The organism is Streptomyces sp. NPDC017520 (assembly GCF_044329855.1).
Classification (GTDB): domain Bacteria; phylum Actinomycetota; class Actinomycetes; order Streptomycetales; family Streptomycetaceae; genus Streptomyces.
Genome location: NZ_JBIRKB010000001.1, coordinates 383,193 through 487,734 on the forward strand (window position 1 = coordinate 383,193; position 104,542 = coordinate 487,734).

General features: G+C 72.2%; 84 protein-coding genes, 1 tRNA gene and 2 pseudogenes. 52 read left to right on the forward strand and 35 right to left on the reverse strand.

The window, feature by feature from the left end; translation table 11 throughout:
* The first annotated feature begins 367 nt into the window (after positions 1–367).
* The 5 genes from ACH4KB_RS01770 (at position 368) to ACH4KB_RS01790 (ending at position 4,202) form a co-directional block, all read left to right on the forward strand.
* Positions 368–1,339, forward strand: a complete 972-nt coding sequence (locus tag ACH4KB_RS01770; protein ID WP_398062586.1) for a zinc-binding dehydrogenase — start codon at positions 368–370, stop codon at positions 1,337–1,339.
* Between the two features lie 87 nt (positions 1,340–1,426).
* Positions 1,427–2,845, forward strand: a complete 1,419-nt coding sequence (locus tag ACH4KB_RS01775; protein WP_398062588.1) for a cellulase family glycosylhydrolase — start codon at positions 1,427–1,429, stop codon at positions 2,843–2,845.
* Positions 2,838–3,377, forward strand: coding sequence for a GNAT family N-acetyltransferase (locus tag ACH4KB_RS01780; protein ID WP_398062590.1), 540 nt, complete (start codon positions 2,838–2,840; stop codon positions 3,375–3,377). Before ACH4KB_RS01775 ends, ACH4KB_RS01780 begins: the two co-directional genes overlap by 8 nt.
* Before the next feature lie 31 nt (positions 3,378–3,408).
* The gene (locus ACH4KB_RS01785) at positions 3,409–3,618 is read left to right on the forward strand and encodes a sigma factor-like helix-turn-helix DNA-binding protein (protein WP_007447814.1); all 210 of its coding nucleotides are present in this window, start codon (positions 3,409–3,411) and stop codon (positions 3,616–3,618) included.
* Positions 3,618–4,202 (forward strand): Clp protease N-terminal domain-containing protein, encoded by a 585-nt coding sequence (locus tag ACH4KB_RS01790; RefSeq protein WP_398062592.1) that lies wholly within the window; start codon positions 3,618–3,620, stop codon positions 4,200–4,202. Before ACH4KB_RS01785 ends, ACH4KB_RS01790 begins: the two co-directional genes overlap by 1 nt.
* Before the next feature lie 111 nt (positions 4,203–4,313).
* Here ACH4KB_RS01790 and ACH4KB_RS01795 read toward each other — a convergent pair whose 3' ends face one another.
* Both ACH4KB_RS01795 and ACH4KB_RS01800 read right to left on the reverse strand, forming a co-directional pair.
* Positions 4,314–5,378 carry a helix-turn-helix transcriptional regulator gene (locus ACH4KB_RS01795; RefSeq protein WP_398062594.1) on the reverse strand — a complete coding sequence of 355 codons (1,065 nt, stop codon included), beginning with the start codon at positions 5,376–5,378 and terminating at the stop codon, positions 4,314–4,316.
* 1 nt (position 5,379) lies between these two features.
* Complete coding sequence (locus ACH4KB_RS01800; protein WP_398062596.1) at positions 5,380–6,237, reverse strand: DUF4097 family beta strand repeat-containing protein; 858 nt, start codon at positions 6,235–6,237, stop codon at positions 5,380–5,382.
* A gap of 163 nt (positions 6,238–6,400) precedes the next feature.
* On the opposite strand from ACH4KB_RS01800, the gene ACH4KB_RS01805 reads away from it, so the two are divergent.
* Positions 6,401–7,228, forward strand: a complete 828-nt coding sequence (locus tag ACH4KB_RS01805) for a hypothetical protein (protein ID WP_398062598.1) — start codon at positions 6,401–6,403, stop codon at positions 7,226–7,228.
* Between the two features lie 185 nt (positions 7,229–7,413).
* Here the strand turns inward: ACH4KB_RS01805 and ACH4KB_RS01810 are convergent, their stop codons facing one another.
* The 5 genes from ACH4KB_RS01810 to ACH4KB_RS01830 all read right to left on the reverse strand — a co-directional run bounded on the left by ACH4KB_RS01810 (position 7,414) and on the right by ACH4KB_RS01830 (position 14,627).
* Positions 7,414–7,599 carry a DUF6104 family protein gene (locus ACH4KB_RS01810; protein WP_003966321.1) on the reverse strand — a complete coding sequence of 62 codons (186 nt, stop codon included), beginning with the start codon at positions 7,597–7,599 and terminating at the stop codon, positions 7,414–7,416.
* 161 nt (positions 7,600–7,760) lie between these two features.
* On the reverse strand, positions 7,761–11,576 hold the full coding sequence (locus ACH4KB_RS01815; RefSeq protein ID WP_398062600.1) for a multifunctional oxoglutarate decarboxylase/oxoglutarate dehydrogenase thiamine pyrophosphate-binding subunit/dihydrolipoyllysine-residue succinyltransferase subunit: 3,816 nt from the start codon (positions 11,574–11,576) through the stop codon (positions 7,761–7,763).
* Between the two features lie 281 nt (positions 11,577–11,857).
* Positions 11,858–12,934: an ATP-binding protein gene (locus ACH4KB_RS01820; RefSeq protein WP_398062602.1), complete on the reverse strand. Its 1,077-nt coding sequence runs from the start codon at positions 12,932–12,934 to the stop codon at positions 11,858–11,860.
* Positions 12,931–13,668, reverse strand: coding sequence for a response regulator transcription factor (locus ACH4KB_RS01825; RefSeq protein WP_003966317.1), 738 nt, complete (start codon positions 13,666–13,668; stop codon positions 12,931–12,933). Before ACH4KB_RS01825 ends, ACH4KB_RS01820 begins: the two co-directional genes overlap by 4 nt.
* A 248-nt stretch (positions 13,669–13,916) precedes the next feature.
* Positions 13,917–14,627: a spermidine synthase gene (locus ACH4KB_RS01830; RefSeq protein ID WP_398063320.1), complete on the reverse strand. Its 711-nt coding sequence runs from the start codon at positions 14,625–14,627 to the stop codon at positions 13,917–13,919.
* 309 nt (positions 14,628–14,936) lie between these two features.
* Between ACH4KB_RS01830 and lon the strand changes: the two genes are divergently transcribed.
* Positions 14,937–17,357, forward strand: coding sequence for an endopeptidase La (gene lon / locus ACH4KB_RS01835; protein WP_398062604.1), 2,421 nt, complete (start codon positions 14,937–14,939; stop codon positions 17,355–17,357).
* 124 nt (positions 17,358–17,481) lie between these two features.
* Here lon and ACH4KB_RS01840 read toward each other — a convergent pair whose 3' ends face one another.
* A complete protein-coding gene (locus ACH4KB_RS01840; protein ID WP_398063321.1) occupies positions 17,482–18,234 on the reverse strand; it encodes a polysaccharide deacetylase family protein in 753 nt (250 codons plus the stop codon).
* 299 nt (positions 18,235–18,533) lie between these two features.
* Between ACH4KB_RS01840 and ACH4KB_RS01845 the strand changes: the two genes are divergently transcribed.
* Positions 18,534–19,016, forward strand: a complete 483-nt coding sequence (locus ACH4KB_RS01845) for a MarR family winged helix-turn-helix transcriptional regulator (RefSeq protein ID WP_398062606.1) — start codon at positions 18,534–18,536, stop codon at positions 19,014–19,016.
* Positions 19,017–19,051: 35 nt separating this feature from the next.
* On the opposite strand, the gene ACH4KB_RS01850 is transcribed toward ACH4KB_RS01845, so the two are convergent.
* Entirely contained in the window at positions 19,052–19,846 is a 795-nt protein-coding gene (locus ACH4KB_RS01850) for a hypothetical protein (protein ID WP_398063323.1), read from the reverse strand.
* A 362-nt stretch (positions 19,847–20,208) separates the two neighbouring features.
* Here ACH4KB_RS01850 and ACH4KB_RS01855 point away from each other — a divergent pair, with 362 nt between their 5' ends.
* Genes ACH4KB_RS01855 through ACH4KB_RS01875 form a run of 5 tightly spaced genes read left to right on the forward strand, consistent with a single transcriptional unit; the run spans position 20,209 to position 26,355 of the window.
* Positions 20,209–23,529, forward strand: a complete 3,321-nt coding sequence (locus ACH4KB_RS01855) for a nitrate- and nitrite sensing domain-containing protein (protein WP_398063325.1) — start codon at positions 20,209–20,211, stop codon at positions 23,527–23,529.
* Positions 23,526–24,017 (forward strand): roadblock/LC7 domain-containing protein, encoded by a 492-nt coding sequence (locus ACH4KB_RS01860; RefSeq protein WP_398062608.1) that lies wholly within the window; start codon positions 23,526–23,528, stop codon positions 24,015–24,017. Before ACH4KB_RS01855 ends, ACH4KB_RS01860 begins: the two co-directional genes overlap by 4 nt.
* Positions 24,014–24,430 carry a DUF742 domain-containing protein gene (locus ACH4KB_RS01865; protein WP_003966308.1) on the forward strand — a complete coding sequence of 139 codons (417 nt, stop codon included), beginning with the start codon at positions 24,014–24,016 and terminating at the stop codon, positions 24,428–24,430. Before ACH4KB_RS01860 ends, ACH4KB_RS01865 begins: the two co-directional genes overlap by 4 nt.
* Positions 24,411–25,061 carry an ATP/GTP-binding protein gene (locus tag ACH4KB_RS01870; protein WP_265599362.1) on the forward strand — a complete coding sequence of 217 codons (651 nt, stop codon included), beginning with the start codon at positions 24,411–24,413 and terminating at the stop codon, positions 25,059–25,061. Before ACH4KB_RS01865 ends, ACH4KB_RS01870 begins: the two co-directional genes overlap by 20 nt.
* 58 nt (positions 25,062–25,119) lie before the next feature.
* Positions 25,120–26,355: a styrene monooxygenase/indole monooxygenase family protein gene (locus ACH4KB_RS01875; RefSeq protein WP_398062610.1), complete on the forward strand. Its 1,236-nt coding sequence runs from the start codon at positions 25,120–25,122 to the stop codon at positions 26,353–26,355.
* A 70-nt stretch (positions 26,356–26,425) separates the two neighbouring features.
* Here the strand turns inward: ACH4KB_RS01875 and ACH4KB_RS01880 are convergent, their stop codons facing one another.
* From ACH4KB_RS01880 to ACH4KB_RS01900, 5 genes are all read right to left on the reverse strand, one after another.
* Entirely contained in the window at positions 26,426–27,739 is a 1,314-nt protein-coding gene (locus tag ACH4KB_RS01880) for an NlpC/P60 family protein (RefSeq protein ID WP_398062612.1), read from the reverse strand.
* A 176-nt stretch (positions 27,740–27,915) separates the two neighbouring features.
* Positions 27,916–30,891 carry a PQQ-binding-like beta-propeller repeat protein gene (locus tag ACH4KB_RS01885; RefSeq protein WP_398062614.1) on the reverse strand — a complete coding sequence of 992 codons (2,976 nt, stop codon included), beginning with the start codon at positions 30,889–30,891 and terminating at the stop codon, positions 27,916–27,918.
* A 103-nt stretch (positions 30,892–30,994) separates the two neighbouring features.
* Positions 30,995–31,282 (reverse strand): hypothetical protein, encoded by a 288-nt coding sequence (locus ACH4KB_RS01890; RefSeq protein ID WP_398062615.1) that lies wholly within the window; start codon positions 31,280–31,282, stop codon positions 30,995–30,997.
* Positions 31,283–31,286: 4 nt separating this feature from the next.
* A complete protein-coding gene (locus ACH4KB_RS01895) occupies positions 31,287–32,063 on the reverse strand; it encodes a TetR/AcrR family transcriptional regulator (protein WP_398062617.1) in 777 nt (258 codons plus the stop codon).
* A gap of 94 nt (positions 32,064–32,157) precedes the next feature.
* Positions 32,158–33,114, reverse strand: a complete 957-nt coding sequence (locus ACH4KB_RS01900) for a diiron oxygenase (protein WP_398062619.1) — start codon at positions 33,112–33,114, stop codon at positions 32,158–32,160.
* A 247-nt stretch (positions 33,115–33,361) separates the two neighbouring features.
* On the opposite strand from ACH4KB_RS01900, the gene ACH4KB_RS01905 reads away from it, so the two are divergent.
* The 3 genes from ACH4KB_RS01905 (at position 33,362) to ACH4KB_RS01915 (ending at position 36,561) form a co-directional block, all read left to right on the forward strand.
* Positions 33,362–34,474, forward strand: coding sequence for a ferritin-like domain-containing protein (locus tag ACH4KB_RS01905; RefSeq protein WP_398062621.1), 1,113 nt, complete (start codon positions 33,362–33,364; stop codon positions 34,472–34,474).
* A 93-nt stretch (positions 34,475–34,567) separates the two neighbouring features.
* Positions 34,568–35,467 carry an ADP-ribosylglycohydrolase family protein gene (locus tag ACH4KB_RS01910; protein ID WP_398062623.1) on the forward strand — a complete coding sequence of 300 codons (900 nt, stop codon included), beginning with the start codon at positions 34,568–34,570 and terminating at the stop codon, positions 35,465–35,467.
* 215 nt (positions 35,468–35,682) lie between these two features.
* Positions 35,683–36,561, forward strand: coding sequence for a hypothetical protein (locus tag ACH4KB_RS01915; RefSeq protein ID WP_398062625.1), 879 nt, complete (start codon positions 35,683–35,685; stop codon positions 36,559–36,561).
* 146 nt (positions 36,562–36,707) lie between these two features.
* Here ACH4KB_RS01915 and ACH4KB_RS01920 read toward each other — a convergent pair whose 3' ends face one another.
* The 9 genes from ACH4KB_RS01920 to ligD all read right to left on the reverse strand — a co-directional run bounded on the left by ACH4KB_RS01920 (position 36,708) and on the right by ligD (position 47,410).
* Positions 36,708–37,811, reverse strand: a complete 1,104-nt coding sequence (locus ACH4KB_RS01920) for an amidase (protein WP_398062627.1) — start codon at positions 37,809–37,811, stop codon at positions 36,708–36,710.
* A 34-nt stretch (positions 37,812–37,845) separates the two neighbouring features.
* A complete protein-coding gene (locus ACH4KB_RS01925; RefSeq protein ID WP_398062629.1) occupies positions 37,846–39,303 on the reverse strand; it encodes a peptidoglycan D,D-transpeptidase FtsI family protein in 1,458 nt (485 codons plus the stop codon).
* A complete protein-coding gene (locus ACH4KB_RS01930) occupies positions 39,300–40,679 on the reverse strand; it encodes an FtsW/RodA/SpoVE family cell cycle protein (protein WP_398062631.1) in 1,380 nt (459 codons plus the stop codon). The genes ACH4KB_RS01925 and ACH4KB_RS01930 overlap by 4 nt, the downstream gene beginning before the upstream one ends.
* 209 nt (positions 40,680–40,888) lie before the next feature.
* Entirely contained in the window at positions 40,889–41,389 is a 501-nt protein-coding gene (locus tag ACH4KB_RS01935; protein WP_398062633.1) for an SH3 domain-containing protein, read from the reverse strand.
* A gap of 92 nt (positions 41,390–41,481) precedes the next feature.
* Positions 41,482–42,864 (reverse strand): ATP-binding protein, encoded by a 1,383-nt coding sequence (locus ACH4KB_RS01940; RefSeq protein ID WP_398062635.1) that lies wholly within the window; start codon positions 42,862–42,864, stop codon positions 41,482–41,484.
* Positions 42,861–43,586: a hypothetical protein gene (locus tag ACH4KB_RS01945; protein WP_398062637.1), complete on the reverse strand. Its 726-nt coding sequence runs from the start codon at positions 43,584–43,586 to the stop codon at positions 42,861–42,863. Before ACH4KB_RS01945 ends, ACH4KB_RS01940 begins: the two co-directional genes overlap by 4 nt.
* Positions 43,587–43,795: 209 nt before the next feature.
* Positions 43,796–44,113: a zinc-ribbon domain-containing protein gene (locus ACH4KB_RS01950; protein ID WP_018959034.1), complete on the reverse strand. Its 318-nt coding sequence runs from the start codon at positions 44,111–44,113 to the stop codon at positions 43,796–43,798.
* Positions 44,110–46,296 (reverse strand): HEAT repeat domain-containing protein, encoded by a 2,187-nt coding sequence (locus tag ACH4KB_RS01955; RefSeq protein ID WP_398062639.1) that lies wholly within the window; start codon positions 46,294–46,296, stop codon positions 44,110–44,112. Before ACH4KB_RS01955 ends, ACH4KB_RS01950 begins: the two co-directional genes overlap by 4 nt.
* Before the next feature lie 223 nt (positions 46,297–46,519).
* The gene (ligD, locus tag ACH4KB_RS01960; protein WP_398062641.1) at positions 46,520–47,410 is read right to left on the reverse strand and encodes a non-homologous end-joining DNA ligase; all 891 of its coding nucleotides are present in this window, start codon (positions 47,408–47,410) and stop codon (positions 46,520–46,522) included.
* Positions 47,411–47,488: 78 nt separating this feature from the next.
* Here ligD and ACH4KB_RS01965 point away from each other — a divergent pair, with 78 nt between their 5' ends.
* A complete protein-coding gene (locus tag ACH4KB_RS01965) occupies positions 47,489–48,703 on the forward strand; it encodes a Ku protein (RefSeq protein ID WP_398062643.1) in 1,215 nt (404 codons plus the stop codon).
* A 159-nt stretch (positions 48,704–48,862) separates the two neighbouring features.
* Positions 48,863–50,617: a protein kinase gene (locus tag ACH4KB_RS01970; protein WP_398062645.1), complete on the forward strand. Its 1,755-nt coding sequence runs from the start codon at positions 48,863–48,865 to the stop codon at positions 50,615–50,617.
* On the opposite strand, the gene ACH4KB_RS01975 is transcribed toward ACH4KB_RS01970, so the two are convergent.
* From ACH4KB_RS01975 to ACH4KB_RS01985, 3 genes and pseudogenes are all read right to left on the reverse strand, one after another.
* Positions 50,586–52,241, reverse strand: coding sequence for a hypothetical protein (locus ACH4KB_RS01975; protein WP_398062647.1), 1,656 nt, complete (start codon positions 52,239–52,241; stop codon positions 50,586–50,588). The genes ACH4KB_RS01970 and ACH4KB_RS01975 overlap by 32 nt on opposite strands.
* Before the next feature lie 418 nt (positions 52,242–52,659).
* Positions 52,660–54,972 (reverse strand): tetratricopeptide repeat protein, encoded by a 2,313-nt coding sequence (locus ACH4KB_RS01980; RefSeq protein WP_398062649.1) that lies wholly within the window; start codon positions 54,970–54,972, stop codon positions 52,660–52,662.
* Positions 54,973–55,255: 283 nt separating this feature from the next.
* Positions 55,256–55,930: pseudogene (locus ACH4KB_RS01985) on the reverse strand (BTAD domain-containing putative transcriptional regulator); the annotation flags it as partial.
* 274 nt (positions 55,931–56,204) lie between these two features.
* Between ACH4KB_RS01985 and ACH4KB_RS01990 the strand changes: the two are divergent.
* Positions 56,205–57,455: a hypothetical protein gene (locus tag ACH4KB_RS01990; RefSeq protein WP_398062651.1), complete on the forward strand. Its 1,251-nt coding sequence runs from the start codon at positions 56,205–56,207 to the stop codon at positions 57,453–57,455.
* A gap of 445 nt (positions 57,456–57,900) precedes the next feature.
* Here the strand turns inward: ACH4KB_RS01990 and ACH4KB_RS01995 are convergent, their stop codons facing one another.
* Positions 57,901–60,135, reverse strand: coding sequence for an ATP-binding protein (locus tag ACH4KB_RS01995; RefSeq protein WP_398062653.1), 2,235 nt, complete (start codon positions 60,133–60,135; stop codon positions 57,901–57,903).
* 289 nt (positions 60,136–60,424) lie between these two features.
* On the opposite strand from ACH4KB_RS01995, the gene ACH4KB_RS02000 reads away from it, so the two are divergent.
* On the forward strand, positions 60,425–60,754 hold the full coding sequence (locus ACH4KB_RS02000) for a hypothetical protein (protein WP_398062655.1): 330 nt from the start codon (positions 60,425–60,427) through the stop codon (positions 60,752–60,754).
* A 216-nt stretch (positions 60,755–60,970) separates the two neighbouring features.
* On the forward strand, positions 60,971–61,573 hold the full coding sequence (locus ACH4KB_RS02005) for a hypothetical protein (RefSeq protein ID WP_398062657.1): 603 nt from the start codon (positions 60,971–60,973) through the stop codon (positions 61,571–61,573).
* Positions 61,574–61,698: 125 nt separating this feature from the next.
* On the opposite strand, the pseudogene ACH4KB_RS02010 reads toward ACH4KB_RS02005, so the two are convergent.
* Positions 61,699–63,497, reverse strand: a pseudogene (locus tag ACH4KB_RS02010) (hypothetical protein).
* Between the two features lie 292 nt (positions 63,498–63,789).
* Positions 63,790–63,864, reverse strand: a tRNA-Arg gene (locus tag ACH4KB_RS02015).
* 211 nt (positions 63,865–64,075) lie between these two features.
* On the opposite strand from ACH4KB_RS02015, the gene ACH4KB_RS02020 reads away from it, so the two are divergent.
* The 26 genes from ACH4KB_RS02020 to ACH4KB_RS02145 all read left to right on the forward strand — a co-directional run bounded on the left by ACH4KB_RS02020 (position 64,076) and on the right by ACH4KB_RS02145 (position 92,291).
* Positions 64,076–64,489: a response regulator gene (locus ACH4KB_RS02020; protein WP_398062659.1), complete on the forward strand. Its 414-nt coding sequence runs from the start codon at positions 64,076–64,078 to the stop codon at positions 64,487–64,489.
* Between the two features lie 137 nt (positions 64,490–64,626).
* Positions 64,627–65,784: an ArgS-related anticodon-binding protein NrtL gene (gene nrtL, locus ACH4KB_RS02025; protein WP_398062660.1), complete on the forward strand. Its 1,158-nt coding sequence runs from the start codon at positions 64,627–64,629 to the stop codon at positions 65,782–65,784.
* Between the two features lie 33 nt (positions 65,785–65,817).
* Positions 65,818–67,209, forward strand: a complete 1,392-nt coding sequence (gene lysA / locus ACH4KB_RS02030; protein ID WP_398062661.1) for a diaminopimelate decarboxylase — start codon at positions 65,818–65,820, stop codon at positions 67,207–67,209.
* 147 nt (positions 67,210–67,356) lie between these two features.
* Positions 67,357–68,712, forward strand: a complete 1,356-nt coding sequence (locus tag ACH4KB_RS02035) for a homoserine dehydrogenase (protein WP_398062662.1) — start codon at positions 67,357–67,359, stop codon at positions 68,710–68,712.
* A gap of 7 nt (positions 68,713–68,719) precedes the next feature.
* On the forward strand, positions 68,720–69,790 hold the full coding sequence (gene thrC / locus ACH4KB_RS02040) for a threonine synthase (protein WP_398062664.1): 1,071 nt from the start codon (positions 68,720–68,722) through the stop codon (positions 69,788–69,790).
* Between the two features lie 410 nt (positions 69,791–70,200).
* On the forward strand, positions 70,201–71,118 hold the full coding sequence (gene thrB / locus ACH4KB_RS02045) for a homoserine kinase (protein WP_003966267.1): 918 nt from the start codon (positions 70,201–70,203) through the stop codon (positions 71,116–71,118).
* 391 nt (positions 71,119–71,509) lie between these two features.
* On the forward strand, positions 71,510–73,564 hold the full coding sequence (rho, locus tag ACH4KB_RS02050; protein WP_398062666.1) for a transcription termination factor Rho: 2,055 nt from the start codon (positions 71,510–71,512) through the stop codon (positions 73,562–73,564).
* Positions 73,565–73,809: 245 nt separating this feature from the next.
* Complete coding sequence (locus tag ACH4KB_RS02055) at positions 73,810–75,537, forward strand: trypsin-like serine protease (protein ID WP_398062668.1); 1,728 nt, start codon at positions 73,810–73,812, stop codon at positions 75,535–75,537.
* Between the two features lie 272 nt (positions 75,538–75,809).
* Positions 75,810–76,913 carry an LCP family protein gene (locus ACH4KB_RS02060; RefSeq protein WP_398062670.1) on the forward strand — a complete coding sequence of 368 codons (1,104 nt, stop codon included), beginning with the start codon at positions 75,810–75,812 and terminating at the stop codon, positions 76,911–76,913.
* Positions 76,914–77,067: 154 nt separating this feature from the next.
* On the forward strand, positions 77,068–77,292 hold the full coding sequence (gene rpmE, locus ACH4KB_RS02065; RefSeq protein WP_015611364.1) for a 50S ribosomal protein L31: 225 nt from the start codon (positions 77,068–77,070) through the stop codon (positions 77,290–77,292).
* A 156-nt stretch (positions 77,293–77,448) separates the two neighbouring features.
* Positions 77,449–78,525 (forward strand): peptide chain release factor 1, encoded by a 1,077-nt coding sequence (prfA, locus tag ACH4KB_RS02070; RefSeq protein ID WP_274033348.1) that lies wholly within the window; start codon positions 77,449–77,451, stop codon positions 78,523–78,525.
* A 46-nt stretch (positions 78,526–78,571) separates the two neighbouring features.
* Positions 78,572–79,417 (forward strand): peptide chain release factor N(5)-glutamine methyltransferase, encoded by an 846-nt coding sequence (gene prmC, locus ACH4KB_RS02075; protein WP_073878327.1) that lies wholly within the window; start codon positions 78,572–78,574, stop codon positions 79,415–79,417.
* A 52-nt stretch (positions 79,418–79,469) separates the two neighbouring features.
* Positions 79,470–80,117 (forward strand): L-threonylcarbamoyladenylate synthase, encoded by a 648-nt coding sequence (locus tag ACH4KB_RS02080; protein ID WP_007447713.1) that lies wholly within the window; start codon positions 79,470–79,472, stop codon positions 80,115–80,117.
* Complete coding sequence (locus tag ACH4KB_RS02085; protein ID WP_398062673.1) at positions 80,114–80,755, forward strand: protein-tyrosine-phosphatase; 642 nt, start codon at positions 80,114–80,116, stop codon at positions 80,753–80,755. Before ACH4KB_RS02080 ends, ACH4KB_RS02085 begins: the two co-directional genes overlap by 4 nt.
* A 150-nt stretch (positions 80,756–80,905) precedes the next feature.
* Positions 80,906–82,186, forward strand: a complete 1,281-nt coding sequence (glyA, locus tag ACH4KB_RS02090) for a serine hydroxymethyltransferase (protein ID WP_398062675.1) — start codon at positions 80,906–80,908, stop codon at positions 82,184–82,186.
* 132 nt (positions 82,187–82,318) lie between these two features.
* Positions 82,319–83,707, forward strand: a complete 1,389-nt coding sequence (locus tag ACH4KB_RS02095; RefSeq protein WP_398062677.1) for an MraY family glycosyltransferase — start codon at positions 82,319–82,321, stop codon at positions 83,705–83,707.
* A 267-nt stretch (positions 83,708–83,974) separates the two neighbouring features.
* Positions 83,975–84,415: a hypothetical protein gene (locus tag ACH4KB_RS02100; RefSeq protein WP_398062679.1), complete on the forward strand. Its 441-nt coding sequence runs from the start codon at positions 83,975–83,977 to the stop codon at positions 84,413–84,415.
* Positions 84,416–84,615: 200 nt separating this feature from the next.
* The gene (gene atpB / locus ACH4KB_RS02105; protein ID WP_359761963.1) at positions 84,616–85,449 is read left to right on the forward strand and encodes a F0F1 ATP synthase subunit A; all 834 of its coding nucleotides are present in this window, start codon (positions 84,616–84,618) and stop codon (positions 85,447–85,449) included.
* An 87-nt stretch (positions 85,450–85,536) separates the two neighbouring features.
* The gene (atpE, locus tag ACH4KB_RS02110) at positions 85,537–85,767 is read left to right on the forward strand and encodes an ATP synthase F0 subunit C (RefSeq protein WP_007447723.1); all 231 of its coding nucleotides are present in this window, start codon (positions 85,537–85,539) and stop codon (positions 85,765–85,767) included.
* A gap of 41 nt (positions 85,768–85,808) precedes the next feature.
* The gene (locus ACH4KB_RS02115; RefSeq protein ID WP_007447726.1) at positions 85,809–86,345 is read left to right on the forward strand and encodes a F0F1 ATP synthase subunit B; all 537 of its coding nucleotides are present in this window, start codon (positions 85,809–85,811) and stop codon (positions 86,343–86,345) included.
* Positions 86,342–87,157, forward strand: a complete 816-nt coding sequence (locus tag ACH4KB_RS02120; protein ID WP_398062682.1) for a F0F1 ATP synthase subunit delta — start codon at positions 86,342–86,344, stop codon at positions 87,155–87,157. The genes ACH4KB_RS02115 and ACH4KB_RS02120 overlap by 4 nt, the downstream gene beginning before the upstream one ends.
* A gap of 135 nt (positions 87,158–87,292) precedes the next feature.
* Positions 87,293–88,864, forward strand: a complete 1,572-nt coding sequence (gene atpA, locus ACH4KB_RS02125) for a F0F1 ATP synthase subunit alpha (RefSeq protein WP_398062684.1) — start codon at positions 87,293–87,295, stop codon at positions 88,862–88,864.
* 3 nt (positions 88,865–88,867) lie between these two features.
* Positions 88,868–89,785 carry a F0F1 ATP synthase subunit gamma gene (locus tag ACH4KB_RS02130; protein ID WP_398062686.1) on the forward strand — a complete coding sequence of 306 codons (918 nt, stop codon included), beginning with the start codon at positions 88,868–88,870 and terminating at the stop codon, positions 89,783–89,785.
* The gene (gene atpD, locus ACH4KB_RS02135; protein ID WP_397921302.1) at positions 89,785–91,227 is read left to right on the forward strand and encodes a F0F1 ATP synthase subunit beta; all 1,443 of its coding nucleotides are present in this window, start codon (positions 89,785–89,787) and stop codon (positions 91,225–91,227) included. Before ACH4KB_RS02130 ends, atpD begins: the two co-directional genes overlap by 1 nt.
* Positions 91,228–91,336: 109 nt before the next feature.
* The gene (locus tag ACH4KB_RS02140; protein WP_398062688.1) at positions 91,337–91,711 is read left to right on the forward strand and encodes a F0F1 ATP synthase subunit epsilon; all 375 of its coding nucleotides are present in this window, start codon (positions 91,337–91,339) and stop codon (positions 91,709–91,711) included.
* A gap of 133 nt (positions 91,712–91,844) precedes the next feature.
* Complete coding sequence (locus tag ACH4KB_RS02145; RefSeq protein ID WP_056702475.1) at positions 91,845–92,291, forward strand: DUF2550 domain-containing protein; 447 nt, start codon at positions 91,845–91,847, stop codon at positions 92,289–92,291.
* A gap of 109 nt (positions 92,292–92,400) precedes the next feature.
* Here the strand turns inward: ACH4KB_RS02145 and ACH4KB_RS02150 are convergent, their stop codons facing one another.
* The 3 genes from ACH4KB_RS02150 to ACH4KB_RS02160 all read right to left on the reverse strand — a co-directional run bounded on the left by ACH4KB_RS02150 (position 92,401) and on the right by ACH4KB_RS02160 (position 96,353).
* Positions 92,401–94,275, reverse strand: a complete 1,875-nt coding sequence (locus tag ACH4KB_RS02150; protein WP_398062690.1) for a glycosyl hydrolase family 18 protein — start codon at positions 94,273–94,275, stop codon at positions 92,401–92,403.
* Positions 94,276–94,428: 153 nt separating this feature from the next.
* Positions 94,429–95,091, reverse strand: a complete 663-nt coding sequence (locus ACH4KB_RS02155; RefSeq protein WP_398062692.1) for a response regulator — start codon at positions 95,089–95,091, stop codon at positions 94,429–94,431.
* Positions 95,088–96,353: a sensor histidine kinase gene (locus ACH4KB_RS02160; protein ID WP_398063327.1), complete on the reverse strand. Its 1,266-nt coding sequence runs from the start codon at positions 96,351–96,353 to the stop codon at positions 95,088–95,090. Before ACH4KB_RS02160 ends, ACH4KB_RS02155 begins: the two co-directional genes overlap by 4 nt.
* A gap of 150 nt (positions 96,354–96,503) precedes the next feature.
* Here ACH4KB_RS02160 and ACH4KB_RS02165 point away from each other — a divergent pair, with 150 nt between their 5' ends.
* On the forward strand, positions 96,504–97,082 hold the full coding sequence (locus ACH4KB_RS02165; RefSeq protein WP_398062694.1) for a hypothetical protein: 579 nt from the start codon (positions 96,504–96,506) through the stop codon (positions 97,080–97,082).
* 2 nt (positions 97,083–97,084) lie between these two features.
* On the opposite strand, the gene ACH4KB_RS02170 is transcribed toward ACH4KB_RS02165, so the two are convergent.
* The 3 genes from ACH4KB_RS02170 to ACH4KB_RS02180 are packed head-to-tail and all read right to left on the reverse strand — an operon-like array spanning position 97,085 to position 99,228.
* On the reverse strand, positions 97,085–97,672 hold the full coding sequence (locus ACH4KB_RS02170; protein ID WP_398062696.1) for a cob(I)yrinic acid a,c-diamide adenosyltransferase: 588 nt from the start codon (positions 97,670–97,672) through the stop codon (positions 97,085–97,087).
* A 13-nt stretch (positions 97,673–97,685) separates the two neighbouring features.
* Positions 97,686–98,435, reverse strand: a complete 750-nt coding sequence (locus ACH4KB_RS02175; RefSeq protein ID WP_398062698.1) for an ABC transporter permease — start codon at positions 98,433–98,435, stop codon at positions 97,686–97,688.
* A 10-nt stretch (positions 98,436–98,445) separates the two neighbouring features.
* On the reverse strand, positions 98,446–99,228 hold the full coding sequence (locus tag ACH4KB_RS02180) for an ABC transporter ATP-binding protein (protein ID WP_398062700.1): 783 nt from the start codon (positions 99,226–99,228) through the stop codon (positions 98,446–98,448).
* Between the two features lie 91 nt (positions 99,229–99,319).
* Between ACH4KB_RS02180 and ACH4KB_RS02185 the strand changes: the two genes are divergently transcribed.
* The 4 genes from ACH4KB_RS02185 to ACH4KB_RS02200 all read left to right on the forward strand — a co-directional run bounded on the left by ACH4KB_RS02185 (position 99,320) and on the right by ACH4KB_RS02200 (position 104,424).
* Complete coding sequence (locus ACH4KB_RS02185) at positions 99,320–99,961, forward strand: TetR/AcrR family transcriptional regulator (protein ID WP_398062702.1); 642 nt, start codon at positions 99,320–99,322, stop codon at positions 99,959–99,961.
* Positions 99,962–100,110: 149 nt separating this feature from the next.
* On the forward strand, positions 100,111–100,959 hold the full coding sequence (locus tag ACH4KB_RS02190; RefSeq protein WP_398062704.1) for a 3-hydroxyacyl-CoA dehydrogenase family protein: 849 nt from the start codon (positions 100,111–100,113) through the stop codon (positions 100,957–100,959).
* A gap of 292 nt (positions 100,960–101,251) precedes the next feature.
* Positions 101,252–101,575 carry an STAS domain-containing protein gene (locus ACH4KB_RS02195; protein ID WP_215111376.1) on the forward strand — a complete coding sequence of 108 codons (324 nt, stop codon included), beginning with the start codon at positions 101,252–101,254 and terminating at the stop codon, positions 101,573–101,575.
* A gap of 350 nt (positions 101,576–101,925) precedes the next feature.
* On the forward strand, positions 101,926–104,424 hold the full coding sequence (locus ACH4KB_RS02200; protein ID WP_398062706.1) for an ATP-binding protein: 2,499 nt from the start codon (positions 101,926–101,928) through the stop codon (positions 104,422–104,424).
* Positions 104,425–104,542: the final 118 nt, after the last annotated feature.

The following is a 104,542-nucleotide window of genomic DNA, read 5'->3' on the forward strand; positions in this document are numbered from 1 at the left end:
GCCTGTCCGCGCCCCGCCGCGCCCCCCCGCCGCGCCGCCGGCGCCGGGGCGCCCGCCCGCCCCCCCCCCCCCCCCCCCCCCCCCCCCCCCCCCCCCGGGCTCCGCCCCCAGACCCCCGCTGCTCAATCGCCGCAGGGGCTTGAAGGTGCGGGCTCCCGCTGCTCAATTGCCGCAGGGGCTGGATTGGTGCGGGCTCCCGCTGCTCAGTGGCCGCAGGGGCTGGCTTGCCGCCTGAGGGGCTTGATTGGTGCGGGCCCCGCCGGGCAAGCGCGAGAGGGGCTCGATGGCGCGCGGGCCCACCCCGCTTGGCGTGCGTCACACGTGCAGGCGGTTCCGTGGGCCGTCCCAGCCCGCCTATCGTCGAGCCATGTTCGCCGCCTACGCAGCCCGCATCGATCCCGACCAGCCCCTCGACGGCCTGGAGCTGGGTGATCGCCCGGCCCCCGAGACGCGTCCCGGGTGGACCACCGTCACCGTCCGGGCCGCATCCCTCAACCATCACGACCTCTGGTCCCTGCGGGGCGTGGGCCTCTCGCAGGACCGGCTGCCGATGATCCTCGGCTGCGACGCGGCCGGCGTCGACCAGGACGGCAACGAGGTCGTCCTGCACTCCGTCATCGGGCAGTCGGGGCACGGCGTCGGGCCGAAGGAGCCGCGCTCGATCCTCACCGAGCGCTACCAGGGCACCTTCGCCGAGCAGGTCACCGTCCCCACCTGGAACGTCCTGCCCAAGCCGAAGGAGCTCAGCTTCGCGGAGGCCGCCTGTCTGCCGACCGCCTGGCTCACCGCGTACCGCATGCTGTTCACCAACGCCGGGGTACGGCCCGGCGATTCCGTGCTCGTCCAGGGCGCCGGCGGCGGGGTCGCCACCGCCGCGATCGTGCTCGGCAGGGCCGCCGGGCTGCGGGTCTTCGCCACCAGCCGGGACAAGGCCAAACGTGAGCGGGCGGTCGAACTCGGTGCGCTGGAGGCGTACGAGCCCGGCGCCCGGCTGCCGCAGCGGGTGGACGCCGTCATCGAGACCGTGGGGGCCGCCACCTGGTCCCACTCCGTCAAGTCGCTGCGCCCGGGCGGCACCCTCGTCATCTCCGGGGCCACCAGCGGAGACCGGCCCGCCCACGCCGAGCTGACCCGGATCTTCTTCCTGGAGCTGAAGGTCGTCGGCTCCACCATGGGGTCCAAGGACGAGCTGGAGGACCTGCTCGCGTTCTGCGCGACCACCGGGGTGCGCCCGGTCATCGACGAGGTGCTGCCGCTGGACCGGGCCAGGGAGGGGTTCCGGCGGCTGGAGTCGGGCGACCTGTTCGGCAAGATCGTGCTCACGCCGGGCAAGCCCTAGCTCCGCCGAGTACGCGCCAGTGCCGCATACTTGAACATGTGTCAGCTTTGCTGTGGGATGCCGCCCATGCGAATGGGCAGAGCACTCATGGCAGTTGTCGTCGCGTCCGTGCTCGCGGCGGGGGCCCTCGCCCCCGCCGCCTCGGCGCACCCCGCCCCCGTAGCCGTACCGGAATCCGAGCCCCGGGCACGTGCCGTCCCGCCACTGACCGACGACCGGGGGCGCACCCTCACCCTGCGCGGCTGGAACGTCGAGGACAAGGCGAACCGCGGCGAGGACGCCCTCGCCGCCATCACTGAACGGCACTTCCGCGACCTGCGCGGACACGGCTTCAACTTCGCCCGGCTGCTGGTCTTCTGGGACGACCTGGAGCCCACGCGCGGCCAGTACAGCGCGCGCTACCTCCGGCGCGTCGAACGCGTCCTGGACTGGGCGCACAAGCACCGCGTCCATGTCCTCATCGACGCCCACCAGGACGTCTTCGGGCCCGCGTTCGGGCATCGAGGCATCCCCGCCTGGGCCACCAGGACCGACGGGCTGCCGTTCACCCCGAACCCCGACGACTGGTTCTCCGAGTACTTCGAACCGGCCGTCCAGCGGGCCTTCACCCACCTCTACGAGGACCCCGACCTCCAGCGCGCCCAGGCCGCCATGTGGCAGGTCCTCGCGGAACGCTTCCGCGACCACCCGGCCGTGATCGGCTACGACCTGATCAACGAGCCGATGGGCGAGCTGCGCGCGGGCGAGGACCTGCCGACCGCCGCCCGCCGGATCGAGGCCCAGCACCTCACCCCGATGTACAACAGGCTGGCCCGCGCCGTCCGGGCGAAGGACCGTGACACCTGGCTCTTCGTCGAGCCGACGCCCATCGTCGGCGAGGGCGTCCCCACCGGGCTCGGCCGGATCGAGGACCGCCGGACCGTGTACGCCCCGCACTTCTACAACACCGCCATGGAGGCGGGCGCGGACTACGACCCCTCGGCCGGCTGGATCGAGGCGTACGAGGCCGCCGTGACCGCCTATCCGGCCCGGCACCGTATGCCCGTGGTCGTGGGGGAGTGGGGGCCATTGAACAACGCCCTCCCCAACATGGGCCGCTTCTACCGCGAGGCCGTCGACTCCCTGAGCCGCTACAGCTCCGGCTGGGCCGGGTACGTCTGGTGCTACGGCGGCGGCTACTGCGCGGTCGACGAGCGGGGCCGCTTCCGTACGAACAAGGAGCGGACGGCCACCCCGTACGCCCCGGCCGTCGCGGGGACCGTCCGCTCCGAGGCGTACGACGCGGACACCCGCTCCTACCGCCTCGCCTACCGTGCCGCCGCCCGCCCCGGGGCGACGGAGCTGTCCCTCCCGCCCTCGCCCCGGGGCTGGCGTGTCTCCGTCACCGGCCCGGGGCTGGTCCTCGGCGGCCCCGGCGCGTCGTCGCGCGGAAGTCGGCCGGTCGTACGGGCGTGGCCCGGGAGCGAAGTGGTGGTGACCGTGCGGGAAGGTGGCCCGTATGGATGAACTGACCACCCCTGAAGGGTTTCTGCTGCGCCCCTGGATGCCCGCCGACGCCTCGGCTGTGCTCCGGGCCTTCGCCCCGGCCGAGATGGACCGCCAGACGGACCGGCCGGTGTTCGACCGGCCCGGGGCCCTGGCCTGGATCGCGGGCCGCACGCGCGAACGGGGAGCGCGTACCGGCTACTCCTGGGCCGTCGTGGGGGAGGCGGGCGAGGCCCTCGGCTGTGTCGCCGTCGACGCCGTCAACCTGACCCACGACACCGGCTGGGTCTCCTACTGGACCACGGAGGAGGCGCGCGGCCGGGGTGTCGCCCCGGCCGGTGTGCGGGCGTTGGCGCGCTGGGCCTTCGACGAGCTCGGGCTGTACCGGCTGGAGCTGGGCCATCGCACCGACAACCCGGCCTCCTGCCGGGTCGCGACCCGGTCCGGATTCGCGCCCGAGGGCATCGAGCGGGCCAGGCTGCGCTACGGCGACGTCCGGTACGACGTCGAGCGGCATGCCCGCCTGGCCGACGATGATGTCAACTTTGATTGACAGAGAGTGTCTGTCAATGTAGGTTGACATCATGACCGAAGCAACGGATCTGGCCGCACGTGCCGGTGACCGAGACCCGCGCGTCGGGTTGCGGTCGGTGGCGGCGCTGCGGCGGCTGCTGGAACAGCTCGAAGCCGTACAGGTGAGAAGTGCCCGCGTCCAGGGCTGGTCGTGGCAGGAGATCGCCGCCGAGCTGGGCGTCAGCCGGCAGGCCGTGCACAAGAAGTACGGGAGGCGTTGATGTTCGAGCGATTCACCCGAGGGGCCCGCGCGACCGTGAAGGGCGCCGTGGCCCAGGCCGAGCGCGTCGGGGCCGACTCGGTCACCGAGGAACATCTGCTGCTCGCGCTGCTGGAGCAGGAGGGCGGCCGGGCCTCGTTCGCGGTCACCGCACTCGGTCTCCACGACCGCCGCGGCTCCCTGGACGCCGCCTTCGCCGAGGCCCGCCGCCGTGGCGGCCTGACCAAGGCCGACACCGACGCCCTCGCCGACATCGGGATCGACATCGGCGCGATCGTGTCCCGGGTCGAGTCGGCGCACGGGGAGGGAGCCCTGGCCGCCGACCGGGGCAGCCGCCGGTGGTGGTCGGGGCACCGCGCCTTCACCCCGGGCGCGAAGACCGTCCTGGAGAACTCGCTGCGGGTGGCCCTGGGGCGCGGCGACCGCTTCATCGGCGAGGAGCACCTGCTCCTGGCCCTCACGGCGAAGCCCGGAGTCGTCGCCGACGTCCTCGCCGAGCACGGCGCGACCTACGCGACCGTGCAGCGCGCGCTGGACGGCCCCGACGCCGACGGGGGCCAGGAGGGGCACGCCAAGGCCGGGTGAGACGAGCGGGGCGGGACCCCGGACGGCGAACAGGGGCGGGCGTCCAGCACCGGACGCCCGCCCCTGTTCCGTTCCACCTGAGCCGCGTCGGCTCAGGCCTTCCGCGTCGGCTCAGGCCTTCCGCTCGTCCTCCGTCGTCAGCAGCGCCTCGATCCGCGCCGTCGCCGCCCCCAGGTGGCGGCGGGCCTCCGCGAGCTGGGCCTCCGTCACTCCGTGATCGCGGGCCGTGTCCCGGATGCCGTCGCGGAAACGGTCCAGCAGGCGGTCCAGGTCACGCACCGGGTCGCCCGTGGCCGGTGCGTCCTCGGCCCAGTCGAAGCCGTCGTCGGGGGCCGGAGCCGCCGGGGCGGAGTCCGCCCCGGGCTTGCCGAACGGGGGCCAGGCTCCGGAGCGTGCGAACCCGCCGAGCTGGCCGGTGATCTCCGCCAGGCCCTCCCGCACCCCGGAGGGCCAGTCGCCCCGCGCGAAGTGCTCCTGGACCTGCCGGGCGGCGGTCTGCATCTGCTCGCGCGCCTTCTCCTGGGCCTCCTTGGCCTGGCGGCGGGCCTGCTGGGCATCCTCGCGGGCGCGCCGGGACTCGTCCTTCGCCCGGCGGGCCTGCTCCTTCCACACCTGCTTGGCCCGGTTCAGCTCCTCCTTCGCCGTGCGCCACGTCTCGCTCTCGCCGAGGTCGCCCAGCCGGCCGAAGTCGCCGAAGTCGCCGAAGTCGTCGAAGGGGGAGGCCGCTTCGCCCTTCGCCCGGCCCTTGCCGTTCCCGGCCCCGGTTCCTGCCCCGGCCTTCGTGCCCTGCCGGGACTCCGAAGCCGCCGCCCGCATGTCACTGCGGAGCCGGCCCGCCGCGCCCCGTACGTCGTCGCGTATCTCGGCGGCCAGCTCGGAGACCGAGTCGCGGATCTCCAGCTCCAGGTCGGCCAGTTCGCCACCCCGGCCCGCCAGCTCCTCGCGCCCCGCGTCGGTGATCGAGTAGACCTTGCGGCCACCCTCGGTGGCATGGGTGACCAGGCCCTCGGCCTCCAGCTTGGCCAGCCGCGGATAGACCGTGCCGGCGGACGGGGCGTACAGGCCCTGGAAGCGCTCCTCCAGCAGGCGGATGACCTCGTAGCCGTGACGAGGCGCCTCGTCCAGAAGCTTGAGGAGGTACAGCCGCAGACGGCCGTGGGCGAATACGGGAGGCATGTCAGAGAACCTTTCCGGTCGGCTCGGCGGCGTACGCGTCGTCCTCGGCGGGTGGCCTGCGCAACAGGGCGATCGAACCGGACACGGTCGTCGCCCGCAGGGTCCCCGTCCCGGCGCCCAGCGTGCCGGTGATCTTCTTCGCGCCCCACTGCCCGCCGACCCGCAGGTCCTCGAAGGCGTTGGAGACGGCCCCGCTCGCGGTGTTCGCCTCGACCCTGGCGTCCGCCGGGTGCGGCAGCCGGATCGCGATCTCGCCCGTCACCGTGGCCAGCCGGATGTCCGTGGGCTGCCCGGACGGGTCGACGTCCAGCACCATGGCACCGCTGACCGACTCGGCCCGGACCGAGGTCCCCGCCCCGTCGACCACCGTCAGATCGCCGGACACGGAGTGGAAGCGCAGGTCGCCCGTGACACCCTGGGCCTCCAGGCTGCCGGACACGGACTCCCCGCGCACCGCGCCGGTCAGCCCGACGAGCGTGGAGTCACCGGTGATGCCGCGGACCTCCGTGCGTCCGCTGATGCCGGAGACGACGGCCCCGGCACCGATCACGCCGACCTCGACCGAGGAAGCGGCCGGCACGACGAGCGTGACCACGGCGCTGCGGCGGCGGTTCTTGGGGTCGAACCAGCGCAGGAGGTCCTGCCAGGGCAGGTCCTCGTAGGCCACGGTCAGCCGGCCGTCCTCCTGGGTCACGATCAGCGGCGGGCCCTCGATCGCGGAGATCTCCAGCCGGGCTTCCGGCTCGTCGGCCCCGACCACGTTGACCGTGCCGTCCACGATGCGCACGTGGAGTGCCGTCACCGGATCCTCGAAGGCGAGCTTCCGCGGCTCGGCGATGGTCCATGTCGACACAGGCATGGATGTGACCTCCCGGGAAGCGTGGCAACGCAACATATCGCGTCTCGTTCGGAACACGATATATCGCGGATGAGCGAAGTCAAAGGGGGGCGGGAGGGGGCGGCAGGGAGAGAAATGCTCATAAATAGATCAAGTACGGGCAAATTGCCCTAGCGTGTGAGCCATGAACGCGACATCCACCGGGGCCCTCCTGCTGTGCCGGGCCGACCCCGAGACCGTACGGCCGCTCGCCCACCTGCTGCGCGAGCAGATGCTGCTGGCCCGCGCGGGTGAGGAGTGGAGCGTGCTCGTCCCGGAGGGCAAACCCTGGAACGGGGGCACCGAGCAGGACCCCGAGCCGGTGGACCGGGTCCTCGGCGGCTGGGCCACCGCGCTCGCGGTCGGCTCCACCTGGCCGGTGCTCGCCCTGTGGTGGGACGCCGACCGGGCCGGATTCACGCTCGCCGCCGGGTTCCGCCGCCCCGTGGGCTACGTCTGGCTGACCGACGGCACCCCGGTGGGCGAGGACGAGGCCATGCGCACCTTCGCGGTCCGGCTCGGCCTCGACCCGGTGCTGGACGTACAGGCGCTGGAGGAGCTGACCCGCCCCGATCCGGACGCCGACGCGGACGCCCGGCTGCGGGGACTGCTCGCCGTTCTCACCCGCACCGGTCTGACTCTGCCCGCCGGGCTCTCACCGGGCGAGAGCGCGGACCGGCTGCGCAGCGTCGCGGCGGTGCAGCGCGAGGTGGAACGCGTCGAGTGGGCCGGCTGGCGCGATGCCGTACGCGTCGAACTGGACGCGGTCGAGAGCAGCAGGATCGGCCCGTGGGTACGCGGCCCCCGCGCCCGTGCCGTCGCCGCCGTCCAGCTCGCGGCCGGGCTCCCGCTCCTGCTGTGGGGCGCCCGTCGCCGCAGTGGCGGCTGGGCGGCGGCCGGGGCGGTGCTGCTGGCGCAGGGAGCGCTGGGACTCGCGTACGAGCGGGCCAGGGCGGGCGCGGAAGCCCCCTAGGCCCTGTCGTCGAACTCCCGCCTGCCCCGCGGCGCCATGCACGCACTCTCGCCGCACCGGGCACACGCCCGAGTACGTCCAGTACGCGGACCTGCGCCCGGCACACCGAGAGCACGCACCTGACCCCGCAGGGCCGCCCTTCGGGCGACGGCGGGAGTTCGACGACAGGACCTAGAGCAGGCAGGTCACGCGTCCTCGTCGTCCTCGTCGTCCAGCCGGGCCAGCCAGGTCGCGAGGCGCTCGACCGGCACCTCGAAGTCGGGGTTGAGATCGACGAACGTCCGCAGCTGCTCGGCGAGCCACTCGAAGGTGACCTCCTCCTCGCCGCGCCGCTTCTCCAGTTCCTCGATGCCACGGTCCGTGAAGTACATGCGCACAGGATATCGAGGCGCGGACGCCCTCCTGAACGCCGGAGACGCCGGAGACGCCGAACACGTCGATCACGCCGGATACGCCAGGGACCCGGCCCCGCGACGAGCGCGGAACCGGGTCCCTGTGGCGTACGAACAGCTCGTACGGCTGCCGCGTGGTCCTAGGCCTCGAAGACCTCGTTGACCAGCTGCGTCTGCTCCGCCTGGTGGCGCTTGGCCGAGCCGACCGCCGGGGACGAGCCGTGCGGCCGCGAGATGCGGCGCAGGCGCTCGCCGTGCGGCACGTCCGAGCCGACCGCGAGGTCCAGGTGGTCGATCAGGTTGAGCGCGATGAACGGCCACGCACCCTGGTTCGCCGGCTCCTCCTGGGCCCACAGGTACTTCTCGGCGTTCGGGTACTTCGCGATCTCGGCCTGGATCTCCGCACCCGGCAGCGGGTACAGGCGCTCCAGCCGGATGATCGCCGTCTCCGTGTCGCCGCGCTTCTCCCGCTCGGCGTCCAGGTCGTAGTACAGCTTGCCCGCGCAGAAGACGACCTTGCGGACGTTCTCGGGCTTGACCGAAGCGTCGCCGATCACCGGACGGAAGCCGCCGGTGGTGAACTCCTCGATGGACGAGGCCGCGGCCTTCAGACGCAGCATCGACTTCGGGGTGAAGACGATCAGCGGCTTGTGGTGCGGGTTGTGCACCTGCCAGCGCAGCAGGTGGAAGTAGTTCGACGGCAGGGTCGGCATCGCGACCGTCATGTTGTCCTGCGCGCACATCTGGAGGAAGCGCTCGGGGCGGGCGGAGCTGTGGTCCGGGCCCTGGCCCTCGTAGCCGTGCGGCAGCAGCAGCGTGACGCCGGAGGTCTGGCCCCACTTCTGCTCGGCCGAGGAGATGAACTCGTCCACGACGGTCTGCGCGCCGTTGACGAAGTCACCGAACTGGGCCTCCCAGATGACCAGCGACTCCGGACGGGCCAGCGAGTAGCCGTACTCGAAGCCCATCGCCGCGTACTCCGAGAGCAGCGAGTCGTAGACGTTGTACCGGGCCTGGTCGTCGGACAGGTACAGCAGCGGGGTGTAGTCCTCGCCGGTGACCTGGTCGACCAGGACCGCGTGGCGCTGGCCGAACGTGCCGCGGCGGGTGTCCTGGCCGGCGAGCCGGACCGGGGTGCCCTCCATCAGCAGCGAACCGATGGCCAGCGTCTCGCCCATGCCCCAGTCGATCGTCGCGTTGTCCACGGAGGCCGCGCGACGTTGCATCTGCGGCATCAGACGGGGGTGGACGGTGATCGACTCGGGGATGTTGACCTGCGACTCGGCGATCCGCTTGACGACCTCGGCGGAGACGGCCGTCTCCACGGTCACGGGGAACGCGGCCTGCGGCTCCGGGACGTGCGGGGCGGCCGGCTGCGAGGTGGCCTCGCGGACCTCGGCGAACACCTTCTCCAGCTGACCCTGGAAGTCCTGGAGCGCCTGCTCCGCCTCTTCCAGCGTGATGTCGCCGCGGCCGATGAGGGACTCGGTGTACAGCTTGCGCACCGAGCGCTTCTTGTCGACCAGCGTGTACATCTGCGGGTTGGTGAACTCCGGGTTGTCGGTCTCGTTGTGACCGCGGCGCCGGTAGCAGATGAGGTCGATCACGACGTCCTTGTTGAACGCCTGCCGGAACTCGAAGGCGAGCCGCGCGACGCGGACCACGGCCTCCGGGTCGTCGCCGTTGACGTGGATGATCGGCGCCTCGATCATGCGCGCCACGTCGGTGGCGTACATCGAGGAGCGCGAGGACTCCGGGGCGGCGGTGAAGCCGACCTGGTTGTTGATCACCACGTGCACGGTGCCGCCGGTGCGGTAGCCGCGCAGCTGCGACATGTTGAGCGTCTCGGCGACGACGCCCTGGCCCGCGAAGGCCGCGTCGCCGTGGAGCGCGACCGGCAGGACCGTGAAGTCCGTGCCGCCCTTGTTGATGATGTCCTGCTTGGCGCGGGCGATGCCCTCCAGGACCGGGTCGACCGCCTCCAGGTGCGAGGGGTTGGCGGCCAGCGAGACCTTGATCTGCTCGCCGTCCAGACCGGTGAAGGTGCCCTCGGCGCCCAGGTGGTACTTGACGTCGCCGGAGCCGTGCATCGAGCGCGGGTCGAGGTTGCCCTCGAACTCGCGGAAGATCTGCGCGTACGACTTGCCGACGATGTTCGCCAGCACGTTCAGCCGGCCGCGGTGGGCCATGCCGATGACGACCTCGTCGAGGCGGGCCTCGGCGGCGGAGTCGATGACCGCGTCGAGCAGCGGGATGACGGACTCGCCGCCCTCCAGCGAGAACCGCTTCTGGCCGACGTACTTCGTCTGCAGGAACGTCTCGAACGCCTCGGCCGCGTTCAGCCGGCGCAGGATGCGCAGCTGCTCCTCGCGCTCGGGCTTCGGACGCGCGCGCTCGACGCGGTCCTGGAGCCACTTGCGCTGGCTCGGGTCCTGGATGTGCATGAACTCGATGCCGGTGGTGCGGCAGTACGACTCACGCAGCACGCCGAGGATGTCGCGGAGCTTCATCATCGTCTTGCCGGCGAACCCGCCGACCGCGAAGTCCCGCTCCAGGTCCCACAGGGTGAGGCCGTGCTCGGTGATGTCCAGGTCGGGGTGCTTGCGCTGGTGGTACTCCAGCGGGTCGGTGTCGGCCATGACGTGGCCGCGGACCCGGTAGGAGTGGATCAGCTCGAAGACCCGCGCGGCCTTGGTGACGTCGTCGTCGTGCGAGGCGTCGATGTCCTTGAGCCAGCGGACCGGCTCGTAGGGGATCCGCAGCGCCTTGAAGATCTCGTCGTAGAACTCGTTCTCGCCGAGCAGCAGCTGGGACAGGACCCGCAGGAACTCGCCGGAGGCGGCGCCCTGGATGACCCGGTGGTCGTAGGTCGACGTGAGCGTCATGACCTTCGAGATGCCGAGCTTGTTCAGGGTGTCCTGCGACGTGCCCTGGAACTCCGCCGGGTAGTCCATCGCGCCGACGCCCATGATGAGGCCCTGACCGGGCATCAGGCGGGGCACCGAGTGGACGGTGCCGATGCCGCCGGGGTTGGTCAGCGAGGCCGTGACGCCGGAGAAGTCGTCCATGCCGAGCTTGCCGATGCGGGCACGCCGGACGATGTCCTCGTACGCCTGCCAGAACTCGAAGAAGTTGAGCGTCTCGGCCTTCTTGATGGCCGCGACGACCAGCTGGCGGTCGCCGTTCGGCTTCACCAGGTCGATGGCCAGACCCAGGTTGATGTGCTCCGGCTTGACCAGGGTCGGCTTGCCGTCCTTCGTGGCGAAGGAGTAGTTCATCGACGGCATGGCCTTGAGGGCCTGCACCATCGCGTACCCGATGAGGTGCGTGAAGGAGATCTTCCCGCCGCGGGCGCGCTTGAGGTGGTTGTTGATGACGATGCGGTTGTCGAAGAGCAGCTTCACCGGGACCGCGCGGACGGATGTGGCCGTCGGCAGCTCCAGCGAGGCGTTCATGTTCTTCGCGACGGCGGCCGAGGGGCCGCGCAGCGTCACGTACTCCGGGCCGGCCGGGGCCTCGGTGGAATCGTCCGCCTTGGCCTTGGCGGGCGCGGCGGCGGGCTTCGCCGCCGCGGGCTTCGCCGGGGCCGGAGCGGCCGCCGGGGCGGCCGCCTTGGCGGGGGCCGGCTGCGCGGGAGCCGCCGGAGCGGCTGCGGGCGCGGCCTTCGCCGGAGCCGGGGCGGCCGCCGGGGCGGGCGCGGCCGCGGCCGGGGCGGCGGGCGCCCCGGTCACCGGTGCGACGCCGGGAACGGGCTTGTCCGCCGTGCCGGAGGCACCCGGCTTGTAGTCGGCGAAGAAGTCCCACCAGGCGCGATCGACCGAACTGGGATCCTGGAGGTACTGCTGGTAGATCTCGTCGACGAGCCATTCATTGGCGCCGAACGCGGCGGCCGGGTTCGTACCCGGGCCGGCTTGATCGGTCGAGATGCTCGAGTTACTGGGGGACTGAGACGACACGGCGGCAACCGCCCTCTTCCGCTTCACAAGGTGATGGACAGCGGAAATCAAGGCTACGCCCCCCGAACCGTTCCTTGCAGGCCGGGCCGGTGCTTCGTCGTGCACATCACATCGGAAGGCGGGTTTCGGCGCAGGAAATGGCGGGAAACAAGCGAGGTTCCACTGCACTTCGGGTACGCAGGACCGAGGATACGGCCATCCGGCCGCACCCCTTCGAGGCCCCTGCTGGCAGGCCACGGGTGAACGTGCCCTTCCGGTTCGACCCTATGTCAACCGCGCCGTCAACCGCGCGGCTCGGGGATTCCCGGGAGGGTGACCTGGATGCGGCAGCCCCTCGCGGATTCGGCCACCCCGATCCGACCGCCGTGCAGATCGACCGCCCAACGGGCGATGGCCAGCCCCAGCCCCGTACCGCCGTCGCTTCCCGGACCGTGCGGGGAGGGCACCTGGCCCCGGTTGAAGCGCTCGAACACCCGGTGGCGCTCCGCCTCCGGGATACCGGGCCCCTCGTCGACGACCTCCAGCTCCAGCGACTCGGGACGGTCCCCGCGCCGCGCGAGCACCGTCACCCGGCCGTGCGGCGGGCTGTGCTTGACCGCGTTGTCGATGAGGTTGGCGACCACCTGGTGCAGCCGCTCGGCGTCCGCGTGCGCCGTGAGCTCCGGCGGCGAGACGTCCAGATGCAGGTGGACGTCCGTACGGGAGTGATTGCCCGAACCCGACGACAGGCGTCGGTGGGAGGCGGCGAGATTGGCCTCTTTCAGTACGCCCGACAGATAGGGCCAGACCTCGAAACGGCGGGCCTTGAGCGCCACCACCCCGTTGTCCAGCCGCGACAGGTCCAGCAGCGTCTCGACCAGCCGGCCCAGCCGCTCCGTCTGTTGCAGCGCCGTGCGCATCGTCTCCGGATCGGCGGCGGACACCCCGTCCACCACGTTCTCCAGCACGGCTCTCAGCGCCGCGATGGGGGTGCGCAGCTCATGGCTGACATTGGCGACCAGCTCTTTGCGATGCCGGTCCTCCGCCTCCAGATCGTCCGCCATGCGGTTGATCGTCTGCGCCAGGTCCCCCAGCTCGTCCCGCCGCCCGGCGCCGCTCACCCGGCGGGTGTAGTCGCCGTGCGAGATGGACCGGGCCACCGCTCTCATCTCGTCCAGCGGCGCGGTCAGACCGTGCGCCACGAACTGGGTGATCAGCAGCGTGGCGATCACCGAGAACACCGTGATGAAGCGGAACTCCGTACGGGTCCGCAACGCGACGATCAGCAGCCCCGTGGTGATGAACACCGAGACCACGACGAGTGTGCCGAGCTTGGCCTTGATCGAGAAGGGCCGCAGTCCGGACCCTGGCCGCGTCATGGCGCGGGGGTCTCCAGGGCGTAGCCCACACCGTGCACGGTACGGATCCGCTCCGCGCCGATCTTCCGGCGCAGCGCCTTGATGTGACTGTCGACCGTGCGCGTGCCCGAGGCGTCCGCCCAGTCCCACACCTCGGCCAGCAACTGCTCCCGGGAGAGCACCGCGCGCGGGGTGTTCGCGAGACAGACCAACAGGTCGAACTCGGTCGGCGTGAGGTGGACGTCCTCGGCGCGCACCCGGACCCGGCGCTGCGCGTGGTCGATCTCCAGCTCACCCAGACGCAGTATTCCGCTCCGCGGGGTGACGGCGGCCAGCGCGGCCCGCTCCACCCGGCGCAGCAGCACGTGCACCCGGGCGGCCAGCTCCCGCATGGAGAACGGCTTGGTCATGTAGTCGTCGGCGCCGACCCCGAGCCCGACCAGCATGTCGGTCTCGTCGTCGCGCGCGGTGAGCATCATCACCGGTACCGGACGCTGCGCCTGCACGCGGCGGCAGACCTCCAGGCCGTCGAAGCCGGGAAGCATGATGTCGAGCACCATCAGGTCGGGTTGCCAGGCCTCGGCCGCGTCCACGGCCGCAGGGCCGTCCAGCGCGGTCTGGACCAGGAAGCCCTCCGCCCGCAGCCGGGCGGAGATGGCGTCGACGATCGTCGGGTCGTCCTCGACGACCAGCACCCGGCGCTGAGCCCCCGGGGTGGCCGCGACGCCGTTGTGGGTGGTGTGTGTCTGTTCCATCGCCCCGCCCCTGCCCGTTCTCGCGGGAGCCATTCCCCCGGAGGCACGGTTTTCGCTCGTGGATTTCGGTGAGTGATTCCGTGTACCGGTCAGCAGCGTAAAGGCAGCGGAGGGCTCCCGGCTACGCAGGGTGTTGCCCCGGACGTGCACGTCCACGCCGACCGGGCGGCCGGATCGTTGACCTTGTGCCGGTTGACCCGTGCCACGGCCGGTCCGCGCATACCGGGAGGGGGGTTCAGGCCGTCCGCTCAGACCGCCCGAAGTGCGAGATGGACCACGTCGGGCACACCTCGGGCAACGGCCACCTCTTCCGTCCGAACCCTGCTGAACCCGGCATTCCGCAAGGCCTGTTCGAAGGCCGGCGACGGCTGCGCGGACCAGACGGCGAGCACTCCGCCCGGCGCCAGCCGGTCGTGGCAGTGCGCCAGGCCGGCGGGGGAGTAGAGGCTTCCGTTGTCCTCCGTGACGGTCCAGTCCGGCCCGTTGTCGATGTCCAGGCACAGGGCGTCGTAACGCTCCGTGGTGGTACGGAGGTGGGCGACGAGATCCGTGTGGAGGATCCCGGTCCGGGGGTCGGCCAGCGCCGGCCCGGAGATCCGGTCCAGCGGCCCGGTCAGGTGCCAGTCCACGATCGCCTGCTCCCGCTCCACGACCACGATCCGGCCCCAGCGCTCCTCCTCGGCGGCCCGCACCAGCGAGAACCCGACGCCCAGGCCGCCGATCAGCACCGAGGGGCCGGTGCGCTCGGCGGGCAGGGCGGCCAGCGCGGCGTCGATCAGCAGCCGCTCGGAGCGCCCGTCGGAGGTGTCCATCAGGAAGCAGCCGTTGGCGATGATCTCGAAGTGCTCCCCGCGCTCCCGCAGCACGACTTCGCCGAAGGGCCCCTCGCGGCGGTCGAGGACGACGGGGGTGCCGACGGAACGCGTCGGCAACGGGTCGCGTGCGGGCATGGCGCGCATCGGGTGCATCGCGGGCATCGTCTGGCTCTCCGGTCTCCGGTTGTAGCGGTCGGTATCCGTCATCCTGGCCCGCCGCCCGGACCGAGGGCCAGCGAGTTCCCTCTTCCGGGGTGGGGAACAACGGCCCGCCCGGTGGCGCTCCACAGACGGAGGACCGCCCCGGGGCCCGCCCGTCGGGAAAGCGTGAAGGGTGGTGCGGAGCCGCCTCGGGAGCGTCTGATCGCTCAGAGCGAACAAGCGGTGGGGAACATTCGGCGGCTCAGGAGCATTGAGTCCACATAGCTCAACTTGCCTGCCGAAGGGGAGATCATGACTCACGAGTCCGAGGCGTTCACACCGATCGACCTGCCCGTGCTGCCGCTCGACGACGAGGTCGTCCTGCCCGGCATGGTGGTGCCGCTCGACCTGTCCGACACCGAGGTGCGCGCCGCCGTCGAGGCCGCGCAGGCCGCCGCCCGTCCCGGCGGGGGCAAGCCCCAGGTGCTGCTGGTCCCGCGGGTCGACGGGACGTACACGGGGACCGGTGTCCTCGGCACCGTCGAGCAGGTCGGACGTCTGTCGGACGGCGACCCGGGCGCACTGATCCGGGCCCGCGACCGGGTCCGCATCGGCGCCGGGACCAGTGGGCCCGGCCGGGCGCTCTGGGTCGAGGGGACCGTGCTCGAAACCGCCGCCCCCGACCCCCTGCCCGGATCCGCCGCCGAGCTGGTCAAGGAGTACAAGGCGCTCGCCACCAGCTGGCTGAAGAAGCGCGGCGCCTGGCAGGTCGTGGACCGGGTCCAGCAGATCGACGACCTCTCCGCGCTCGCCGACAACTCCGGATACTCGCCGTTCCTCACCACCGCCCAGAAGGTCCAGCTCCTGGAGACCGTGGACCCGATCGCCCGGCTGAAGCTCGCCATCCAGTGGCTGAGCGAGCACCTCGCCGAGCAGGACGTGGCCGAATCCATCGCCAAGGACGTGCAGGACGGCGTCGACAAGCAGCAGCGCGAATTCCTGCTGCGCCGCCAGCTGGACGCCGTGCGCAAGGAACTCTCCGAGCTCAACGGCGACCCGGAGGACGAGTCCGACGACTACCGGGCCCGGGTCGAGGCCGCCGACCTCCCCGAGCACGTCCGCGAGGCCGCGCTCAAGGAGGTCGAGAAGCTGGAGCGGTCCAGCGACCAGTCGCCCGAGGGCTCCTGGATCCGCACCTGGCTGGATACCGTCCTCGAACTGCCCTGGACCGAGCGGACCGAGGACGCCTATGACATCCGCGGCGCCCAGCAGATCCTGGACGCCGAGCACGCCGGCCTCGCCGACGTGAAGGAGCGCATCACCGAGTACCTCGCGGTGCGCAAGCGCCGTGCCGACCGGGGGCTGGGCGTGGTGGGCGGTCGCCGCGGCGGCGCGGTGCTGGCCCTCGTCGGCCCGCCCGGCGTCGGCAAGACCTCCCTCGGCGAGTCCGTCGCACACGCCATGGGCCGCAAGTTCGTCCGGGTCGCGCTCGGCGGTGTCCGGGACGAGGCGGAGATCCGCGGCCACCGGCGTACGTACGTGGGCGCGCTCCCCGGCCGTATCGTGCGGGCCATCAAGGAGGCCGGTTCGATGAACCCGGTCGTCCTGCTCGACGAGATCGACAAGGTCGGCTCCGACTTCCGGGGCGACCCGGCCGCCGCTCTCCTGGAAGTCCTCGACCCGGCCCAGAACCACACCTTCCGCGACCACTACCTGGAGGTCGAGCTCGACCTCAGCGACGTGGTCTTCCTCGCCACCGCCAACGTGCTCGACGCTATCCCGGAGGCCCTGCTCGACCGCATGGAGCTGGTCCGCCTCGACGGCTACACCGAGGACGAGAAGGTCGTCATCGCCCGGGACCACCTGCTCCCGCGCCAGCTGGAGCGGGCGGGCCTGGAGAAGGACGAGGTCGCCTTGGAGGAGTCGGCGCTGCGCAAGCTGGCCGGCGAGTACACCCGCGAGGCGGGCGTACGGAATCTGGAGCGGGCGGTGGCCCGGCTGCTCCGCAAGGTCGCGGCCCAGCACGAACTGGGCGACCGCGAGCTGCCGTTCGCGGTGACCGACGCGGATCTGCGCGGCCTCATCGGCCGCCCGCACCACGTGCCCGAGTCCGCCCAGGACCCGGCCGAGCGCCGCACCGCGGTGCCGGGCGTGGCCACCGGGCTCGCGGTGACCGGGGCGGGCGGTGACGTCCTCTTCGTCGAGGCGTCGCTCGCCGACCCGGAGACCGGGGCGTCCGGACTGACCCTGACCGGTCAGCTCGGGGACGTCATGAAGGAGTCGGCGCAGATCGCGCTGAGCTTCCTGCGGTCGCACGGCGCGGAGCTGGAGCTGCCGGTCGCGGACCTCAAGGACCGGGGCGTGCACATCCACTTCCCGGCGGGCGGCATCCCCAAGGACGGCCCGAGCGCCGGCATCACGCTGACGACCGCGCTGGCCTCGCTGCTCTCCGGACGCCTCGTCCGTACGGATGTGGCGATGACCGGTGAGGTGTCGCTGACCGGACGGGTGCTGCCGATCGGTGGCCTCAAGCAGAAGCTGCTGGCCGCCCACCGGGCGGGCATCACCACCGTGGTGATCCCCCAGCGCAACGAGGCCGACCTGGACGACGTCCCGGCCGAGGTGCTGGAGAAGCTGGACGTCCACCCGGTCACCGACGTCCGCCAGGTGCTGGAGATCGCCCTCGCCCCGGCGTCGGCCCGGGTGGAGGACAGGATCCCGGCCGCGGCCTGACCGCCACGCTGTGACGGACCGCGCGAGCCCGGCCTGATCCGAACGAGAGGCCCCGGGTGCCCGACCGGTACGGACGGCCCGCTTCCCAACGGGGGCGGGCCGTTCCGCGTGCCGCGCGTGCCGGTCAGGGGCGGTAGATCGTGCCCGGCTCCGGCACGGCCGGGGCCATCAGCTCGGGGACGGTCACCAAGGTGTAGCCGTCCTTCTGGAGCGCGTCGATGATCCCGGGCACGGCGGGGACGGTGCCCTTGTAGATGTCGTGCAGCAGGATGACGCCGTCCTTGCTCGCCTGGTCCAGGATCCGCTTCTTGATCAGCGCGGAGTCGTTCGTCGAGTAGTCCTTGGCGGTGGCGCTCCACAGGACCTGGGAGAGCCCCAGGTCCTTGCTGATGTCCGAGACCGTGTCGTCGGTGCGGCCCTGCGGCGGGCGCATCAGCCGGGGCTTCTTGCCGGTGATCTTCTCGATGGCCAGCTGTGTCTTCTCCAGCTCGGCGCGTATCTCGTCCGGCTTCTGGTCGGTCAGCACCTTGTGCGTCCAGGTGTGGTTGGCGACCTCATGGCCCTCGTCCTCGATGCGCTGCACCACGTCGGGGTGCTTGATGACGTGGTGCTTGCCCAGCAGGAAGAAGGTGGCGTGCACCTTCTTCTCCTTCAGGATGTCCAGCAGCCTCGGGGTGTCCTTGCCCGGGCCCGCGTCGAAGGTCAGGGCGATGCACTTGGCCTTGCGGCAGTTCACCGGCCCGAAGGAGCCCTTGGCGTCGGGGGCCGCCTCGCCGCGTGCCGAGCCCGGCGCCGTGGTGTCCATGGAGCAGCCGCTCACCGCCAGTGTGAGCGCCGTCACCAGCGCCGCGGTCAACCCCATCTTGGACAACGGCATCTTTCTGGGCACGACACATCACTCCTCTGCGCGGGAAATTCCGCACAGGTGTGCGGTACGCCGAGGACTATACATAGAGCGTATACACGGCGTGTATAGAGGGGGCCGGGTTGGCTGCCCGATATGGTGTGCCCATGTCATTAGCTGTCGTCGGTGACGCTACGCACGTAGACCCGGGGTGCGGAGGGGGACCAGGCCGCCGCCGTTGGTCTACTCCTGCGAAATACTGGCCGAACTGCGGCATTGACCGGCCGCGGAAGAAGCTTTCATCGGCAGGAAACCGTACGAGGGGTACTGACGTGCGCGGGAACGACAGCGAGCCGGAGCCGGGCGCGACGGACGGAAGTGGTGTGGACCACGAATTTCTGGCACTGGAGCGAGAATTGGCGGTGTTTCTGCGCCGGGCGCGCGCCACCTCGGGCGACATGGCCCGGGAGGTCCACCCCGAACTGGAGCCCGCCGCCTACGGCCTGCTCGTCCGCCTGGAGGCGGCCGGCCGGCAGCGGGCCACCGAGCTGGCCGCCTACTTCGGCGTCGGCAAGGCCACCATGAGCCGCCAGCTGCACTCCCTGGAGAAGCTCGGGCTCGTGGCCCGCGAACCCGACCCGGCCGACGGGCGGGCCTGGCTCGTCCACCTCACCGACGACGGCCTGGCCCGCTTCCGCAGTGTCCGGGACGCCCGCCGGGGGCGCTACGTGCGCAAACTGGCCGACTGGGACCGGGCCGAGGTCGCCGAGCTGGCCCGGCTCCTGCACCAGCTGAACGCCCGCGCCGAGAGCTGAGCCGCCCGCCGCCTTCCGCCCGCCGTCCGTCGTGCTCAGTCCAGCTCCACCAGGAGCGCGGTGGCGTCGTCGTGCGTCTTGCCGTGCCTCAGCCGTACGCGCCCGGCCGCCGCGTCGGCGGTCTCCAGCTCCCGCACCCGGTCGATCAGGCTCTGCGGCCCGGCCTTCCGCAGCAGCCCCATCGTGTCCGTCCAGTCGCCCTCGCCGAACACCTCGGTCCACCGGGTCGCGCCGTCCGTGAGCGCGGCGAGGGCCCGGACGCCGGCCGCCGGGGTGCTGCCCGTCACCGCGCGCGCCGCCACCGCGGGATCGGCCGCCGCGGTGAAGAAGCCGCCCTCCTTGTTGCGCACCGTGGCATCGGCGATCTCGTTCGAGGCGAGCGAGCCCGGCGGCAGCCGGTCCAGCCGGTCGTCGAGGACGGCCCGGACCGTGCCGTCGGGGGACTCCAGCAGCAGGGCCGAGTCGGAGAGCACCAGGTGTTCGATCACGCGTTCGTCCCAGCGGGCCAGCACCACGGTCGCCTGAGGCGTCCGTACGTGAGAAAGGTCACAGGTGGTTCGGTGCGTGTCGGCTGTACGGGAGATGGCCTCGGCCAGGACCTCGGTCAGGGGCAGGTCGGGGCGGGAACCGGACAGTTCCACCAGCGCGCCGCCGAGCCGTGCGGTGAACCACGGGACCGAGTGCACACAACCGTCGTCCCCCGGTGGCGGGGTGACGCCGTCGAGCAGGACCAGTACGCCGCCCTGGCCGGACGCGGGAAGGGCCCCGGAGGTCCAGTCCTCGTTGGGGCGTTCGGGGCTTCCGGGCGCGGTGGCGAGTTCGATGCGCATACCGTCAGTCTGCACGAGCCCTTCACCTTCTCCCCACGCGACCGGAAATGGCCTGTACCAGCAGGTCAAACGCGGGCGCAGGGCGGAAGGGACGGCTCCGGAGCGATGCGGGCGGGCATCCTGCCAAAGGCGGAGCGGAAGTTCCACCCCAAGGTCCACGCATGGTCAGGGGCGCACCAGGGGAGACTTGTTCGCCAACTCAAGAGTGATGTTCACTCCTTCGAGTGGCGGAGCGGTTGATGCGCGCCCCCCTCTCAAAAGCGCTGGAATGGTCAGAAGCCGTACCAGGAGCGGGGCGCCCTTCCATGTGACCGTGCGTCACCTCTGCTTCAAGGGTGGACGAGTCAAGATTGCGAGCACCGGTGCAGAAGAAGCGGCCGCGGAGCAAGGGCACGACGCGCGACGGTTCCGGGGCGACGCCTCCGGCACCCGGCGCGGACAAGCGGACCGTGCGGGTACGCAGCCGACTGGTCGCCGGAGTCGCGGTCGTCGGCGTCATCGTCATAGCGGCGGGCGCCCCCGCCGTGCTCGGGGCCTCCGCTGATCTGACCGAGTCCCAGCGGCTGGTCACCCTCGCCGAGCTGAACCAGCAGGCGGTCACCCTCGGGCACTCCCTCGCCGACGAGCGCGACGCCATCACCGCGTACATCGCCGATGGCCGCGACGAGAAGGATGACGACGGCGCGAAGAACCGCACCGCCCGGACCACCCGCGTCGACCAGCAGATCGACGAGATCCACGAGGCGGCCTCCGCGGCCCTGCGCCGCGACCTCTCGACGGTTCCCTCGCTGCGCCGGGCAGCGCTGACCGGCAAGGGGTCGGCCCTGGAGGCGCACCAGGCGTACTCCGACGTCATCGCCAAGCTGCACGGCATCGCCGCCGAACTGGCGGAGAAGACCCCGCCGCGCGCCGCCGACGCCAGCCGGGCCCCGCTCACCCTCGGCGGCGCGTCCGAACAGGCCTCCGCCACCCGCGGGCTCCTCCTCGCAGCGCTCGCCGTGCCGAGCCCCGAGCCGCAGGCTCAGACGGACCCCTTCACCGGGCTCCCCGTGGCGCCCCAGGACGAGGGCGACACCCGGGCCGGCCGCGAACGCGACGAGCTGAGCGCCGCCGCCCAGCAGGCCCGCGTCCGGGAGCTGGCCGCGCTGGCCGACTTCGACCAGGCGGCCGACCCAGAGGCCCGCGACAAGCTCTCCGCCACCGTCACGGGAGCCGAGGTCAACAACGCGGAGAAGTACCTCACCCGCCTCACCGACCGACCCGAGCTGTCGGAGGCGGAGCGCAGGATCAGCCCCAGGAAGCTGGAGGCCGCGCTCTCCGCCCGCGTCGACCGGATGCGCAGCGTCGAGTCGGCCCTGACCACCGGCCAGGTCCAGCACCTGGAGGGCCTCCGCGACGACGACGTCACCGCCCTCGAACTGAGCATCGCCCTGCTCGGCGGCTGCTTCCTGCTCGCCGTCGGCGTCTCCACCGCCGTCGCCCGCACCCTCACCCAGCCGCTCGCCGTCCTGCGCATCGGCGCCGCGCGCCTCGCCGAGGACCCCGAGGGCGCCGAACCGGTCCGCTACACCGGCCGCAACGACGAGTTCGCCCAGGTCGTCCGGTCGATGAACTCCCTGCACGGCAGGCTCACCACCCTCCACCAGGACCTCGGCGGACGCGTCGAGAGCCTCACCGGCGAACGGTCCAAGCTGATCGCGGGCCGCGAGACCCTCGTCACCCAGCGGGCCGAACTCCAGACGCGGGCCACCGAGCTGGCCACCCAGCTGGAGCAGCTGAGGAACACGGTCAACCACACCTTCGTCAACCTCTCGCTGCGCACCCTCGGACTGGTCGAGCGGCAGCTCGGCGTCATCGAGGCCCTGGAGGAGCGCGAGCAGGACCCGGAGCGCCTGGCCACCCTGTTCAAGCTGGACCACATGGCCACGGTCATGCGCCGCCACAGCGAGAACATGCTCGTCCTCGCCGGCGCCGAGCACGGCCACGGCCACGCCGGGCCGATCCCGCTGGTCGACGTGGCGCGCGCGGCCGTCAGCGAGATCGAGCGGTACGAGCGGGTCACCATCCAGTCCCTGCCGCCGCACGCCCAGATCGCCGGGTTCGCCGCCGACGACCTCAGTCACCTCCTCGCCGAACTCCTGGAGAACGCGACCTCCTTCTCGCCGCCCGACTCCCAGGTCGAGCTGTCCGGCTGGCTGCTGGAGAGCGGCGAGGTGATGCTCTCCGTGTCGGACGCGGGCATCGGCATGTCGACGGTCCGGATGGGCGAACTCAATGCCAGGCTGGCCGACCCGGCCTCGTTCGAGCCGGGGGAGCGGCACATCGACATGACCGGGGCCGGACTCGGCCTCCAGGTCACGTCGTTGCTGGCCGCCCGGCACGGAGTGCGGGTCCAGTTGCGCGAGCAGAAGGGGAGTGGTGTGACGGCCGTCGTCGTGCTGCCGAGCGCCCTGCTGCCGAACTCCCTGCCCGCCTCCTCGCCGCCCGCCGTGCAGCTTCCCGGTGACGCGCCCACGCTCAACCTCCCGGGCTCGGTGGCGGAGGCCAACTCCAACGCCCTGCCCAGCCGTTCACCGCTGCCCTCCACGGCACCCACGCCCGGCACGCCCGCCGTAGCGGAGCCGGCGCCGGTCACGGCACCGACTCCGGAGCCCGGGGCGGCGTCGGGCCCGGAAGCGGAGAGCGCCCCCGAGGCGGTCGCCGAGCCCCTGCCCGCCGTCGACCCGCTGATCGTCGCCGCCGAGCGGACGATCCGCGAGAACGCGGCAGCTGAGGGCACGGGGCCCGACGAGGACCCCGAAGCCACCGCCGTAACGCCGCAGGAGCAGGAGCAGGAGCAGGCACAACAGGCACAGGCACAGGAGCAGGAGGAGCAGGAGCAGGACGCGCGGCAGCCGGTCGCGGAGTCCGGCACCGGCACCGGGACCGAAGCCGGAGTCGTGACCGAAGCCGGTACCGGCACGGAAGCCGGGGCGGGGACCGAAGACGGGTTCGGGGCCGAAGCAGGGGGCGGGACCGAAAACGGGTCCGGAGCCGACCCGGACTCCGAGGTCACCTTGCAGGTTCGCCTCCCGAAGCCTCCCCAGGACCCTGCCGACCAGGTGGCCCCCACGGCTCCGGGCATCCCGGCGGGAGTGGACACCCCGGCCGTGCCGGGTGCCGCCGACCCGTACGCGATCGGCCCAGACCGCCACGAGCGCCCGGCCGAGACCGGCCCCGGGGACCAGGGCCCGGACGGTCCCGCGGTCCGCCCCGCCCCCCACGCCGAAGCGGCCCCGGCCCCCGCCGACACCGTCCCCGGCCCCCGCCGCCCCGAGACGGCCCGGATCACCGACAAGGGGCTGCCGAAGCGCACCCCCAAGGTGGTCCGGCCCGACTCGACCCCCGCCCCCGGTCGCACCGGCAGCCTCGACCGGGACGCCCTGCGCCGTCGGCTGGGCAGCTTCCACCAGGCGGCGGAGGAGGGCCGGCGCGATGTCGAGGCGGAGATCGCCGAGACCGGCGGCGTCACCGTCACCGGCCCCGGGGGCGTACCCACCGGGCGTACGGGGCACGAGACGACCACCGCGCACGCCACAGGCGCCGCACAGGACGCAAGGACCGCACGGACCGCCGAGACCGGCGGCCGGGCGGACGGCCGGAACGAAGAGACGGGGGACACAGTCGAGGAGGCACGCAGTTGACTGCGCCCAGCACATTCGGGCTGAGTACCGAAGCCCGGAACCTTCACTGGTTGCTGAGCAATCTCGTGGAGGAGGTGCCAGGGGTCCACTCGGTCACCGTCGTCTCGTCCGACGGCCTGATGCTGCTCTCCTCCGACCCCGGCCATCTGACCGCGAAGGCGGCCGGACCGGCCGCCGGGAAGTCGGACGGGCCCAGGGGCTCCAGCGCCGACCTGGCCACGATCGTCTCCGGCATCGGTTCGCTGACCGTCGGAGCCGCGAAGCTGATGGACGGCGGCGGCGTCAAACAGACCATGGTCGCCATGGACGATGGCAGCGTCTTCGTCATGTCGATCAGCGACGGCTCCCTCCTCGGCGTCCACGCCGCCCCGGACTGCGACATGAGCGTCGTCGCCTACCACATGGCCCTCTTCGTCGGCCGGGCCGGACACGTACTCACCCCCGAACTCCGCAGTGAGCTGCGCACATCGATGGAGAGCGCCCTGTGACCACCGCCGCCGCAGAACCCGCCCCCCGGCTCCCCGTCCGCGGGGCGGACAAACGCCCCGCCCGGGTCCGCCCGTACTCCCTCACCGGCGGTCGCACCCGGTTCGGGCACGTCCTGCTGGTCGAGACGTTCGTCGCGGCCCTCGAAGCACCCGACGAGCGCCGCGAACTCACCAACGGCAACCTCGCCTCGCGCGTGATGCCGGAGCTCCGGGCCATCGTCGAACTCTGCCGCCGGATGCGTACGGTCGCGGAGATCTCGGCCCTGTTGAAGATGCCGCTCGGAGTCGTCCGGGTGCTGCTCAGTGACTTGGCCGACCAGGGAAAGATCCGCGTGTACGGAACCGGCCACGGCGCCGGCCAGCCCGACCGCGCACTGCTCGAAAGGGTGCTCAATGGACTCCGCCGTCTCTGAGGCGCCGCTCTTCGCCCCGCGCCAGCCGGGGCCCCGGGAACAGGCCGAGGAGTCCCTCCAGGCCTGGCAGCTCGACCACACCCGCGCGCCCACCGCCACCAAGATCGTGGTGGCGGGCGGGTTCGGCGTCGGCAAGACGACGTTCGTCGGCTCGGTCTCCGAGATCACGCCGCTCCAGACCGAAGCGCTGATGACCCAGGCCAGCGAGGAGACCGACGACCTCTCCGCGACGCCCGAGAAGACCACCACCACCGTGGCCATGGACTTCGGCCGGCTCACGCTGGAGGACGACCTCGTCCTGTACGTCTTCGGCACCCCCGGTCAACAGCGCTTCTGGTTCATGTGGGACGACCTGGTGCGCGGGGCGATCGGCGCGGTCGTCCTCGCCGACACCCGGCGGCTGGAGGACTGCTTCCCCGCGCTCGACTACTTCGAGAGCTGCGGGTTGCCCTACATCGTGGCCGTCAACCACTTCGAGGGGACGCCCGGTTACGAGGCGGAGGACGTCAGGGAGGCCCTGACCGTACCCCCGCAGGTCCCGATAGTGATCATGGACGCTCGTAACAGGATCACGGTCGTCGAGTCGCTGCTCGCCCTGGTGGGCCACGCTCTCGACGCCACCCCCGTCTGAGGGCCGTCCCTCGGACCTCCTCCAGACCTCCTCGAACCAGAGACAACGGAGAGCCGCGATGCGGAAGATACTCATAGTCGGAGCCGGTCAGTCCGGGCTCCAGCTGGCCCTGGGGCTCCAGTCCAAGGGCTACGAAGTCACCCTGATGTCCAACCGCACCGCCGACGAGATCCGCACCGGCCGGGTCATGTCGACGCAGTGCATGTTCCACACCGCGCTCCAGCACGAGCGGGACTACCAGCTGAACTTCTGGGAGTCCCAGGCCCCGAAGATCGAGGGCCTCGGCGTCTCCGTCGCCGCCCCCGACTCCTCCCGCGCCATCGACTGGGTCGGCAAGCTGGACGGCTTCGCCCAGTCCGTCGACCAGCGCGTGAAGATGGCCGGCTGGATGGAGACCTTCGCCCAGCGCGGCGGCCAGCTCGTCATCCACGGGGCCGCCGTCTCCGACCTGGACTACTTCTCCCGCACCTACGACCTGGTGATGGTCTCGGCGGGCAAGGGCGAGCTGGTCTCCATGTTCGGCCGGGACGCGGCCCGTTCGCCGTTCGACGCCCCGCAGCGCGCGCTGGCCGTCGCCTACGTCCACGGCATGGGCCCGCGCCCCGAGCACCCCGAGTTCGACGCGGTCCGCTGCAACCTGGTCCCAGGCGTCGGCGAGCTGTTCGTCATGCCGACGCTCACCACCTCAGGCCGCGCCGACATCCTCTTCTGGGAGGGCGTCCCGGGCGGACCGCTCGACGCCTTCCAGGGCGTCAAGGACCCCTCCGAGCACCTGGCGAAGACGCTGGAGCTCATGGAGAAGTTCACGCCCTGGGAGTACGCCCGCGCCACCAAGGTCGAGCTGACCGACGCCAACGGCACCCTCGCCGGCCGCTACGCCCCCACGGTCCGCAAGCCGATCGGGCGGCTGCCCGGCGGCGGCCTGGTCCTCGGCGTCGCGGACGTCGTCGTGGCCAACGACCCGATCACCGGCCAGGGCTCCAACTCGGCCTCCAAGTGCGCGAACGCGTACCTGGACGCGATCGTCGAGCACGGGGAGAAGGAGTTCGACGCGGCGTGGATGCAGTCCACGTTCGACCGTTACTGGGAGACCGCGCAGCACGTCACGAAGTGGACCAACGCGATGCTCGGCGTCCCGCCGGAGCACGTGCTGAACCTGATCGGCGCCGCCGGCGAGCTCCAGCCCGCCGCGGACCGCTTCGCCAACGGGTTCAACAACCCGGCGGACTTCGAGAACTTCTTCTACGAGCCGGAGAAGACGAACGCGTACCTGGCCTCGCTCACCGGCGCCTGAGCCGACCGCCCACCGCTTCGGCGGCCGGACCCGCACCGCCGGTCCGGCCGCCGAGGCGGGTCGTAGGGCCCTATGAGTCCGGCGCCGCGTCCGTGCCGTACCCGGTGTCCGCGCCGTCGCGAGCGCCCTCGGGCAGCTCGGGGGGCCTGTACGTGGACAGCGGGGCGCCGCCGGGGTCGGGACGGACGGCGCCCAGCAGCGGGTTCGACGCGAGCGGGGAGACCTTGACCTTGGTGCCGGGGCGGGGCGCCTGCACCACCAGACCGTTGCCGATGTACAGCGCCACGTGGGTCGCCTTCGGGAAGTAGATCACCAGGTCGCCCGGGCGGAGCGCGGAGACCGGCACCTTCGGCAGCCGCTTCCACTGTTCCTGCGAGGTGCGCGGGATCGTCCGGCCCGCCGCCGACCAGGCCTGGGACGTGAGTCCGGAGCAGTCGAAGGAATCGGGGCCCTCGGCGCCCCACACGTACGGCTTGCCGATCTGCCGGACCGCGTACGCGACGGCGTCGCCGCCCTGCCGGGTGGGCGGCCGGGTGGAGCTGAGCGCCCCGGAGGCCACCAGGTCGCGCTGCGCCTCGTCCACTCCCCGCTGTTCGAGAGCGGCGAGCTGGGTCATCTGCTCGTCGGAGAGCGTGGCCAGCAGCCCCTCGACCTCCTTCAGCTTGCCGCGCACGGTGTCGCGCTGCTTCTTCTGCCGGTCGGCCAGCTCCTGCTGCCGGCCCAGCGCCTTGCGGGAGGCGGCGGCCAGTCTGTCGGCCCGCCGGGCGTCGTCGGTCAACCGGTCCACCGTCGCCGCGCGGTTCGCGGCCAGCCGCCCCACGACATGGGTCTGGTCCAGGGCCCGCAGGGGATCACGGGACAGCAGCAGCCGGAGGTAGGCGGAGAACTCGGTACGCCCCTGGTACTGCTCCCGGGCCAGCCGCCCGGCGTCCCCACGGCTGCGCTCCAGTGCGGCCCGCGCCTTCGCCAGGTCCGCGGTCACCTTCTTCACCTGCGCGGTCCGCTGCTTCAGCTTCTCGGCGGTGGCGTTGTAGGTTTCGCTCGCCTCCTCCGCCGCCTGGTAGCGGGTCTGAAGCTCGCGCAGCAGGGCGGCGACGCTCCTGGGCGCCTCGGGCGCGCCGAGAGCGGTCTCGGCGTCGACCTCCGCCGCGTCGGCTTCCTCCGGAGGGTCGGACGCTTCCGATTCCTCCGGCAGGTCGGACGCGTCGGCTTCCTCCGGCGGGTCGGACGCTTCGGATTCCTCCGGCGCGTCGGGCCCGGCCGTTCCGGAGGCATCCTCGGACGGTACGGGGCCCGGCTCGGCCGGCGTGGCGGTGGCGGGGGAGACCGTGAGGGCCGCGGCCAGCGCGGTCGTGCAGACCACGCGCAGGAGCCTGCCTGACACGACAACACCTCCGTGACGGAGACGTAGCCCGACTACGGGCTCGTCCATAAATGGGCGAATCCGATAATCCGGTCACGTGGTGTCAGGTGATGCAAGCACCGGGCGGCGTGCCGTCCGGGGGACCCCCCGGACGGCGGTGGTGCGAGTGAAAAGGGTCGGACGGCCCGGCGCGGGCCTCAGGCCACCGGGAAGGCGTAGAAGGCCCTGTCCCGCTGGACGACGACGGTCTCCCCGGCGGCGAGCGCCCGGTACGACGCCCTCACCGTCGCCCCCTTCGGATCGGCCGACCCGATGTCCTGGAACTTCCACAACCGCTCGCCGTCGGCCGCCGAGAACGCCGTGACCTGGACGGCGTCGGCGGCGATCAGGGTCTTCTCGCTGCCGCTGAGCGTGAGCGACGGGGCGTTCCCGATGCCCGGCACCTCCGTGGAGCGCCGCCACACGAGCCGGCCGCTCTCCCGTTCCACCGCGCCGACCAGCCGGCTGCGCTCGGTGGTGTGGATCAGGGACCCGGCGACCAGCGGGGTGCCGAACACCGAGCCGTCGCTGCCCTCGACGCGCCACAGCGGCTTCGCCGTGTCCGTCTCGAAGGCCTGGAGATCCCTGCCGACCGCCGTGTACAGCGACCCGTCCTCGTCGCCCGCCGTGGCCGCCTCGGGAGAGGCCGCGCCGTACTGCTTGGTCCACAGCAGCTTGCCGGTCTTCTGGTCGAACGAGCGGATGGAGCCCTTCTCCTTGGCCGCCCTGACCTCGGCCGCCGTCAGGCTGACCGCGTCCTGCCGTACGAGGACGTCGGCGGAGCGTTCCACGACCACCCGGTAGGCGGGGGTGCCCGGGGCGCGGCCCGCGGGCACGGGAGTGCGCCACAGCTCCTTGCGCTGCACGATGTCGTACGCGAAGAAGTGGGCCTGGACGACCTTCTTGTCCTTGCCCTTCTTCTTGCCCTTCTTCGGCTTCGGGGCCTTCACGGTGACCGTGTGCGAACCGGTGAACCAGATGACCGGCCCGGAACTCCCGGCCAGCCGCCCGACCGCGAGGCCCGGCAGGTCGCCGAAGGCGTCCGTATAGCGCTCACGGTGCGCGACCTTGCCGTTCTTCGGGGACAGCCACAGGAACTCCGTCGGGCTCGCCACGAAGACCAGATCGGCGCCCGCCGCCAGCGCGGCCTGCCCCTTCGCCGCGTCCGCGCGCTGCCACAGCCGTTTGCCGGTGCGCAGGTCCACGGCGCTCGCCTGGCTCTCGCTGGTCATCACGAGGAGCTTGTCCCGCCATACGGCGGTGGTGAGCGGGGGCGCCTCGGAGGCCGGGTGCGCGTAGATCCAGCGCGGCTCGGGAGGCTGCCCGGGGAGCGTGCGGCGGGGCTTCGGCGCGGGTTTGTCGTCCGTCGCCACCGCGGTGTCCCCGGACCCGAGAGCGGCGACCGAACCGCCGCCCACGATCAGCCCGCCGACGGCCGCCGCCGCGATGGTCAGCAGGGTCCGGCGGCTCGCGGCGGGGTCGGGCGCCGGGGCCGGCGCCGGAGGCAGCGGCAACGACACCATCGGGCCCCCGCCCGCGCCACCGGGACCGGCGGGCCCGGCCGGGAGCGCCGCCGCGGGATACGGGGCGGGTCCGCCGTGCGTGTGGCCCGGCTGCTGCGGGGCGGCGGGCGGCGCGGATCCGGCGGGCAGGGCGGGCGGCAGCGGGTGGGGCGTCGGGACGGGGGCGGCCACCGGGGGCGCGGTGAGTTCGCCGGGGAGCGCGAGCTGGGTCGTCGGGCGGTCGTTCCGCGCGGGCCGCGGCCCGGTGTTGAGGAAGCGGGTGGTGCCCCGGTCCTCCCCGATGTCCCCGCCGCCCGCGGAGACGGGCGCGGCGGGCCCGGCGGGCGCCTGTGACGCGGGCGCGTCGACCGCCGGGGCGGGCAGCGGCCGGGCGTCCTCCGGGGCGGGCAGCGGCCGGGCGTCCTCCGGTTCGGGCAGCGGCCGGGCGTCGTCCGGTTCCGGGCGCGCGTCGGCGCTCCCGGCCCGGGTGGCGTCCGTACGGGGGTCCTGCGGCCGGGCGTCCCCGGGTCCCGGGGCCACGGGGGCGGCCCCGGGCTCCTGGGGCGCGGGTGCGTCCACCGCGGCGGGCGTCTCCACCTCGGGCGCGGGCCGTGGCCGGGCGTCCTCCGGTTCCAGGGCACTCTCCGGCTGAGCGCCCTTCTCCGGTCCGGCCGCCCCGGCAGCCCCCTCCGGCCCGTGCTCCGGGCCCTCCTCCGGCACCTCAAGGGCCAGGACCCGCGCCTCCTGGTCCGCGACCGCCGCCGCGAGCCGTTCGGGGAGCCAGCCGCCCCGGGCGAGGCCCGCCGCCCCCTCCAGGGCCAGCTCGGCGGCGACCGTGCCGGCGGTGGGCCGCTCGGCCGGGTCCTTCGCCAGGCAGTTGGTGATCAGTGCGCGCAACGCCTCCGGGACGGCGTCGAGTTCGGGCTCGTCCCCGGCGATCCGGCGGGCGGCCTCCTCGGCCGGGCCCTCCGTGAACGGGGTCGTTCCGGTCGCCGCGTACGCCAGCAGCAGCCCCAGCACGAACAGGTCGGAGGCGGCGCAGACCTCCTTGCCCTCGATCTGCTCGGGCGTCAGATAGCCGAGCCGCACCGAAAGCTGGCCGCCCGGCCCGGCCTGGGCCGAGGCCGCCGCGCCCAGCGGGCCGAAGGCGGTGAGGCGGGGTCCGTCGGCGGCCAGCAGCACCGTGCCGGGGGCCAGCCCCTGGAGCACGGCCCCGGCGGCGTGCACCCGGGAGAGGATCTCGGCGATGCCCGCGCCCAGTATCCGCAGCGCCCGCTCGTCCAGCGGACCGGCGATCCCGATCGCCTCGGCCAGCGGCAGCGCGGGGACGTAACCCGCCGCCGTCCACAGGGGTTCCGGCCCCTCCGCCGGGGCCTCCGCTTCCTCGCCGGTGTCCAGGGGTGCGGCCACCCAGCCGCCCGCGAGGCGTTCGGCGGTGCGCGCCTCGGCCTGGAAGCGGCGGCGGTACGCCGGCAGGCCGGCCAGCTCCGGGCGCGCGGCGGTGATGAGGGCCACCTCGTCGGAGGCGGTGTCCCGCGCCACGTACCGCACCGCGCTCGCGCCTTCGTGGAAGCGGGCCAGTGCGGTGAAACGGCCGAAGCGGCGTGGATCGTCCTGACGCAGCGCCTCCATGGCGCACCCCCCTTGTGACCGTCCTACGGCGACCGGGTGACCCGTCCTCCGGCGCCTGACCGTCGATCTTAGGGCCTGGACCCCACGGGCGGTCGCCCGCCGCTCAGTCGCGGTCCGGGGTGCTCGGGGGAGTCCTGGACCAGGGCCACTTGAGGGTACGGTGCTCGCGGCCCCCGGGGGCGTACTCGTACACCCAGCCGCGCTGGAGCCCGAGCCGCCTGGTGTAGCCGGCCGGGACCCGCTGGTAGGCGTACACAGTGGCGGGGCCGCCGTCGGGCGAGGGCACAGGGACCTCGTACCACTTCGGCGGATGGCCGGTCGGGCCGAGCAGGATCGGCAGGACCCGGCCGTCCAGGGGGCCGCCTCGGAAAGGGGTGTTCTCGCTCTTCACCCGGTCAGTCTGACGCAGCGGCGGCGGGCAGCAGGTGCACCGCCTCCGCGACGATCGGAATCACTCGTTCCGCCAGCTGTCCGGCCGGGCCGTCCGAGGTCTCCAGGGCCAGCAGCTCGTTCACCACCGCCGCGGTCTCCGGGTCGGTGGCGGCGGTCGCGGCGAGCAGGGCGATCAAGTGGTCGACCAGCCAGCCGCGCAGCTCGGCCGCGGCCGGCCGCTTCCCGTCGTCCAGCCAGATCAGCGAGGCCGCCTCGACGGCGGCGATCCAACTGCGCACCATCATCCGCAGTCGCGGCCCGGCGGGCTGCTCCCCGGCCCCGCCCATCCGGCCCAGGTGGCGCAGGATCTCGTCGGCCGCCGCCCGCCGCACCCCGTCCACGATCGTCGTCGTGCGGGAGGTCTCCACGACGCTGCCGCCGCGCAGCAGGGCGCTGAACCCGGTGTCGTGCTCGTCGACGAAACGCAGATAGCGGTCGAGCACCCGGGCGACCCGCTCGGTGGGCGGGCCCACCGGCGGTTCGGTGAAGCACAGCGTCAGCTCGTCGGCCGCCGAGCCGAGCGCGGCCTCGTACAACTGCTGCCGCCCGCCCGGGAAGTAGCGGTAGACGAGCGGCCGGGACACCCCGGCCGCCACCGCCACCTCGTCGAGCGAGACCTCGTCGGGCGCCCGGTGGGCGAAGAGGCCGAGCGCGGCGAGCAGCAGCTGGGCGCGGCGCTCCTCGACGCTGAGCCTGCGGTACGTCGCCCGGGGCGGCGGGACTGCGGCGGTGGAGGTCATGCCACCGACCCTAAGGCCTCTCGTTCGGATGAGGCCGGGCCCGCGGGCCCGGCGCTCCCGCTGTGCACGGCTTTCGTTTCCGTCGGCACGGCTTTCAGACCAGCAGCCCGGAGCGTCGCCACAGCCGGCGGCCGACGCCGTTCAGCAGCCCGATGTCGTCGAAGAAGTCGGTGAGCCGCTTCGCGCCGGACTGCATCACCTCCGCGCGGTGGCCGCTGGCCTTCACCTGGGCGACGGCCTCGCGGCGGTCCAGGCCGACGTTCTCGTAAACCTGCGGGTTCACGAAGCAGATGGAGAAGACCCGGGCCGCCTCGCCGCAGCTGACCTTGGTGAGTTCCCGCTCCCAGCGCGGGGCGGTCACCATCTGGCGGCGCAGCTCCTCACGGGCGTACCGGACGTGCCGGGCCTCCTCGATCACATGGATCCGGGTCACACCCCGCACCAGGGTCTGCACACGGTCGTCCGGGAAGGTCAGGCGCTGCATCCAGTCGAGGATCTCCTCGCCGAGCAGGGTCGCGGCGAACGAACCGGGGGTGGTGGAGACGGTCTTCAGGACCCGCGCGAGGTTGTGGTAGACGCGCGGCACCGGATACGTCGGGGCGCCGCCCCAGTCGATCATGCGGCCGAACATCATCGAGTGCCGGCACTCGTCGGCTATCTCCGTGAGCGCGTAGCGGACGTGGTTGCTGGTCACCGGCTTGTCGTAGACGTGCCGGACCAGCAGCTGCATCAGGATGATCTCGAACCAGATGCCGAGCGAGGCGAGCGCGGCGCCCTCGTGCCGGGAGAGGTCCAGACGCTGCTCCTCGGACATCCGGTTCCACAGCGGGGTCCCGTACAGCGAGACCAGTTCCGGCGGCCAGAACCACTTGCCCTCCTCGACGGCCGCGTCCCAGTCGAGTTCGGTGTCGGGGTCGAAGGAGTGCTTGGCCGAGGATTCGAGCAGCCGCAGCGCGACCTGCTCGCGGTCGCGGAGCGGGCCGAGCGCGTCGCGGAGCACGGTGGCATCGCGAGCGGTGACGGGTGTATCGCGAGCGGTGACGGGTGTCATGGCGGGAGCACCTCACACGGGGGTTGCCGGGAACGGGCGTTACCGGCGGTCACCTCTTATGAGACTGTCTGTCAGCAAGGCCGTCAATCCCTTGGACGTGACTCCGTACGACTTGTTGACCCGCTGTCTACCAACGTGTGAACCTGCCGGGGAGGCGGCCGGTGCATCAGCTCGCGCGCACTCAACTGCCGTCGGTGTCACGGAACTTGTCCATCAGGTCGAGCCAGTCGAGGCGAAGGAGCCGTCCGTGTCCACCCATGACCTCTACATCACTCCGCCCGCCGAACCGGTCTGGCAGGTCCCGGCCACCGGAGCCGCCCGGTTCAGCTGGGACTACGACGACAGCCGCGAACGCCTCCTCGCCCTCTACCAGAAGGGCAAGGACAAGCAGTGGGACGGCAACAAGCGCATCGACTGGTCGCTGGAGGTCGACCCCGCCGACCCGCTCGGCACCCCCGACGAGGCGCTCACGCTGTACGGCACCCCGCACTGGGCGAAGATGACGGAGAAGGACCGGGGCGAGCTGCGCACGCACTACACCTCCTGGCAGTTCAGCCAGTTCCTGCACGGCGAGCAGGGGGCGATGGTGTGCGCGGCGCGCATCGTCGAGTCCGTCCCCGACCTGGACGCCAAGTTCTACTCCGCCACCCAGACCATGGACGAGGCCCGGCACGCCGAGATCTACGGCCGCTTCCTGCACGAGAAGATCGGCATGCTCTACCCGGTCAACGACAACCTCCAGGGGCTGCTGGGCGACACCCTGCGCGACTCCCGCTGGGACATGCCCTACCTCGGGATGCAGGTCCTGATAGAAGGCCTGGCGCTGGCCGCCTTCGGGATGATCCGCGACACCACGACCAAGCCGCTGCCCAAGCAGATCCTGGCGTACGTCATGCAGGACGAGGCCCGGCACGTCGCCTTCGGGCGGATGGCGCTGCGCGACTACTACAAGCAGCTGAGCGCCGCCGAGCTCCGCGAGCGCGAGGAGTTCGTCATCGAGGGCTGCTACCTGATGCGCGACCGGCTCAGCGGCGTCGAGGTCCTGGAGAACTTCGGTATCGGCAAGCAGGAGGCGAAGGACCTCTCGGAGCACTCCGAGTTCCTCCAGCTCTTCCGCAAGCTCCTGTTCAGCCGGATCGTCCCGTGCGTCAAGGACATCGGCCTGTGGGGCCCGCGGCTCCAGAAGGCGTACGTCGACATGGGCGTCCTCGAACTCGGCGACTCCAACCTCGACCTGCTGATGGCCCAGGACGAGGAGATAGCCGAGGAACTGGACCGCGAACGCTTCGCGGCCGAGGAGGGGGCCCGGGTGGCGGAGGTCGCGGAGGCGATCGAGGAGGGCGCGGCCGACGCCGCCTGAGACGGCGGGCGCGGTGGTGCGGTGCGAGGCCACGGGGGCCGGAGGCCGATTAATGGATGTACGTCACTGCGTCCCGGTGGTCACGATGCGGGCATGACGACGAATCCGCCCGCAGCCACCGCCGCCGGTCGCGCCGCCGCCCGCCGCAGCCTCGAATCTCTCGCGCTCGGCGACGCGTTCGGGGAGCGCTGGTTCCCGCTCTTCCGCGAGCCCCGGCAGGCCGCGAACGAGATCCGGGCCCGCCGCACCCCGCCGGAGCCCCGCTGGCACTGGACCGACGACACGGCCCTGGCGCTCGCGCTGAACCGCTCCCTCGACGAGCACGGGCACGTCGACCAGGACCACCTGGCTCTCTGCTACGCCCTGGCCTTCGACGCCGACCAGGCCCGCGGCTACGGCCACGGCATGCACCTCCTGCTGCCCCAACTGCTTCAGGCCCCGGCCGACTGGCGCACCCTGGCCCCCGGACTCTTCGACGGCGGCAGCCTCGGCAACGGCGCGGCCATGCGGGTCGCGCCGCTCGGGGCCCGGTTCCACGAGGACCTGGACCAGGTCGCGGCACAGGCGGTGCTCTCGGCGGAGGTCACCCACGCCCACCCGGACGGCATCGCGGGCGCGGTGGCCGTCGCGGTGGCGGCGGCGCTCTCGGCGCGCGGCGAACTGACGCTGGACGCGGTGGCGGAACGGACGCCCGAAGGGCCGGTACGCGACGGAGTGCGGCGAGCCGCGCGGACGCCGTTCACCACGGAACCGTGGAAGGCCGCGGACCTCCTCGGCAACGGACAGCGCATCCGGGCCGACGACACCGTGCCCTTCGCGCTGTGGACCGCCACCCGCCACGGGGACGACCTGGAGGCGGCGCTCTGGGCGACCGCGGAAGGCCTCGGCGACGTCGACACCACGTGCGCGATCACCGGGGGCGTCGTCGGGGCGGCGACGGGGACGGCCGGGGCGCCGGAGGAGTGGCTGCGCAGGCGCGAGCCGTTGGGCTGAGGGGGATCGGGCGAGGACGTGGGCTGAGGGGACGTGGGCTGAGGGATGGGCTGAGGGGATGTGAGGTGACCGGGTGAGGCGACGGGGCGAGGTGACCGGGTGAGGCGACGGGGCGAGGCGATGGGCGGCCGGCTGCTCGCGGCCGATGCTCTCGACCTGATACCGATACCGGGCGCATCGAAATTCCGTTCGCAAACGTGTCGTACGGTGAGCGCATGACCACGCCGCCGCACCCGCCGCAGGGCCCGTACGGGCCGCCGTCCCCGCAGAACCCCTACGGCCAGAACCCGTACGGCGCGCCGCCGGCCGCGCCCGGGTCCGTGCCGCCGCAGCAACCGTCCTACGGCTACCCGCAGCAGCCCCCGGCCCCGCCCCAGCAGGGCGGCTGGGGTCAGCCCGGCATGCCCGTCGGGGGCGGCGGCCCGGGCGCGGTCGGCGGCTGGCCGCCCCAGGGCCCGCCGCCGCGCGGGAAGCGGACCGGGCTCATCGTCGGGATCGCGGTCGGCGCGGTGGTGGTGGCGGGGGCGATCGTCTACGGCGTCACCCAGCTCGCCGACAAGGGGACCGACCTGGCGTACCCGAAGGCGGAGCACCGGCTCGTCGTGCAGCAGGAGCTCCTGGACGGCGAGTTCAGCCTGGGCCGGGACCTGTCGGAGACCGAGGGCAAGGAGATCGAGGACACTCCCGACCCCAGCATCCGGGACGGCGAGGCGGTCGTCGCGCACTACGCGTCGGACAAGGGCGGCGCCCTGGTGCTCTCGGGGATGTACGGGCGGCTGGCCAGCCCCGGCTTCATGCGCGGAAAGATCATGGAGGGGGCGGCGACGGCCGACGGCGCGAAGCTCGTCGTGCCCGCCAGGAAGTTCACGCCCGAGGGGTACGACATCACGATCGAGTGCCAGGTCGTGCAGTCGAACGAGGCCGGCGGTGTCGCGAACATCCCCATGTGCGCCTGGGGCGACGACAACACCGCCGCGATGATCGCGGTGATCCGCCCGGAGAGCGTGCTCGAGGGCGCCAAGTCCATCGACCTCGCCGCCGTCGCGGCGGAGACGGCCAAGGTCCGTGAGGAGGCCCGCAAGCCGATCGGCTGACCGGTGATCGGTGACCGGTGACGGGTGACTGGGTGACCGGTGACGGGTGATCGGGTCAGCCGATAGCCGGGGGGACCCGCGACCAGAACCGGGCCCGGCCGCCCCCTCCCCATCAGCGCCGCCCCCCATCAGCGCCACCCCCCCCGTCAGCGCCGCCCCCCGGCGGGAGGCATCGGGGCGACGGGCAGGGCGTCCTCCACCGCGCGGGCCGCGGCGAGCAGCCGGACGTCCGCGCCCCGCGCCGCCGCCAGTTGGAGCCCCACCGGGCAACCGTCCCCGGTGAACCCGGCGGGCAGGCTCGCCGCAGGATGCCCGCTCAGGTTGAACGCCCAGGTCAGCGCCGTGGAGTAGAGGTTCCCCGGGCCTTCGTGGCCGTGCGGCCGGTTCGGGGTGACCGGGGTCAGCAGCAGGGCCCCGCCGGCGAGAACGCCCGCCAGCCGCTCGTCGTTCGTCCGCCGCACCCGCACCGCGACGGGGTCGTCGGGCGAGCCGCCCCGTATCGCCGTCCAGGCCCCCACCGGGTCGAGCAGCACGGCCTCGCGCCTCAGCAGGCGTACGGTCCCCGCCGCGACGAGCCGGTCCACCGCCGCCCGGACGACGGCCGCCACCTCCGGGTCCACCTCCGCGTATCCGAGGTCCTCGCTGTACACGGCGGGCAGCGGCAGGGCGGGAGCCGCGACCGGTTCGTACCCGTCCAGCACCTGGCGCAGATACGGCTCCGCCGCGGCGGCCGAACGGGCCAGCACCCCGGCCGAGGCCAGCCCCGACCGGTCGGGGGAGGGGAGCAGCCCGTTCGTCGTCTTCAGCCCGAACACCCCGCACCAGGCGGCCGGGATGCGGACCGACCCGGCCCCGTCGCTGCCCGTCGCCAGCTCCGCCATCCCCGTCGCCACCGCGACCGCCGACCCGGCCGACGAGCCGCCCGGAGTACGGTCCGCCCGCCACGGGTTGACCGTCCGGCCGTGCGCGCCCCGGCCCCAGGTCTGCCAGTGGGTGCCGGGCCCGGGCACCGAGGTCGAGCCGACAGGGGAGCCGCCCGCCGCGATCAGCCGACGGGCGGCGAAGGACCGGATCCCGGAAGGGCCCTTCACCGCGAACGGCAGCCCGCCCAGGGGGAGCCGGTGCGCCACGGCCTCCCGCTCCCGGGCGAGCGCCTCCTCCGGCCAGATCTCGATGAACGCGTGCAGCGCCGGGTCCAGTCGGCCGATCCGCTCCAGGGCCCGCGCCACCGCGGAGTTCGTCCGTGTCATGGGCCCAGTCTGCCGGTGCGCCCCCGTGCCCCGGCTACTCCTCCAACGCCGCCTCCATCACGGCCCGGGCGATCGGGGCCGCGCTGCCGCCGCCGCTGATGTCGTCCCGGTCGGCGGCGGCGTCCTCCACGACCACCGCCACCGCGACGGCGGGGCGGCCGGAGTCGGGGGCCTGGGCCCAGGAGATGAACCAGGCGTACGGCAGCCCGGAGTTGTCGACGCCGTGCTGGGCGGTACCGGTCTTGCCGCCGACCTTCACCCCGTCGATCGCCGCGTTCGCCCCGGTGCCGTTCTCCACCACGTCGACCATCATCCGCTGGAGCTGCACGGCCGTCGACGGGCTCATCGGCCGCTCGTACGGGTCGGACCCCTCCTGCCGAACGGTGTCCCCGTCGTTCGTGGTCACCCGGTCCACCAGACGGGGGCGGCGCAGATCCCCGCCGTTGGCCACCGCCGAGGCGACCATCGCCATCTGGAGCGGGGTCGCCGTCGTGTTGAACTGCCCGATCGAGGAGAGCGCGAGCTGGTCGTCGCTCATGTCCGTGTCGAAGTTGCTCCTCGCCACCCCGGACGGGATGCGCAGCCCGGTGTCGTTGAAGCCGAACCTCTCCGCCGCCTCCGCCATCCCCTCCAGCCCGACCTCCACCCCGAGATGGGCCATCACGGTGTTGCAGGAGACCCGGATCGCGTCCGCCAGGGACGCCTGGTAGCAGCCCCTCGCCTCGTTCGGCAGGGTCGTGCTCGTGCCGGGCAGGACGTACGGCGACGGGGTGTCCGTGGGCGCGTCGGCGTCCTTCACCACCCGGGCGTCCAGGGCCGCCGCCGCCGTCACGATCTTGAAGGTGGAGCCCGGCGGATAGGTCTGCCGGATGGCCCGGTTGAGCATCGGCAGACTCTTGGCCGCGTTCAGCCGGGCCCACGCGTCGGTCACCGCGGAACCGGTCCCCGACAGCCGCTCGGGGTCGTACGACGGGGTCGAGACCAGCGCCAGGATCGCGCCCGTGGACGGATCCAGCGCCGCGACCGCCCCCCGCCGCCCGCCCAGCCCGTCGTACGCGGCCTGCTGCATCGACGCCCTGATCGTGGTGACGACGTCGCCGCCCGGCTGCCGGCCCCGGGTGAACTCGTTCCAGAAGGGCAGCGGCGCCAGCAGGGAGTCCGTACCGGACAGGACGGAGTCCTCGGCGTTCTCGATGAGCGTCGTGCCGTACGTCTGCGAGGCGTATCCGGTCACCGGGGCGTACAGCGGGCCGTGCAGATAGGTGCGCTCGAAGCTGAGCTGTTCGCCGGTCTCCTTGCTGCCGGTCACGGGCCGGTCGCCGACCAGGATGTTGCCGCGCGGCTGGTCGTAACGGGCGATGGTGTTACGGCGGTTGGCCGGGTTGCCGTCCAGCTCGTCGGCCTCGAAGACCTGGATCCGGGCCGCGTTGACGAGCAGCGCCACCAGCAGCAGCAGACAGAAGGCGGCGGCCCGCCGGATGTAGCGGATCACCGGTCCTCCTCCGCGGCCGGGGCGATGGGCCCGGTCTCGGCCTGTTCGGGGTGGGGTCTGCGCGCGACGTCGCTGACCCGGATCAGCAGCGCCACGATGATCCAGTTGGTGACGACCGACGAGCCGCCCTGCGCGAGGAACGGCATCGCCATCCCGGTCAGCGGGATCAGCCCCATCACCCCGCCCGCGATCACGAACACCTGGAGCGCCAGGATCGACGCCAGGCCGATGGCGAGCAGCCGCCCGAACGGGTCGCGCAGGGCGAGCCCGGCCCGGTAACCGCGCGCCACGAGCAGCGCGTAGAGCAGGAAGATCGCGGTCAGCCCGCTCAGGCCCAGCTCCTCGCCCGCGGTCGCCAGGATGAAGTCGGACTTGGCGGCGAAGCCGATCAGGATGGAGTGGCCCGCGCCGAGCCCGGTCCCGAGCATCCCGCCCGCCGCGAAGGCGAAGAGCGACTGGGCGAGCTGGCCGGGCCCCCGCCCCGCGTCGATCGAGGCGAACGGGTCCAGCCAGTCCTGGACCCGGCTGTGGACGTGCGGTTCGAAGGAGCCGACGACGAAGGCGCCGACGCCGGCCAGGAGCAGCCCGACCGCGATCCAGCCGGTCCGGCCGGTCGCCACGTACAGCATGATGACGAAGAGCCCGAAGAACAGCAGCGAGGTGCCCAGATCGCGCTCCAGCACCAGCACCCCGACGCTCAGCAGCCAGATCGCCACGATCGGCCCGAGCACCCGTCCGGAGGGCAGTTGCAGCTTCCTATACGTGCGGCCGGTGTACGCGAGGGCGTTGCGGTTGGCGGCCAGATAGGCGGCGAAGAACACCGCGAGCAGGATCTTGGCGAACTCGCCGGGCTGGAAGGAGAGTCCGCCGATCCGGATCCAGATCTTCGCCCCGTTCACCGCCGGGAAGAAGATCGGCACGGTCAGGAGGACGAGCGCCGTGGCCACCGAGAGATACGCGTACCGCTGGAGCACGCGGTGGTCGCGCAGCAGCACCACCACGGCCGCGAACAGGGCGACGCCGAGCGTGGACCAGACGAGCTGGGTGGGCGCGGCCTGGTCCCTCGGGGTCTCCAGGTCGAGCCGGTAGATCAGCACCAGACCGAGCCCGTTGAGCAGGACGGCGATCGGCAGCAGCAGCGGATCGGCGTACGGGGCCCGGAAGCGGACCGCGACATGGGCGAGCAGCGCGAGCGTGCCGAGCCCGGCGCCGTACCCGGCGACGTCGGGAGGCACGGTGCCGTCGTGGGCGAGGCCGACCGCCGCATAGCCGAGGACGGAGATCAGGACGCCCCCGACGAGGAGGGTGAGCTCCATCCCGCGCCGCTTGGGCAGGCGTAGCTCGGGCGGGGGAGCGTCCGCCGTCGTTGCGGTCATGCCCCGCAACGTAGCAAGAGGTACGCGGTATTTCCCTTATGTCACACCTTTCGCCACCCTGCCGCGCCGGTGTCCTCGGCACCTCTGCCCGGCCCGGTGTCCGCCGTGCCTCCGCCCGGGCCGGCGCCCGACGGACATGCGCCCGCCCGTGGAGCCGACGGCTCCACGGCCGGGCTCCACGGGCGGGCGGATGTGCGGGTGACGCGAGGTCAGCACCACTTCGGCGCGGCGCCGATGTTCTCGATGTAGCGGGCCGAACCCCAGGCCCAGGTGCCGTCGGTCAGCAGGTACCAGCGGTTGTTGCTGTCGACGTTGTCGCCCTTGGTCTTGCAGAAGATGTTGACGATCTCGCCGTACTCGACCGAGCCGACGACGCGGCTGCTGCGGGTCGGCTTGTCACGGAGCAGCAGGTACGGCTTGGCGATGACGCGTCCCTTGTAGGTCCGCTTCGGCGCCGGGGGCTTCGCCTGCCCCTGCTGCCGCGCCTCCTCGCGGGCCTGCTGCTGCCGCGCCTCGTGCTCGCGCTGGAGCGCCGAGGCGGAGAGCTCGTCGGACGTCGGGTCCGGAGCGGCGGCCTCCGCGCGCTGTCCGACGGGCTGGGGGTCGGCCGCCAGTGCGGCGGGAGCGGCGGCGGTGAGCGCCGCGAGCGTGCCGGTGGCGACGCAGAGGCCGAGCCGGCGGAGCCGCGAGGGGCGGGACAGGGGGGACATGCTGCCTCCATGCGATGAGGAAGGGGCCGTGGGGGACACGAGCTGGGCTCGTGCTCGCCACGCTAGATTCGCCACACACGGTCCGCAACGCGTCACGTTGCGTGAGGCCTCTTGCGCGTTGAGCCGTCCGGGTCGTCCGTGGCGCCCCGGCCCCCGCCGTCACCGGGATTTCCATCGGCGTCACCGTCGCCGAGGCGCACGTACTCCGGCAGGGTCAACCGGACGAGCGCCCCGCCGTCCGGCGGATTTCCGAAGTCCAGCCGGGCGCCGATGACCCGGGCCTGGCCGAGGGCGATGGTCAGCCCGAGACCGTGCCCCTTGCCCGCGCCGCCGTCCGTGCGGAACCGCTGCGGCCCGTCCTCCAGCAGATACGCCGGGAACCCCGGGCCGTGGTCGCGGACGGAGACCACCGCGCCGTCCACGCTCAGCACCACCGGAGGCCGCCCGTGCCGGTGGGCGTTGGCCACCAGATTGCCGATCACCCGCTCCAGGCGCCGCCGGTCCGTCTCCACCCGGGCCGCGCCCGTCACCCGCACCTCGGTGTCGGTGCCCGACGCCCGGACGACCCGCTCCGCCAGCGGTGCGAGTTCGTGCACGGCGAGGTCGACCTCCTCGGTACGGGCGTCGAGCCGGGAGATCTCCAGCAGGTCCTCCGTCAGCGCCCGCATCGCCCGCACCCGGTCGCGCACCAGTTCCGCCGGGCGGCCCGGCGGCAGCAGTTCGGCGGCGGCCGACAGACCGGTCAGGGGGGTGCGCAGCTCGTGCGCCACGTCGGCGGTGAACCGCTGCTCGGTCTGGAGCTTGCGCTGGAGGGTCGAGGCCATGGTGTCGAGCGCGCCCGCCACGATCGCCACCTCGTCCTGGGCGCGGACCGGGCGCGCGGTCCGGGGATCGTGCACCCGGGCGTCGAGATCGCCCGCGCTGATCCGGCGGGCCACCCGGGCGCTCTGGTGGAGTCTGCGGGTCACCCGGCCGACGGCGAACAGGCCGACGAGCAGGGTCGCGGCGATGGCCAGCAGCGAGGAGCCGATGATCGCCCGGTCGAGGCCGCCGATGGTGCGGGCGCTGTGGCTGTAGTCCGTCCAGGTGGCGAGCGCCCGCCCGTCCGCCGGACCCGCCGCCCACATGGCGGGGCGGCGCCGCCCGTCCGGTTCGCCCGGCCGGCGCGGTCCGTCCGCGACGACGGTGCCCCGCTCGCCGTCCGCGGCCAGGGCCCGCAGCGAGGCGGGCAGGCCCGGCGGGTCGATGCCGGACCTCGGGGGCAGCGGCTCCCCGGCCTCGTACGCGTCGGTGACCACCTCCAGCCGGCTCAGCGTCTTCTCCCGGGCCTGCTCGACCGTCTGCCGGGTGACCGCCGTGTGCACCAGGAAGCCGAGGAGGGCCGCCAGGGTGCAGCACATGACGGTCAGGAAGACCGCGGACTTCCAGGTGAGGCTCGCGGTCCAGGAGGGCGAGCGGAACCCGCGCCGTCTCATCGCGTACCCGTGGAGGGCGGGGAGGATTCCGGGGTGGGCCTCGGGGCCTTCCGGTGCTCGGGCGTACGCAGGATCTCGTCCCGGGTGGGCAGCATCGCGCGCTGCCGGTCGTCCCAGGACCACGCGGTGCGGTACTCGTACCCCGGGATCACCGAGGGGGCCCGCATGATCAGGTCCCGGCCCGCCAGCTCCACGCTGATGACGGCGTCGTAGGTGGACATGATCCGGGTCAGCCGCCCCTCGTCCGGCATGTAGACGCGCACGGCGAGCTGCCGGTCGGGCATCCGGATGCCGAGCACCAGTTCGTCCCTGCCGTCGCCGGTCAGGTCCCGGTAGTACGGCGGGAGGACCGGGCAGTCGTCCGGGGCGGTCCGGCACTCCTCGATGTGCCGGACCGTCCCGTCCGGCAGCTCGTCCAGACCGCTGCTCCGGTCGGTCTTCGCCTTCAGCCCGGCCTGTGCCACGGCCACCGGGTCCAGCCGCCGCACATCGCCGCCGGTCACCCGGATCCCCGGGATGCGCGCGGTCTCGCCCTCGCCGTAGTCGTACGGGGCGGCGGAGGCGGGCGGCAGGTCCGGCCAGAGGCTCCTGGGCTCCACGGCCGACGGCGCGTCCCCCGCGCTCTTCAGTCCGCCGGCCGCGCCACAGCCGGACAGCAGGGCCAGCGCGGCGAGGGCGAACGCGGCGGTACGGGTCGCCGCCGGGGCGCGGTGCGGGCGCAAGGCTCGCCTCCTCTACGACGACGGACGGCGGACGACACAGCGGTCTCACACCCTAATCGGACGACCGTGCGCAATGCCGACTTCGTGCCCCTGTGCGTCGTACGCGGCCCCGCGGCCATGGGGCCACGGGGCCGGAGCGGTCAGGAGGGCCGCGGATTCAGTGCGCGTACGGGATCAGTGCCCGTACGGGTCCAGTTCTCCGGTGCGGCTCAGCGCTGGTACGGGTTCTGCCCGGGAGGCGTGAAACCGGGCTGCTGCGGGGCCTGGCCGTGGGCGTTGCCGTCCTGCCCGGCCGCGGCCTGGGCGAGCAGCTGGTCCGCCTCCTCCTTGGGTATCTGCCGCTCCCCGCCGCAGAACGTGCACTGCGTGGCGTACTTCGTCGAGAACGGGAACAGCGGCACGAAGAACAGCGTGAACTTCGTGACCCGCTTGCGCAGCGTGTGCGCCGCCGGATTGCCGCACCAGCCGCACACCATCGTCAGGATGGCCAGCTGGTGGAGGTAGCCCTTGGTGCCGAAAATGATCATGCCGTGGTTCCTTTCCCCGTCCCCCGGAGTGCCTGTCGGCACAGCGCCAGGAGCTTCTCGTCCTCGTGGATGTCATGACTGCCGTACCCGCCGTCCATCGCGTTGTGACGGCGTACGGAGGCGAGTTCGCTCCGCAGGACGTGTGCCGCGGCCGACCCCTCCGGGACCGGTCCCATCCGTGCCACGCATTCTGCCACCCGGACCCGCACATGGCGGCTCCGCTCCCAGCCGGCGAGCAGCGCCTCGACGGTCTCCTGCGACCGGCCCGACACCTCCCACAGGGCGATCGCCGCGTCGACCCGCAGCCACAGCTCCTCGTGCGCCAGCAGCCCGCGCAGCCGGGGCGCGACCACCGCGGCGCGCGGCCCGAGGGACCCCAGCGCCACCGCCGCCGCCCGCCGCTCGTGCACCTGGTGCGACTGGAGGCCCTCGATCAGGGCAGGCAGCACCGCCTCGGCGTCGCCGGAGATCGCCCACAACGCCTCGGCCGCCTCCGTCGCGGCGGCCGTCCCCGGTCGGCTGATCAGCGCCCGCAGCTCCGGGACGGCCTCCCGCGCCGCCGGCCCGAACGAACCCAGCGCCCGCAGCGCCGCCGTACGCAGCCACTCGCCCCGGTACTGCGGCGCCCCCCGCAGCACCCGCAGCACCTCGGGCGTCGCCTCGCCCGCCCGCAGCCCGGTCAGCCCGGCCAGCAGCGGGCTCGCCCGGTCGTAGGCCCCCTCGTCCAGCTCCACCTCCCCGAGTCTGGTCCGCAGCGCCCCGGCGAGCGGCTGGGCCGCCGCCCCCAGATGACCCACGGCGAACCCCACATCGTGCGCCACCTGCGGCAGCTCCAACGCCGCCGCGAGCGCGGGCACCGCCCGGGCGTCGCCGAGGCGCGCCAGGGCCTTCACGGTGGAGCCGAGGCCGGGCGGACCGCTGGCCCAGCACTTCACCCAGTCCCCGGGACGGTCGGCCAGCCGGGCGGCCAGGGCGTCCGCGGCGGGCGCGGCGAGGCCGAACAGCTCCTCCAGCACATGGGACGCGGCCTCCGCCAGCCGGGGCTCGGGGTCGGACAGCTGATCGCCGACGAGCGCCACCAGCTCCTCGTAGGGGCCGCGCCAGGCCCGTATCAGCCCGCCGCTCATCCGCACGGCGTCGATGCGCTGCCGGCGGTCGGGGCTGCGCAACTGGTCGGCGAGCAGCGCCGTGCGGTCACCCACCCGGTCGTCGAGGCCGACGTGCAGGGTGCGCAGCAGATCCGCGGCCCAGGGGGCGCCGCATTCGGCGCTCTCCTGCGCGGACAGCGACCTCAACTGCCCCACGAGCGTCGGCGTCGCGACCTGCTCGCCCCGAGAGGCCTCCGCGGCGGCCACCGGCTCCGCGTCCACCGGCTCGGCGTCCGGGTCCACCGGCTCGGCGCCCGGGTCCTGGTCGGAATCCGTCCCGTCCCCCTCCGCCGCGTCCACCTCCGGCGGGGAACGCATCTCGCGCAGCAGCCCCGAGACCACCGGCACCACATCGCCGGGCAGCCTGTCCGGCGAACAGCGCGCCAGCTGGGCCAGGGCCGCGAGCCGCAGCCCCGGGGAGTGCGCCCGCGACGCCAGCCGGCCCAGCCACTCCGCGACCCGCCCCGCCAGCGGCCGGTGCCGCAGCGCGACCCGCCCGGCCGCCTCCACGAGAGCGAGCCGTACCTCCTCGTCGGGCTCCACCGGCAGCCGCTCCCGCAGCAGCGCGAGCACCCGCACGGGGTGCCGGTGCAGCGTGGCGAGCGCCAGCGGGGCCGCGAGCCGCACCCCGGGGTCCTCGTCGGCGACCAGCTCGAAGAACACCCCGGCGCCCGCGGTGACCGCCGCCGCCGCCATCGCGTAGTTCGCGGCGCCCTCGATCTCGTCCTCGTCGATCTCCGCCTCGTCGTCCTCGTCGAGGTCGAAGCCGCCGATGCTGGTGAGCAGTTCGACCACGCCGCCGCGGTCCTGCACCTTCGGTTCCACGGCCAGCTCGAACAGGAACGGGATGCAGGCGAGCGTGCACGCGTACACATCGCCCTGGTGGTGCACCGCGCCGTACATACCGTCGAGCGCCGCCTCGCGCTCCGCCGGATCCTCGGACGCGAGCCCCCGCAGCAGCTCCGGCACATCGTCGGCAGGCCCGTAGGCATGCTCCATCGAGGCCCAGTCGACCTCGTCGATCCCCGAGAACACGCCATCCCCTCCCCACGATCACGACAGCGCCCGGACCGGCGCGCCCCGTGGCGCGCCCTGTCCGCCACACCCCTCCCGGCGCGCCCTGGAGAAAGCGCCTGCGCAGAGTGTGCACCACGGGTCCGACAATCCACCCGCCACTTGTGGCCTTTCCTCGCGCCGTAACGAGGTCATGACCCGGTCAAGACGATTCGGCTGTGGATTCCTGTGCACCGGGGGCCTGTCATGCGGGCAGGGGACGCGCTTGTTCGGGGTCGTTCAAGGGCGCGAGCAGATCGCCGTGCAGGTCCAGCCGGGCGGCCATGTCACCGGCCCGGAACACCAGGGCGCCCTCCTCCCGGCACTCCGCGATCTCGTCCCAGGTCACCGGCGCCGACACGGTGGGTTCGGGCCGGGCACGCAGGGTGTAGGGCGTGGCCGTCGTCTTGGCCGCCGCGTTCTGGCTGAAGTCGACGAAGACCTTGCCCGGCCGCAGGGCGCGCTTCATCCGGTGCAGGGCCAGCCCCGGCAGGGCGGCCTCCGCCTCCACGGCGAGCCGCTTCGCGTACGCGGACACCTCCCCGGACGGGGTCGGCTCCAGCGGGACCAGCAGATGCATCCCCTTGGACCCGGACGTCTTCCCGTACGCGGTCAGCCCGTCGGCCGCGAGGCGCTCCCGCAGCCAGAGCGCCACCGTGCAGCACTCCACGACGGTCGCGGGGGAGCCGGGGTCCAGGTCGAAGACCATCCGGTCGGCGATCTCCGGCGCGTCCACACGCCACTGCGGGGTGTGGAACTCCACCACCAGGTTGGCCGCCCACATCAGGGAGGCCAGATCCCGCACGACCACCTGCCGGGCACCCGGGTCCTCGCTCCGCGGAACGGCGGTGGTCCCCACCCAGGCGGGCGTACCGGGCGGCGGATTCTTGGTGAAGAAGACCTGGCCGTCCGGCCCGTCCGGGTAGCGCAGGAAGGACACGGGGCGATCGCGCAGATGAGGCAGGATCACGCCGCCCGCGGTGGCCGCGTAGTAGTGCAGCACCTCGCCCTTGGTCGTCCCGGTGGCCGGATACAGGACCTTGTCGAGATTGCTGAGCGAGACCCGTCGCCCCTCCACCTCGGTGATCGGCGTCATACGATAAGAATCACACGAAACCCTGCCAAAGCGTCTCCGGCGCCTCCAGGGTGCTCAACGGTCGGCAAGGGGTGAACGGTGAGGTCCATCTGGAACGGCGCGATCTCCTTCGGGCTGGTCAGCATCCCGATCAAACTGATCAACGCCACCGAGAACCACTCGATCAGCTTCCGGCAGATCCACCTCGCCGACGGTGGCCGGATCCGGTACCGCAAGGTCTGCGAACTGGATGAGGAGGAGGTCTCCGGCGGCGAGATAGGCAAGGCGTACGAGGACGCCGACGGCACGATGATCCCGATCACCGACGAGGATCTCGCCCAGCTCCCGCTGCCGACGGCGAAGACGATCGAGATCGTCGCCTTCGTGCCCGCCGACCGGATCGACCCCCTCCAGATGGACGCGGCGTACTACCTCTCCGCCAACGGGGTCCCGGCCGCCAAGCCGTACACCCTGCTCCGCGAGGCCCTCAAGCACAGCAACAGGGTCGCCGTCGCCAAGTACGCCCTGCGGGGCCGCGAACGGCTCGGCATGCTCCGCGTCGTGGACGACGTGATCGCCATGCACGGCCTCCTGTGGCCCGACGAGATCCGGCCCCCCGAGGACGCGGCCCCGGACGGCGACGTCACGGTCCGCGACGCCGAACTCGACCTGGCGGACGCCCTGATGGACACCCTCGGTGAAGTCGACATGGACAGCCTCCACGACGACTACCGGGAGGCGGTGGAGGAGCTCGTCGCCGCGAAGGCCTCCGGCGAGAGCGTGCTCCCGGCCGAACCCGAGGACACCGGCGGCGGCAAGGTCATCGACCTGATCGCGGCCCTGGAGAACAGCGTGCGGGCGGCCAGGAGATCCCAGAACGACGAGGGTGCGGGCGACGGCGGCAGCGGCGGCGACATGGCCGACGTCCACCCCATCAAGAAGACGTCGTCGAAGGCGTCCGGGAAGACCGCGCAGACCACCGAAGCCGAGCAGACCACCGAAGCCGGGCAGACCACCGAAGCCGCGCAGAGGACCACCCACCGCACCCCGACCGGCAAGACGGTCTCCCGCTCCGGAAGCTCCCCGGCGAAGAAGTCCGCCCCCAAGTCCACCGGCGCGAAGAAGTCCACAGCGAAGACGACCGGTGCGAAGAAGGCCGCGGCGAAGAAGTCCACGGCGAAAACGACCGCGGCGAAGAAGTCCACGGCGAAGACGACCGCGACGAAGAAGACCGCGGCGAAGAAGCGGACGTCGTCGAGCGGCGGCACGGCGGCGAAGAAGACCGCGTCCTCCCGCAAACGCACCTCGGCCTGACGGGGACGCGGCCTGACCGGGACGCGGTCTGACGGGGACGCGGCCTGAAGGGGACGCGGCCCGACGCCGCCCCGCGAACGGATCACGGCCGGTGGCCGGTCTCGCCGCCCGGCAGCCCGTACCGCCCCGCTGTCGTACGCCCCCCCGTACGCTACGGCCATGAGCGCAGAGGCCCCCTCGGGACGGGTGATCGACGGCCGCTTCACGCTGATGGAGCGGCTCGGCAGCGGTGGCATGGGCATGGTCTGGCGGGCCCGCGACGAGGCGCTCCACCGCGATGTCGCCCTCAAGGAGGTACGGCCCCCGGACCCGGCGCTGGCGGAGTACGACCCCGAGGGCGCCCGCACCCTGCGCGCCCGGGTGCTGCGCGAGGCCCGTGCCCTGGCCCGGGTCGACCATCCGAACGTGGTCACCGTCCACCACATCGTCGACCCCGGCGAGGACGGCTACCCGTGGATCGTGATGGAGCTGGTGGCCGGCTCCTCCCTGCACGACCGGCTCGCCCACGGGCCCATGGAACCCGCCGACGCCGCCGAGCTGGGACGCGGCATCCTCTCCGCCCTCCGCGCCGCCCACGCCACCGGCATCCAGCACCGCGACGTCAAGCCCGCCAACGTGCTGCTGCGCCCCGACGGCCGCCCCGTCCTCACGGACTTCGGCATCGCCGCCATCCGCGAGTCGACCAGCCTCACCATGACGGGCGCCCTCATCGGCTCGCCCGACTACATAGCCCCCGAGCGGATCCGGGGCACCGAGGGCGACCCGTCCTCCGACCTCTGGTCCCTCGGCATGATGCTGTACGTGGCCGTCGAGGGCCGCCACCCGCTGCGCCGGGCCACCACTCTGGCCACCCTGGCCGCCGTGCTCGACGAGGAGATCCCGCCGCCGGCGCGGGCCGGTTCCCTCGCCCCGGTGCTCGACGCACTCCTCACCAGGGACATCCAGGCCCGCCCGGACGCCGAGGCCCTCGACCGTCTGCTGGCCGAGGCCGCGCGCACGGGCGGGAGCCCCGCCCCGACGCCCACGGAGCCAGTACGGGAGCGGCCGGTGTCCGCGTGGCCCGGGTCCGGGCACGGCACGCCCACGCAGACGGCCGCCACGCCGCCGCCCAGGCCGGGGCAGGCGTCCGGGTCCGTGCCGCCCCCGTCACCCGTGCCCGACCGCAAGCCTCCGGCGTCCGCCCGGCCCGGCGGGTCCTTCGCCCCGCACGAGCGCGGCCGCCGCGTCGAGCGCCGGGTCTGGCGGATCAGCGCCGCGTCGTCCGTCGTCTCGGCCGTGGTGATCGCGGGCGCCATCCTCTGGACGGCCGACCCGTTCTCCTCCCGGGGCTCCGACAGCGACGACCGCCCCCGCGACCGGGCGAGCGCCCCTCGGATCTCCGCTCCGGCGCCGGACCCGGTGGCCGACGACGACGGGGGGTCCGGTGACACCGGTGGTACCGGGGAGGAGGCGCCGGAGACCGTGGACCTGCTGACCCCGGACGGCGCACGGGCCGCTATCAAGGCGATGAAGCCCCTCATGGGCGGGACGAAGGTCACCGACTTCACCCTCTACGGCGAGCACGCCTCCGCCGACGCGCCGCTGAAGTCCAACGCCGCGCTGTACGACCGCTTCAGCTATCGCGACGGTCGGGCGAAGAACGACGACATGGGCGGCACCCTGATGTCCGGGTCCACGACGATCGACCTGAACTCCGTCGACTGGGACGCGCTGCCCGCCCTGCTGAAGACGGCGGAGAAGACGCTCAACATCGACGAGCCGGAGAGCCGTTACGTGATCGTGGACCCCTCGTCGCCCTTCCACGAGGACCGCCCGGTGCTGCGCGTCTACGTCTCCGACGCGCACGGCGGCGCCTACCTCACCGCCGAACTGGACGGCCGGGTCATCGAGAAGAGCCCGCGCCCCAAGGGCTGAGCACCGGCTGGATCGGATCCGGAAGCTGCGGCAGGTCCAGGTCGAACGGGCTCCGCTCGATGACGTACGTGCAGCTGGTGTAGGTGTAGCCCGGCTGGACCTTCGTCCCGGAGGAGTAGCTGTCCACACTGGCGGTCGCGCCCGTGCCGTGCTTGTAGAGGAAGTGGTACTCCCCGGCGGGAAGCCGGAGCCGGGCCTTCGGGTAGTTCCTGCCGCTCGCCCCGCAGGCCCGCCGCGATCCCTCGGAGGCGCTGTACCGCTCACAGCCGGCGCAGGCCTTCAGCGTGACGGTGCCGGTGACCGGACCGGTGTAGAGCACCTCGACCGCGTTCGGCGCGTCGTTGCTGATGACCAGCTCCATCCGTGAGCCGCCGGGCCGCTTCGACGGCGGCAGCCGCTTGCCCGCCGCCGGCCGGTCGTCGGCGATCTCCGCGGCTATGGCGATGTTCCGTGCCTGCCGCACCCGCCCGTCGCTCTTGTACGTCCGCGCGAAATCGGTCAGCGTCGTGCGCGCGTCGTCGAACTTCTCGTCCTTGAACTGGTCGACCCCACAGGCGTAGACCCCGTCGACGACACCCTTGTCGGCATCGCCGCGCAGCGCCTTCACCCCCTCGGCGGGGAGGCCGGACGCGGTGGCGCCGAGGCCCCGCAGCACCTCGGTGGCCGTACACGGCTCGGCCCCCTCCAACGCCGCGACCTGCTCCTTGATCCGCTTCCCGATCGCGGGCCCCACCTGCCGCGCGGAGGCGGAATCGGGGAACGTGCGCAACAGCTCTCCCAGCTCCGTGCCGCCGCCGCCCGGCCCGCCCAGACGCGACACACCGCACCCGTACAACGACTCGGCGAGCGGTTCGTCGGGCCACGCGGCGAGCGCGCCCAGCAGCTTCTCGTCCACCGAGTCCGGAAGCGTCCGCAGATAGGTCAGCGGTGCGACGGCCTCACAGAGCCGCTTCTCCGCGTACGGCGCGGAGACGGCGTCGTAGTACGTCTTCAGCCGGTCCGGGACGAGCTTCGCGGCCCGGGAGCCGGGATGGTCCTCGCCGAGCGCGCGATAGGCGTCGAGCGCCCGCTCGTACTCGCCCCTCGCCGAGCCGAACGGCTGCCGCGAAGCCGCCGCGACCCGCTCGTCCCCGGCCGCCAGCCGGTCCAGCAGCATCTGCTCCCGCGCCTCGTCCCGCGCGGAGCCGTACACCACGGCTCCGCCCGTCGGCACGGCGAGCAGCCCCACGCCGAGCCCGACCGCCAGAACGGGCCGCCACGCCCCGCCCAGCGCCGAACGCCGGGCGATCCGCGCCCCGTCGGCGGCGGCGAGCACCAGCACGAGCAGATACCCGACGAGGACACCCCCGGGCACTCCGTCCGGATCGGCCGGCAACGCCGCCCACAGCAGCACCGCCGTGGCCGCCCAGCACCCGGCGGCCCGCGCCCAGCGCCCCAACAGGGCGTGACCGAGCCCGAGTCCGGTCAGATTGAGCAGCGCGGCGCCGACCGCCCGCAGGGGCGCTCCGGGCGGCGGCGGCCCGACGGCCGGCGCGTGGGAGGGCGGCGGTGGTGGCACCGGCCCGCCGGACCCGGATCCACCCGCACCCTGTCCCACCGTCCCGTACTGGTCATCGGACTCCATAACGGTCCCCCCACCGTCGAGCCGCGAAAGTCACCCTGAATCTGCCCGGGGGCGCCCTGGTCCACACGCGGCCGGAGGGTCTCGTGCCGACCGGTCGGGGCGCGAGCCCGGTGCCGGACATCATCGACCCCAGGAGCTTCCGAGGTTACGAAAAATCGTTAAACCACACCTGAATTGATGACTAGTTCGACACGAGAGCGAAGAACGTGCAAGATCGCTCCTGCCGCTCTCCTCGTGGGGCGGCGCACCCTCATTGCAACGGCCCGAGCCCGTAACTCGGCTTGAGAAGAGAGCAGTTAGACACCCATGTACTACAAGCTCCTCCAGTGGATGTGGGGCGCGCCCAGCGCCTGATCAGCCCTCGACGGCAGCGCATGATGCCTGCCTTCGAACGGAAGGACCGGCGCCCGGGCGTGTTTCAGGAGCCGGTCCTCCCCGTTCTCCCCGGCAGTAGCTGCCGCAGGCTCTCCGCCTCGGCCTCGCGGCCCAGGCTCCGGTACACCTCCGCCCCCTTCTCCGCGTACCCCAGGGCCAGTTCGTCGCGATGCGTGGCCAGGGCCGTACGCGCGAGTCCCTCCAGTGCCCGCGCCGCAGCGGGGCGGGAGCCCGTGCGCTCGGACAGCAGGCGCGCCTGCTCGTACACCTCCATGGCCGGGGCCGCCCGGCCCGCCGACCGGTGGACGTCGGCCACGCCGAGCAGGGCTCTGGTGCGCTCATAGGCGCTGTCGATCCGCCGCGCGACCTCCTCCGCCAGGGTGAAGTGCCGCAGCGCCCCTTCGTCGTCGCCGTTCGCGGCCTGGGCGGCGCCGAGGCTGATCAGGGCGTTCGCCTCGCCCAGCGCGTCACCCCGGGCGCGGTGGCTTTCCAGCGACCTCCGGAACCCCTCCAGCGCCCGCGAGGTGTCACCCATGGCCTGGTACACGGTGCCCAGATTCGTATCCAATATGGCGATTTCGCGTGCTCCGCTGTGCAGGCGGGCCAGCACTCTCGACCGTTCGAGGTGGTCGCGGGCGTGCTCGATGTGGCCATGGATCTGGTGGATCTCCCCGATGTTGTTGTGGGCGCGGATCTGCCCCAGCAGATCCCCCGTGCCCTCGTGGATGTGCAGCGTGCGGCGCGCTCGGCCGAGCGCCTCGTCGTAACGGCCCTCGTGGTAAAGCGCCGCCCCCTCGACGTTGAGGCAGTCCGCCTCGCCGTGCAGGTCGTCCAGGTCCCGGTAGAGCGCCAGCGCCCGCGCCACCATGCGCAGCGCCGGGCCGGTGTGCCCGGCGGCCAGATGCGCGCGGCTCGCCTGGAGCGAGCTGTCGGCGCACCCCGCGGGGTCCCTCAGGTCCTGGAACAGAGTCAGCGCCTCGCCCGCGCAGCTCAGGGCCTCCCCGGGCCCCGTCTGCGCCAGCACCTCCGCCGCCTCCACCAGCGTCTGCGCCAGCAGCAGCGGGTTGCCCCGGGAGCGCAGCGCCTCCACGGCCGCGCCGTACAGCTCGTTGGTCACCGCCCAACTGCCCCAGATCCTGAGCGAGGGGGCGAGCGCGTGCGGGAAGAGCGCCGCGCTGGACTGGTCCTCCGCGGCCGCCGTGCGGGCGGCGGCCAGCAGGTTGGCCCGCTCGGCGTCCAGCCAGGCCGCCGCCTCCTGGGCGTCACCGAACTCGGCCGCGTACACCGACAGCCGCTCGGGCTCCAGGGCCCTGCGACGCGGGTGCGTGAGGCGGTGGGCCCGGTGCGCGGAGGTGAGGCAGTATCCGAGGAGCCTGCCGACGGCGTCGCCGCGTGCTTCCTCCGGCTCCTCGGCGATGGACATGCGCAGCGCGAACGCCCGGGTGAGGTCGTGCAGTTGATAGCGGCCGAGCACCGGCTCCGCCAGCAGATGGCAGTCCAGCAGCTCCTCGATGCTGCGCCGCACGCCCTCGGCCCCGCCACCCGGTCCGAGCCCGTCGCCCCGCCCCGACAGGGCGGCGGCCGCCGCAGCCGTGATGTCGGGCCCGGGGTGCAGCGCGAGCAGGCGCAGTAATCGGCGTGTGCCGGACGTCAGCTCCGCGTACGAGAAGCGGAACGCCGAGACGAACACCTCCTCGTCGAGTTCGTCCAGCGGATCGCTCGTCTGGGCCAGGCGCTCCAGGAGATGGCGCAGATCCCAGATCTCCCGGTGCCGGAAGCGGCCCGCGAGCAGCGTCGTGGCGAGCGGATGGCGGCCGCAGGCGTCCACCAGCAGCTCGAGCGCCTCCGGATCGCGCGAGGTGCGGGCCGTGCCGGCGATCCGGGTGAACAGGGCCGCCGCCTCCCGCGCCGACAGCGCGTCCACCGCCAGGGAGCTGGCCCCGTCCAGTGCGGAGAGCCGGTTGCGGCTCGTCACGATCGCCAGGCACCCGGCCGAACCGGGCAGCAGCGGGCGCACCTGGGCGGCGTCCCGGGCGTTGTCGAGCACGACCAGCACCCGGTGGTGCGCGGTCCACTCCCGCCACGCGGCCGCCCGCTCGTCGAGGGTGTCCGGCAGCGCCTGGCCGGTCCCGGCGGCCTGGAGCAGGAAGGCCAGCGCCTCGGCCGGGTCGACGGGCCGCCGTCCGCTGAACCCGTGCAGATCGACGTACAGTTGACCGGCCGGATAGTCCTCGGCCAGCCGGTGCGCGGCGTGCACCGCCAGCGCGGTCTTGCCGATACCGGGCATTCCGTGCAGAACGGCGAGCGGCAGCGCGTACCCGTCGGCGTCGGCGATCCCCTCGCGCAGAAGCGCCAACTCCTCGGCCCGGCCGGTGAAGTCCCGGGTGTCGCGGGGGAGGTTGTTGCGACCCGGGTGGCACGACGGGGGCTGCGCGGCCGGGGCGGCGGTGGGCGTGGGGGGAGTGGGCGAGGCCGGGGCGGCGCCGGGCGCCGGGCGGCGGGGGAGTGGGGACGGCCGGGACAGGGGCCCCGATGGTGACGGTCTCGGCACGGGGCCCCGCCAGACCCCGGTCCTGTTCCAGGATCCGCTGGTGCAGCGCCCGCAGATCGGCCCCCGGCTCCATGCCCAGCCCCTCCCGCAGGCGGGCGTGCGTCATGCGATAGAGCTCCAGCGCCTCGCTGTGCCGTCCGCTGCGGGTCAGTGCCAGCATGAGGGAGCCGACCACCCCTTCCGCCAGCGGGCTCTCCGCCGCCAACTCGCGCAGCTCGCCGATGAGATCGGCATGCCGCCCCAGCTCCAGCTCCAGCCGGATGCGCTCCTCCCGGACATGGCGGTGGTCCTCCACGAGCCGCGTGCGCACCGAGGCCGCCCACTCGCCGGAGCTCTCGGTCAGCGGCTCGCCCCGCCACATGCTCTCGGCGGTCCGCAGCAGCCCGATCGCCCAGTCCGTGCGGCCCTGCTCCGCCGCCACCGCGGCCTCGGCTCGGAACCGCTGGAAGCGGACCAGATCCAGATCGTTCTGGTCGCTCATCCGGAGCCGGTACCGCCGGGGCGGCAAGTGGTCCAGCCGCACGAGCGGCCCCACCGCGTCCCGAAGGTTCTTCCGCAGTTTGGAGAGGTACGTCTGGAGCGTGGCCGGACCCTTGGGCGGGGGCTCGTCGCCCCAGACCCGCTCCATCAGCGTGTCCACGGCAACGGGTTCCCCGCGCGCGTGTACCAGAACGGCGAGCACGCAGCGGTGTTTCACCGAACCGAGCAGGTGCTGCTGGTCCCCGTGCCATAGTTCCAGAGGTCCCAGAGCAAGAAGGTCCATATCGCCCCCCGATGGGTGCGCCACTTCCTGCCGCCACCGGCAGCGTCCGCACGTCTGTGCGGAACAGTCCACTGTTCCCTGCGCCACCGGCCCGGACCAGAGCGCACGGGGGCGTGAGCGGGGCGCATGGCGCGGCGCCTTTCCGCGTACAGCTGGAACGCAGGATTCCTGCAAGCCGCCTGTCCACGTCGGTGGGCAGATGCGTCCCGGGCCGCCATCAACCGCGGCCTCCGCGGGCCTCCCGTCCGCGGCGACGGAAACGGGGACTGATCAGATGAGCCTGACCATGCCGGACGCGTACCGGCCCCTTGTACCGGTGCGCCTGGACGTCGAACGCTGGGCCACCCGGCGTACCCGCAGGAAGATCCTGGCCGTGGTGCACACCGTCACGGCCGGACAGCGGCTGCTCGAAGCCGTACGGCTACTGGAGGGCGACGCCCGGGTGCAGGTCTTCTTCACCCAGGCGCCCGACGTGTTCAGCCACGGCGTGGACCACTTCCTGGAACGGCTGGGCGGCCTGGTCCTGCCCTGGCACCAGGCCATCCAGCTGCCGTTCGACCTGGCGGTGGCGGCCGCCCACGGCGGACTCCAGGAACTGCACGCCCCGGTGATCGTGCTGCCGCACGGCGTCGGGCACAACAAACTGATCCCCGCCGGGCAGCGCGGCCGCCCGGTCGCCGGGCGCGGGATCTACGGACTCGACCGGCAATGGCTCATCCAGGACGGCCGGTTGGTGCCCGAATCGCTCGTGCTGGCCCACCACGAGGACCTGACCCGGCTCGGCCGCGCGTGCCCCGAGGCGCTGCCCGCCGCCGAGGTGGTCGGCGACCCCTGCTCCGACCGGATCACGGCGAGCCTGCCGCAACGGGCCCTCTACCGCGACGCCCTGGGGGCCGGAGCACGCCAGCGACTGGTCACCGTCTGCTCCACCTGGGGGCCGGGCTCCCTCCTGGGCCGCCAGTGGGAGCTGCTGGAACGACTGGTCGACGAGCTGCCCCGGGAGGATTTCCGGGTCGCGCTCCTGCTCCACCCGCACGTCTGGAACGCCCACGGCGAATGGCAGATCCGCAGCTGGCTCGCGGGACTCGTGCGCTCCGGGCTCCTGGTGATCAGCCAGCACTCCGACTGGGTCGGGGCGCTGGTCGCCGCCGACCACATCGTGGGGGACCACGGCTCCGTCTCGCTCTACGGGGCGATGACCGGCGTCCCGGTCCTCATGGGCAACGTCCCCGACAGCGACCTGGACCCCGGCTCGCCCGCCGCCGAACTGGCCTCCTTCGCCCCGCGGCTGCACGCCGACCGCCCCCTGGACCGCCAGCTCGCCCGCGCCGCCGCGGGCTACCGCGCGGAGCGGTACGAGCAGGTGACGGCCCGGATCACCTCGGAGCCGGGACGGTTCGCCGTCAGGATGCGGGCCCTGCTCTACCGCAAGCTCCGGCTGCGTGCCCCCGCCGTCCGGCCGCGTACCGACCACGCGCCGCTGCCGGTGACGGCACGCCACGACGCCTGGGGGTACGCCCGATGACCGCGACGACCGTACGGATCACCGAGGACGCTCCGCAGCGCGGGGGCCGCCGGACAGGAGCCGCCCTGCTGCACCCCGACCGCCCGCTGCGGGTCCTCGACGAGCACCTGCGCGTCCGGCTCCCGGCCGCGCACCCGATGCCGCTGCTGGCGGACGTCCTGGTGGCGGAGCACCCGTCCGGGACGCGGTCGCCGTACGGGGGCCCCGTCCGGTACGTCGCCGAACTCGCCGACGGCCACCCAGGCGCCCTGGTGGTGGCCGTGTACCGGGGCCCGCGCTGCTGGCTGTGGCTCGGCGGCCGGCCGCGGCTGCTGGTCCGCGGACCGGGAGGGCCGGCGCAGCCCTGGGCGGTCTGGGCCTCGGTCGCACACGTCTGGCTGGTGGCCGGCCTGGACCCGGCCGCGTTCGACCCGGCCGCCGTACGGGTCGTCAGGACCGTACGCGACTACGTCCCGGCCTCGCCCCGGACGTCCCCGGACGGGACCGGCCCCAGCGATGGGGAGTCCTCCGCTTCCGGCGGCTCCAGCACATCGAGCCGGGCCTGCGCCACGACCGCCTCCGCCGACCCGGACCGGCCGACGGAGGCGTACAGGGACACCGCCTCCCGGTAGAACCGCCCGGCCCGCCGAGGCTGCCCGCGCCGCTCGGAGAGCCGGGCCAGCCCGCCGAGCACGTGGGCCGCCTCGAACCCGGCGGCTTCCGCCCGTAACGCGGACAAGGCCGCCGACAGCTCCGCCTCCGCCCGGTCGAGCCTGCCCAGACCCACGTAGGCCCGGCCGGTCAGGCCGGCGGCGCGCGCCGCGTTGTACGTGTCGCCGGCCGCCTCCAGGGTGAGGCGGGCGGCTTCGGCCTCGACGACGGCGATCTCGTACCGCTCCTGGGCCAGGGCGATGCCGGCCAGATTGAACCGGGCCAGCGCACCGGCCCGGAGATCGCCGTGGGCGGGCAGCTCGGCGGCCGCCCGGGCGAAGTACTCGGCCGCGCGGTCCTGGTGCCCGAGCCGCTGATGGGCCAGCCCCCGGTAGTTCAGCGTCCGGGCGTGCCCGAGGGCGTCGCCGCGCTCCAGGAAGGAGGCGGCGGCCCGCTCGAACATGGCCAGCCCCTCGGCGTGGTCACCGGTGGCGAGCCTCCCCAGGGCGCCGGAGGTCAGCATCCGGCAGGCCGCCTCACCGTTCCCCGCCTCCTCGGCGGCCAGCAGTCCCTCCCGGTGCGCCTCGGTCCACTCGCGGTACAGCTTGCGACGCGGGAACAGCGGCCACAGTGCGTCGGTCAGCTGCCAGGCGAGCTCCGGGGCGCCCATCGGGCGCGCGAGACGGACCACCGCCATCAGATTGGGCAGCTCCCGCTCCAGCCAGTCCAGCGCCGCTTCCGCCGCCGTCTGTCCGGCGACGGGACCGAGGTCCTCCTCCGCGACGGACTCCGGCTCCACGCCCCGCCCGAACTCCCGCTCCGGACCGGCACGCCCGGGCTCGATGATCTCCTCGGCCCGGCCGGCGGCGGCGAGATAGTGGTGGCCGATGCGCAGCAACGCGGCGGCCCGTTCGTCGCCGCTCTCGTCCTGAGCGGCCCGCGCGGCCGCGTGCAGCCGCACCAGATCGTGGAACCGGTAGCGCTCGCCGCCCGACGCCTCGGCGACATCGACGAGCAGATTCGCGTCGTGCAACGCGTCGAGCGCCTCGACGGCGTCCCCGCCCAGCAGCGTCCGCGCCACCGGGGCGCCGAACTCCCTGCCAGGGTGGAGCCCCAGCAGCCGGTAGAGGCGGGCCGCCGTGGGCGGCAGGCCCTGGTACGAGAGGTCCAGCGTCGCCCGCACGTCGCGGTCGCCCTCTATCGCCAGTGCCTCCAGCCGTTCGTGCTCCTCGGACAGGGCCCGGACCATCGCGGTGATGCCCTGCCGGGGGCGCGCCGCCAGCCGCGCCCCGGCGATGCGCACCGCGAGCGGCAGCCCCGCGCAGAGCAGGACGAGAGCCCGCGCCTCCTCGGGCTGGGCGGCGACCCGGCCGTCGGCGAGGGTCGCGTCGAGGAGTTCGACCCCCGCCTCGGGGGAGAGGGGCTCCAGATGGATCACATGGCCCCCGTCGAGGCTCAGCCCCGGCATCCTCCGACGGCTGGTCACCGCCGTCACACACGGTCCCGCCGGCAACAGGGGCCGCACCTGGGCCGCCGTCGCCGCGTCGTCCAGCAGCACCACGAGCTGCCGGCCGGCCGTCAACGACCGGTAGAGCGCGACCCGTTCACCCAGCGCCGGAGGCACCTGACCGCTCGGGACGCCCAGTGCCCGCAGGAACCTGGCCACCACCTCACCGGGGTCGGCGGGACCGTCCGGCGCCTGCGCGCCCAGATCGGCGTACAGCTGACCGCCGGGGAAGTGGGGGCGCAACGTGTGCAGCCAGGCCAGCGCGACCGCGGTCTTCCCCACCCCGCCCAGCCCGCTCACCGCCGCCAGCGTGGGATGCCCGTCCTCCGTGGCCCGGTCCCGGTGCGCCTCCAGGGCGCGGAGCTCGTCCGTGCGGTCGGTGATCCGGACCGGGGGCGGTAACTGCCAGGGTGGCGGTACCTCCTCCCGCGCCCCGGCCCCGGACACATGGATTCCGCCGTACACGCTTCCCGTCTGCACCACGAAGCCGTGCACCGTGCCGCTCAGGTCGTTGGCGTTCGTGCTGTGCTCGTGCCCCCGCATGCTTCCCCCTCCGGACAGCCGAGTACCAGCTTTCACCAGACATCCTTTCCGTACAGGCGCTCGATACCCGGGCCCACGGCGATCGGCCGCGGCGGCCGCCTCCTCATCCGGGGAACGCAGGGCAGTTCGGCATATGCCAATCAGATATGCGCTGCGTGATGGCGACCCTACGCGCCGCGCACACCGGCTCCGCCTTTTCACGCGTTCTCCGCCCCCGGCGCCGCGCGCTGTGGCACCGTGGATCAACTGACGACCCGGATGTGCGGGGTGTCCGCGTAGGGGGATCCTCATGCGATTTCGCACTGTCGCGGTCTCGGCCGCACTCGTCCTGTGCGCCACGGCGGGCACGGCCGCCTGTTCGTCCCCGTCGGACGCCGCCGACGGCACCCGCCCCGCCGGCCCCGCCACCTCCGCGACGCCTGTTCCCGGGGACGGCATGGCGGGCAACATCGAGACGGGCGAGCGTCGGGCCGGTCCGCCCGAGACGGACGGCCGGGTCGGGGCGGGCCCCGCGATGTGCGAGACCTCCGCCGCCGCGATCCCGGCGGAGTGCGCCCTCGATCTCTCGTTCCACGACATCGCCGAGGGGGAGCAGGCCGCGGGGCCACCCGTGCGGTGACACCGGCTACCCAGGAGGGGCGGGCGCACACAGGTGCGCCCGCCCCTCTCCCTGTGCCCGCGGCGTGCCTGCCGGGTGTACATCGTTCGCACCATGGGGCCCCTGCGTCACGGAAGCCCCTTCCATCCGTCACGGCGATCTCTTAGTCTCACACTCTGTTCACATACTGGTATTTGATGATCTCGCAACAGAGGTCAGGCGCGGGGGTAGTGAAGCATGCGTGAAAAGTGGCGCTCGAAGTTGAGCGTTCTCGCCGGCGCGTCAGCACTCGCGGTCTCGGTGGTCACCGTGACACCGGCGCTGGCCGACGACGCACCGGTGGGCCCCCAGGAAGTGCGGATGCCGGCGGACGTGCGGATCGTCGAAGGCGGGGCCACGGCTCCCGGGGAGACCGTTCCCTTCCCGGCGGAACAGGCGGGACCGGTGGGACCGGCGGGACCGGCGGGACCGGTGGAAAGCGCGGCATCGGGCGGACAGGCGGAAGCCGTGGCCGCGGCCGCTCCGTCGTCGAGCGCGTGCCTGGGTTCGACCGCCGCCTACGGCGCCAGTGGGTGCTTCCAGCACAGCGGCGACATCGTCTGGGCGGGCGACACGAAGAAGGACGGCATGTCCGCGGCGGTCGGTGTCTACACCGACTACGGGCGCGCCGAGGAGGTCTGCGTCAACAAGCTGGGCGTGGACACCTGGGCGACCTGCAACAAGAACTACCGCGAGGACGGGAACGTACGTCTGCGGGTCCTGCGCTACGACGGCGACACGGGCAAGTTCTACCAGCCCGAGACCTGGTCCGGCTGGATCCCGGTCGACGGGAAGTTCTGACCGCCACCTCGCGGGGGCGAGCCGGACCGCGCTGCGCTCGTCCCCGCGAGGGCGCGACGCACCCGCGACGCACCCGCGACGCACCCGCTCGTCCTCACGCTCCGAGCAGACTCGCGACCTCCTGCTCACCGGACATCGTCGACTCCCCTCTGCGGCGACGGCCGCGTGCTGCTCGAAGTGACGTGAGCGTGGCCGCCGATGGCGAAATTGCTGTCCACGACCGTACCGATGTTGACACCACCGTCGCTGATGTGGACGACCTTCTGCGCGAACTCACCGGTCTGGTAACCGGCTTCAGCCAGTGCCTCCTTCACGCCGTAGGCGATGCGGTCCTGGATGCTCTTCAGGTAACGGTCGACGTCCATGCGGTGGAAGAGCGACCCGACGGGCTCGGCGGCGAGTTCGCGTACCGACAGGGCGGGCCCGTCGGGCCGGGCGCCGTCGGCCTCGCCGGTGAGCCGGCGCCAGCCGCGCACGACGTGGCGGCCGAGCGTCATCAGGGCCTGCCCGGGCGCCCCGGCCACCAGGGTGAAGATGTGCACGGCCTTGCCGAAGACGTTCATGTCGGCGAAGCGGTAGGCGAGATGATCGGCGTCCTTGAAGTCCGCGCGGACCGGCAGGAGCGCGTGCGGAGCGATCTCCAGCATCAGCATCCGGCCCTGCGTGTGGATGCGTACGAAGACCGTGACGACCAGGCCCTCCTTCAGCCGTCGACCCTGACACGCAAGAAGTGCCGGCGCCTCTCACCGCCCTCCTCCACGGCTCGCGCCCGGTGCGCCTCGAAGGAAGCCTGGTCGTAGGGAGCCTCCTCACGGTGATCCACGCCCTCCATCGGCAGCAACACGCACTCGTCGATCCGCAGATGACGCAGTCGGTCCCGTACGGCCTGGGCGCCCCCCTCGACGGACGCCGGCACTTCCCGCAACTGCTCGAGGAAGGGGCGCACCGCGGCGAGGACCGTCGCGTTTCCGAGGGGCCGTCTCTCCCCCGTTCCGTTCGGCCGCAGTTCGACCGCGAGGACCCAGGGGTCCTGGGCGGCGCCGGCGCCGCAGAAGGGGTGTGCCTCGTGGTACATCACCAGCGGCGAGTGCTGTTCGAGCCGGATGCGGCGTGTGACCCACAGAAAACGACGTCTCCGGAACCGCTCGGCCCGGTCCACGGCCGCGCTCGCGAAGCCTCGCCGGGACAACTCGCCGCGCAGTACGTGTACGAAGTGCAGCTCCTGCCCGGCGACGCACGCACCGAGCGCCAGCAGCACCGCCAGCGAGGCCCAGGCCTCCCACGGCCCGACGCCGGCGCTCATGGAACTCAGGACGGTGAGCAGGACGGAGTCCTTGCCCTGCTTCCCGGGCCCGGCCTCCTGTTCGGCGACCCCGCTCAGCCCCCGGACCACGCTGTAGCCCACCAGCTTCCCGGCCCCGGTCTCCTCTTCGGCGGCCACGCCCAGCCCCCGGACCACGCTGTAGCCCACCAGGCAGACGAGGAGCAGCCGCCCGATCCAGCGCATGACGAAGGACGGCAGGCGCCGGTAGGCCGACGGGGCGCCGGCGGTGCCCTTGATCGCCTTTCCGAACGTGATCAGCAGCCCGGGAACCACGAGTGCCAGCAACCAGAGGGAGATCACCGCCCCCACCGCCACGAGCAGGACGACCATGACCGCCCAGGCCAGCTCGACCCGCCGGGCGCGCAGCGCGTGAGCGAGGACGCGGGCGGCGTCGAACCCGGACGAAGGTGCCACGACCCGCTGTTCGCTCCGGTACAGCTCGTCGATCACCTGATCGCGGTACTCGGTGTCCAGATAGGTTCCCGCGCAGAGCAGGCGGCTCGCCTCGCTCACCCGTGCGGCGGCAGCTGGTGACCGTACGGTGTCTCTCGGCGTCCGCTGCGGAGGCCGGGGCTGCCATGGCACATGGTTGACGCTCACTGCGCTCCTCGTCGAAAAGCCGTGCACGGTAAGCCAGTTCAGCGCTTTTAGTGTAGGGCGGCGGCAGTGGGAGACCCATGGAACGCGGTTGCCCGTCGTGTCGCCCGGCACGGCGGTCAGCGGGGCGCCCCGCCCCATGGCTCAGCGTGCTGCCTGGATGAGGTGGTGGGGTGCGCGAGCCGCGCCCAGGGCGTGTCCGGGGCCCCGCCCACTGGCGTCTGCCCACCTATGGAAACAGACCCCCTGATCTGGCTGAATGCCTGATCAGAGGGCCTGTATGGCACCTGAACTGTGGTGCCCCCGGCAGGATTCGAACCTGCGCACCCGGCTCCGGAGGCCGATGCTCTATCCCCTGAGCTACGGGGGCGTATCGCTGTGCTGCTCTGCGACGGGTGAAACACTACCAGCTTCCGCAGGGTGTCCGTGAACAGGTATTCCGCCGTGCCTCCGCGCCTCTTCCTCCCGGTCGGGCGGTCCGTGGGAGCCGTGGCCACCCCACGGGGGCGGAAGTGGACAAAACCCGGACGCCGCACCTCCGGCCGACCTACTCTCGAAGGGTGCCAGGGGCTTACGGCCGCGTGCTTGTTGTCGACGACAACAAGGTCATCCGGCAGCTGATCAGGGTCAATCTCGAGCTGGAGGGCTTCGAGGTCGTGACCGCGGCCGATGGTGTCGAGTGCCTGGACCTGGTCGAGCGGGTCCGCCCCGACGCGATCACCCTCGATGTCGTGATGCCCCGGCTGGACGGCCTGGAGACCGCCACCCGCCTGCGCTCCGACCCCCGGACCCGTCGCCTGCCCATCGCCGTCATCAGCGCCTGTACGCCCAACGAGGTCGACGCGGGTGTGGCGGCCGGGGTCGACGCGTTCCTGGCGAAGCCGTTCGAGCCCAGCGAGCTGGTGCGGATCATGCGCCGGCTGGTGACGGGGGAGGAAGATCCCTCGGTGGACGGCCGGCGCGGTGCCGGGCGGGCGGGGAGCGCCACCGGCTGACCTGCGCGGCGAACCGCCCCGGGCCCACCGGTGCGGTGCCGCCGGGCCCGGCCGACCCGGGCGTCGGGCGGGGTCCGGCCGACCGGATGGCGAAACCGGGTCGCGGAGTGCCCCCCTCTCTCACCTACGCTTGACCCGTGACCCCCGCCGACCTCTCCCGGACCGTGCTGCACGCCGTGCGCCGCGCGGTCGACGAGGATGCCCTGCGCGCACCCGTGCCCGCGCGCGTGCGGGTGGAGAGAACCCGGCCCGGCGGCAGCGGGGACTACGCCTGCGCCGTCGCGCTCCAGCTCGCCGGGCCCGCCGCGCTGCCCGCCCTGGAGGTCGCCCGCATCCTGCGGGAACGCGTCGCCGCCGCACCCGGCGTCGGACGGGTCGAGATCACCGGACCGGGGTTCCTGAGCTTCACCCTCGACGCCCCGGCCGCGGGCGACCGGGCCGTGCTCGACGCCGTACGGGAACAGGGCCTCGCGTACGGACACGGGGACGCGCTCCGGGACGAGATCCTCCAGTTCCACCACGCCCGGGAGGTCCGCGCCGCCGTCACCGCCCACGCCGTCCGCCGGCTCCTCGTCGCCCAGGGCGCCCGGGTCCGGGTCAGCTGCGAGGAGGCGTCCGACCCGGACTGGGCCCGCCTCGGCGTCACCGTGGACGCGCACGGGACGCCCCCCGTACCGCTCACCGGGATCCGGCCCGTCCCCGCCGGGGCCACCGCGGGGGAGTTGCTGGAGCGGCTCGGGTCCGGCGCGGCCCGCTGGGGGCTTTTGCGGCCCGCCGGGCACGACCGTGCCGCCCTCGGCCCCGGACTGCTCGTCCAGGGCGAGGCGAACCCGCTCTTCCGGGTCCGTCACGCCCACGCCAGGACCCGTGCGCTCACCCGCGGGGCCGCCCTCCTCGGCTTCACCGCCGAGGCCGTCGCGTACGGCGCAAGCCTTGCCGGGTCCGCCCCGTACGCCGGGTCCGCCCCGTACCACCGGCATGCCGAGCCCACCCCGGGCGCCGAAGGCCCCGTCCCGCACGACGGTGCGGCCCGCCCCCTCCTCGACCTCATCGCCGACCACCCCGGCGTCCTGCTCGCAGCAGCCCGTCACCGCGCGCCCGACCGGGTCGCCCGGCAGCTGGAAGCCGTCGCCCACGCGTTCTTCGACTTCCACGACTCCTGCCCGTCCCTGCCCGTCGGTGACGAGAAACCCTCGGCCGCCCACCGTGCCCGGCTGGCTCTCGCCGAAGCCGCCGGGACGGTGCTGGCAGGCGGCCTGTCCCTGCTCGGCATCCGCGCGCCCGAACACCTCTGACGCGATCAGAAGAGACCCGAAAGAACCATCACGATGAGCCGCTCCGCACACCCCGCAGGACCCCGTCACGCCGACGTCCTCACCGAGGGGCACTACTCCGCGCCCGCCGCCGACCTCAACGCCCTCGACGAGAAGGTCTGGTCACGCACCGTCACCCGCGACGCGGACGGCGCCCTCACCGTCGGCGGGATGACCGTCGCCCGGCTCGCGGAGGAGTTCGGCACCCCCGCCTACTTCCTCGACGAGAGCGACTTCCGGGCCCGCTGCCGCGCCTGGTCCGACGCCTTCGGCCCGGACGCCGACGTCTTCTACGCCGGGAAGGCCTTCCTCTCCCGCGCCGTCGTGCGCTGGCTGAAGGAAGAGGGGCTGAACCTCGACGTGTGCTCCGGCGGGGAGCTGACCACCGCGCTCGACGCCGGTATGCCCGCCGAACGCATCGCCTTCCACGGCAACAACAAGACCGTCGCCGAGATCGAGCGGGCCGTCGAGGCGGGCGTCGGGCGGATCGTGCTCGACTCCTTCCAGGAGATCGCCCGCGTCGCCCACATCGCCCGGCGCCACGGCGTCCGCCAGCGGGTGCAGATCCGCGTCACCGTCGGAGTCGAGGCCCACACCCACGAGTTCATCGCCACCGCGCACGAGGACCAGAAGTTCGGCATCGCGCTCGCCGACGGGCAGGCCGCCGAGGCGGTGCGCCGCGCCCTCGCCCTCGACGGCCTCGAACTCATCGGCGTCCACTCGCACATCGGCTCGCAGATCTTCGACATGGCCGGCTTCGAGGTCTCCGCCCGCCGCGTGGTGCAGCTGCTCGCCGAGATCCGCGACGAGCACGGCGTCGAACTGCCCGAGATCGACCTCGGCGGCGGCCTCGGCATCGCGTACACCTCCGAGGACGACCCCCGTGAGCCGCACGAGATCGCCAAGGCGCTCAGCGACATCGTCACCCGCGAGTGCGAGGCCGCGAAGCTGCGCACCCCCCGGATCTCCGTCGAGCCGGGGCGCGCCATCGTCGGCCCCACCGCGTTCACGCTGTACGAGGTCGGCACGATCAAGCCCCTGGAGGGGCTGCGGACGTACGTCAGCGTCGACGGCGGCATGTCGGACAACATCCGCACCGCGCTGTACGACGCCGAGTACAGCGTCGCGCTCGTCTCCCGCACCTCGGACGCCGAACCGATGCTGGTCCGGGTCGTCGGCAAGCACTGCGAGAGCGGTGACATCGTGGTCAAGGACGCGTTCCTCCCCGCCGACCTGGCCCCCGGCGACCTGATCGCCGTCCCCGCCACCGGCGCGTACTGCCGTTCCATGGCCAGCAACTACAACCACGCACTGCGCCCGCCGGTCGTCGCGGTCCGCGACGGAGAGGCCCGCGTGATCGTCCGGCGCGAGACGGAGGAAGATCTCCTGCGTCTCGATGTCGGCTGATGAAATAGTCATCTCAGGATCCGGACGTGGGTCAGAAACTCCCGTCCGGTGAGTGAGACTGGTCCCCAATGAGCATGGCCCTCCGGCGGCTGGGGGTGCGACGCCGCCCCCATCTCCGGAGGGTCCAGGTATGAGAAACGAGGTCGGATGATGCGTACGCGTCCGCTGAAGGTGGCGCTGCTGGGCTGTGGTGTGGTCGGCTCAGAGGTGGCGCGCATCATGACGACGCACGCCGACGACCTCGCGGCGCGCATCGGCGCGCCCGTCGAGCTCGCCGGCGTGGCCGTCCGCCGGCCCGCGAAGGTGCGTGAGGGCATCGACCCCGCACTGATCACCACCGACGCCACCGCGCTCGTGGAGCGCGGCGACATCGACGTCGTCATCGAGGTCATCGGGGGCATCGAACCGGCCCGGGCGCTCATCACCACCGCCTTCGAGAACGGCGCGAGCGTCGTCTCCGCCAACAAGGCGCTGCTCGCCGAGGACGGCGCGGCCCTGCACGCCGCCGCCGAGAAGTACGGCCGCGACCTGTACTACGAGGCCGCCGTCGCCGGGGCCATCCCGCTGGTGCGGCCGCTGCGCGAGTCGCTCGCCGGGGACAAGGTCAACCGGGTGCTCGGCATCGTGAACGGCACGACCAACTTCATCCTCGACAAGATGGACACCAGCGGGGCCGGCTACTCCGAGGCGCTCGACGAGGCCACCGCCCTCGGGTACGCCGAGGCCGACCCGACGGCCGACGTCGAGGGCTTCGACGCCGCGGCGAAGGCCGCGATCCTCGCCGGGATCGCCTTCCACACCCGCGTGAAGATCGGCGACGTGCACCGCGAGGGCATCACCGAGGTCACCGCCGCCGACATCGCCTCGGCCCGCCGGATGGGCTGCACGGTCAAACTGCTGGCCATCTGCGAGCGCGCCGCCGACGGGGCCTCCGTCACCGCCCGCGTCCACCCCGCGATGATCCCGCTCAGCCACCCGCTGGCGTCGGTCCGCGAGGCGTACAACGCGGTCTTCATCGAGGCCGACGCGGCCGGGCAGCTCATGTTCTACGGGCCCGGCGCCGGCGGCTCGCCGACCGCCTCCGCGGTCCTCGGCGACCTCGTCGCGGTCTGCCGCAACAAACTGGGCGAGGCCACCGGCCCCGGTGAGTCCGCCTACACCCGCCTGCCGGTCAGCCCCATGGGCGAGGTCGTCACGCGGTACCACATCAGCCTCGACGTGGCCGACAAGCCGGGCGTGCTCGCCCAGGTCGCGACGGTCTTCGCCGAGCAGGGGGTATCCATCGATACCGTCCGCCAGCAAGGACGAGGTTCAGGCAGCGGCGACGAAGGAGCCATCGAGCAGGGTGGCGGCGGGCGACGGGCGGGCGGAGGCGGCGAGGCGTCCCTCGTCGTCGTCACCCACCGCGCGCCCGACGCCGCCCTCTCCGGGACCGTCGAAGCGCTGCGCAAGCTCGACACCGTGCGCGGTGTCGCCAGCATCATGCGTGTTGAAGGGGAGTAAAGGACCCATGACCAGCAAGGGCACCCACCAGTGGCGCGGCATCATCGAGGAGTACCGGGACCGGCTTCCGGTCACGAGCACGACGCCGGTCGTCACGCTTCGCGAGGGCGGTACGCCGCTCGTTCCGGCGCAGGTCCTCTCCGAGCGCACGGGCTGCGAGGTGCACCTCAAGGTCGAGGGCGCCAACCCCACCGGTTCGTTCAAGGACCGCGGCATGACCATGGCCATCACCCGGGCCAAGGAGGAGGGGGCGAAGGCCGTCATCTGCGCCTCCACCGGCAACACCTCGGCCTCCGCCGCGGCGTACGCCGTGCGCGCTGGGATGGTCTGCGCCGTCCTCGTACCGCAGGGCAAGATCGCGCTCGGCAAGATGGGCCAGGCGCTCGTGCACGGCGCCAAGATCCTCCAGGTCGACGGCAACTTCGACGACTGCCTGACCCTGGCCCGCTCGCTCTCGGACAACTACCCGGTGGCGCTGGTCAATTCGGTCAATCCGGTCCGTATCGAAGGCCAGAAGACCGCCGCGTTCGAGATCGTCGACGCGCTCGGGGACGCCCCCGACATCCACGTCCTGCCGGTCGGAAACGCGGGCAACATCACCGCGTACTGGAAGGGATACACCGAGTACGCCGGTGACGCGGTCTCGACCCGCTCCCCGCGCATGTGGGGCTTCCAGGCCTCCGGCTCCGCGCCCATCGTGCGCGGCGAGGTCGTCAAGGACCCCTCCACCATCGCCACCGCGATCCGTATCGGCAACCCGGCCTCCTGGGACTACGCACTGGCCGCACGCGACGAGTCGGGCGGCTTCATCGACGAGGTGACGGACCGGCAGATCCTCTCCGCCTACCGGCTGTTGGCCTCCCAGGAGGGCGTCTTCGTGGAGCCCGCGTCGGCCGCCTCCGTCGCCGGCCTGCTCAAGGCGGCCGAGGAGGGCAAGGTCGACCCCGGCCAGCGCATCGTCTGCACGGTCACCGGCAACGGCCTCAAGGACCCCGACTGGGCCGTCGCGGGCGCACCGCAGCCGGTCACCGTCCCGGTCGACGCGGCCACCGCCGCCGAGAAGCTCGGCCTCGTCTGATCCGGTCCCGGGCCGGCCGTCGGCACGCGCCACGGCCGGTCCGGGAAACCGCGACAACCCGCCCAACCAGCCCCTTTCCGGGGCGAGAGCGCATGGGAGGCGGGCGACACGCATCGTGCGCCTCCTGTGCGCCCTATGTCGCCACAGAACCTTCCTTCGATAAGCTGTACCCCATCCGCCCGGCATCCGCCCGCCGGACCGCCACGCCTGCGGTCCCCGTCGCGGCCGTCGGGCCGGTCGCCGGATTCCCGCATCGATTCGGAGCCCTCCGCACAGCCGCGACCCCCACCGCCATGACCCCCGCCGATCGCCCCCACCCTGAACACCACCCCTCAGCACCGCCTCACGCCCCGCCGCCGCAGAGCCACCCGCACTGCATCCCCGCCGCCTTACAAGGAGTGGTCCGACCGATGGCCGGTCCCGCGTTCCGAGCCGCCGCCGTCAGGGTGCGCGTCCCCGCAACCAGCGCCAACCTGGGGCCGGGTTTCGACGCCCTGGGCCTCTCGCTGGGGCTGTACGACGACGTCGTCGTCCGGGTCGCCGACTCCGGGCTGCACATCGACATCGCAGGTGAGGGCAGCGACACGCTGCCCCGCGACGAGAGCCACCTGCTCGTGCGCTCCCTGCGCACCGCGTTCGACCTGCTCGGCGGCCAGCCCCGCGGGCTGGAGATCGTCTGTGCCAACCGCATCCCGCACGGCCGCGGCCTCGGCTCCTCCTCCGCCGCCATCTGCGCCGGAATCGTCGCCGCCCGCGCCGTGACGACGGGCGGCGACGCCCGCCTCGACGACGCGGCCCTGCTGGAGCTGGCGACCGAGATCGAGGGACACCCCGACAACGTCGCGGCCTGTCTGCTCGGCGGCTTCACGCTCGCCTGGATGGACGGCGGCGCTGCCCGGGCGATCCGGATGGACCCCGCCGAGTCCGTCGTCCCGGTGGTCTTCGTACCGGGGCGCCCGGTGCTCACCGAGACGGCGCGCGGCCTGCTCCCGCGCACCGTCCCGCACGTCGACGCGGCCCTCAACGCCGGCCGGGCGGCCCTGCTCGTCGAGGCCCTGACCCGCCGCCCGGAGCTGCTGCTCGCCGCCACCGAGGACCGGATCCACCAGGAGTACCGGGGCCCCGCCATGCCGGAGAGCGTGGAACTGGTCAACCGCCTGCGCGCCGACGGCGTGCCCGCGGTCATCTCCGGCGCGGGACCCACGGTCCTCGCGCTGACGGAGGAGGGCTCGGCCGACAAGGTGGCCCGACTGGCGGGGGAGGGCTGGGCGGCGAACCGGCTGGCCCTCGACGCGACGGGCGCCAGTGTGCTGCCGCTGGCCGCGTAACCGCATGTGATTACCGGTGAGCGAGAGGGGGAATGTTTGTTGGAGCCGGTAGTGTTAACCTCAAGTCTGCAACCGACGTCTTTGAGGCGCGTTGCTTCGTGTCCCCCTCCGGGACCACCATTCTTCCGGGAGCCTCCCCAACTGCCTGAGCAGCCTGCCTGAGCAGTTTCGAGCACGCTCCGGAACCGGCACGACACCCCTCGCTCGTCCAGGAGTGGGCCGAGCAGGGGGATCTCGCGCCGGACCCCGCACGTTCATCTCTCCGCCGTACACCCGGCGGACCACCGCCCCGGCAAGGTCCGCGATCCAGCAAGATCAACAGACCGCAGTCGGACAGCACAACCGGTCGCCGAGCCAGAAGGCCGACGTCCGCTCCAGGGAAGGACCCTTCGTGAGCGACACCACCGATCTGATGGGCGTGACTGCCGACAAGAGCGTCGACAGCGCCGCGCCCGCCGAAGGTGCTGCCACTGGCACCACCGCACGGCGCCGCCGCTCCGGCACCGGCCTCGAGGGCATGGTCCTGGCCGAGCTGCAGCAGGTCGCGTCCGGCCTCGGCATCAGGGGCACTGCGCGGATGCGCAAGAGCCAGCTGATCGAGGTCATCAAGGAGGCGCAGGCCGGCGGCGGATCCGCCGCCCCCAAGGCCTCCTCCAAGGCCGCAGAGGCCCCCGCCGAGGCGGAGAGCAAGCCGAAGCGCCGCGCGACCTCGAAGGCGCGCACCGGGGACGAGGCCGCCGCTGCCACCGCCGAGAAGGACACGGCCCAGCAGCAGATCGACATCCCCGGTCAGCCGGCCAGCGACGACCAGCCCGCGGGCGAGCGTCGTCGCCGTCGTGCGACCGCGCAGGCGGGCAGCCCCGACACCAAGACCGAGGCGAAGACCGAGGTCAAGGCCAAGGCGGAGCCCCAGGCCGAGCAGAAGACCGAGGAGCGGGGCGAGCCGAAGGGCGACGCCAGGGCCGAGGCGGCGGCCGACACGGCCGAGGGCCGTCGCGGCGACCGTCAGGGCCGCGGTGAGCGGGGCGACCGCGGTGAGCGCGGTGAGCGTCGTGAGCGTCAGCGCGACCGCCGCGGCAAGGGCGACGACCAGGGCCAGCAGGGCGGCGGCGGGCAGCGCCCGCAGCGCCAGGGCCAGGGCGGCGGCGGTCAGGGGCAGGGCCAGCAGAACCGTGACAACGGTCCGCAGGACGACTTCGACGACGAGGCGGGCGGCCGTCGCGGCCGTCGCGGCCGCTACCGCGACCGCCGTGGCCGTCGCGGACGCGACGACTTCGCCAGCGATGTGCAGGTGGCCGACGACGACGTCCTGATCCCCGTCGCGGGCATCCTGGACATCCTCGACAACTACGCGTTCATCCGGACCTCCGGCTACCTGCCGGGCCCGAACGACGTGTACGTCTCGCTCGCCCAGGTCCGCAAGAACGGCCTGCGCAAGGGCGACCACGTCACCGGCGCGGTGCGCCAGCCCAAGGACGGCGAGCGGCGCGAGAAGTTCAACGCGCTGGTCCGCCTCGACTCGGTCAACGGCATGGCCCCGGAGTCGGGCCGCGGCCGCCCCGAGTTCCAGAAGCTGACCCCGCTCTACCCGCAGGACCGGCTCCGTCTGGAGACCGACTCCAACATCCTGACGACGCGGATCATCGACCTGGTGGCCCCGATCGGCAAGGGGCAGCGCGGGCTCATCGTGGCCCCGCCGAAGACCGGCAAGACCATGATCCTCCAGGCCATCGCCAACGCGATCACGGTCAACAGCCCCGAGTGCCACCTGATGGTCGTCCTGGTCGACGAGCGTCCGGAAGAGGTCACCGACATGCAGCGGTCGGTGAAGGGCGAGGTCATCTCCTCGACCTTCGACCGTCCCGCCGAGGACCACACCACCGTCGCCGAGCTGGCCATCGAGCGCGCCAAGCGTCTCGTCGAGCTGGGTCACGACGTGGTCGTCCTGCTCGACTCGATCACCCGTCTGGGCCGCGCGTACAACCTCGCGGCGCCGGCCTCCGGCCGCATCCTGTCCGGTGGTGTCGACTCGACCGCGCTCTACCCCCCGAAGCGCTTCTTCGGCGCCGCGCGCAACATCGAGGACGGCGGCTCGCTGACCATCCTCGCCACCGCGCTCGTCGAGACCGGCTCGCGCATGGACGAGGTGATCTTCGAGGAGTTCAAGGGCACCGGCAACATGGAGCTCAAGCTCGACCGGAAGCTCTCGGACAAGCGTATCTTCCCGGCGGTGGACGTCGACGCGTCCTCCACCCGCAAGGAAGAGATCCTGCTCGGCACCGACGAGCTGGCGGTCGTCTGGAAGCTGCGCCGGGTGCTGCACGCGCTCGACCAGCAGCAGGCGATCGAGCTCCTCCTGGACCGGATGAAGAAGACCCAGTCCAACGCGGAGTTCCTGCTCCAGATCCAGAAGACGACGCCGGGCAGCGGAAACGGCAACGACTGACGTTCTTCCGCTGTTCCGCTGTTCCGTTGTTCCGCGAAAGCGCCCCGTTACCCCGGTGACGAGGGCGTTTTCGCGTTATACGATCAGCGGCAGTAGGTGGGGGGGAACGTATTTTCTATACGCCCACTGTGATGTCTCCAGTGGGGAGAACTCTCTCCTTCGCATGCACGTACACGGCGCCGCCACCGAGGTGCGCCGTGTTCATCGAGGGGAGTCCTGTGACATCTGGCAGACGGAGGGCGTTCATGACCCTCCCCGTGGCGACTGCCGTGCTCGCTCTGGGAGCCGGGGCGCTCGCCTCCGTTCCCGCGCAGGCCGCGGACACGGTCCCGCTTCCGGGCAAGCAGAACACCCAGGCGCGGTCCGACGTACCGCAGGCCGAACTGCTCGACACCGTCAAGGGATCGGCCGCCAAGCTGGCGGAGGGCGAGTCGGGTGCGCCCGCGCCCGGCGGAACGACGGAACCGGCGCCGGAGCGCACCGCCGATCCGAAGATCATCGGGGGGTCCGAAGCCCTGATCTCCGAGGCGCCGTGGATGGTGCAGCTGCACTACTACGACGACAAGGGAACCTCCGGCACCGCGGACGACGAGAGCTACTTCTGCGGTGGCACGCTCGTCGCGCCCGCCAAGGTCCTGACCGCCGCGCACTGCGTGGACGGACTGGACTGGAACAAGAACGGTGCTGTCCTGGGGGGCACCGCCAAGCTCCCGGTCGGCAATGACCTGAACGGCGGCCAGGCCGTCGGAGTCTGGCGTCAGTGGGTCCACCCCGCTTACGACGACGTCGCGTTGAGCAGCGACGTCGCCGTGCTGACGCTGGGCGCGGCCCTCCCGTACAAGACGCTCCAGCCGGCCTCCGGCGCCGAGACGGCGCTGTACAAGCAAGGCACCCGCGCCACCGTCTACGGCTGGGGCCGCACCAGCTCCACCAGCGAGGCCATCTCGCCGACGCTGCGCAAGGCCACGGTGCCCATCAACGCCGACTCCACCTGCGCCTCCTTCTACGGCTCCGAGTTCACGGCCGGGAAGATGACGTGTGCCGGAGTACCCGCGGCGGGCCAGGACGAGGGCACCGTATCGCCGTGCAACGGCGACTCCGGTGGTCCGCTCGTGGTCAACGGCCGTATCGCGGGCGTCGTTTCGTGGGGCGTCAGGGACTGCGTCGCCACCGGCGCGTACAGCGTCTACTCCAAGGTCAGCTCGTTCTTCGGGCAGATCAACCCCCGGATCGACGACGCCAACCTCAACTTCGACACCACGGCGGACCTGTTCGCCCGGCAGTCGAAGGGCGAGGCCTTCGAGTACTACTCGAACGGCAAGGCGTTCACGGCGCCGGCGGCCCTCGGCAACTGGGGCGCGGCCAACCTGGTGCGTCAGGTCGACTGGGACCGCGACTTCTACCAGGACTACATCTACCGCGTCGGCAACGACCTGTACTGGTCCTACTTCGACGGCTCGGACTGGGCCGAGAAGAGGATCGGCACCGGCTGGTCGTCGTTCAAGAACATCCTCTTCCCCGGCGACGTCACCGGGGACGGCAACCCCGACCTCGTCGGCATCGACAGCACGGGCACCCTCGTCACCTACCCGGGCCGCGGCGACGGCACCTTCGCCGCCAAGGTCACGGCGGGCTCCGGATGGGGATCGCTGAAGCTGTTCGGCAAGGGCGACTACAGCGGTGACGGCATCCCGGACCTGCTGGCCCGTGACGGACAGGGCCAGCTGTGGCTCTACGCCGGCCGTCACAACGTCGCCTCGCCGTTCGCCAACAAGGTCCTGGTCGGCACCGGCTGGTATTTCTCGGCCTACGTCGCCACCGGGGACAACACCGGTGACGGCAAGGCGGACCTCACCGTCCGCGACAGCGCCGGCGTGATGTGGTTCTACCCGACCAGCGGTTCGGCCACCAAGCCCTTCGGGCCGAAGCTGAAGGCCGGCACCGGCTGGAACGGATTCAACCTCTTCGGCTGATCCCGGCCGACGTCGGCCGGCCCGAGACCTTGGCCACACCGGCCCCGGTCGGCGGGCCGCCCGGCGCATCGCTGTACCGAGCACGAAACCCCAGGTGAACGCCGCCTCACGGCCCGTTCGCCCGAGCGTCCTGTGGCCCCCGTCCCCCGACGGGGGCCACAGGCGCGTATGCAACCCTTCTTGCTGCTTCGGCCGTCCCACCAGGAGAGGCCGACCGCGCGTGGAACACCACGGCAGGGGGCAGACGGGCAACAGGAGTGACGAGGAGACGCGTGAGCGAGCAGAGCAGGAGCACCGGCCGCATACGCGGCACCGGCAGCCGACGGAGGAAGCCGTCCCGCCGGCACCGTGCCAAGGTCGTCGCGGCCTGGACGGCGGCGGGTGTCGTGGTCGTCGGCGGAGCCGGACTCGGATACGCCTACCTGGCGCTCGACGGCAACCTCTCCAGCATCGACATCGACGCCAAGCTCGGCACCGACCGTCCCGACGACGTGGACGACGGCTCGCAGGACATCCTGGTGCTGGGCTCCGACTCGCGCTCCGGCGACAACGGGAAGTACGGCGAGGACGAGGGCGCGGCCCGCTCCGACACGGCGATGGTCATGCACATCGACAAGGGCCACAAGTCCGCGAGCGTCGTCTCGATACCCCGCGACACCCTGATCGAGCGCCCCGCCTGCGAGAGCGACACCACCGGCGACGAGGTCCCCGCCGAGCACCGGACGATGTTCAACACCGCCTACGAGGTCGGCGGGCCCGCCTGCGCGGTGAAGACCGTCGAGTCGATGTCCGGCATCCGCATGGACCACTACCTGGAAGTCGACTTCACCGGCTTCAAGGAGCTCATCGACGAGCTCGGCGGCGTGGAGATCACCACGAAGACCGCGATCGACGACTCCAAGAGCCACCTGGACCTGGAGCCGGGCACCCACACGCTGAACGGCGAGGAGTCCCTCGGCCTCGTCCGTACGCGCAAGAGCGTCGGCGACGGCAGCGACCTCGGGCGCATCCAGCTCCAGCAGGCGTTCGTCAAGGCGCTGATGGAGCAGGCGAAGAGCGTCGGGGTGCTCACCAGCCCCACCAAGCTCTACGGCCTCGCGGATGCCGCCACCAAGGCCGTCACCACCGACTCCGGGCTCGGCTCCGTCAAGAAGCTCACCGGTTTCGCGGGCGGCCTCAAGGGGCTGAACGCCAAGAACGTCCACATGGTGACCCTGCCCGTGGAATACGACCCGGCCGACCCGAACCGGGTCCTGCCGCAGGAGAAGGCCGGCCGGCAGGTCTGGGCCGCCCTCAAGCACGACCGGCCGATTCCCGCCTCCGCCACCGAGAAGTCGGCCGGCGACAAGGGCGACGCCGCCGAGGTCGTCGAGTAGCCACGCACCCGTCACGCTCCGTCGGGGAATACCTGCGCCCCGCCCCCGGTTTTGGGAGATACGGCCGGTCCTGGCAGACTGGTACGTCGGCCCCGGTTCACGGCCGCGCAATCCGCGCGGACGACCCGGCGCCCTCCCGAAACTAGGAGACACCTTGAAGCGCGACATCCACCCCGAGTACGTCGAGACGCAGGTCAGCTGCACCTGCGGTGCGTCGTTCACCACCCGGAGCACCATCGACAGCGGCGCCATCCGCGCCGACGTCTGCTCCGAGTGCCACCCGTTCTACACGGGCAAGCAGAAGATCCTCGACACCGGCGGCCGCGTGGCCCGCTTCGAGGCCCGCTTCGGCAAGGCTGCCGGCTCCGCCAGCAAGTAGCGAGCCACTGCGCCGGTTCTCGGCGTCCTCTTCCCGGGGGCGTCGGAACCGGCGTTTTTTCCGATCGGGCGCCCGGGGGAACCCCCGCCGGACGCCCCACCGGGCAGTACGCCCTCCAGCAGGCCCGCAGACGCACAACCAACCAGGAGCCCCCGAATGTTCGAGGCGGTCGAGGAACTGATCGGTGAACACACCGGTCTCGAGAAGAAGCTCGCCGACCCGTCGGTCCACGCCGACCAGGCCAACGCGCGCAAGCTGAACAAGCGCTACGCGGAGCTGACCCCGATCGTCTCCACGTACCGGACCTGGAAGCAGACCGGCGAGGACATCGAGACCGCGCGCGAGTACGCCGCGGACGACCCCGACTTCGCCGCCGAGGTCAAGGACCTGGAGAAGCAGCGCGAAGAGCTCACCGAGAAGCTCCGCCTCCTCCTCGTCCCGCGCGACCCCAGCGACGACAAGGACGTGCTCCTGGAGATCAAGGCGGGCGCCGGCGGCGACGAGTCCGCCCTGTTCGCGGGCGACCTGCTGCGCATGTACCTGCGCTACGCCGAGCGCGTCGGCTGGAAGACCGAGATCATCGACTCCACCGAGTCCGAGCTCGGCGGCTACAAGGACGTGCAGGTCGCCGTGAAGACCAAGGGCGGCAACGGCGCCACCGAGCCCGGCCAGGGCGTCTGGGCCCGGATGAAGTACGAGGGCGGCGTGCACCGCGTGCAGCGCGTGCCCTCCACCGAGTCCCAGGGCCGCATCCACACCTCCGCCGCGGGCGTGCTCGTCACCCCCGAGGCCGAGGAGGTCGACGTCGAGATCCACGCCAACGACCTGCGCATCGACGTCTACCGCTCCTCGGGCCCCGGCGGCCAGTCCGTCAACACGACCGACTCCGCCGTCCGCATCACGCACCTGCCCACCGGCGTCGTCGCCTCCTGCCAGAACGAGAAGAGCCAGCTCCAGAACAAGGAGCAGGCCATGCGCATCCTGCGCTCCCGGCTGCTGGCCGCCGCCCAGGAGGCCGCCGAGCAGGAGGCCTCCGACGTACGCCGCAGCCAGGTCCGCACCGTCGACCGCTCCGAGAAGATCCGGACGTACAACTTCCCGGAAAACCGCATCTCGGACCACCGCGTCGGCTTCAAGGCGTACAACTTGGACCAGGTGCTCGACGGAGAGCTGGACGCCGTCATCCAGGCGTGCGTCGACGCCGACTCCGCCGCCAAGCTCGCCAACGCGTAAGCGACCCGCCCGCCCCGCACACCCGTAACCCCTACGGAGATCCGCGATGAACCTGCTGCTCGCCGAGGTGGCCCAGGCCACCCAGCGGCTGGCCGACGCCGGTGTCCCCTCACCGCGATTCGACGCCGAGGAACTCGCGGCCTTCGTCCACGGGGTGAAGCGGGGCGCGCTGCACACGGTGCCCGACACCGACTTCGACGCCCGGTACTGGGAGACGATCGCCCGCCGCGAGGCCCGCGAACCGCTCCAGCACATCACCGGCCGCGCCTTCTTCCGCTACCTGGAGCTCCAGGTCGGACCCGGCGTCTTCGTGCCCCGCCCGGAGACCGAGTCCGTCGTCGGCTGGGCCATAGACGCGGTGCGCGCGATGGACGTCGTCGAGCCCGTCGTCGTCGACCTCTGCACCGGATCGGGCGCCATCGCGCTCGCCATGGCGCAGGAGGTCCCCCGCTCGCGGGTCCACGCCGTGGAGCTGTCCGAGGACGCGCTCAGGTGGACGCGGAAGAACGCCGAGGGGTCCAGGGTCACCGTGCACAAGGGAGACGCCCTGAGCGCCCTTCCCGAGCTCGACGGCCAGGTCGACCTGGTCATCTCCAACCCGCCGTACATCCCGCTCACCGAATGGGAGTACGTCGCCCCCGAGGCCCGCGACCACGACCCGGAGATGGCCCTGTTCTCCGGCGAGGACGGCCTCGACACCATCCGCGGCATCGAACGCACCGCCCACCGCCTGCTGCGCCCCGGCGGCCTCGTCGTCATCGAGCACGCCGACACCCAGGGCGGCCAGGTGCCGTGGATCTTCACCGAGGAGCGGGGCTGGGCGGACGCCGCCGACCACCCCGACCTGAACAAGCGCCCCCGGTTCGCCACCGCCCGCAAGGCCATGCCGTGACCGGCCCCCAACACCACCACCCGTACCCGTACCCGCTCCAGGAGGCCGGCTGATGGCTCGGCGATACGACTGCAACGACGCCACCGACCGGACCACGGGCCTGCGCGAGGCCGCATCGGCCGTCCGCCGGGGCGAACTGGTCGTGCTGCCCACCGACACCGTGTACGGGATCGGTGCGGACGCCTTCACCTCGGAGGCCGTCGCGGACCTGCTGGACGCCAAGGGCCGGGGCCGCAACATGCCCACCCCCGTCCTCATCGGCTCACCGAACACGCTGCACGGCCTGGTCACCGACTTCTCCGAGGAGGCCTGGGAGCTCGTCGACGCCTTCTGGCCCGGCGCCCTCACCCTCGTCGCCAAGCACCAGCCCTCCCTCCAGTGGGACCTCGGCGACACCCGCGGCACCGTCGCCATCCGGATGCCCCTGCACCCGGTCGCCATCGAGCTGCTCACCGAGGTCGGCCCGATGGCCGTCTCCAGCGCCAACCTCACCGGACACCCCTCGCCCGAGGACTGCGACGCCGCCCAGGGGATGCTCGGGGACTCCGTCTCCGTCTACCTCGACGGCGGCCCGACGCCCGGCATCGTGCCGTCCTCGATCGTCGACGTCACCGGCGCCACCCCGGTCCTGCTGCGCGCCGGCGCCCTCTCCGCCGAGGAGCTGCGCAAGGTGGTCCCCGACCTCGAGGTGGCCAATTGACCGCCCCCGAGGGGCGTGGCATAGCGGGGCGGACCGACACCTTCCGCATCCTCCACGTCAGCACCGGCAACGTCTGCCGCTCACCGATCACCGAGCGACTGACCCGTCATGCCCTGGTGGACCGCCTCGGCGACCCGCTCAGCGGCGGCCTCGTCGTGGAGAGCGCGGGCACCTGGGGCCACGAGGGCGCGCCCATGGAGGCCAACGCCGAGATCGTCCTCGCCGACTTCGGCGCGGACGCCACCGGCTTCGTCGGCCGCGAACTGCTCGACGAGCACGTGATCCGCGCCGACCTGGTCCTCACCGCCACCCGCGACCACCGCGCCCAGGTCATCTCCATGGGCCACTCCGCGGGCCTGCGCACCTTCACGCTCAAGGAGTTCACCCGGCTGGTGCGGGCCATAGACCCGGCCACCCTGCCCGACCCGCGCGACGAGGGCGTCGTCGAGCGCGCCCGCGCCCTGGTGCGCGCCGCCGCCGCGCTGCGCGGCTGGCTGCTGGCCCCGACCGCCGAGGCGGACGAGGTCTTCGACCCCTACGGCGCCCCCATCACCTTCTTCCGCTCCATCGGAGACGAGATCAACCAGGCGCTCGACCCCGTCGTCACCGCCCTCACCGGCGTACCCGCCCCGCACTGAAGGGGAGCTGCCCCCGCCGTACCGGGGCGGGTGCGCCGACCGGCGTACGGCACGCCGCGACAGCGGGCACGGCGCCCGGTCCCGGCCTACATTGGAGCTGACACCGGCACCCCTCGCCGGCGTACCCACCTCCAGGCCCGGAGCCGTCCCATGCCGGTCACCTCTCCCGCCGTACCCGCAGCCGTGTCGCCCGCGCCCGACGCGCTGCCCCAGGACTTCGGCGCCCTGCTCCGCCAGGACCCGGAGCTCGCCGGGGTCCTGCTCGCCGAGAGCGGCCGGCAGGCCACCACCCTCCAGCTGATCGCCGCCGAGAACTTCCAGTCGCCCGCGGTCCTCGCCGCCCTCGGCTCCCCGCTCGCCAACAAGTACGCCGAGGGGTACCCGGGCGCCCGCCACCACGGCGGCTGCGAGCACGCGGACGCCGCCGAACGCGTCGCGGTCCGCCGGGCCACCGCCCTCTTCGGCGCCGAACACGCCAACGTCCAGCCGCACTCCGGCTCCTCGGCCGTCCTCGCCGCCTACGCCGCGCTGCTGCGCCCCGGCGACACGGTCCTCGCGATGGGACTCCCGTACGGGGGACACCTCACCCACGGGGCGCCGGGCAACTTCTCCGGCCGCTGGTTCGACTTCGTCGGCTACGGGGTCGACCCTACGAGCGGGCTGATCGACTACACCCGGCTCCGCGCCCTGGCGCGCGCCCGCCGCCCCAGGGCGATCGTCTGCGGCTCGACCACCTACCCCCGCCACCCCGACTACCAGCTGTTCCGTGAGATCGCCGACGAGGTGGGCGCGTACCTGATCGTGGACGCCGCCCATCCGATGGGGCTGATCGCCGGGGGAGCGGCGCCGAGCCCGGTCCCGTACGCCGACGTGGTCTGCGCCACCACGCACAAGGTGCTGCGCGGTCCCCGCGGCGGCATGATCCTCTGTGGCGCGGAGCTGGCCGAGCGGATCGACCGGGCGGTGTTTCCGTTCACCCAGGGTGGCGCGCAGATGCACACGGTCGCGGCGAAGGCCGTCGCGTTCGGGGAGGCGGCGACCCCCGCGTACACCCGCTACGCCCACCAGGTCGTCGACCGTGCCCGGGTGCTCGCCGCCGGCCTGGAGGCGGAGGGCTTCGAGGTCACCACGGGCGGCACGGACACCCACATCGTCGTCGCGGACCCGGCCCCGCTCGGCGTCGACGGCCGCACCGCCCGTGAGCGGCTGGCGGCGGCCGGTGTGGTCCTGGACACCTGCGCACTGCCGTACGGGGACGCCCGGGGCATCCGCCTGGGCACGGCCGCCGTCACCACCCAGGGGTTGGACGACGGGGACATGGCCCGGATCGCGGCCCTGTTCGGAGCGGCCGTACGGGAGCCGGGCGACGTGAGCCCGATCGCGGCGGAGGTCCGTGAGATGGCCGCGCGCCATCCGCCGTATCCGGGGTAGCGGAGTCCGCGGTACGCGGAGCGGAGGAGTCCGCCGTATCCGGGGCACACGAACCCTGTGCAACCATCACCCGTACCGTGGAGTCCTCGTTCTAGAGACTAGGGTGTGGTTTTTGGATGGCCGGCGAGTTCTGTGGGGCAGCCCGTGCGTGATTACCTGCTGACGCTCTGTGTCACGGCAGCGGTGACCTATCTGCTGACGGGACCGGTGCGTAAGTTCGCCATCGCGGTCGGGGCGATGCCCGCGATCCGTGCGCGCGACGTCCACCGTGAGCCGACACCCCGGCTCGGTGGGATCGCCATGTTCGGCGGACTCTGCGCGGGGCTGATCGTCGCGGACCACCTCTTCAATCTCCAGGGTGTCTTCGAACTCTCCAACGAGCCCAGGGCGTTGCTCTCCGGAGCCGCCCTGATCTGGCTGATCGGCGTCCTCGACGACAAGTTCGAGATCGACGCCCTGATCAAGCTCGGCGGCCAGATGATCGCCGCCGCCGTCATGGTCATCCAGGGGCTCACGATCCTGTGGCTGCCGATCCCCGGCGTCGGCACGGTGGCCCTCACCCAGTGGCAGGGCACGCTGCTCACGGTGGCGCTGGTCGTGATCACGATCAACGCGGTCAACTTCGTCGACGGCCTGGACGGGCTCGCGGCGGGCATGGTGTGCATCGCGTCGGCGGCGTTCTTCCTGTACGCGTACCGCCTCTGGATGGGGTACGGCATCGAGGCGGCGGCCCCCGCGACCCTGTTCGCGGCGATCCTGATGGGGATGTGCCTCGGCTTCATGCCGCACAACATGCATCCGGCGCGGATCTTCATGGGCGACTCGGGCTCGATGCTGATCGGGCTGGTGCTGGCGGCGGGCGCGATCTCGATCACCGGCCAGGTCGACCCGGACCTCATGAAGATCTTCGAGGGCAGTGAGCGCGAGGCCACCCACGCGCTGCTCCCGGTCTTCATCCCGCTGGTGCTGCCGCTGACGATCATCGCGATCCCGGCCGCCGACCTGGTCCTCGCCATCGTCCGTCGCACCTGGAACGGCCAGTCGCCGTTCGCCGCCGACCGGGGCCACCTGCACCACCGGCTGCTGGAGATCGGCCACTCGCACAGCCGGGCCGTGCTGATCATGTACTTCTGGTCGGCCCTCATCGCCTTCGGCGCCGTCGGCTACTCGGTGCACTCGGCGTCCTCGTGGATCGTGTTCGTCATCATCGCGGCGAGCGCGGTGGGCCTCGTCCTGCTGCTGATGCCGCGCTTCACCCCGCGTGCCCCGCACTGGGCCAACCGCTTCGTGCCGCCGCGCTACCGCCACCGCGGAGCGGAGGAGGATCCGGCCGTCCCGTACGAGGAGAAGCCGGTGCCCGTGGCCTCCGGGGCCCAACAGGGCTCGGCGGACGCGCGGATGGGCGAGGAGGCCGACGAACGCGCTCCCGTGGCGGTCGGAGTGTCCGGCGTCAACGGCGCTACCGCGATCGGCGCTCGTTCGCGGTTCGCGGATCGCCGCTCGGTCGACTCCTCGCGCTGACGATTCGGAACCCGCGGTGCATTACCAGACATTGCGCCGTCTTGTCGTGCACACACGCGCGGGTTAACTCTCATGTGTGACAGTTGGCACACCTTTGAGGTAAAGACCTCATCAAATAGTTTGTGATACCGTTCACGAGACCCGGTGACGGAGCCGAAGGACCCTTGCAGGACGGTCCATTGGCCCGAAAATCCGCCTCGCGGACCGGGCCTACGCTCGTCCATGACGACGCCCCATTCCTCCCCTCAGACCAGTGGAGCTGCCGCCATGCAGTCCGACATGCGCGAACTACTGCGCATCGCCACCCCCACCGCCGCGGTGGGAGCCGTCGCCACGCTTGTCGGCGGTCTGCTCGCCGGCGGCGAGGGGGCGATCGGTGCCGTAGTGGGCTGCGTGGTGGTCATTCTCTTCATGGCCCTCGGACAGCTTGCGCTGCAGTGGGTCGCCAAGGCCATGCCACACCTCTTCCAGGGAATGGGGCTGCTGGTCTACTCGGTCCAGCTCGTGCTCCTGCTCGTGCTCATCATGGGCATCAGGAACACGTCGCTCTTCGATCTCCAGGTCTTCGCCCTCACGCTGGTCGCCTCGGTGATCGCGTGGATCATCACGCAGACCGTGCTGCACGCCAGGAGCAAGACCCTGTACGTCGATCCGGAGGCGGAGAGCCGGAGGACCCCGGGTGGAACCGAGGGGAAGCATGACCAGTAGGGCCGGGATAAAGCCCTGTTCGACATGCTGCTATCGTCCGGTCTCGGTTGCGGTACTGCGGGCGCGGACAACACGGCTGTCGCCTGATTCATCGCGAGGCTTCGGGCCCGGCCGCCGCCTCCTCACCGTAAGAACCAGTCCGGTGCCGACCTGCGGCTGCCAGCCGCTCCGATACAACGAGGTAGCCGTATCCATGCGCCATGCAGAAGGAGCTCCTGGTGACTGCTGACGCCCAGACGCTCGCCTTCGAGGTTGACTGCCACCTGTTCCAGGGCTCGTGCGGATTCCCAGCCCCGAGCGCGTGGTCGTTCATCTTCGACCCGATCTTCACCATCGGTCCGGTCGAGTTCAACAAGCCGATGCTGCTGGCGATCATCGGAACGATTGCGATCCTGACCCTGTTCTGGATGGGCTTCTCCAAGCCCAAGGTCGTTCCGGGCAAGCTGCAGATGGTCGCCGAAGCGCTCTACGACTTCGTGCACCGGGGCATCGCCAAGGAGATCATCGGTAAGAAGGGCGAGCCGTTCGTCCCGCTGCTGGTGTCGCTGTTCTTCTTCGTCTGGATGATGAACCTCTGGGCGATCATCCCGCTCGCGCAGTTCCCCGTGAGCTCGCTCATCGCCTACCCGGTCGGACTGGCGCTGCTGGTCTGGGTCGTCTACATGTCGGTGACGTTCCGGAACAACGGTTTCGTTGGCGGTATCCGTAACCTGTGCGTACCGAGCGGCCTGCCCAAGCCGATCTACGTGATCCTGACGCCGATCGAGTTCGTCTCGAACATCTTCGTGCGACCCTTCACGCTGGCGGTCCGACTCTTCGCGAACATGTTCGCGGGTCACATCCTCATTCTGGTCTTCACGATCGCGACGTGGTACATGCTCGGCACCGTGCTCGGCACGGTGTACGCCACCGCGTCGTTCGCTGTGACGCTCGCCCTGACCGTCTTCGAGATGTTCATCCAGGCGCTCCAGGCGTACGTGTTCACCGTGTTGACCGCCACGTACTTGTCCCAGGCACTCGAAGAAGCGCACTGAGGACTCCCGGGCCACCGCCCGGACACCCCCTAGACGTCCGGTGGATGCAATCTCCACCGGCCACTCAAGAGAAGGAATCACAGATCCATGTCTGAGACTCTCGCAGCCGTCACGGGCAACATCGGCACCATCGGTTACGGCCTCGCGGCGATCGGCCCCGGCGTCGGCATCGGCATCATCTTCGGTAACGGTGTGCAGGCCATCGCCCGTCAGCCCGAGGCGGCCGGCCTGATCCGCCAGAACATGCTGCTCGGCTTCGCGGTCATCGAGGCCCTGGCCCTGATCGGCTTCGTCGCCCCCTTCATCTACCCGAAGTAGTCCAGGCGACCTGCCGATACGTTTCCGACGAAAGGTCCACCATGATGTACCTGGCAGCCGAGGAGGCGCAGAGCCCTCTGTTCCCGGTGTGGCCCGAGATCGTCATCGGCCTGATCTGCTTCAGCATCGTCTTCTTCGCCTTCTACAAGAAGCTCCTTCCGGCCATCAACAAGGTCCTGGACGAGCGTCGCGAGGCGATCGAAGGTGGTATCGAGAAGGCCGAATCGGCTCAGATCGAGGCCCAGAGCGTTCTTGAGCAGTACAAGGCTCAGCTCGCCGAAGCCCGCCACGAGGCCGCCCGTCTGCGCCAGGAGGCGCAGGAGCAGGGTGCCGTCATCATCCAGGAGATGAAGGCGGAAGGTCAGCGGCAGCGCGAAGAGATCATCGCCGCCGGCCACACCCAGATCGAGGCCGACCGCAAGGCCGCTGCCTCGGCGCTGCGTCAGGACGTGGGCAAGCTCGCCACCGACCTGGCCGGCAAGCTCGTCGGCGAGTCCCTCCAGGACCACGCCCGGCAGAGCGGCACCGTCGACCGTTTCCTCGACGAGCTCGAGGCGAAGGCCGAGGCAGCCCGATGAACAGCGCGAGCCGCGAAGCACTGGCTGCCGCACGCGAGCGTCTCGACGCGCTGACCGACAACACGTCGGTCGACGCGGCGAAGCTCGCCGAGGAGCTGGCATCGGTCACGGCGCTGCTCCACCGCGAAGTGTCCCTGCGCCGGGTCCTCACCGACCCGGCCCAGAGCGGCGAGAGCAAGGCCGAGCTGGCCGCGCGCCTGCTCGGCGGGCAGGTCGGCGGCGAGACCGTCGACCTGGTCTCCGGACTGGTCCGGTCCCGCTGGTCGCAGTCGCGTGACCTGGTGGACTCGGTCGAGGAGCTGGCGAACACCGCAGACCTCACCGCGGCCCAGCGCGGCGGCCGCCTCGACGACGTCGAGGACGAGCTGTTCCGGTTCGGCCGGATCGTCGGCTCCGACAAGGAGCTGCGCTCCGCGCTCACCAGCCGTACGGCCACGGCGTCTGCCAAGGGCGAGCTGCTCCGCAGCCTGCTCGGCGGCAAGGCGCAGCCGGTCACCGAGCGGATCATCGTCCGCCTGGTCACCCAGCCCCGTGGACGTAGCCTGGAAGCAGGGCTGGACTCGCTGTCCAGGCTCGCCGCGGAGCGCCGGGACCGCATGGTCGCCGTCGTCACCTCGGCGGTGCCGCTCAGCGACCGGCAGAAGCAGCGCCTGGGCGACGCCCTGGCGAAGCTCTACGGCCGGCCGATGCACCTGAACCTGGACGTGGACCCCGCGGTCCTCGGCGGGATCTCGGTGCGCGTCGGTGACGAGATCATCAACGGCACCGTCGCGGAGCGCCTCGAAGAGGCGACCCGGCGCATGGCCGGCTGACACAGCGCAGCGCAGAAGAACAAGCAAGACCAGCGGCCCGGTTGGGCCGTGCAGAAATTGCAGAAGATTCCTGGGGGTCGGCCCCCAGACCCCCTTAAGAAACTTCGGGCCCAACAAGGAGAGCAGGGAACCCAGATGGCGGAGCTCACGATCCGGCCGGAGGAGATCCGGGACGCACTGGATAACTTTGTCCAGTCGTACCAGCCGGACGCGGCCTCGCGCGAGGAGGTCGGTACGGTCAGCGTTGCCGGCGACGGCATCGCGAAGGTGGAGGGTCTTCCCTCCGCCATGGCGAACGAGCTGCTGAAGTTCGAGGACGGCACCCTCGGTCTCGCCCTCAACCTCGAGGAGCGCGAGATCGGTGCGATCGTCCTCGGCGAGTTCAGCGGTATCGAGGAGGGCCAGCCGGTGCAGCGCACCGGTGAGGTGCTCTCCGTCGGCGTCGGCGAGGGTTACCTCGGCCGCGTCGTCGACCCGCTCGGCAACCCGATCGACGGTCTCGGCGAGATCGAGACCGACAGCCGCCGCGCCCTCGAGCTGCAGGCCCCTGGCGTCATGGTCCGCAAGTCGGTGCACGAGCCGATGCAGACCGGCTACAAGGCCGTCGACGCCATGGTGCCGATCGGCCGCGGCCAGCGTCAGCTGATCATCGGCGACCGTCAGACGGGTAAGACCGCGCTGGCCGTCGACACGATCATCAACCAGCGCGACAACTGGCGCTCGGGCGACGTGAACAAGCAGGTGCGCTGCATCTACGTCGCCATCGGTCAGAAGGGTTCCACCATCGCCTCCGTGCGTGGTGCGCTCGAAGAGGCCGGTGCGCTGGAGTACACGACCATCGTCGCCGCCCCGGCGTCCGACCCGGCCGGCTTCAAGTACCTGGCCCCGTACACCGGTTCGGCCATCGGCCAGCACTGGATGTACGCCGGCAAGCACGTCCTGATCATCTTCGACGACCTCTCGAAGCAGGCCGACGCCTACCGCGCCGTGTCCCTGCTGCTGCGCCGCCCGCCGGGCCGCGAGGCCTACCCGGGTGACGTCTTCTACCTGCACTCGCGTCTGCTGGAGCGCTGCGCCAAGCTCTCCGACGAGATGGGCGCCGGTTCGATGACGGGCCTCCCGATCGTCGAGACCAAGGCGAACGACGTGTCGGCGTTCATTCCGACCAACGTCATCTCCATCACCGACGGCCAGTGCTTCCTGGAGTCCGACCTGTTCAACGCGGGTCAGCGTCCGGCGCTCAACGTCGGTATCTCGGTCTCCCGAGTCGGTGGCTCCGCCCAGCACAAGGCCATGAAGCAGGTCTCCGGCCGGCTTCGCGTGGACCTCGCCCAGTACCGCGAGCTGGAGGCGTTCGCCGCCTTCGGTTCCGACCTGGACGCGGCCTCGAAGGCCTCGCTGGAGCGCGGTAAGCGCATGGTCGAGCTGCTGAAGCAGCCGCAGTACGCCCCGTTCCCGATGGAGGAGCAGGTCGTCTCGGTCTGGGCCGGTACCACGGGCAAGATGGACGAGGTCCCGGTCGAGGACATCCGTCGCTTCGAGAGCGAGCTGCTGGAGTTCCTGCGCCGTGAGCGCAAGGACCTCCTGACCAGCATCGCCGAGGGCGGCAAGATGTCCGACGACACGCTGCAGTCGATCGCCGACGCGATCGCCGCCTTCAAGCAGCAGTTCGAGACCTCGGACGGCAAGCTCCTGGGCGAGGGCTGATCGATGGGCGCTCAGCTTCGCGTTTACAAGCGCCGCATCCAAGCCGTCACCGCGACCAAGAAGATCACCAAGGCGATGGAGATGATCGCCGCCTCGCGCATCGTCAAGGCACAGCGCAAGGTGGCGGCGTCCAAGCCGTACGCGACCGAGCTCACCCGTGCGGTGACCGCGGTGGCGACCGGCTCCAACGCCAAGCACCCGCTCACCACCGAGGTCGAAACCCCGACCCGGGCCGCGGTCCTGCTCGTCACGAGCGACCGCGGTCTGGCCGGCGGCTACTCCTCCAACGCCATCAAGGCCGCGGAGCGACTGCGGGAGCGCCTTGCCTCCGAGGGCAAGGAGGTCGACACCTACATCGTCGGCCGCAAGGGTGTCGCGTACTACGGCTTCCGCGAGCGCAAGGTCGAGGACTCCTGGACCGGCTTCACCGACAACCCGGCGTACAGCGATGCCAAGAGCATCGCCGCCCCGTTGATCGAGGCCATCCAGAAGGACACGGCCGAGGGCGGCGTCGACGAGCTGCACATCGTCTTCACGGAATTCGTGTCGATGATGACGCAGAACGCGGTCGACGACCGGATGCTGCCGCTTTCGCTCGACGAGGTGGCGGAGGAGAGCACCCGCAAGGGTGAGATCCTCCCGCTGTTCGACTTCGAGCCGTCGGCCGAGGACGTCCTCGACGCCCTTCTGCCGCGCTACGTCGAGAGCCGCATCTACAACGCACTGCTGCAGGCGGCCGCTTCCGAGCACGCTGCCCGCCGCCGCGCGATGAAGTCGGCGACCGACAACGCCGGGGACCTCATCAAGAGCCTGTCCCGGCTTGCCAACGCGGCCCGACAGGCCGAAATCACCCAGGAAATCAGCGAGATCGTCGGCGGTGCCAGTGCTCTGGCCGACGCGACCGCGGGGAGTGACAAGTAATGACGACGACAGTTGAGACGGCCGCTGCCACGGGCCGCGTCGCCCGGGTCATCGGCCCGGTCGTCGACGTGGAGTTCCCCGTCGACGCGATGCCGGAGATCTACAACGCCCTCCACGTCGAGGTCGCGGACCCCGCCGAGGACGGCGCCCGCAAGACGCTGACCCTGGAAGTCGCCCAGCACCTGGGTGACGGCGTGGTCCGTGCGATCTCGATGCAGCCCACCGACGGCCTGGTCCGCCAGGCCGCGGTGACCGACACGGGCAAGGGCATCACCGTGCCCGTCGGTGACATCACCAAGGGCAAGGTGTTCAACACCCTCGGTCAGATCCTGAACGAGCCGGAGGCCGAGGCGCAGATCACCGAGCGCTGGCCGATCCACCGCAAGGCCCCGGCCTTCGACCAGCTCGAGTCGAAGACCGAGATGTTCGAGACCGGCCTGAAGGTCGTCGACCTGCTGACCCCGTACGTCAAGGGCGGCAAGATCGGTCTGTTCGGTGGTGCGGGCGTCGGCAAGACGGTCCTCATCCAGGAAATGATCATGCGTGTGGCGAAGCTGCACGACGGTGTGTCGGTGTTCGCCGGTGTCGGTGAGCGCACCCGTGAGGGCAACGACCTCATCGACGAGATGACCGAGTCGGGCGTTCTGGAGAAGACCGCGCTCGTCTTCGGCCAGATGGACGAGCCGCCGGGGACGCGTCTGCGCGTGGCCCTGTCCGCCCTGACCATGGCGGAGTACTTCCGCGATGTGCAGAAGCAGGACGTGCTGCTCTTCATCGACAACATCTTCCGCTTCACGCAGGCCGGCTCCGAGGTCTCCACGCTGCTCGGCCGCATGCCGTCCGCGGTGGGTTACCAGCCGACCCTGGCCGACGAGATGGGTGTGCTCCAGGAGCGCATCACCTCGACGCGTGGTCACTCGATCACCTCGATGCAGGCGATCTACGTCCCCGCGGACGACCTGACCGACCCGGCCCCGGCCACCACGTTCGCCCACCTCGACGCGACGACGGTTCTCTCCCGTCCGATCTCCGAGAAGGGCATCTACCCGGCCGTGGACCCGCTGGACTCCACGTCCCGCATCCTGGACCCGCGTTACATCTCGCAGGACCACTACGCCGCGGCCAGCCGTGTCAAGGGGATCCTCCAGAAGTACAAGGACCTCCAGGACATCATCGCGATCCTCGGTATCGACGAGCTGGGCGAGGAGGACAAGCTCGTTGTCCACCGTGCCCGTCGCGTCGAGCGCTTCCTGTCGCAGAACACCCACGCCGCCAAGCAGTTCACCGGCCTGGACGGTTCGGACGTTCCGCTCGACGAGTCGATCTCCGCGTTCAACGCGATCTGCGACGGGGACTACGACCACTTCCCCGAGCAGGCGTTCTTCATGTGCGGTGGCCTGGACGACCTCAAGGCCAAGGCCAAGGAGCTCGGCGTCTCCTGAGCCTCCGGCTCACCGAGGGGGGTGGGTGTGTCCCGCCCCCCTCACCACGCCCCGTAGAATTGAACCGACACCCGGCCGGGCGGCCGGGTGGTGACCCGAGGAGCCACCCTTGGCTGCTGAGCTGCATGTCGAGCTGGTCGCCGCCGACCGAAGTGTCTGGTCCGGCGAGGCCACCCTGGTCGTCGCGCGCACCACGACCGGCGACATCGGCGTCATGCCCGGTCACCAGCCGCTTCTCGGTGTGCTGGAATCGGGCCCGGTGACGATCCGCACGAGTGAGGGCGGCACCGTCATCGCCGCCGTGCACGGTGGATTCATCTCGTTCGCGGACGACAAGCTGTCGCTGCTGGCCGAGATCGCCGAGCTGGCCGACGAGATCGATGTCGAGCGCGCCGAGCGGGCGCTGGAACTCGCGAAGTCGGACGCGGACGCCGCTGCCCAGCGGCGCGCCGACGTACGACTGCGCGCGGTGGCGGTGCGCTAGCACCCCCACTGACAGATGTCTTTACTCAGCCGCGGCCCGAGCTGGAGCGATCCAGCCGTGTCGCGGCTGAGGCGATGCAGGTGCAATACGGTTTCGGTGTTCGTTACTCGACGATGCGAGGAGGTCGGTGGAGATGGTCCTCGCGTTGTGGGTGGGCGCGTCCGTCATCGTCACGGTCCTGTTGGGACTGTTCGTCTTCGGCCTGCGCCGGAGGCTGATCCAGCGGTCCGGAGGGACCTTCGACTGCAGCCTGCGCTGGGACGTGTCGGAGGAACCCGATGCGCTCGGCAAGGGCTGGGTCTACGGGGTCGCCCGCTACAGCGGTGACCGCGTCGACTGGTTCCGGGTCTTCTCCTACGCTCCTCGCCCCCGCCGGGGCCTGGAGCGTTCTGCGATCGAGGTGATCGCCCGCCGGCTTCCGGAGGGCGAGGAGGAGCTCGCGCTCCTGTCCGACTCCGTCGTGCTCGGCTGTCTCCACCGCGGGACACGCCTGGAGCTGGCGATGAGCGAGGACGCCCTGACCGGCTTCCTCGCCTGGCTGGAGGCGGCACCGCCCGGCCAGCGGGTGAACGTGGCGTAGCGGGGCGCGTACAGGGCCGTACACAGCGGAAAACCGGGGAGACGGGGGGCGGACCCGTCTCCCCGGTGCTTTTCCGGGGTGCTACGTGCTTCGTGCTACGGCGTGGGGATTACTTCAGGCCGTTGGCCATCGCGCTCACGAGTTCGCCGTTGGTGGTGTCACCGGAGAACTCCCAGGAGAAGGCGCCTCCCAGGCCCTGGTTCTTCGCCCAGGTCATCTTCGAGCCGACGGTGGCCGGGGTGTCGTAGCTCCACCAGTTGGTGCCGCAGTGGGCGTACGCGGTGCCGGCGACGGTGCCGGTCGACGGGCAGGAGCTCTTGAGGACCTTGTAGTCCTCGATGCCCGCCTCGTACGTGCCCGGGGCCGCGCCGGTCGCCGTGCCGCCGGGGGCGGCCTGGGTGACGCCGGTCCAGCCGCGGCCGTAGAAGCCGATGCCGAGGAGCAGCTTCTTGGCCGGGACGCCCTTCGCCTTCAGCTTGGCGATGGCGTCGGCGGAGGTGAAGCCCTGCTGGGGGATGCCGGCGTACGAGGTCAGCGGGGAGTGCGGGGCAGTGGGGCCCTGCTTCGCCCAGGCGCCGAAGAAGTCGTACGTCATCACGTTGTACCAGTCGAAGGACTTGGCAGCGCCCGCGTAGTCCGCGGCATCGATCTTGCCGCCGTCGGAGGCGTCCGCGGTGATGGCGGCGGTGACCAGGTAGTTCGCGCCGAACTTCGCGCGCATCGCGTCGGCCATGGTCTTGATGGCGGCCGGGCCGCTGGTGTCACAGCTCAGACCACAGGCGTTGGGGTACTCCCAGTCCAGGTCGATGCCGTCGAAGACATCGGCCCAGCGCGGGTCCTCGACCAGGTCGTGGCAGGACTGGGCGAAGGCCGCGGGGTTCTGGACGGCCTGGCCGAAGCCGCCGGACCAGGTCCAGCCGCCGAAGGACCAGAGGACCTTGATGTGCGGGTACTTGGCCTTCAGCTTGCGCAGCTGGTTGAAGTTGCCGCGCAGCGGCTGGTCCCAGGTGTCGGCGACGCCGTCGACCGACTGGTCGGCGGTGTACGCCTTGTCGTAGTCGGCGTACGCGTCGCCGATGGTGCACTTGCCGTTCTGCACGTTGCCGAAGGCGTAGTTGATGTGCGTGATCTTCGCGGCAGTGCCGGACGTCACCAGGTTCTTCACGTGGTAGTTGCGCCCGTAGACGCCCCAGTTGGTGAAGTAACCCATGTTGACCTTGTCGCCGCCGGGCTGCTCGCCGCCGCCGCCGCCGGTGGTGCGCACGGAGACGGCGCCGGAGACCGGGCCGGTCTGGTCGGCGGTGTCCCGGGCCTGCACGGTGTAGGAGTAGTCGGTGCCCGCGGTCAGTCCGGTGTTGGTGTACGTGGTGCCGGTGACCGTGGCGACCTTCGCGCCGTCGCGCAGCACGTCGTAGTTCTTGACGCCCTTGTCGTCGGTCGCCGCGCTCCAGCTGAGCTTGACCGAGGTGTCGGTGACGTCGCTGGTGGTCGGGGTGCCGGGCGCCGAGGGGGCGTTGTCGCCGGGGACGCTGCCGCCGTCACAGGAGGCGCCGTTCAGCTTGCAGCCCGTGGGGGAGCCGGAGCCGGTGCCGTTGAAACCGAAGCTGATGCTGGCGCCGGGCGCGACGGTCCCGTTCCAGGAGAGGTTCTTGGCGGTGTAGTGGTTGCCGCTCTTTGTGAGGTTGGCGTCCCAGGCGGAGCCCGCCGAGGTGCCCGAGGGGAAGTCCCACTCGATGGTCCAGGAGGAGAGCGCGGTGGTGCCGGTGTTCTTCACCGTCCACTGGCCCTCGAAGCCGCTGCCCCAGTCCGACTTCTTGGTGTACGTGGCGGTGGCCGACGTGGCCGCCGAGGCGGGGGCGGCGAGCCCCACCATCGCGGCCAGCGGCACGACCAGCGCGGTGAGGCCCGCGACGACCTTGGAGCGGCCGCTCCGGACAGGGATCCATCGGAATCTGGATCGGCGTTGGGGGGAATCAGTGCTCAACGGTGCTCCTCGGGTGAGGTCCAACAAACGGGGGTGATTCGTGGACTGCAAACCCTGCGCCGCCCTGAGTACGGGTGCTCTCGTACTCACCGCAGTGTGTGACGGTGACAGTAGGAAGGTCTGGACCAATCGTCAAGAGGTCTGGACCAAAGATCAGGTTGTGGCTCTCATCCCCAACTCCTGCGCCAGGACCGCCGCCTGAACCCGGCTGCGCAGCTCCAGTTTGCCCAGCACCCTGCTGACGTGCGTCTTCACCGTGGCCTCGGCCATCGAGAGACGCAGCGCGATCTCCGCGTTCGACAGGCCCTCGCCCAGGCACGCCAGCACCTCGCGCTCGCGCCGGGTGAGCGTGTCCAGCACCGCCGGATCGGCCGCCCCCCGGCCGCGTACGGGGGGCGTTCCGGCGAACTCCGCGATCAGCCGCCGGGTCACGGCCGGGGCGATCAGCCCCTCGCCGCGCGCCACCGTCCGTACCGCCTCCAGCAGATCGCGGGCGTCGGTGTTCTTCAGCAGAAAGCCGGAGGCCCCCGCGCGCAGCGCCCCGAAGACGTACTCGTCCAGATCGAACGTGGTCAGCACCAGGACGTCCGCGAGCTCCTCCTCGACCACCTGCCGCGTCGCCGCCACCCCGTCGAGGCGCGGCATCTGCACATCCATCAGCACCAGGTCCGGGCGGAGTTCACGCGCCAGGCGCACCGCCGCCTCACCGTCCCCCACCTCTCCGACGACCTCGATGTCCGGCGCGCTGGAGAGGATCAGCACCAGCCCCGCGCGCACCGCCGACTGGTCCTCCGCGACCAGTACCCGGATCGTCATTCCCGCATCGTCCCTTCGGTCACGGGCAGTTGAGCTCGCACCCGCCAGATCTTGGTTCCGTCGCCGTCGCCGTCGCCGTCGCCGTCGCCGTCGCCGTCGCCGTCGCCGTCGCCGTCGCGGTCGTCGTCGTAGCCCGGCTCGGCCCCGGCGTCGAACGTCCCGCCGAGGAGTGTCACCCGCTCGCCCATGCCCACCAGGCCCGCCCCCGAACCGGGCGCCGTCGGTCCGGGGCGGTTGCCGAACACACTGGTCACCTCGATCGTCAGCACCTCGTCGCCGTGGGCGAGCCGCACCACGACCGGTCCCGGCGCCGCGTGTTTGAGGGCGTTGGTCAGGGACTCCTGGACGATCCTGTACGCGGCCAGCTCGACCGGCGTCGGCAGCGCTCCGGCCGCCGCCCTCCTGGTGTCCTCCAGGGTGCAGACCAGCCCGCCGGACGCCCCGTTGACGTTCGTCTGCTCGACGAGCACGTCCAGGGACGCGAGCGTCGGGGCCGCCGCCGGGGCGTCGTCCTCGCCGCCCTCCCGCAGCAGCCCGATCAGCCGGCGCATCTCCGCGAGCCCCTCGACGCTGTTCTCGCGGATCACCTTCAGGGCGCTCCGCGAGGTCTCCGGGTCGTCGATGGACAGGGCGGCGGTGGAGTGGATCGCCACGGCGGAGAGGTGGTTGGCCACCATGTCGTGCAGCTCCCGGGCCATCCGGGCCCGCTCGGCGATCACCGCCTGCGTCCGGTCCATCTCGGCCAGCCGCGCGGTCTGTGCGGCGGCCAGCCGGGCCGCGTCGGCGGCGGCGCGGTGGGTGCGCACGCTGACGCCGGTGATGGCGGGGACGAAGGAGACCAGCCCGATGACCAGGCCGATCAACAGCGCCTCGGGCTTACGGAACCAGGCCAGGAAGCCGATCGTGGAGGCGACGGTGATCAGGAGCGTGGCCACCGGGAGGCGGCGGGCCGCGGCCGGGGTCCCGTACAGCACGGCCGCGTACATGACGTCGGTGAACATCAGGATGGTGGCGAGGTTGCCCCGGGTGGCCTGGTCCGCCACCAGCGCGACCGTGCCGATCGTCAGCGCCGTGCGCGGGGCCGTGCGGCGCAGCAGCTCGGCCCCGGCCATGGCGGCCAGCGGTACGAGGGTGGCCCAGGGCGCGGAGAAGGAGCGGCCGCCCTGGGTGTGGAGGCCCAGCAGCCACAGCAGCAGCCCCCCGAGCAGCCCGGAGACGGCCAGGGCCACCGCGTCGCGGTCGGGGCGGATCGAGGTGAACACCTCTCCATCCAACACGCACCGCTCCCCCCGTACCTCCCTTCGCGGGCCGATCCGCGACTACATCGAAGGATGCAGTCCCGTTTCGTCACTGCCGACGACGTGTCCGCGCCCGGCGGCCGGGAGGCTGGAAGGGAACGGGAGGAGAGAGTCGTGATCGCCCTACTGGTCGTGGCCTGCGAGGTCGCATTCTGGGTTCTGCTGGCCGCCGGACTCGCCCTGCGGTACGTCGCGAGGAAACCGAGGCTCGGCGCGGCCGTGCTGCTGTGCGAGCCGCTGCTGGAGGTCGTCCTGCTGGTGGTGACGGCCATCGACCTGAAGAACGGGGCCGAGCCGGACTGGAAGCACGGCCTGGCCGCCGTCTACATCGGCTTCACGGTGGGGCTCGGCCACCACACCATCAGATGGGTGGACGCCTGGGTCGCCCACCGCTGGTTCGGCGGCCCGCCGCCGGTGAAGCCGCCGAAGTACGGCATGGCGCGCGCCGCCCACGAGTGGCGCACAGCCGCCCGCTGGATCCTCGCCGCGACGGTCGCGCTGGGCCTGCTCCAGGCGGCCGTCTGGTACGTCGGTCCCGGAGGGGACATCAGCTCGCTGCGGAGCTGGCAGCAGAAGATGGGCCTGGTGATCGGCATCAACCTGATCATCGCGGGCGGCTACACGGTGTTCCCGAAGCAGGCCCCGAAGGACGCGGACCAGGCGGCGGAACGGGAACCGGCCGACGGGCGGTAGGCCTACCGCTCGCCGCCCGGCACCCACAGCACGTCCCCGACCTCCTTGTTCGCGCTCCGCGCCAGGATGAACAGGAGGTCGGAGAGACGGTTGAGGTAGGTGGCGGTCAGGGCGTTCATCGACTCCCCGTGCACCTCCAGCGCCGCCCAGGTGGACCGCTCGGCGCGCCGGACCACGGTGCACGCCTGGTGCAGCAGGGCCGCGCCGGGCGTGCCGCCCGGGAGGATGAAGCTGCGCAGCTTCTCCAGCTCCTCCAGGAAGGTGTCGCAGTCCGCCTCCAGCTTGTCGATGTAGGACTGCTCGACCCGCAGCGGAGGAGCCATTTTTTTTAGAAGCGCCGGGTCCTCCACCACCGGGGTGCACAGGTCCGCGCCCACGTCGAAGAGGTCGTTCTGGACGCGTACGAGGACCTTCACCAGCTCCTCGGGCAACTGCCCCAGCGCGATGGCCGCGCCGATCGCCGCGTTGGCCTCGTTGGCGTCCGCGTACGCCGAGATCCGGGAATCGGTCTTGGCGGTGCGGCTCATGTCGCCGAGGGCCGTGGTGCCCTGGTCGCCGGTCCGGGTGTAGATGCGCGTCAGATTGACCATGGGTCCAGCGTAGTTACGCTCCGGCCCGCCGGAAGACCCGTGTGCCCACTGTCACGGCCGCGGCGGCGAGGCCCACGGCGACAAGGACCCCGTGGAGCATGTGCGCCGTGGCGTACGAGCCGGTGTAGGCGTCCCGTACCGCGTCCACCAGATAGCGGAACGGGGTGAAGTGGGAGAGGACGTCCAGCCAGCCGGGGCCGAGCGTGATGGGCAGCATCAGACCGGACAGGAGCATGGCCGGCATCGTCAGCGCGTTGATCACCGGCCCGAACTCCTGCGGGGTGGTGACGCGCATGGCCAGGGCGTACGAGAGGGAGGCGAGCGAGAGCGCCAGCACTCCGGTGAACGCGAAGCCGATGAGGATGCCCGCCAGCGGGGCCCGCAGCCCCATCAGCAGCGCGGCGAGCACCAGCAGGACGGCCTGGAAGGTGAACAGCAGGGCGTCACGCAGCACCCGCCCCAGCAGGAGGGCCAGTCGGCTGACCGGGGTCACCCGCATCCGCTCCACCACGCCCGTGGACTTCTCGACGATGATCGCGAAGCCGGCGAAGGACGCGCCGAACAGGCTGAGTTGCAGGAGCAGGCCGGGCACCAGGATCTGCCAGGAGTCGGCGGGGGAGCCGAGCGGCAGGTCCCGCAGCAGCGGGCCGAAGAAGAGGAGGTAGAGCAGCGGCATCAGCATCCCGAAGAAGATCTGGAAGCGGGAGCGCAGGGTCTGCCGGGCGTACCGCCCGAAGATGATCGCGGTGTCGTGGAAGAGCATGGCCGGGGTCCTATACGGCTGCGGGGGCGGAGTCGGCAGGGGTGACGGGACGGCCGGTGGCGGCCAGGAACGCGTCCTGGAGGGAGGCGTCGGGGGAGCCGGCGTACCGGGCCTTCAGCTCGGCAGGGGTCCCCTCCGCGACCACCGTGCCGCCGTCGACGAGGATCAGCCGGTCCGCCAGCGCGTCGGCCTCGTCGAGGTAGTGCGTGGTCAGGACGACGGTGGTGCCCATCTCGTCGCGCAGGCCCCGCACCAGGTCCCACAGGTCGGCCCGGCTGCCGGGGTCCAGGCCCGTGGTGGGCTCGTCCAGGAACAGCACGGCCGGCCGGTGGGTGAGCCCCATCGCGATGTCGAGGCGGCGCCGCTGCCCTCCGGAGAGGCTCGCCGCCTTCCGGTCGAGCAGGCCGCCGAGGCCGAGCCGGGCTGCGAGCTCCCCGGCGCGCGCGGCCGCCTCCGCCCGGCTCAGCCGGTACAGCCTGCCCTGGGTGACGAGCTCCTCCCGGACGGTCAGATGCGGGTCGACCCCGCCGGACTGGGCGACGTACCCGCAGACGGCGCGGACGGCCGCGGGGTCGGTGAGCAGGTCGTGGCCGGCCACGGTGGCCGCGCCGCCGGTCGGGGCGAGGAGCGTGGTGAGCATGCGCAGCGTGGTCGTCTTGCCCGCGCCGTTGGGGCCCAGGAGGCCGACGATCTCCCCCGGGTGGATGGTCAGGTCGATGGAACGGACGGCTTCCACCGGGCCGCTCGGAGTCGTGAAGGTCCGGGCCAGGCCGGAGGTGCTGATGACGGTCATGGGGGACAGAAAAACAGAGTGAAGCCATAATTGCAATGACTCCAATAATTCAGCGACACCATGATTGTCTCGGGCGTCCTACGATGGAGCCATGGCTGAGGGACTCAGGGAACGCAAGAAGCGCCAGGCCAAGCAGCGCATCTCGGACATGGCGACCGGGCTGTTCCTCCAGCACGGCTTCGTCACGGTGACCGTCGCCGAGATCGCCGAACTGGCCGACGTCTCCGTGAACACCGTCTACAACTACTTCCCGGCCAAGGAGGACCTCTTCCTCGACCGGATGCAGCACGTCACCCAGCGCGTCGCCCGCTACGTCCGCGCCCGCGACCCGGGCGAGTCGGCCGCCGAGGCCGTCCTGCGCGAGGTACGCGCCGCCGTGGTCGCCGTCTCCCCGGAGTTCGGGCTGATGGACGGCTTCGCCGACTTCATGCGCGTCATCGAGGACGCCCCCACCCTCAAGGCCCGCCTCTGGTACCTCCAGCAGGAGGTGCTCCAGGCCGTCGTCGCCACCCTGCGCGAGGACACCGGAGCGAGCGAGGACGACCCGATGCCGCTCCTCGTCGGCGGCCAGATCGCCTGGATCGAGCACGCCCTCGTCGGTTACGTCAGCCAGGAGATGATGAAGGGCCGCAAGGCCATCGAGGTCTCCCACGACGCTCTCGGCGTCCTCGACGACATCGAGGGGCTGCTCGGCGAGCGGGTCCTCAACTACGCGCGGCGCGGAGCCGGATGACGCGTCCCGGTGTGATGTCCGTCATCTGAGACGTGACGCGCATCTCTTCACCGCCCCAGCGCGCGCGACGGGTACTAACCTCCGCCGGAGAGCATGTGAACCGCCGTGAACAATCGGGCACGGGCGAACAGAAACCAAGGGGTGCGAACGTGGCCAGGAAGCTCGCCGTCATCGGGGCCGGACTCATGGGATCCGGGATCGCGCAGGTCTCCGCCCAGGCGGGTTGGGACGTCGTGCTGCGGGACGTCACCGACGCCGCGCTGACCCGGGGCCGTGACGGCATCAAGGCCTCGTACGACAAATTCGTCTCCAAGGGCAAGCTGGACGCGGCCGACGCCGAGGCCGCGCTCGTCCGCATCACCACGACCACCGACCTCGACGCCGTCGCCGACGCGGACGTCGTCGTGGAAGCCGTCTTCGAGAAGCTGGAAGTCAAGCACGAGATCTTCCGGGCCCTGGACAAGGTCGTCGGCGAGAACACCGTCCTCGCTTCCAACACCTCCGCCATCCCGATCACCAAGATCGCGGCCGTGACGGAGCGTCCGGAGCGCGTCGTCGGCGTGCACTTCTTCTCGCCGGTCCCGATGATGCAGCTCTGCGAGCTGGTGCGCGGCTACAAGACCAGCGACGAAACCCTCGCCACCGCCCGGGAGTTCGCCGAGTCGGTCGGCAAGACCTGCATCGTCGTCAACCGCGACGTGGCGGGCTTCGTCACCACCCGGCTGATCTCGGCGCTCGTCGTCGAGGCCGCCAAGCTGTACGAGTCGGGCGTCGCCTCGGCCGAGGACATCGACATCGCCTGCAAGCTGGGCTTCGGCCACGCCATGGGCCCGCTCGCCACCGCGGACCTGACCGGGGTCGACATCCTCCTGCACGCCACCGGCAACATCTACACCGAGTCGCAGGACGAGAAGTTCGCCGCCCCGGAGCTGATGCGCCGGATGGTCGACGCAGGTGACATCGGGCGCAAGAGCGGGCAGGGCTTCTACACGTACTGACCGGACCCGGCTCCCCGGCCCGGCCCGGCCCGCCACCGTGCGGGCCGGGGGAGCCGGGGATCCTACCCGGCGGGGACCGGTCCCCGACGAACCGGAGTCACTCCACCGAGTGAATTCGATATCAGTTCGCTTACAGACGGCAACTTCCCTGTCGTCGCGACAGTCAGTGGTGGCAGAGACAGGGCGCCACGTGTGGCGGAGGCAGGGCCTACGACCGAGCCGACGGCGGAGCGGACGGCCGACGGCAGAACAGACAGACGGACCTTCTACGGAGCATGACCGGGGAGCGCATATGCACATCAGGGGCGACCACGTCGAGCTGGTCGTCGGGGGCCGCCTCGACGTCCGAAGCGCGGCGGACGCCCGTACGGTCCTGCACTCGGCCGTGGACGACGGAGTCGGCGACCTCGTGCTGGACCTGACCGAGCTGGACTCCTGGGACGCCACGGGACTCGGCGTCATCATGGGGGCCCACCGCCGGGCGGGACGGGCCGGACGCCGCCTCGTGCTGCGCGGCGTGCCGCCGCAGATGCAGCGCCTCCTGGTGGCCACCCGGCTGCACCGCATCCTGGCCATCGAGGGCGGCATCGCCGCCGAGTCGCTGCCGCGCGTCTGAAGGCGTGCGCGCGGCCGCCGCTCGCCCCGCCGGGAGCCGGACGGCCGGACGCTCGCCCCGCCGGGAGCCGGAAGGCCGGACGGACGCCCTCGGGGATCCGGACGCCCTCGGGGATCCGGACGGCCGGACGGACCGCACCCGTCGGAAGAAGTCACGCAATCCTCACCGGAACGTGACGTCCTGGACGGCGTGGCCCCCCGGCGGTTCATGAATACTGTGCCAAGGTCTAGGGTTCGGCCGTCCGCCGAATGACAACGAACCCATGGGCGGACACCGGACCGGAAGCGACAGCGGGGCGCGTGTGAGGCCGGGAGGGGCAACCGCGCACGACGCGTCTGGGGGACTTTGCGATGGACCCGACACACCGGGCATCCGATGAGTACGGGCAGGACCACGACCGCTCCGGCGGCGATCCCGGCCACCGCCGGCCGTCCCGCGAGTCGGGCGGCGCCGACTTCGGCCCGGGGGCACCGCAACAGGTCCGCGTCGTCCAGCTGACCGTCGGCGACCTGCTGCTCACGGTCAACCCCGTCGACGGCAGCGAGGTCGAGTCCTGCCCGCCCGGCGCGGGACCCGACGCCCCGGTCCGCCGCACCCCCGCCGAACGCGCCGACCACGAACGCGCCGGAGCACCCCCGGTGCCCCCGGGGCCGCCCGCCCCGCAGCTGCCGCTCCTGGAACGCGAGGAGGAGCGCGAACGCCTGGTCCGCCTGCTGGCGCGCGGTCGCAGTGTCCGCCTCACCGGTCAGGCCGGGTCCGGTCGCACCGCGCTGCTGGACGCCGTCGCCGCCGACTGCGCGGACCTGGCCCCCGACGGGGTCGTCCGCCTCAACGGCCGGGGCCGCACCGGCGCCGATCTGCTGCACGCCCTCTTCGACACCGTGTACAAGGCCCCGAACCACCGCCCCGACCGCGACGAACTGCTCGCGCTCGTCCGGTCCATCGGCGCCGTCGTCACCATCGACGACCTGGAGATCGGCGGAGCGGCCCTCGACGAACTGCTCGCCGCCACCCCCGAGTGCGCCTTCCTGCTCGCCGCCACCCCCGACACCACCACCCCCGGCGTCGACGCCCACCTGGAGGAGGTGCTCCTCGCCGGCCTGGGCCGCGGCGCCTCGCTGACCCTGCTGGAGAAGGTCGTCGAGCGCCCCCTCACGGAGGAGGAGCGCAACTGGGCGGGCGACCTCTGGTTCGAGTCCGAGGGCCTGCCGCTCCGCTTCGTCCAGGCCGGATCGCTCCTCGTGCAGCGCGACCGGCTGCGCGCCGGCCCCGAAGCCTTCGACGAGTACGACTACTTCGAGCCACGCGCGGACGGCGCGCCGCCGGCCCCCGCGGCGCCCGCCGCCGAAGCCCTCGACGTCCCGCTGCCGAGCCTCGGCGAGGGCGCCGCGCCCGCCGTGCTGCTCGCCTCCCGGCTCAGCGAGGCGGCCCGCGCCACCCTGCGCTTCGCCGTCGCCCTCGGCGGCGAGGTGCCGCACCAGGCCCATCTGCCGGCCCTCGTGGGCGACACCCACGCGGACGCCGCGCTCGGCGAGCTCGCCGGCTGCGGCCTGCTCTCCCCGGCCGGCCCCCGCTACCGCCTCGCCGCCGGAGTCCTCGCCCAGCTCGCGGCGGCCGGTTACGAGGACGACGCCGCCGCGCACGCCCGTACCGCCGCCCAGCACTACGCCTGGTGGGCCTCGCACCCCTCGGTCACCCCGGAGCGGGCCGTCGCCGAGGCGGACGCGATCGTCGCCTCCCTGGGCCGGCTGGTCCCGGGCGACGAGGCGGGGGCGGCCAGCGCGGCCGTCCTGCTGGCCCGCGGCGCCTCCCCGGCCTTCGCGGCGGGCCTGGGCTGGGGAGCCTGGGAGCGGGCCCTCAGGATCGGCCAGGAGGCCGCCAGGATCGCCGGCGAGGTCGCCGAGGAGGCCTACTTCCACCACGAGTTGGGCGTCCTCGCGCTCTGCACCGGCAATCCGGACCGGGCCAGGACCGAGCTGGAGACCTCGATCGGGATGCGCGGCGCCCTCGCCGACAGGTCCGGGGCCGTGGCCGGACGCCGCGCGCTCGCCCTGGTCGCGGACCGCTCCGGCGACTTCGCCCCCCTCGGCCGCACCGCGTCGGGCGACGTGCCCACGGTGCGCCAGGACGGTCCGGGCACGCCGCCCGGCGGGTTCCCGGGCGCACCGGTGTTCCTGCGGCAGCCGGCCGAGGAGCAGCCCACGGTCGTCTCCTCGCTGCCGCCCGGCCCCGCCGCGCGCAAGGGGACCGGCCGGGCCGTCCTGGGCGGCGCCCGGCGCAACCTGGCCGCCGCGGGCGCGGGCGCCGTGCTGATCGCGGTGCTCGGCACCGTCGTCACGCTCGGCGTCACCGCGGGCGACGGCGACGAGCCGGGCAGCCGCAACGCCACCACCGAGCAGACGGCCACCGAGGACCCGACCGACGACGGCCTGCCCCCGGAGGAGTCGGAGGACGGTTCCGTCCCGGCCGGGGAGACCACCGGCGGCGAGACGTCCGCGACCCCGAGCGCCTCGGCCTCGGCGAGCCCGAGCACCTCCGGCTCCCCGTCCCCGAGCGCCTCCGCGTCGGACGGTACGCCGCCGGGGACGGACGACCCGACGGACGACGGAAGCAGCTCACCGAGCGAGCCGACGCCGACGCAGACCTCTCCCGGGCCGACGGAGACCGAGAGCGAGAGCCCGAGTCCCACGCCGTCCGAGTCGCAGAGCGAGTCGCCGGACCCGTCCTCCCCGACGCCCACCGAATCGGCCACGTCGTCGAGCTCGGCGGAAGTCGCCTCCTCCGCGGCCGGCCCCGCCGAGTCGGTGAGCGCCCCGGGGTCCGAAGCGGCCGTCGAACCGCCGGTCTGACGCATCAGGACAGACAGAAGGGGGGGGGGGGGGGGGGGGGGGGGGGGGGGGGGGCCCCCCCCCCCCCCCCCCCCCCCCCGCGCCCCCCCCCCCCCCCCCCGGCGCGGCCAAGCCGCGC

Excerpts from the sequence above, each read along its gene's own strand:
- ACH4KB_RS01770 (WP_398062586.1), top strand. The coding sequence starts at position 368 with ATGTTCGCCGCCTACGCAGCCCGCATCGATCCCGACCAGCCCCTCGAC.
- ACH4KB_RS01775 (WP_398062588.1), top strand. The coding sequence starts at position 1,427 with ATGGCAGTTGTCGTCGCGTCCGTGCTCGCGGCGGGGGCCCTCGCCCCC.
- ACH4KB_RS01780 (WP_398062590.1), top strand. The coding sequence starts at position 2,838 with ATGGATGAACTGACCACCCCTGAAGGGTTTCTGCTGCGCCCCTGGATG.
- ACH4KB_RS01785 (WP_007447814.1), top strand. The coding sequence starts at position 3,409 with ATGACCGAAGCAACGGATCTGGCCGCACGTGCCGGTGACCGAGACCCG.
- ACH4KB_RS01790 (WP_398062592.1), top strand. The coding sequence starts at position 3,618 with ATGTTCGAGCGATTCACCCGAGGGGCCCGCGCGACCGTGAAGGGCGCC.
- ACH4KB_RS01795 (WP_398062594.1), bottom strand. The coding sequence starts at position 5,378 with ATGCCTCCCGTATTCGCCCACGGCCGTCTGCGGCTGTACCTCCTCAAG.
- ACH4KB_RS01800 (WP_398062596.1), bottom strand. The coding sequence starts at position 6,237 with ATGCCTGTGTCGACATGGACCATCGCCGAGCCGCGGAAGCTCGCCTTC.
- ACH4KB_RS01805 (WP_398062598.1), top strand. The coding sequence starts at position 6,401 with ATGAACGCGACATCCACCGGGGCCCTCCTGCTGTGCCGGGCCGACCCC.
- ACH4KB_RS01810 (WP_003966321.1), bottom strand. The coding sequence starts at position 7,599 with ATGTACTTCACGGACCGTGGCATCGAGGAACTGGAGAAGCGGCGCGGC.
- ACH4KB_RS01820 (WP_398062602.1), bottom strand. The coding sequence starts at position 12,934 with ATGACGCGGCCAGGGTCCGGACTGCGGCCCTTCTCGATCAAGGCCAAG.
- ACH4KB_RS01825 (WP_003966317.1), bottom strand. The coding sequence starts at position 13,668 with ATGGAACAGACACACACCACCCACAACGGCGTCGCGGCCACCCCGGGG.
- ACH4KB_RS01830 (WP_398063320.1), bottom strand. The coding sequence starts at position 14,627 with ATGCGCGCCATGCCCGCACGCGACCCGTTGCCGACGCGTTCCGTCGGC.
- lon (WP_398062604.1), top strand. The coding sequence starts at position 14,937 with ATGACTCACGAGTCCGAGGCGTTCACACCGATCGACCTGCCCGTGCTG.
- ACH4KB_RS01840 (WP_398063321.1), bottom strand. The coding sequence starts at position 18,234 with ATGCCGTTGTCCAAGATGGGGTTGACCGCGGCGCTGGTGACGGCGCTC.
- ACH4KB_RS01850 (WP_398063323.1), bottom strand. The coding sequence starts at position 19,846 with ATGCGCATCGAACTCGCCACCGCGCCCGGAAGCCCCGAACGCCCCAAC.
- ACH4KB_RS01870 (WP_265599362.1), top strand. The coding sequence starts at position 24,411 with ATGGACTCCGCCGTCTCTGAGGCGCCGCTCTTCGCCCCGCGCCAGCCG.
- ACH4KB_RS01875 (WP_398062610.1), top strand. The coding sequence starts at position 25,120 with ATGCGGAAGATACTCATAGTCGGAGCCGGTCAGTCCGGGCTCCAGCTG.
- ACH4KB_RS01885 (WP_398062614.1), bottom strand. The coding sequence starts at position 30,891 with ATGGAGGCGCTGCGTCAGGACGATCCACGCCGCTTCGGCCGTTTCACC.
- ACH4KB_RS01895 (WP_398062617.1), bottom strand. The coding sequence starts at position 32,063 with ATGACCTCCACCGCCGCAGTCCCGCCGCCCCGGGCGACGTACCGCAGG.
- ACH4KB_RS01900 (WP_398062619.1), bottom strand. The coding sequence starts at position 33,114 with ATGACACCCGTCACCGCTCGCGATACACCCGTCACCGCTCGCGATGCC.
- ACH4KB_RS01910 (WP_398062623.1), top strand. The coding sequence starts at position 34,568 with ATGACGACGAATCCGCCCGCAGCCACCGCCGCCGGTCGCGCCGCCGCC.
- ACH4KB_RS01915 (WP_398062625.1), top strand. The coding sequence starts at position 35,683 with ATGACCACGCCGCCGCACCCGCCGCAGGGCCCGTACGGGCCGCCGTCC.
- ACH4KB_RS01920 (WP_398062627.1), bottom strand. The coding sequence starts at position 37,811 with ATGACACGGACGAACTCCGCGGTGGCGCGGGCCCTGGAGCGGATCGGC.
- ACH4KB_RS01930 (WP_398062631.1), bottom strand. The coding sequence starts at position 40,679 with ATGACCGCAACGACGGCGGACGCTCCCCCGCCCGAGCTACGCCTGCCC.
- ACH4KB_RS01935 (WP_398062633.1), bottom strand. The coding sequence starts at position 41,389 with ATGTCCCCCCTGTCCCGCCCCTCGCGGCTCCGCCGGCTCGGCCTCTGC.
- ACH4KB_RS01940 (WP_398062635.1), bottom strand. The coding sequence starts at position 42,864 with ATGAGACGGCGCGGGTTCCGCTCGCCCTCCTGGACCGCGAGCCTCACC.
- ACH4KB_RS01950 (WP_018959034.1), bottom strand. The coding sequence starts at position 44,113 with ATGATCATTTTCGGCACCAAGGGCTACCTCCACCAGCTGGCCATCCTG.
- ligD (WP_398062641.1), bottom strand. The coding sequence starts at position 47,410 with ATGACGCCGATCACCGAGGTGGAGGGGCGACGGGTCTCGCTCAGCAAT.
- ACH4KB_RS01970 (WP_398062645.1), top strand. The coding sequence starts at position 48,863 with ATGAGCGCAGAGGCCCCCTCGGGACGGGTGATCGACGGCCGCTTCACG.
- ACH4KB_RS01975 (WP_398062647.1), bottom strand. The coding sequence starts at position 52,241 with ATGGAGTCCGATGACCAGTACGGGACGGTGGGACAGGGTGCGGGTGGA.
- ACH4KB_RS01990 (WP_398062651.1), top strand. The coding sequence starts at position 56,205 with ATGAGCCTGACCATGCCGGACGCGTACCGGCCCCTTGTACCGGTGCGC.
- ACH4KB_RS01995 (WP_398062653.1), bottom strand. The coding sequence starts at position 60,135 with ATGCGGGGGCACGAGCACAGCACGAACGCCAACGACCTGAGCGGCACG.
- ACH4KB_RS02000 (WP_398062655.1), top strand. The coding sequence starts at position 60,425 with ATGCGATTTCGCACTGTCGCGGTCTCGGCCGCACTCGTCCTGTGCGCC.
- ACH4KB_RS02005 (WP_398062657.1), top strand. The coding sequence starts at position 60,971 with ATGCGTGAAAAGTGGCGCTCGAAGTTGAGCGTTCTCGCCGGCGCGTCA.
- lysA (WP_398062661.1), top strand. The coding sequence starts at position 65,818 with ATGAGCCGCTCCGCACACCCCGCAGGACCCCGTCACGCCGACGTCCTC.
- ACH4KB_RS02035 (WP_398062662.1), top strand. The coding sequence starts at position 67,357 with ATGATGCGTACGCGTCCGCTGAAGGTGGCGCTGCTGGGCTGTGGTGTG.
- thrC (WP_398062664.1), top strand. The coding sequence starts at position 68,720 with ATGACCAGCAAGGGCACCCACCAGTGGCGCGGCATCATCGAGGAGTAC.
- thrB (WP_003966267.1), top strand. The coding sequence starts at position 70,201 with ATGGCCGGTCCCGCGTTCCGAGCCGCCGCCGTCAGGGTGCGCGTCCCC.
- ACH4KB_RS02055 (WP_398062668.1), top strand. The coding sequence starts at position 73,810 with ATGACCCTCCCCGTGGCGACTGCCGTGCTCGCTCTGGGAGCCGGGGCG.
- prfA (WP_274033348.1), top strand. The coding sequence starts at position 77,449 with ATGTTCGAGGCGGTCGAGGAACTGATCGGTGAACACACCGGTCTCGAG.
- prmC (WP_073878327.1), top strand. The coding sequence starts at position 78,572 with ATGAACCTGCTGCTCGCCGAGGTGGCCCAGGCCACCCAGCGGCTGGCC.
- ACH4KB_RS02080 (WP_007447713.1), top strand. The coding sequence starts at position 79,470 with ATGGCTCGGCGATACGACTGCAACGACGCCACCGACCGGACCACGGGC.
- glyA (WP_398062675.1), top strand. The coding sequence starts at position 80,906 with ATGCCGGTCACCTCTCCCGCCGTACCCGCAGCCGTGTCGCCCGCGCCC.
- ACH4KB_RS02100 (WP_398062679.1), top strand. The coding sequence starts at position 83,975 with ATGCAGTCCGACATGCGCGAACTACTGCGCATCGCCACCCCCACCGCC.
- atpB (WP_359761963.1), top strand. The coding sequence starts at position 84,616 with ATGCAGAAGGAGCTCCTGGTGACTGCTGACGCCCAGACGCTCGCCTTC.
- atpE (WP_007447723.1), top strand. The coding sequence starts at position 85,537 with ATGTCTGAGACTCTCGCAGCCGTCACGGGCAACATCGGCACCATCGGT.
- ACH4KB_RS02115 (WP_007447726.1), top strand. The coding sequence starts at position 85,809 with ATGATGTACCTGGCAGCCGAGGAGGCGCAGAGCCCTCTGTTCCCGGTG.
- ACH4KB_RS02120 (WP_398062682.1), top strand. The coding sequence starts at position 86,342 with ATGAACAGCGCGAGCCGCGAAGCACTGGCTGCCGCACGCGAGCGTCTC.
- atpA (WP_398062684.1), top strand. The coding sequence starts at position 87,293 with ATGGCGGAGCTCACGATCCGGCCGGAGGAGATCCGGGACGCACTGGAT.
- ACH4KB_RS02130 (WP_398062686.1), top strand. The coding sequence starts at position 88,868 with ATGGGCGCTCAGCTTCGCGTTTACAAGCGCCGCATCCAAGCCGTCACC.
- atpD (WP_397921302.1), top strand. The coding sequence starts at position 89,785 with ATGACGACGACAGTTGAGACGGCCGCTGCCACGGGCCGCGTCGCCCGG.
- ACH4KB_RS02145 (WP_056702475.1), top strand. The coding sequence starts at position 91,845 with ATGGTCCTCGCGTTGTGGGTGGGCGCGTCCGTCATCGTCACGGTCCTG.
- ACH4KB_RS02155 (WP_398062692.1), bottom strand. The coding sequence starts at position 95,091 with ATGACGATCCGGGTACTGGTCGCGGAGGACCAGTCGGCGGTGCGCGCG.
- ACH4KB_RS02170 (WP_398062696.1), bottom strand. The coding sequence starts at position 97,672 with ATGGTCAATCTGACGCGCATCTACACCCGGACCGGCGACCAGGGCACC.
- ACH4KB_RS02175 (WP_398062698.1), bottom strand. The coding sequence starts at position 98,435 with ATGCTCTTCCACGACACCGCGATCATCTTCGGGCGGTACGCCCGGCAG.
- ACH4KB_RS02180 (WP_398062700.1), bottom strand. The coding sequence starts at position 99,228 with ATGACCGTCATCAGCACCTCCGGCCTGGCCCGGACCTTCACGACTCCG.
- ACH4KB_RS02185 (WP_398062702.1), top strand. The coding sequence starts at position 99,320 with ATGGCTGAGGGACTCAGGGAACGCAAGAAGCGCCAGGCCAAGCAGCGC.
- ACH4KB_RS02195 (WP_215111376.1), top strand. The coding sequence starts at position 101,252 with ATGCACATCAGGGGCGACCACGTCGAGCTGGTCGTCGGGGGCCGCCTC.
- ACH4KB_RS02200 (WP_398062706.1), top strand. The coding sequence starts at position 101,926 with ATGGACCCGACACACCGGGCATCCGATGAGTACGGGCAGGACCACGAC.